This window comes from Nocardioides sp. NBC_00368 (genome assembly GCF_036090055.1).
In the GTDB taxonomy this organism is placed as follows: Bacteria; Actinomycetota; Actinomycetes; order Propionibacteriales; family Nocardioidaceae; genus Nocardioides.
The window spans coordinates 571,323-686,665 of sequence record NZ_CP107970.1 but is presented as its reverse complement, the minus strand read 5'-3'; the positions used below and the strand labels follow the sequence as shown (position 1 = coordinate 686,665).

General features: G+C 66.4%; 90 protein-coding genes, 1 tRNA gene and 1 pseudogene (1 of these 92 only partly in view). 29 read left to right on the top strand and 63 right to left on the bottom strand.

Features of this window, described 5'->3' with window-relative positions; genetic code table 11:
- Nucleotides 1-1,003, top strand: the 3' portion of a protein-coding gene (locus OG984_RS03125) for an AAA family ATPase (RefSeq protein WP_328530193.1). Its footprint begins 767 nt before the window's first position; the window shows 1,003 of its 1,770 coding nt (coding positions 768-1,770); its start codon lies beyond the left edge, outside the window; the stop codon is at nt 1,001-1,003.
- A gap of 192 nt (nt 1,004-1,195) precedes the next feature.
- Here the strand turns inward: OG984_RS03125 and OG984_RS03120 are convergent, their stop codons facing one another.
- Nucleotides 1,196-2,251, bottom strand: coding sequence for a phosphotransferase (locus tag OG984_RS03120; protein ID WP_328530192.1), 1,056 nt, complete (start codon nt 2,249-2,251; stop codon nt 1,196-1,198).
- 378 nt (nt 2,252-2,629) lie between these two features.
- Between OG984_RS03120 and OG984_RS03115 the strand changes: the two genes are divergently transcribed.
- The 7 genes from OG984_RS03115 to OG984_RS03085 all read left to right on the top strand — a co-directional run bounded on the left by OG984_RS03115 (nt 2,630) and on the right by OG984_RS03085 (nt 19,649).
- On the top strand, nt 2,630-4,684 hold the full coding sequence (locus OG984_RS03115; RefSeq protein ID WP_328530191.1) for a hypothetical protein: 2,055 nt from the start codon (nt 2,630-2,632) through the stop codon (nt 4,682-4,684).
- A 177-nt stretch (nt 4,685-4,861) separates the two neighbouring features.
- Entirely contained in the window at nt 4,862-9,127 is a 4,266-nt protein-coding gene (locus OG984_RS03110; protein WP_328530190.1) for a type IV secretory system conjugative DNA transfer family protein, read from the top strand.
- Between the two features lie 235 nt (nt 9,128-9,362).
- Nucleotides 9,363-15,407 carry a hypothetical protein gene (locus OG984_RS03105; RefSeq protein ID WP_328530189.1) on the top strand — a complete coding sequence of 2,015 codons (6,045 nt, stop codon included), beginning with the start codon at nt 9,363-9,365 and terminating at the stop codon, nt 15,405-15,407.
- Nucleotides 15,408-15,434: 27 nt separating this feature from the next.
- Complete coding sequence (locus OG984_RS03100) at nt 15,435-17,177, top strand: hypothetical protein (protein ID WP_328530188.1); 1,743 nt, start codon at nt 15,435-15,437, stop codon at nt 17,175-17,177.
- A 154-nt stretch (nt 17,178-17,331) separates the two neighbouring features.
- The gene (locus OG984_RS03095) at nt 17,332-17,667 is read left to right on the top strand and encodes a hypothetical protein (RefSeq protein WP_328530187.1); all 336 of its coding nucleotides are present in this window, start codon (nt 17,332-17,334) and stop codon (nt 17,665-17,667) included.
- A 122-nt stretch (nt 17,668-17,789) separates the two neighbouring features.
- Nucleotides 17,790-18,674 carry a DUF2797 domain-containing protein gene (locus OG984_RS03090; protein WP_328530186.1) on the top strand — a complete coding sequence of 295 codons (885 nt, stop codon included), beginning with the start codon at nt 17,790-17,792 and terminating at the stop codon, nt 18,672-18,674.
- A 291-nt stretch (nt 18,675-18,965) separates the two neighbouring features.
- On the top strand, nt 18,966-19,649 hold the full coding sequence (locus OG984_RS03085; RefSeq protein ID WP_328530185.1) for a TetR family transcriptional regulator: 684 nt from the start codon (nt 18,966-18,968) through the stop codon (nt 19,647-19,649).
- A 146-nt stretch (nt 19,650-19,795) separates the two neighbouring features.
- On the opposite strand, the gene OG984_RS29485 is transcribed toward OG984_RS03085, so the two are convergent.
- The 7 genes from OG984_RS29485 to OG984_RS03055 form a co-directional block, all read right to left on the bottom strand.
- The gene (locus OG984_RS29485) at nt 19,796-20,350 is read right to left on the bottom strand and encodes a bifunctional DNA primase/polymerase (protein WP_442940948.1); all 555 of its coding nucleotides are present in this window, start codon (nt 20,348-20,350) and stop codon (nt 19,796-19,798) included.
- Nucleotides 20,347-21,165, bottom strand: coding sequence for a class I SAM-dependent methyltransferase (locus tag OG984_RS03080; RefSeq protein ID WP_328532313.1), 819 nt, complete (start codon nt 21,163-21,165; stop codon nt 20,347-20,349). The genes OG984_RS29485 and OG984_RS03080 overlap by 4 nt, the downstream gene beginning before the upstream one ends.
- Before the next feature lie 141 nt (nt 21,166-21,306).
- Nucleotides 21,307-21,975 (bottom strand): TetR/AcrR family transcriptional regulator, encoded by a 669-nt coding sequence (locus OG984_RS03075; protein ID WP_328530184.1) that lies wholly within the window; start codon nt 21,973-21,975, stop codon nt 21,307-21,309.
- Between the two features lie 126 nt (nt 21,976-22,101).
- Nucleotides 22,102-22,953: a helix-turn-helix domain-containing protein gene (locus OG984_RS03070; RefSeq protein WP_328530183.1), complete on the bottom strand. Its 852-nt coding sequence runs from the start codon at nt 22,951-22,953 to the stop codon at nt 22,102-22,104.
- An 8-nt stretch (nt 22,954-22,961) separates the two neighbouring features.
- Nucleotides 22,962-23,471: a DUF6879 family protein gene (locus OG984_RS03065; RefSeq protein ID WP_328530182.1), complete on the bottom strand. Its 510-nt coding sequence runs from the start codon at nt 23,469-23,471 to the stop codon at nt 22,962-22,964.
- Entirely contained in the window at nt 23,452-23,718 is a 267-nt protein-coding gene (locus OG984_RS03060; protein ID WP_328530181.1) for a hypothetical protein, read from the bottom strand. Before OG984_RS03060 ends, OG984_RS03065 begins: the two co-directional genes overlap by 20 nt.
- A gap of 231 nt (nt 23,719-23,949) precedes the next feature.
- A complete protein-coding gene (locus tag OG984_RS03055; protein WP_328530180.1) occupies nt 23,950-24,705 on the bottom strand; it encodes a TetR/AcrR family transcriptional regulator in 756 nt (251 codons plus the stop codon).
- Between the two features lie 119 nt (nt 24,706-24,824).
- On the opposite strand from OG984_RS03055, the gene OG984_RS03050 reads away from it, so the two are divergent.
- Nucleotides 24,825-26,141, top strand: coding sequence for a hypothetical protein (locus tag OG984_RS03050; RefSeq protein ID WP_328530179.1), 1,317 nt, complete (start codon nt 24,825-24,827; stop codon nt 26,139-26,141).
- Nucleotides 26,138-27,043, top strand: coding sequence for a phosphotransferase family protein (locus OG984_RS03045; protein ID WP_328530178.1), 906 nt, complete (start codon nt 26,138-26,140; stop codon nt 27,041-27,043). Before OG984_RS03050 ends, OG984_RS03045 begins: the two co-directional genes overlap by 4 nt.
- Nucleotides 27,044-27,594: 551 nt before the next feature.
- Here OG984_RS03045 and OG984_RS03040 read toward each other — a convergent pair.
- The 19 genes from OG984_RS03040 to OG984_RS02950 form a co-directional block, all read right to left on the bottom strand.
- Entirely contained in the window at nt 27,595-28,002 is a 408-nt protein-coding gene (locus OG984_RS03040) for a hypothetical protein (RefSeq protein ID WP_328530177.1), read from the bottom strand.
- A 31-nt stretch (nt 28,003-28,033) separates the two neighbouring features.
- A complete protein-coding gene (locus OG984_RS03035) occupies nt 28,034-28,393 on the bottom strand; it encodes an immunity protein Imm33 domain-containing protein (RefSeq protein WP_328530176.1) in 360 nt (119 codons plus the stop codon).
- 87 nt (nt 28,394-28,480) lie between these two features.
- Nucleotides 28,481-28,948 (bottom strand): agglutinin cell wall attachment protein, encoded by a 468-nt coding sequence (locus OG984_RS03030; protein WP_328530175.1) that lies wholly within the window; start codon nt 28,946-28,948, stop codon nt 28,481-28,483.
- The gene (locus OG984_RS03025) at nt 28,920-31,451 is read right to left on the bottom strand and encodes a hypothetical protein (protein WP_328530174.1); all 2,532 of its coding nucleotides are present in this window, start codon (nt 31,449-31,451) and stop codon (nt 28,920-28,922) included. The genes OG984_RS03030 and OG984_RS03025 overlap by 29 nt, the downstream gene beginning before the upstream one ends.
- Nucleotides 31,452-31,800: 349 nt before the next feature.
- Nucleotides 31,801-32,487, bottom strand: coding sequence for a hypothetical protein (locus tag OG984_RS03020; RefSeq protein ID WP_328530173.1), 687 nt, complete (start codon nt 32,485-32,487; stop codon nt 31,801-31,803).
- A gap of 114 nt (nt 32,488-32,601) precedes the next feature.
- A complete protein-coding gene (locus OG984_RS03015) occupies nt 32,602-33,045 on the bottom strand; it encodes a hypothetical protein (protein WP_328530172.1) in 444 nt (147 codons plus the stop codon).
- A 79-nt stretch (nt 33,046-33,124) separates the two neighbouring features.
- A complete protein-coding gene (gene dprA / locus OG984_RS03010; RefSeq protein ID WP_328530171.1) occupies nt 33,125-34,141 on the bottom strand; it encodes a DNA-processing protein DprA in 1,017 nt (338 codons plus the stop codon).
- A gap of 71 nt (nt 34,142-34,212) precedes the next feature.
- The gene (locus tag OG984_RS03005) at nt 34,213-34,824 is read right to left on the bottom strand and encodes a hypothetical protein (protein ID WP_328530170.1); all 612 of its coding nucleotides are present in this window, start codon (nt 34,822-34,824) and stop codon (nt 34,213-34,215) included.
- A 106-nt stretch (nt 34,825-34,930) separates the two neighbouring features.
- Complete coding sequence (locus OG984_RS03000) at nt 34,931-35,629, bottom strand: magnesium chelatase domain-containing protein (protein WP_328530169.1); 699 nt, start codon at nt 35,627-35,629, stop codon at nt 34,931-34,933.
- 70 nt (nt 35,630-35,699) lie between these two features.
- Nucleotides 35,700-36,482 carry a hypothetical protein gene (locus tag OG984_RS02995; protein WP_328530168.1) on the bottom strand — a complete coding sequence of 261 codons (783 nt, stop codon included), beginning with the start codon at nt 36,480-36,482 and terminating at the stop codon, nt 35,700-35,702.
- Between the two features lie 195 nt (nt 36,483-36,677).
- Nucleotides 36,678-39,542, bottom strand: a complete 2,865-nt coding sequence (locus OG984_RS02990; RefSeq protein WP_328530167.1) for an ATP-dependent helicase — start codon at nt 39,540-39,542, stop codon at nt 36,678-36,680.
- A gap of 384 nt (nt 39,543-39,926) precedes the next feature.
- Entirely contained in the window at nt 39,927-42,011 is a 2,085-nt protein-coding gene (locus OG984_RS02985; protein ID WP_328530166.1) for an AAA family ATPase, read from the bottom strand.
- Nucleotides 42,012-42,138: 127 nt separating this feature from the next.
- On the bottom strand, nt 42,139-42,348 hold the full coding sequence (locus OG984_RS02980) for a hypothetical protein (protein ID WP_328530165.1): 210 nt from the start codon (nt 42,346-42,348) through the stop codon (nt 42,139-42,141).
- A gap of 52 nt (nt 42,349-42,400) precedes the next feature.
- Entirely contained in the window at nt 42,401-42,973 is a 573-nt protein-coding gene (locus tag OG984_RS02975; RefSeq protein WP_328530164.1) for a hypothetical protein, read from the bottom strand.
- Nucleotides 42,970-44,703, bottom strand: a complete 1,734-nt coding sequence (locus tag OG984_RS02970) for a vWA domain-containing protein (RefSeq protein ID WP_328530163.1) — start codon at nt 44,701-44,703, stop codon at nt 42,970-42,972. Before OG984_RS02970 ends, OG984_RS02975 begins: the two co-directional genes overlap by 4 nt.
- Nucleotides 44,704-44,776: 73 nt before the next feature.
- Nucleotides 44,777-46,009 carry a MoxR family ATPase gene (locus tag OG984_RS02965; RefSeq protein WP_328530162.1) on the bottom strand — a complete coding sequence of 411 codons (1,233 nt, stop codon included), beginning with the start codon at nt 46,007-46,009 and terminating at the stop codon, nt 44,777-44,779.
- 140 nt (nt 46,010-46,149) lie between these two features.
- Nucleotides 46,150-46,743, bottom strand: a complete 594-nt coding sequence (locus OG984_RS02960; RefSeq protein WP_328530161.1) for a hypothetical protein — start codon at nt 46,741-46,743, stop codon at nt 46,150-46,152.
- 153 nt (nt 46,744-46,896) lie between these two features.
- Nucleotides 46,897-48,075 carry a hypothetical protein gene (locus tag OG984_RS02955; RefSeq protein WP_328530160.1) on the bottom strand — a complete coding sequence of 393 codons (1,179 nt, stop codon included), beginning with the start codon at nt 48,073-48,075 and terminating at the stop codon, nt 46,897-46,899.
- 167 nt (nt 48,076-48,242) lie between these two features.
- Nucleotides 48,243-49,241 carry a hypothetical protein gene (locus tag OG984_RS02950; RefSeq protein WP_328530159.1) on the bottom strand — a complete coding sequence of 333 codons (999 nt, stop codon included), beginning with the start codon at nt 49,239-49,241 and terminating at the stop codon, nt 48,243-48,245.
- 209 nt (nt 49,242-49,450) lie between these two features.
- Here OG984_RS02950 and OG984_RS02945 point away from each other — a divergent pair, with 209 nt between their 5' ends.
- On the top strand, nt 49,451-49,990 hold the full coding sequence (locus OG984_RS02945; protein WP_328530158.1) for a LysM peptidoglycan-binding domain-containing protein: 540 nt from the start codon (nt 49,451-49,453) through the stop codon (nt 49,988-49,990).
- Nucleotides 49,991-50,046: 56 nt separating this feature from the next.
- Here OG984_RS02945 and OG984_RS02940 read toward each other — a convergent pair whose 3' ends face one another.
- The 5 genes and pseudogenes from OG984_RS02940 to OG984_RS02925 form a co-directional block, all read right to left on the bottom strand.
- The gene (locus tag OG984_RS02940; protein WP_328530157.1) at nt 50,047-50,430 is read right to left on the bottom strand and encodes a hypothetical protein; all 384 of its coding nucleotides are present in this window, start codon (nt 50,428-50,430) and stop codon (nt 50,047-50,049) included.
- A complete protein-coding gene (locus tag OG984_RS02935) occupies nt 50,427-50,843 on the bottom strand; it encodes a hypothetical protein (RefSeq protein ID WP_328530156.1) in 417 nt (138 codons plus the stop codon). The genes OG984_RS02940 and OG984_RS02935 overlap by 4 nt, the downstream gene beginning before the upstream one ends.
- A gap of 12 nt (nt 50,844-50,855) precedes the next feature.
- Nucleotides 50,856-51,218: pseudogene (locus OG984_RS29480) on the bottom strand (DUF4326 domain-containing protein); the annotation flags it as partial.
- A 96-nt stretch (nt 51,219-51,314) separates the two neighbouring features.
- Nucleotides 51,315-51,593: a helix-turn-helix domain-containing protein gene (locus OG984_RS02930; protein WP_328530155.1), complete on the bottom strand. Its 279-nt coding sequence runs from the start codon at nt 51,591-51,593 to the stop codon at nt 51,315-51,317.
- A gap of 292 nt (nt 51,594-51,885) precedes the next feature.
- On the bottom strand, nt 51,886-52,542 hold the full coding sequence (locus tag OG984_RS02925; protein ID WP_328530154.1) for a hypothetical protein: 657 nt from the start codon (nt 52,540-52,542) through the stop codon (nt 51,886-51,888).
- A gap of 730 nt (nt 52,543-53,272) precedes the next feature.
- Between OG984_RS02925 and OG984_RS02920 the strand changes: the two genes are divergently transcribed.
- A complete protein-coding gene (locus OG984_RS02920; protein ID WP_328530153.1) occupies nt 53,273-53,860 on the top strand; it encodes a hypothetical protein in 588 nt (195 codons plus the stop codon).
- Nucleotides 53,861-53,899: 39 nt separating this feature from the next.
- A complete protein-coding gene (locus OG984_RS02915) occupies nt 53,900-54,823 on the top strand; it encodes a hypothetical protein (RefSeq protein WP_328530152.1) in 924 nt (307 codons plus the stop codon).
- 183 nt (nt 54,824-55,006) lie between these two features.
- On the opposite strand, the gene OG984_RS02910 is transcribed toward OG984_RS02915, so the two are convergent.
- The 16 genes from OG984_RS02910 to OG984_RS02835 form a co-directional block, all read right to left on the bottom strand.
- Nucleotides 55,007-55,537: a DUF6283 family protein gene (locus tag OG984_RS02910; RefSeq protein WP_328530151.1), complete on the bottom strand. Its 531-nt coding sequence runs from the start codon at nt 55,535-55,537 to the stop codon at nt 55,007-55,009.
- Nucleotides 55,473-55,922, bottom strand: a complete 450-nt coding sequence (locus OG984_RS02905) for a hypothetical protein (protein WP_328530150.1) — start codon at nt 55,920-55,922, stop codon at nt 55,473-55,475. The genes OG984_RS02910 and OG984_RS02905 overlap by 65 nt, the downstream gene beginning before the upstream one ends.
- Nucleotides 55,923-56,304: 382 nt before the next feature.
- On the bottom strand, nt 56,305-56,457 hold the full coding sequence (locus OG984_RS02900) for a hypothetical protein (RefSeq protein WP_328530149.1): 153 nt from the start codon (nt 56,455-56,457) through the stop codon (nt 56,305-56,307).
- On the bottom strand, nt 56,454-56,888 hold the full coding sequence (locus OG984_RS02895) for a hypothetical protein (RefSeq protein ID WP_328530148.1): 435 nt from the start codon (nt 56,886-56,888) through the stop codon (nt 56,454-56,456). The genes OG984_RS02900 and OG984_RS02895 overlap by 4 nt, the downstream gene beginning before the upstream one ends.
- Before the next feature lie 295 nt (nt 56,889-57,183).
- Complete coding sequence (locus tag OG984_RS02890; protein ID WP_328530147.1) at nt 57,184-57,309, bottom strand: hypothetical protein; 126 nt, start codon at nt 57,307-57,309, stop codon at nt 57,184-57,186.
- Nucleotides 57,310-57,667: 358 nt separating this feature from the next.
- Nucleotides 57,668-58,123: a hypothetical protein gene (locus tag OG984_RS02885; RefSeq protein WP_328530146.1), complete on the bottom strand. Its 456-nt coding sequence runs from the start codon at nt 58,121-58,123 to the stop codon at nt 57,668-57,670.
- Entirely contained in the window at nt 58,120-61,731 is a 3,612-nt protein-coding gene (locus tag OG984_RS02880; RefSeq protein WP_328530145.1) for a hypothetical protein, read from the bottom strand. The genes OG984_RS02885 and OG984_RS02880 overlap by 4 nt, the downstream gene beginning before the upstream one ends.
- Nucleotides 61,732-61,825: 94 nt before the next feature.
- Nucleotides 61,826-62,086 (bottom strand): hypothetical protein, encoded by a 261-nt coding sequence (locus OG984_RS02875; RefSeq protein ID WP_328530144.1) that lies wholly within the window; start codon nt 62,084-62,086, stop codon nt 61,826-61,828.
- Nucleotides 62,083-64,032 carry a DNA primase family protein gene (locus OG984_RS02870; RefSeq protein WP_328530143.1) on the bottom strand — a complete coding sequence of 650 codons (1,950 nt, stop codon included), beginning with the start codon at nt 64,030-64,032 and terminating at the stop codon, nt 62,083-62,085. The genes OG984_RS02875 and OG984_RS02870 overlap by 4 nt, the downstream gene beginning before the upstream one ends.
- Before the next feature lie 343 nt (nt 64,033-64,375).
- Nucleotides 64,376-64,567, bottom strand: coding sequence for a hypothetical protein (locus OG984_RS02865; protein WP_328530142.1), 192 nt, complete (start codon nt 64,565-64,567; stop codon nt 64,376-64,378).
- A 1-nt stretch (nt 64,568) separates the two neighbouring features.
- The gene (locus tag OG984_RS02860; RefSeq protein ID WP_328530141.1) at nt 64,569-64,934 is read right to left on the bottom strand and encodes a hypothetical protein; all 366 of its coding nucleotides are present in this window, start codon (nt 64,932-64,934) and stop codon (nt 64,569-64,571) included.
- Between the two features lie 66 nt (nt 64,935-65,000).
- Nucleotides 65,001-65,255: a hypothetical protein gene (locus OG984_RS02855; RefSeq protein WP_328530140.1), complete on the bottom strand. Its 255-nt coding sequence runs from the start codon at nt 65,253-65,255 to the stop codon at nt 65,001-65,003.
- Between the two features lie 958 nt (nt 65,256-66,213).
- Nucleotides 66,214-66,549 (bottom strand): hypothetical protein, encoded by a 336-nt coding sequence (locus OG984_RS02850; protein ID WP_328530139.1) that lies wholly within the window; start codon nt 66,547-66,549, stop codon nt 66,214-66,216.
- Nucleotides 66,550-67,038: 489 nt separating this feature from the next.
- Nucleotides 67,039-67,452, bottom strand: a complete 414-nt coding sequence (locus OG984_RS02845; RefSeq protein WP_328530138.1) for a hypothetical protein — start codon at nt 67,450-67,452, stop codon at nt 67,039-67,041.
- 229 nt (nt 67,453-67,681) lie between these two features.
- A complete protein-coding gene (locus OG984_RS02840; protein ID WP_328530137.1) occupies nt 67,682-68,425 on the bottom strand; it encodes a CPBP family intramembrane glutamic endopeptidase in 744 nt (247 codons plus the stop codon).
- Between the two features lie 203 nt (nt 68,426-68,628).
- A complete protein-coding gene (locus OG984_RS02835; RefSeq protein WP_328530136.1) occupies nt 68,629-70,701 on the bottom strand; it encodes a DHH family phosphoesterase in 2,073 nt (690 codons plus the stop codon).
- A 2-nt stretch (nt 70,702-70,703) separates the two neighbouring features.
- Between OG984_RS02835 and OG984_RS02830 the strand changes: the two genes are divergently transcribed.
- Nucleotides 70,704-71,039 (top strand): Lsr2 dimerization domain-containing protein, encoded by a 336-nt coding sequence (locus OG984_RS02830; protein ID WP_328530135.1) that lies wholly within the window; start codon nt 70,704-70,706, stop codon nt 71,037-71,039.
- 108 nt (nt 71,040-71,147) lie between these two features.
- On the opposite strand, the gene OG984_RS02825 is transcribed toward OG984_RS02830, so the two are convergent.
- Nucleotides 71,148-71,603, bottom strand: a complete 456-nt coding sequence (locus OG984_RS02825) for a hypothetical protein (protein ID WP_328530134.1) — start codon at nt 71,601-71,603, stop codon at nt 71,148-71,150.
- Between the two features lie 75 nt (nt 71,604-71,678).
- Entirely contained in the window at nt 71,679-72,107 is a 429-nt protein-coding gene (locus OG984_RS02820; RefSeq protein ID WP_328530133.1) for a hypothetical protein, read from the bottom strand.
- Between the two features lie 352 nt (nt 72,108-72,459).
- Here OG984_RS02820 and OG984_RS02815 point away from each other — a divergent pair, with 352 nt between their 5' ends.
- From OG984_RS02815 to OG984_RS02800, 4 genes are all read left to right on the top strand, one after another.
- The gene (locus tag OG984_RS02815) at nt 72,460-74,979 is read left to right on the top strand and encodes a UvrD-helicase domain-containing protein (RefSeq protein WP_328530132.1); all 2,520 of its coding nucleotides are present in this window, start codon (nt 72,460-72,462) and stop codon (nt 74,977-74,979) included.
- 1,567 nt (nt 74,980-76,546) lie between these two features.
- On the top strand, nt 76,547-76,822 hold the full coding sequence (locus OG984_RS02810) for a hypothetical protein (RefSeq protein WP_328530131.1): 276 nt from the start codon (nt 76,547-76,549) through the stop codon (nt 76,820-76,822).
- Between the two features lie 192 nt (nt 76,823-77,014).
- Nucleotides 77,015-78,382, top strand: coding sequence for a hypothetical protein (locus OG984_RS02805; protein WP_328532312.1), 1,368 nt, complete (start codon nt 77,015-77,017; stop codon nt 78,380-78,382).
- 67 nt (nt 78,383-78,449) lie between these two features.
- Complete coding sequence (locus OG984_RS02800; protein WP_328530130.1) at nt 78,450-78,812, top strand: hypothetical protein; 363 nt, start codon at nt 78,450-78,452, stop codon at nt 78,810-78,812.
- Between the two features lie 1,213 nt (nt 78,813-80,025).
- Here the strand turns inward: OG984_RS02800 and OG984_RS02795 are convergent.
- A complete protein-coding gene (locus OG984_RS02795; RefSeq protein ID WP_328530129.1) occupies nt 80,026-80,151 on the bottom strand; it encodes a hypothetical protein in 126 nt (41 codons plus the stop codon).
- A gap of 206 nt (nt 80,152-80,357) precedes the next feature.
- Here OG984_RS02795 and OG984_RS02790 point away from each other — a divergent pair, with 206 nt between their 5' ends.
- Nucleotides 80,358-80,798 (top strand): hypothetical protein, encoded by a 441-nt coding sequence (locus tag OG984_RS02790; protein WP_328530128.1) that lies wholly within the window; start codon nt 80,358-80,360, stop codon nt 80,796-80,798.
- A gap of 287 nt (nt 80,799-81,085) precedes the next feature.
- Here OG984_RS02790 and OG984_RS02785 read toward each other — a convergent pair whose 3' ends face one another.
- The 6 genes from OG984_RS02785 to OG984_RS02760 all read right to left on the bottom strand — a co-directional run bounded on the left by OG984_RS02785 (nt 81,086) and on the right by OG984_RS02760 (nt 84,999).
- A complete protein-coding gene (locus OG984_RS02785) occupies nt 81,086-81,664 on the bottom strand; it encodes a single-stranded DNA-binding protein (RefSeq protein ID WP_328530127.1) in 579 nt (192 codons plus the stop codon).
- 184 nt (nt 81,665-81,848) lie between these two features.
- Nucleotides 81,849-81,917: transfer RNA gene (locus OG984_RS02780), tRNA-OTHER, on the bottom strand.
- Nucleotides 81,918-82,092: 175 nt separating this feature from the next.
- Nucleotides 82,093-82,380 carry a hypothetical protein gene (locus OG984_RS02775; RefSeq protein ID WP_328530126.1) on the bottom strand — a complete coding sequence of 96 codons (288 nt, stop codon included), beginning with the start codon at nt 82,378-82,380 and terminating at the stop codon, nt 82,093-82,095.
- A 1,052-nt stretch (nt 82,381-83,432) separates the two neighbouring features.
- Nucleotides 83,433-84,110, bottom strand: coding sequence for a hypothetical protein (locus OG984_RS02770; RefSeq protein WP_328530125.1), 678 nt, complete (start codon nt 84,108-84,110; stop codon nt 83,433-83,435).
- Nucleotides 84,107-84,313 (bottom strand): hypothetical protein, encoded by a 207-nt coding sequence (locus OG984_RS02765; protein WP_328530124.1) that lies wholly within the window; start codon nt 84,311-84,313, stop codon nt 84,107-84,109. Before OG984_RS02765 ends, OG984_RS02770 begins: the two co-directional genes overlap by 4 nt.
- 290 nt (nt 84,314-84,603) lie before the next feature.
- Entirely contained in the window at nt 84,604-84,999 is a 396-nt protein-coding gene (locus OG984_RS02760; protein ID WP_328530123.1) for a hypothetical protein, read from the bottom strand.
- 335 nt (nt 85,000-85,334) lie between these two features.
- On the opposite strand from OG984_RS02760, the gene OG984_RS02755 reads away from it, so the two are divergent.
- From OG984_RS02755 to OG984_RS02720, 8 genes are all read left to right on the top strand, one after another.
- Nucleotides 85,335-85,565 (top strand): hypothetical protein, encoded by a 231-nt coding sequence (locus OG984_RS02755; protein ID WP_328530122.1) that lies wholly within the window; start codon nt 85,335-85,337, stop codon nt 85,563-85,565.
- Nucleotides 85,565-86,665 (top strand): hypothetical protein, encoded by a 1,101-nt coding sequence (locus OG984_RS02750; RefSeq protein ID WP_328530121.1) that lies wholly within the window; start codon nt 85,565-85,567, stop codon nt 86,663-86,665. Before OG984_RS02755 ends, OG984_RS02750 begins: the two co-directional genes overlap by 1 nt.
- 312 nt (nt 86,666-86,977) lie before the next feature.
- Nucleotides 86,978-87,466 carry a hypothetical protein gene (locus OG984_RS02745; RefSeq protein WP_328530120.1) on the top strand — a complete coding sequence of 163 codons (489 nt, stop codon included), beginning with the start codon at nt 86,978-86,980 and terminating at the stop codon, nt 87,464-87,466.
- A 309-nt stretch (nt 87,467-87,775) separates the two neighbouring features.
- Nucleotides 87,776-90,232, top strand: a complete 2,457-nt coding sequence (locus tag OG984_RS02740) for a DNA topoisomerase (protein WP_328530119.1) — start codon at nt 87,776-87,778, stop codon at nt 90,230-90,232.
- A 232-nt stretch (nt 90,233-90,464) separates the two neighbouring features.
- Nucleotides 90,465-91,415, top strand: a complete 951-nt coding sequence (locus OG984_RS02735; protein WP_328530118.1) for a hypothetical protein — start codon at nt 90,465-90,467, stop codon at nt 91,413-91,415.
- Nucleotides 91,416-91,657: 242 nt separating this feature from the next.
- Nucleotides 91,658-93,736, top strand: a complete 2,079-nt coding sequence (locus OG984_RS02730) for a hypothetical protein (RefSeq protein WP_328530117.1) — start codon at nt 91,658-91,660, stop codon at nt 93,734-93,736.
- Complete coding sequence (locus tag OG984_RS02725; protein ID WP_328530116.1) at nt 93,733-96,828, top strand: hypothetical protein; 3,096 nt, start codon at nt 93,733-93,735, stop codon at nt 96,826-96,828. The genes OG984_RS02730 and OG984_RS02725 overlap by 4 nt, the downstream gene beginning before the upstream one ends.
- A gap of 369 nt (nt 96,829-97,197) precedes the next feature.
- Nucleotides 97,198-98,487: a hypothetical protein gene (locus tag OG984_RS02720; RefSeq protein WP_328530115.1), complete on the top strand. Its 1,290-nt coding sequence runs from the start codon at nt 97,198-97,200 to the stop codon at nt 98,485-98,487.
- Nucleotides 98,488-98,768: 281 nt separating this feature from the next.
- Here OG984_RS02720 and OG984_RS02715 read toward each other — a convergent pair whose 3' ends face one another.
- The 3 genes from OG984_RS02715 to OG984_RS02705 all read right to left on the bottom strand — a co-directional run bounded on the left by OG984_RS02715 (nt 98,769) and on the right by OG984_RS02705 (nt 100,814).
- Complete coding sequence (locus tag OG984_RS02715) at nt 98,769-99,185, bottom strand: immunity protein YezG family protein (protein ID WP_328530114.1); 417 nt, start codon at nt 99,183-99,185, stop codon at nt 98,769-98,771.
- Nucleotides 99,186-99,376: 191 nt separating this feature from the next.
- Entirely contained in the window at nt 99,377-99,784 is a 408-nt protein-coding gene (locus tag OG984_RS02710; RefSeq protein ID WP_328530113.1) for an immunity protein YezG family protein, read from the bottom strand.
- 10 nt (nt 99,785-99,794) lie between these two features.
- Complete coding sequence (locus tag OG984_RS02705; protein WP_328530112.1) at nt 99,795-100,814, bottom strand: endonuclease/exonuclease/phosphatase family protein; 1,020 nt, start codon at nt 100,812-100,814, stop codon at nt 99,795-99,797.
- 530 nt (nt 100,815-101,344) lie between these two features.
- Here OG984_RS02705 and OG984_RS02700 point away from each other — a divergent pair.
- Nucleotides 101,345-102,007, top strand: a complete 663-nt coding sequence (locus OG984_RS02700; RefSeq protein ID WP_328530111.1) for a hypothetical protein — start codon at nt 101,345-101,347, stop codon at nt 102,005-102,007.
- A gap of 561 nt (nt 102,008-102,568) precedes the next feature.
- On the opposite strand, the gene OG984_RS02695 is transcribed toward OG984_RS02700, so the two are convergent.
- A complete protein-coding gene (locus tag OG984_RS02695; RefSeq protein WP_328530110.1) occupies nt 102,569-103,018 on the bottom strand; it encodes a hypothetical protein in 450 nt (149 codons plus the stop codon).
- Between the two features lie 646 nt (nt 103,019-103,664).
- On the opposite strand from OG984_RS02695, the gene OG984_RS02690 reads away from it, so the two are divergent.
- A complete protein-coding gene (locus OG984_RS02690; RefSeq protein ID WP_328530109.1) occupies nt 103,665-105,002 on the top strand; it encodes a hypothetical protein in 1,338 nt (445 codons plus the stop codon).
- 533 nt (nt 105,003-105,535) lie between these two features.
- Here OG984_RS02690 and OG984_RS02685 read toward each other — a convergent pair.
- Together OG984_RS02685 and OG984_RS02680 are read right to left on the bottom strand one after the other, a co-directional pair.
- Nucleotides 105,536-110,329, bottom strand: a complete 4,794-nt coding sequence (locus OG984_RS02685) for a DEAD/DEAH box helicase (RefSeq protein ID WP_328530108.1) — start codon at nt 110,327-110,329, stop codon at nt 105,536-105,538.
- Between the two features lie 1,134 nt (nt 110,330-111,463).
- Complete coding sequence (locus OG984_RS02680) at nt 111,464-114,469, bottom strand: DEAD/DEAH box helicase (RefSeq protein WP_328530107.1); 3,006 nt, start codon at nt 114,467-114,469, stop codon at nt 111,464-111,466.
- Between the last annotated feature and the right edge of the window lie 874 nt (nt 114,470-115,343).

Here is a 115,343-nt window from a genome sequence, read left to right as displayed (position 1 = left end):
GGTGCTGCGGGAGTCGACCGGGGTCAACGTCGCCTTCGACGTCGAGGCCGTCTCGATCAAGTCCCAGCTCGACGCGACCGTGTTCAGCCAGGACCTGGCCACCTCGGTGATCGCGCGCCGGCTGCAGCTGTGCGTGGCCGACCTCAACGACCCCAGCCGGCCGATGACCTCGCTGCTGTTCAGCGGCAGCACCGGCGTGGGCAAGACCGAGACCGTCAAGCAGCTGGCACGGATCCTGTTCGGCGATGACCAGCGTCACCTGATCCGGTTCGACATGACCGAGTTCGCCTCCGACGACACCCTCACCCTGTTCCGCTCCGAGCTCACCCGCAAGGTCTGGGACCGCCCGCACGCGGTCCTACTCTTCGACGAGATCGAAAAGGCGTCCGCGCTGGTCACCCGTGTGCTGCTCCAGGTCCTCGACGACGCTCGCCTCAGCGACGAGAACAACCGCGAGGTCTCCTTCCTCAACACCTACATCGTGTTGACCACGAACGCTGGCTCGGAGATCTACTCCACCATCGCCCAGTACGAAGCCGACGACACCGGATCCGGCCAGCGGCTGCACAAGTACGAGAAGCTGATCAGGCATTCACTCTCGACAACCGCCGCGGAGAACCGGTTCCCGCCCGAGCTCCTCGGCCGCATCGACGGGATCGTCCCGTTCCAGCCGCTCTCACGGGCCACCCAGAACACGATCATCTCCCACAAGCTGCAAGCGCTGCGGCGCGAGGTGATGACGAAACACAACGTGCGCCTCGACATCTCCACGAAGGTGCTGCAGTACCTGGTCGAGGACAAGGGCGATACCGACTCAGATGCAGGAGGCGCCCGCACCGCGGTGGCAAGGATGAACGACGAGGTCACCACCGCGGTGGCCGCCTTCATCAACACCCACCCGACACAGCGGATGATCCGAGTCGACGTCGAAGGCGAACTCGCCTCAGACCACAAGACGCTACTGCACGGTGACGCCCACATCGTCGTCTCCCCGAGCCGATGACGAGCAGCCCGATGACAGCAGCCCCGTCTACCGCACCCGTTTCGCCCAGCGTCGCCGCGGGCAACCCACGGACGCCCGGTCGCCACGGACGCCCGGTCGCCCCGGACGACGCGCCGCCGGACCTGCCGGGCGCTCCCCCGGCGACACAGCGTCATAGTGCCGGCGCCCCGTGCCGTTCGTGGTCACAGGGGTTCACGGCATCGTCGCGAATGCGGCCTGCACCTGCGTGCGTCGGGTGGTCCACCAATGCAGGAGCCGTTCGGCGGGAAGGAAGAGGTGGTCACAGGAGGGGTCGTTGCGGTCGTAGTGGAAGACGAGGTGCCAGTAGTCCGACACGCGTTTCCACCACAACCGCTCGACTGCGTCGGCCAGAGCTGGCACCGAGATCGGCACGACCGAGCGGTAGCCCGCGACGAACTTCGCGGTCCGCGCCAGGTCGAGCGCGCCGTCGTCGCTCGCGAACTGCACGGTGGCGGTGCGGGCGACCTCCTCCCCGAGCGGTCGGATGCGGATGCGGTCCCAGTCGATCACACCGACCACCGTGGCATCGCGCCACAGGACGTTGCACTGTTGCAGATCGCCGTGGGTCCAGCCGATCGGACCGGCCGCGATCGCGCTTCCGGGGCGCTCACCGTCGCAGGTGTCCAGCAACCTTTTGCGCTCGTGCAGGACCCTGACTGCATCGGTGTCGAAGGCCCTCGGGTGCTCAAGGGAGGCGATCCGGGCCAGGAGTCGGTCCGCTTCAGCACGGGCCGCGGCACCGGTCGTCACCGGAGGGGCCATCGGCAGGGATGCGGGCGGTAGGAGAGGTGCGAGGCGCTTGCTGTTCAACTGGCGGTGGATAACGCTCAATGCAACACCGAGGTCGGCGGCCTGGCCCTCACTGAGCGCTGTCCCTGGCAGGTGGTCACCTTCGATCCATGGGATCAGGCAGTAGGAGCGCCCGTCGACCTCTGCCACGGTCTCTCCACCGGAGGTGAGCCACGGGGGCCTGGCCGGAGTGGCCCCATCGGCCAGTTCGGAGAGCACCGCGAGGTTGCGCCGGGCAACGGAGGGCGCCACGTCGCGCAGCCGCTTCAACGCGAAGACTCCCGCGACGGTCTCAACCCGCCAGTTGTCGTTCATCAGGCCAGAGGGCAGGAAACGACACGACCAGACCTCACCCAGGCCGAAGGACTCGCACAGGGCCGCCAGGTCGTGCGCGACGTCCGGACGGCGCGAACTGGCGGCGTGGTCGATCGGCTCCATCTCGCACCAGGTTAGTTTGCTGGCGACCCGGCGCCATGGCACCACGCACGTGGACAGCCGACACCCTGGCCGAGCCGCGAGGTGGGCCGACACGGTGAAGCGTCCTCGCCTCGCCACCGGCCGACTACCAGGACTAACGGAATCGAGACCTTGCCGACTCCGAGGACCCTGCGCGGCCGCGGCTCGCCAGCGACCGTGGCCAGGACTCACCCGAGACGACCAACCAACAAAGATCATTCACGCGACCATTTAAAGATGATTCGGGCGTTATCATCGTGTCTTATTGGTAACGAGACCGAATCGTCGTCATCAAAGGTTGTTGGCGGTTGTTCGGTCCCGGCTCGTGACAGATCACCTCAAGACAGGGGAATGGGTCCGATGGCACTGTTCAGCGGCTCGAAACAGAAGGCGAGGCCGAGGAAGCCTGAGCGGCTGCTGTCCTCGGTAGTGCGCGAGACGACCGTCCCCGCTGCGGTTGAGCTGTTGCGCTGCAACCAGCGCTTCGTCTTCCCCAACGGCAGCTCCTGGGCGTGTCTCCTGCTCAAGTCGGACGCGATCGGTGGCCTCTCACGCCAGCACGGCCGCGACGAGGCCAAGGGCTCGATCATCGAGTTGATCGACTCCGATCAGATCCAGACCGTCGCCACCGCGGAGATGCTGGCCGAGGAGATCTTCGGGATCATCCCGACTCCGCAGACTTTGGAGCGGATGGGCGAGTTCTCTCTCCTCACTGGCGCCACCTATGCCTGGGCGGTCCTGCGTACAGATCCGACCGACCCGCACCAGATCATCATCAACATCGCGGGTGGGGCCACCTTCACCCAGGCCGAGCAGGTCGAGGCAGGCACGCTCAGCCTCGAGGCAGCCGTCGGCGCCCAGGCCTGGGTCGACAACGGCGGCAACAGCACCGCGCCCCACCGACCCGGCGGGGACGCCGGAGCCGATTGGGTCGGCCCGGACACCGAGGAGTTCAACGGAGTCCTCCACGAGAGCCCCAACGAAGCAGACCCCGACGAGGACCTCGGCTCGGACTCCGGCTCGGACTCCGGGGCCGATTTCGATGAGGAACGGCCGGTCTTCTCATCTGACGCCGGGCACATCGAAGCCAGGCCCGATGCCAGCACACACGACGGCGGCGAGGCGGGCTTCGACGAGGACAGTGACGATGACGCCGAAGAGGAGAGCGCCGAGGAGAACGGCGGGGATCCGGAGGCGCTCGTGGATGAGCAGCAGGTCCAGGTCGCGATCGCACGACGGTTCCTCAGCGACGACCTCGACCTCAAGATCGGGTTGGAGGAGTTCAACGCGATCTTCGACCTAACCCCACCTGGCACTCAGATCGGGACACCCGAGGGCCTGACCGGGTGGCTCGGGGAACAGGTGGCTCAGGCGGTTCGCCAGGCCAACGCCGCGCTGGCCCATCGCCGCGAGACTCATCGCCTAGAGCTGCGGAGCCTGTATGTGAAGCTGATGAGCCAGCACCTGGAGTGGGTCAGCTCCGCGGTGTCCACCTCAGGCGAGGGCTCGACCTACGAGAAGCTCAGCCACAGGGCACAAGCCGAGCGTGAAGCCGCACTGGACTCGTCCGCCGACCGGGTGCGGGAGGTCCACGACAAGATCCGTGCCGACTTCGAGACCGAGGTCCAAGCGGTCGCTGATCGAGCGGCCCGCCACGCCGAGGGCCTCTTCCGCGACAAGCAACGCGGACGCCTGGAGCGTCAGCTCCTCGAGGCCGGCACGAACCTGGCCAGGCTCGACGAGGACGCCCACACCCAGGCTCAGATACGGATCCGCGAGCTCCGCAGGCGCGACGCCCAGGTGAAGGTCGAGGTCGGCCGGACCAGGGTGCTCGCCGTGATCGGTGACGAGCAGACCAAGCAACTGGCCGCCGAGGAGGAGCTGCTGGCGCAGTGGAGCCAGGAGATCTTGCGGATCGTCGATGAGAACCGTAAGGCCGACATCAGCCGGGCCCAGAGTCTGGCCGAGGATCTGGAGCGTAGGGACACGATCAGCACGCTCGAGGCCGAACACGCTCAGAGGCTGAACCGGCTCGAGGCGACTCATGCCGACCACGTCCGGCAGCTGGAGGAGCGTCTGGAGGCGGCGCGGCGCGAGGCGAGCGCCCGAGCGGAGGCTCTGACCGCCGAGTGGCGGGGTCGCGTGGAGCTGGAGACCGCGAAGGCGGCAGCCGAGATCAGCCGCAGCGGTCATCTCATCAACGAGCTGAACGCGCTGAAGGCCGACTCCGAGTCCCGGCTGCAGCGACGCGAGGCCGAGCTTCAAGCCGACAAGGAGTCCTACGCCACAGAGCTGGAGCGCGCCGGAAAGATCCAGTCGCGATCCAACAAGGTCATGACCGTGCTGATCGTCGCCATGGCACTGGCGGCCTTCCTCCTCGGCGCGGTCTTCGGCGTCGCTCTCGTCGTCAGCTGAAGCTGCCGGAGCGCTCAGGCGGGTCGCCCTCCACTCCCCCGGCGGCTTCACCGCAGGCCAGGCGAGGTGCCCCGCTGAAGCGCCCGAGTCCCGGCCACCTCATCACGTACGCCTGGCTCGTGTCGCCTCCCTTGACTCGATTGCTCAGGCCCCACGCACGCAGGAGGGATATCCACGATGGGCAGCAAGCGCAGGGCCGCACGACCGAAGGCGACCAGCTGGGACAAGGTCTCTGCCCAGGAGACCGACCAGACCCTCGCCCACCGCGACGTCTACGAAGGACAGCAGCTCGACCGCGGCAAGATCGCCGCCACCAGGGCCAAGACCCCACGCATGATCGTTGCCGTCGCCATCGGTGTGATCGCGTTCCTGATCGCATGGATCGCCTACTCCCTGCTCGCCACGGCCCTCGGCGCCCTCAGCGACGAGCTCGAGGACATGGGTACCCAGAACCGCACAGGTCAGGGTTCGCCCCGGTCGACCTACTACGTGAGCGCCACTCGCAGCGGTGAGGGTGGGGTCCCCCAGATCTGCTATCGGCCCGTCGACCAGGACGGTCGCCCCGTCGGCACCAAGTGCTACCGCTCCCGGACCCAGGTCCCGGTGCCTGCCTGGTACCGGGCCCAACAGCAGGAGACGCCGACCGACAAGGGCAACGGCCACGGTAGCGGGGGTGATCGAAGCTCCCCGGGCGGTCGCGGTGACGGCGGGGAGGGCGCGGTGCGGCGTGGGCTGGTCTCGGTGAGCGGGTTCAAGCTGCTCACGAGTCTCGGGGCCGGTGGTCTCGCCGGTCTGTCCCTGGGGTCGTGGCTGTCGCGTCGGGTCGACTCCGAGAACCTGATGAACGACACCACCGACATCAACCAGCACCACAACGACCAGCACATCGCACTGCCCGAGGAGGTCCAGCGCCAGTTCGACTGGTTCCCCGACGCAGGTGCACACTCCTCGATCCAGGTCAGCTCGATGATCAGCCACGCCATGCTCCTCAACAAGGGCCTGGACCGCACCCGGCTGGCACGCCACGCGTCCGGTGATATCCGCGACGAGGACGGCGACCTGATCGCCCACAGGGGTGAGATGCTCACCGACGCCGAGGGTGAGCCGATCCTGGCGAGCGCGCCGATGATCGATGAGGCCTTCGGCACCGACCTCTTCGACGCCTCCGGTCTCCCGCAGGACAAGCGCCTGCGCAAGCGCTATGACACCACCAAGATCCCGTACAACCCCAAGAACGCCGACCGTAACAAGCTCGGCGGCTATGACCGCGTCTGCGACCTGATCAACAAGGACTGGTCCCTTCCCTGCTACGAGGTCCAGCGACCCGCTGGTGCCTACATCGTCGACACCTCCCCGGTGAACACGATGGTGCTGGCCATCACCCGCGCGGGAAAGGGTCAGACCTACATCGAGCCGATGCTCGACATGTGGTCGCGGGAGAAGAAGCCATCGAACATGGTGATCAACGACCCCAAGGGCGAGCTCTTGGTCAAGAACTACGTCCCGTTCTCCCGACGGGGGTATGAGGTCGTTCAGTTCAACCTCATCAACGCGATGAAGACCGACATCTACAACCCGCTCGGGATGGCCGCGGAGGCCGCCCGCGAGGGCGACTCGGCCAAGTGCGCCCTGTACGTGGAGAACATCGCCGACGTCTTTTTCCCCCTCGACGGCGCCGAGGACCCGGTGTGGCCCAACGCCGCCAACAACGCCTTCAAGCGCGCCGCCTACGGGCTCATCGACTTCTACCTCGAAGAAGAGCGCGAGATGCGCGAGCACGCTGCTGCCACCGGGATGGACCCCGAGACACTCGAGGCCAACCTCGACGACATGTGGGGCAAGGTCACCCTCTACAACTGCTACCAGCTCTTCGTGCAGCTGACCTCGAAGAAGCTCAAGTCCCCCATCGCCGACCTGGAACGCCGCATCAAGGCCGGCGAATACGACCACCGCACACCTGAGGGCGCGATTGGTTCCGAGGGCGGTGTCGGGACCGGTGCCCCTGGTGGCGTGAATCAGGAGGCCATCGACGAGGCCCGGGCGGTGGCGGAGCGCCAGGAGTTCCTGTGGGAGGGCAAGGGCGAGCAGGACATGCTCACGCTCTTCTTCAACGCCACCGAGGCGTTGCCGACCAACACGATGCGCACTCTGATCGCGAACGCCAACAACGCCCTGCGGGCCATGGCCGGTGCGGAGAAGATGCTCGCCTCGGTCTACGGGATTGCGATCACTGCCATGTCGTTCTTCACCGATCCGACCATCTCCACCCTCACCTCCGGGACCCCCTCACAAAACGCCGACCTGGGCGGGCTGAGCTTCCCTCGGCGGCTGGGTGTCCGGTTCGCGGCCGACTTCCTCAAGCGCAACCACCTCATCGGCCAGCAGGCGCTGTGGCGCGCCTACGCCGACCCGGAGTTCACCCGGGACCTCGGTGCGGACTTCGAGCACTCCGACATCGTCTCGCGCGAGGGCTGGGCCCGGTACTACTTCAAGGGCATCTTCCCCGCCGAGCAGGCCTGGCTGAAGCTCGAGCTGGTCAACCCAGCGACCGGGATGCTGGTACGCACCTTCCGCTTCCACTTCAAGAAGGGCTACCAGACCTCACTCAACGGCCGCCACTACGTCCTCGAGCCCGTCACCGGCAAGAAGATCGTCAAGAACGGCGTCCTGCGCGAACTGATCCCCGAACGACACAACCGGCGCAACAACCCCGAAGGCGCGAGCAGCGCGAACCAGACCAGCGCGACGAGCAGGGACGGCGACGTCGGCGAGAGCGATCGGACCATTGGGGCTGCCGAGACCAGCGAGGTTTCCGGCTCCGGCTATGAGCCGGGCGACACCCTCTATCCGCACACCAGGTTGGTGAACATGCGCAACCCGGAGAAGGTCACCACGCGCTCGCGTGCGATCACCCAGACGATGGTGCGCTACTCCGAGGCACCCAAGGCCGTCTTCTTGGTCACCCCGCCGCACCTGATGAAGTACGCCAAGCTGATCTTGATCCTGGTCAAGCAGCTGGTCGACCTCAACTTCGACAAGTCCTACATGACCAAGACCTCACAGAAACCGCTGTACCGGACCCGGTTCATGCTCGACGAGCTCGGCAACCTGCAGTCCGAAGGCCATGGCATCGCCGGGTTCGAGACGATGCTCTCGATCGGCCTGGGCCAGGAGCAGCAATTCACCCTGATCCTGCAGACACTGCAACAGCTGCGTGATGTCTACGGGGAGTCGGTGGACAAGATCGTCCAGGGCAACACCTCCAACATCGTCTTCCTCAAGTCCACCGACGACACCATGATCGAGACCCTGGAGAAGATGTCCGGCAAGCGGCACCGGACCTACCGCAAGTCCAAGCAGGTCACCCAGAACCTCGACCAGGTCATCCACAAGACCGACGGCCGGGTCATTTACACCATGGAGACCGTCGAGGAGCCCGTCATCTCCTACAACGACATGGCCTTCATCCCACCTAACAACTCCGTCGTCTTCCGAGCCGGGGACGCCCCGGTGTGGAACCGCAACGAGACCATCCTGCCGATGATGTGGAAGCTCGGCGGCAACAAGATCGTCCACCCGGGCCACGACTACTCCCTGCAGACCATCCCAACACTGTCCACGGCCCTCGACTTCGACGTACGCCGCAACCAGCCCAACTTCATCGCAATGCTCGACAAACGCCTGGCTCAAGCCGTCTGCGCCGGCGACGCCAAACTGCTCTACAGCAGCGCACATGGCTACACCAGCTTCGACATCGAGCGCCTCGACCCCGACGTCTACGCCGACGAGGTCATGGAGATCATCGGATCGATGACCGCCGAGGAGACCCACCACGAGGTCTCCGAGGCAACCATCCTCGACGCCGACGACTTCGCCGCCAGGATGTGCAGCGACCCGGACGCCTTCGTGGACAACATCGCCGTGGCCACCGAAGTCGCCGAACGAGCCGCCCGCCAGGCCCAGATGGCCCGACCGCTCTACGCCGAGGGCCTCATCTCCCCCGACATGCTGATCCATCCCGACGGCACCGCCAAGACCGGCGCATTGGCCAAGGAGATCGCCGAGGCCTACCGCCGCTGCATCGTCGACCTGGAACGCGACACCGACCACTTCAGCCTCGGCGGCGACGGAGAGCTACGCAGCGCCGACGGCACCCACACCTACATCACCACCATCCGATCCGACGCGCTGCGCACCGCCCTCGACAAACTCCACCGCGCCGGCAGCGATCCCGGGACCCGCGTCTACGCCGAGACAGAGACCGACGGGACCGGCGGGAGCGAGGGGCCCGGCCGGATCGGTTTCGGAGACCTCAACACCATGAGCACCATCGAGATCCACCCCGACCTCTACACCTACCTCGCCTCATTGCCCACCTGGGAACACCTTGCCAGCGGCCGGTTCGACCGCGCCATGGCCGTCGAGATCCGCAACAACAGCTGACGCCACATCGCTGCAAACAGCGTCCGCCGCGAACGACCCGATCGCGATGCGAGCCCAGAAGCGACCGTGCCGACAGAGCGCCTCCCCCGAACTCGCAGTCATCATGAAATCAACCCGCGGGAAGTGATGCAAAGGACCCTAACGATCATTCATCTCGCCATTCTCTGGCAAAATCACAGCACTCATGCTTACCCTGTGATTATCACACTGCTCTCCATCTGGAGGAAGAGACCACATGAGGACCGACGCCGCCTACCAGGGCTACTTCCGCGAGTACCTCTTCCACCAGACAGTCCACCGGGCACGACGCGAGAGCGGTCAGCGGATCCCGATCTCCCAGGCCCGCGCCATCAACGCCTCGATCCTGCGCCGGATGACCGAGGGCGAGGCCCATTCCCAAGCCTCAGAACAACGGCAGGACGGACAGCCGGGCCAGCAGGAGCAAGAAGGGCAGCAGGTTCCGTATCTGCGGATCGTCGATGAGGAGATGGCGGCCTCGGTGCCGGGCTACACCGCCCAGTTCGGCGACCACACCCCCGCCGACGTCGAGTGCCAGCGGATCTGGCGGGACTACTTGCAGATGACCGGGATCGCGAAACAGGCTGCTTGGAAGTCGCCGGTAGTGCCGATCAGTCCCTATGACCCGCTGTGGGCCCATCGCGCGACCATGCGGCGTGGCGGGACCGCACTGAGCTATCTGCATGCCTCCGCGATCGAGCGTGCCTGCGGTGGTGCCCTCGGCGAGATCCACTCCAACGCGTTGGGTGAGCTGCAGATGTGGCGGATCAGTGGCCGGACGCGGGAGCGGACCGGGTCCGCGATGACCCACGAGGATGCCTGCGGTCTGTCGGTCCTCATGGACAAGATGAGCCAACGCGAGTATCAGCAGGTTCGGGACTGGGTCATCGAAGGCGGGCGCGACCCCCGCACCGGTGAGATCGACCCCACCAGGTTCATGGGTCCGGCCGCGGTGGCACGGTCGGTCGCCGTGCTCGAGGAGCTGCAGCGCCAAGGGGTCGGCTACCAGGTCCTGCGCGATCTCAACCCGGGCCAGATCAAGGCCAAGATCACCGCGACCGGTATCGACATCCGGCTCACCGAGACCTGTGAGAACCAGCGCTTCGCCGGCGCCCGCATCTACGACAACGGGATCGAAGTGTCCTACTCCACCAACTATCGGGGAACCAGCAACCGAAACGGCAGCAGACAAGGCGGCACCGGCAGCGCGAACGTGGAGAACAAGTCGGCCGGCTACGTCCCCACTCCCAGCGAGGCGGTCGACCTGCTCCGGTTCGCACAGGGCAAGCCGGTGCCCCGCGGCGACCGTCCGGAGCTGATGATCGGCGAGCCCGCCACCCACACCGAGCCGACCTGGGACAAACGCACCCGTGGCTGGCGCCCGCGTGAGTACCAAGACAGCTACCACAGCGGCCGAGAGTCCACCTATGTCGTCAAAGACTACGAGACCGGCGGCCAGATCCCCGACGGCGCGAAGGTCACGATCCGCCGCAACGCGAAGAACCGCGGCCTGGGCTGGTACTTCTCCAACACCGAGAAGGCCAGCGAGTACCTGGACGAGGCGGTACGCAGCGCCCGGAGCAACGTCGAAGCCGCCCTCGACGTCGAAGGCCTGATCGGAACCTGGGAGAGATTCCTCGAGGAGACCACGGCCGCTGGCAATCACCTCAGCCAGATCGATCCTGCCCAGTGGCCGGTGCCAGCCTACTCCGTCGAGCCCGAGATCGCCGCCATCCAGCGTGCCTACTGGGATGTGCTGACCGGGGAGAGGGAGAGCCTCCTGCGGCCAGGGGCGAGCCCTGAGGACTACCTGGCCTCCGATGGCGAGGTCGGCACCGCGGTCTACCTCGGCACCGAGGCCGAGAAGATCCGCGACCACGCCGACGACGTCCTCGAGGAGCTGATCGGGACCTTCGACCCGGTCTACCGCGAGGTCGAGGGCGAGTTCGGCAGCGAGTTCGTGGAGAAGCGCTTCGACCCGGCCCGCGTCGCCAAGTACATGACCTCCGAGGCCGGCCAATGGGGCAACATGGACTCCCTGGCCGCTGCCCTGCGCAAGCTCGAGGTCGGCCCCGAGGAGCTGCTCGGGACCGGGTTCAACAGCACGAGGATGCGTGACCGGCTCATCCGGTTCGACCCCGACACCGCCATCGACCTCGACCCCGCCCATCCCGACGCGTTCCTGGCCCGGATCGGGACCGTGGTGCGCGACGCGGTCAACCGGCACGGCGCACACCTGACCAGCCTCAAGATCGACGACCAAGGGGTGATCGCCTGGCGGGCCGACAAGCTAGCCCGGACCGGCACCACGACCGCGGTGAGCGGCGAGATCGGCCAGGTCTTCTCCCCCGGTGACCATGGCGAGATCCTGACCCGATTCATCTCGGGCCAGAACGCGCTGATCGTGCCCGGCTACGAGGCCCGGATTACCGCGCCGGCCCCCGGTGAGAGTCGTTCGGTCGAGGAGCGCACCCGACTACGCGGGTACGAGCAGGTCCTGACCGACCAGATCGAGTATCAGATCAGCGCAGACATGGTCTCAGGGCGCAGCGAAGTCGGAGAGGGCGCCTCGCTCAACCCGCTCTACTCCAAGCTCTACGGCACCAAACACCCGATCGACTACCTCGAACGCGCCAGGACTCAGCCCGCCACCACAGGCCCGAGTGGCGTGGAGGAACGCGCGATGGGGTCGCCTGGCCTGGATCCGTGGGTCGAGGCAACCGTGGCTACCGAGGCACGCAGGGTGCGCTACCCCAACGCGATCCGCGAGGGCTCCACGGTCTATGCCGAGTACCACGCGATGTTCGAGGATGAAGACCCTGCTGACGACAACCACTTCGACGCCTGGCGGCTCACCGGCGGGCGCAACATGGCGGTCTTGTCCGGGACCGACGCGGACGGGAACCCGGCACCGGCCGGCTACTTCGACCCGGTCATGACCGGCGGATCCACCAACCAGGGCCTCATCCGCTACCTCACCGCCGACGCGGTGGTCAACGACGACGGCACCATCACCCCTGGCGGCCCCGACAGCCGGGCACCGCTGATGGCCATGCATGAGCTCGACTCGGTCCGCTTCGACCCCTTCGACCGCCAGCAGATGACCGCGACCACCCTGATGCAGTCCGCCAAGGTCACCGAACCCACCGGGGTCGCGATGATGACCTTCGGCGGCTGGACCGCCGATGACCCGATCGTGGTCAGCACAGCCTTCGCCGAATCCAACCCGATCCGTGGCTCCGACGGCCACCTGCGCGCGCTCATGCCCGGCGACAAGCTCTCCGACCTGCACGGCAACAAGGGCGTGGTCTCCCTCATCGTCGACCCGGACATGGACGCTGCCGAGGCCGCCGCCCAAGACATCTCCTCCGAGGTCGCAGCGTTCGCGGCCAACCCCGAGATGGACGTAGTGATGAGCCCGTTCAGTCTCATCTCCAGGCGCAACGCCGGAGCCGCCCGTGAGCTCATCGACCAGCACGACTCAGCCAAGGCCGACCTTAAAGACCCCCACGGCAACGTACTCACCGCTGGTGCGATCGCGCCGATGCGGTTCATCGTCACGCACATGGCGGTCGATGAGAAGACCAAGGTGTACGACGAGGAGGCCACCCAAGCCGGCCGAGGCCGGCGCGCCAGCTCCCAGCTCGCCTGGGCCCTCGGGTCCCAAGGCTGCGAAGCCGTCCTGCGCGAGTTCTACGGCCACAACGGCGCCGCCGAGGCCAGCTTCCGCGAGCTCCTGCTCACCGTCGGCCTCGACATGGACGCCACGGGCACCCTGCGCGTGATCGGCCGGCGCACCATCGACGACCCATCCGAGCAACCTTCCGGGCAACCTTCCGGGCAACCTGCGGAGCAGGCACAGGTTCTCGGGGCGGTCAGCTCTCGGCCCGATCGGCGTGTCTTCGAGATGCCCGAGCTGATCTTGACTTCGAGGGACACCCTCAACACCTCGGCGATGCGTCGTGGCTTCGGAGAGCTCATCGGCGATAGGGGCGGCTACTTGGAGATCCCCTTCCCTCTCACCTACCCCACCGGCCAGGAGACCGAGATCCAGCACGTCCCCGGCACCCGCACCGGCACCGGCACCGGCGCTGGCGCTGGCGCTGGCACGGGGACCCGTGCGGGCGCGGGGGTCGGCGAGTTTGGGCATCTGTCCTACCGGCTGCCGATCATGAGCTCGCACCTGCGCTCGGGCCAGGACTTCGAGGACGGCACCTCCAGCACCCACGACTACACCAGCCGCTACCTCGACCTGTTCGAGGAGGCTTGCCGCTACCGGCATCTGCGCAACCAGCTCGATGACCCGCAGCTGAGCGCGAGCCGGCTCGATGCCCTCGAGACCGACATGGCCAAGTGCCGGGCCAAGGCCCAGCAGAAGTTCACCTCGATCACCAACGACCTGTCCGCCCGCGTCTTCTCCGGGAAGAGAAACATCTTCAAGGAGGGCCTGATGGCCTCCCGGCTCCCGGACTCAGCCACCGCCGTGTGGACTTCCGACCCACGCCTGGACATCGACCAGGTCGCGATCGGCCCGCGGATGGCCCAGACTCTCGGGCTGCGCGAGGGCGACCACGCCCTCATCTGGCGCGATCCGGTGCTGCGCGATGCCGGCGTGCGCTACCTACGCGTGGCGATCGATGAGCGGCTGGTCGGGATCGCCATCAATCCCGTCATCGACGCGGGCTTCGACGGCGACTTCGACGGCGACTCGGTCGCCGTGGTCAGGCTCCACAGCGCCGCGGCGGTCACGGAGGCATGGGAACGACTCAGCACGCACGCCAACCTGCTCGACCTCGGCCGACGCGACCCCACCACCGGCCTGCACCCGTTGGCGATGCACAACTCCCTCGACACCAAGGTCGGTCACCACTACGACACTGAGGCCGCCGACGAGTTCGAGAACGGGTTCATGCGAGAGGCCAACCGTGTCCACTTCAACCCCGAACCCGGCGAGGACGTGACCGTCTCCGCCCTCGATATCGTCGAACAGCTCAGCGACCACTACCGCGGCGTCCAGCGCAGTCAGTTCGGGCACGCCCTGTCCTTCACCGACGCCACAGCACATGTCGACTCCGTACGCGAGGTCTGCGTCACCACCGGCGCCAAGGGCAGCGAGCGCAAGCTCGCCGACTACGCCCGCTACCTCGGCTACAGCTCCGCCCCCGCCACCGGCTCCCCGACCGGCAACCCGACCGGCAACCCGACCGGGCCGGCGAGAGGAGCTGCGACCGGAGCTGTAACAGGAGCTGCAACCGGGGCGGCGGTAGGTGTCCGCACAGACCTTGCAGCTCCGGGAATCACCACGGCCGACCAGCGAGATTCGATGTACTCGACCGCGGTGAAGTCCTTCGGTACCGGTGTGGCCGGCATGTTCTCCCAGCGGGCCGTGCGCGCGCTGCGCAACAACGACCTGAAGGCGGTCCTGGAGCTCACCTACCCGGTCACCCAGTCGATCCTGCAGGCCAAGCACGACGCCTCCGAGGCGCGCCACAAGTACACCACCCTCCTCGGGACCGGGCGGGACCTGTGGCGTGGACGGCTCATGGAGCGCAGCGAGGACAGCGGCCGATGGAAGGTGGTCCGTGACGATGCCGGCGAACCGGTTCAGGCCAGCGCCGAGCAGTGGAAGCGCCAGTTCGTCGACTTCTACACCTCGACCGACGGGTTCAACGTCGCGCTCAATCCCACCTATGTCGACCGGGTCGCGACCGCGCTGGCTGATGAGACCGGGACCATGCGCAACCTCGAGGAGGATGAGATCCCCGGCAGCTCCCTGATGGACCGCCAGGCCTACGGCGGCGACCTGTCCACGCTCATCAAGGCCGCCGAACGAGCCGAGAACGTCTTCGACGGCACCTGGAACGAGAGGTTCTGCTCCCACGCCACCCGCACCCAACGACAGCTGAGCACAGCCCGAGCCAGGGCGGGAAAGGTCAACAGCATCGACGACCTCGTCCGACTCAGGTCCCTGCAACCGTCCATCGCGACCGACGTTCTCAAGCTCGACACGATCGCCGACCACGACGCCGCAGCCCGGGCCCGCGGCTCCAACAACCGCTCGCCCTTGGCCGTGGCTGTCGACCGACGCCCCGAACGCGACCCCGAACGCAACCCCGGGCCCGCCGTGGCCTACAGGTCGACCACAGTGCTCGCCGAGCCAGCGCCGACGAATCTGACAAGCGCGTCCGGTGTACACGACGGCCCTCGGCCCGACGCCGAGCACGGAAACGGGCCCTACAACGAGGACGAGTACGAGCTGTGAGCACGAGCTCACGCGAGGAGGTACGTGATGGCGCGAGGACGGGGAACCAAGGCCTTCAGCAGCGAGCCGGTCGATCCCAATGAGGACTTCGACGGAGTTACCGTCGACGGCGAGGTCCTCGACGATGCCGCGAACAACACCGATTGGGAGGTCCCGAGAGCCGGCCGTCGCCGTCGCGGACATGACGGGCCGAGCGCGTCGCAGCGCGCCCGGGACTACTTCCGTTCCTCCCGCGCCGGATCCGGCGCACGACAGGCCCGTCAGCAGGAGCGTGCCACGCACCGGGCGCGGGCAGCCGAGGAGGCCGCTACCCAGAGCGAGCGTGACCAGTTGCTGCGGCTGCGCGAGGATGTTCGTGCGGCTGGAGTCACCTACATGCAGTCGCTGAGCGAGGCCAATATCCTGGTTCCCGGTTTCACCGACGACGAGCGCGCCGAGAAGGTCTCCGAACTCCACCAAGCCTACACGACCATGATGATGTTCTCCTGCCTGCGACCGCTCAAGGCCGGCGTGAACGCACGATCGGTGCTGCAGGCAGCCGGGATGATGAGCAGCCTGTGGCTGATGTCGCCAGCGTTCCGCAACCAGGTCGGCGAGTACCGCGAGACCCTGCGTGAGCGGATCAACGAACGCCTCGACATGCGCGCACTCGCCGAACTGGAGGCGCATCACGACGGAGCCGGGCTGCGACGCAAGTGGGCAATGCGGCTACGCGACATCGAGTACCGCCAACGCGGCCACCGCCACCCCTTCACCGCCGAATCCGCAGGCATGACACTGATCGCGCTCAGCGAGAACGCCTTCGAACGCATCCACGCCGACGGGTCCGACATCGGCCAGATCCTCAAGTCACACCGAGCCCTGATCGAACGGGTCTACTCCCAGGCCGAGGAGGACGGGCTGAGCCGCAGCGAGATCGACCGCGCTGCCCGCATCGTGCTCGGGCAGCGCCTCGAGACCGAACCAGAGCTCCAGGTCATGTTCAGCGACCTCGCCCACGGCCGAGCCCGCAAGAGCGACCCCCGCGTAGTCAAGCTCGGCGAGAGCGGCCCGACCCACACCATATGGACCGGCGAGTTCGAAGACAGCATCACCGGGCAGCCGATCTGCGAAGACACCATGTTCGACCTGCGCGGACCAATGGGGCTCGAGCAACACCAAAGCGCGATCACCCAGATGATGGCCGCCACCATGTCCAACGCCCTCAACCCGGCCCTACGCGATCCACAACTCGCAGGCCATGCCGATCCCGGGAGGCTGGATATAGGAGGGTTCACCGCCTCGATGACCGGCTACATGCTGGCCTGGCAGGGCCGCAGAGAGCCCGTTGACCTGAGCCGCGTGGCGTCCGGGTTTGCCGGCCCGATGGCGCAGACCGAGACCATGCTGGCATCCATGAGCGCTGACGGGCTCGACGAGCACGAACAGCAAGAGGTGTACTCCTGTGCGTTCGCAGACGCACTCGAACAGATCAAGGAGGCCTACCCCGGCCTGGACGAGGCGTGGGGCCGCGCCTACAGCAAGGACTGGGACGCATTCGTCAACGACGCCGTCAAGAACCCGACCCGAGCCAACACGAGCGACTGGGGCGGATTCACCGGCGCCACGTCCTCGGCCACACGCGAGACCAGTTCCGAGACCCGTTACGAGACCAGCTCCAGCAGCAACTTCGACAAGGAGTCCGGTCCGGGTCAGGCACAAACCGCCCCAGGGCAGGGCAGCGGTTCGGGGCATCCCGGATCGATCGGGGATGAGGACCTTCAACCGTGACCAGCGACGCGACGGATACCCGACTGCAGACGGCCACGCTGCCGACGTGGCCAACAGCGGAAGGCTCGACGCGAGCCCCGAACAAACCTCTCAGCTCGAGAAGCCGAACTGATGAAACGGACCAGATCACCTCAAGGAAGCAGGGCAACCCAGGATGAGGGCAGAAGCCGGCGGACTACCCGACAGCGACCAGATCGGTGACATGTTCGGATACGTCACCAACGAGGACCGACAGCGATGGGCCGCGGCGCGGCAACGCCTGTCCACCAAACCGCCCTCCACCGCTAAACAGATGGCCGCAGCCGCAGCCGAGGCCGCCATGGAGCTCGGCTCCCACGGCATCCAGGCCAAGCTGAACGCCGAACACCAGGTCATGGCTCGAGACCGCAACGACGTGACGACGAAGAAGACAAAAACCACCATCACCGAGACCATCGACTTCGAAGAACGCGACGACCGCGAAGTCATAGACGACAGCTACGAGTTCTGACCCGACACCACCCGCGAGAGGAACAGCGAATGACCCAGGCGGCCAACGCAGGGGCTCCACTGCCAGGGCAACCCACTGCATGGACGTGCACCGGTGTTTCCTGGCGTGGCGGACACCCGTCGATGACGATGATCGACGCCAGCGGCCGGGAGCTGTCCCATGCCCTGCGCCGCGGGGAGCCGTTCGGTCTACGAGTGACGGGACCGCGCCGCTGTGTCGGGCTGTGGCGCGGCAACCTTCGCTCCTGTCCGTTCGACGCACTCATCGCAGCCTCAGACAACGGCTCACAATGCGAGGCATGCGCGTGGGCCGATCCCGGGCGGGCGCTGGCCCGCGACGCCACCGCCGACGACCGCGACTTCCGGCTCTATGTCGCCACCTTCGGCGCAGACGTGCTCAAGGTCGGGATCAGTGCCCTCGAGCGCGGCGACGAACGACTCCTGGAACAAGGAGCCCTTGCCTTCACCTGGATCGGCCAAGGCCCCCATCAGGTGATCCGAGCAGCCGAGACCGCGATCGCGACCGCCGGCCCCGCGCCCGAGCGGCGCCGACGCGCCACCAAGATCGCCGGCTGGCACACCCGCGGCAACCCCGAGGACCGGCGCGCAGCTGTAGAGAAGGTCGCCGCCGCTGCACAGCGACTCCCCAACTGGCCCACGCTCGCCGAGCGCACGCCAGTCGCGGTTGTCGACCACGCTGACCGGTACGGGCTCAACGAACTGCCTGCCCACCTCGACGACATCGACAGCCTCGGTCCAGATGCCACTTTGGCGGGTCGGATCCGCTCCGTTATCGGGACCGAGCTCGTCCTCGACCAGAACACCGGCAGCCCCAGCACCAGCAGCAACAGGGCTCGAGGACTCATCGTCAGTGGACGGATGCTGGCGGGCTGGCCCATCACACCGGCACCAGATCTGACGGGCGCAGGCCCAGTCGGCTACCGCACCCGGCCCGTCCCAAGCTCTGTTGCCCCGGAGGCCGATGCGACACATCCGGCCCTGTTCTGAGGCCGCCAGCGGCATCCGCGCCCCGGCTACATGCACGAGACTCCGAGTGTTCGATGAGGCCGTTGGTTGCCTTGGGTCTGAGGTAGGGGCGTGGTGGACGGGAATCTGCGCGTATCGACAGCGCTTGAAGGGTCAGCTTCAGTCGAGAAACTTCGTCTCGGCGCTAGCCTCCTCTCGGAGACACTGTGAAAGGAAGCCGTGATGAGCGCCCCCTTCCCCGACTCAGGACGAAGCCGAAACCCTGACCCCTCGACTCACGCAACACCCGGCCGAGATCTCGACTGTCCGCACATGGCGCCGTCGGTTGCGGTTGAACCGCGGGTGCGGCGGGAGCCGCGCGAGGAGATTCTCGACGCCGCCGCCTGCCTCTTCGTACAGCGCGGATTTGCGGCAACCCCAACGCGCGACATCGCCGAGGCAGCCGGGATTGCAGAGGCCTTGATCCGCCACCACTTCCCCGCTGAGAAGGACGAGATTCTCGCCGAGCTCTTGCACCGTTCGATCGCACCCAGACTGGACAACGTCGAGAAGATCGAAGACCTGCGCTGCGCAACAGGCGCCGCTCCGGAGACGCTGTTGTACGCGTTGGCCGTGCTCGACGTGCGCGCCCTCGCACGCGCCCCGCACAACTTGGGCGCCCTCGCCAGGCAGGCAGAGGCGCAACATCAGCGTGCTGGTGCCCCGTTCCGAGCCGCGCACGATGAACTGTTGGCCGCGTACTCCCACCTCGCTGGCCGGGTCAGCGACACTGCACCGTCAACGGCGCTCGCGGCGCCGGCCAACGACATCCTCGGTCTGATGGTGCTCCATCAGACCGAGGGCATCATCGAGATACGCTCCCAGGGAGACCAGATCACTGCGAACCACGAGCGGTCGGTGGCTACGGCATGTCTACTGCTGTCCCGTGCCGACCCTGAGCGCATCAACGAGATCGCCGCCCGGGCAAGGGACTTGATCGGGGTGCCGGGAGCCTGATCCGCGCGAACCGATCGCCACAGGCGCGAAAACTTCACGCGAGCATGGTTCGACCTAGCCAACCGCCACGCAAATCCCATCGCGGCCACACCGGGCGTTTCCGGGACCGCGTTCGCGACGAGCAGGTCGGACCGGGTGGATGTGACTCAGGCGATCCCGAGCGTGTCGAAAACGCCGGTAGGACGGTAGGTCCGCCACTGGGTCTGCATAGGGTGGACATTCCACCTCACCCGGCCCGTCGCCGGTGTCCGTGAGGGCGGCGCAGCAATCCAGCCATCAGGGCCGTGATGCAGCGCCCCACCAACGCGGGCCACCTTCTCCGCGTCGACCGAGGCAGGACTTAGATAGAAGTGCCATCGCACGGGCCCCGGCTCCAGGAGAGAGTCGAACCGTCTACCTGGTCTCGCGACCGCGGTGGGGCACCGGTTCGTCAACGCCCCGTTCAGCGCGACGCCAGGGTAGGCAGGCAGATCAAGAACCTCGAACCCACGTGTTATCACCGCGATCTCGTAGTCACCCCAGTCCCGGTCGGCCTCACCAACCGACGTGACCGGCTCACCGTCGACCAGGTGCGCCTCCATACAGCTCCCGCCACACTGGCACCGGCTGCCCTTGCGCGGCGCAGCAAGCCGAGTAATCGGCCAGCCGTGGGCGAGGTACTCGGCGGCGATGCCAGCCAACCGCTTCGGGCTCCGGGTCACGACGTCACCGTCCCGACGGCAAGCCACAGCGTCGAGGCCGGCACCAATTCAGGGTGCGCGTCGGCCGCGCGTGCGGCAGCGAGCGCGGTCGGCAAGGGGCCTTGGCTGGTGAAAGTGGGTGGCCAGTCGGCGGGATCGGGGAAGTGGGCGTCGATCACGATGCCCAGCCAGCCCCCGGGGCCGGTCAGGCCCAGGACCGCCACGTTAGTGAGGCCCGCGCTCGTCATCTCGTCGGTCAGCTCGGGGATCGTCGTGTAGTACGTCGCCGCCGAGACCCGGTCATGGCGGTAGCTGGAGCCGGTGGCCTCGATGTCATCGATGATCGGCCGGCGCGCGAGGAGCTGGTTCGCCAAGGTGGCGCCCAGCAGGTTGGCGTGACGGTTGAAGGCGACGGCGGCGACCAACCCACCGGGCCGGACCACCCGCGCGGCCTCTTGGAGAGCGGTGCGGCGGTCATCGGCGTTGGTCAAGTGGTAGAGCGGCCCGGCCATGAGCGCGGCATCGAACTCGTTCTCCTCCCAGGGCAGATCCCGAGCATCACCCAGGCGTGCCCGAAGCCCCGCGGCCTGGGCTGTCTCGACGTGGCGCGAGATGGGATCGATGAGGTCAACCTCGTACCCATCAGCGCGCAACCACTCCGCGTGCACACCTGTACCACCGCCGATGTCGGCGACCCTGGCGGCTGCCGTCGGCATGTGTCGAGTCACCAGCTCACGGACCCTGGCCAGCTCCAGCTGGCCCTTGACGCTGGAAGCCAGCCGGAGGCTTTCGTCATAGCGGCTGCCGTAGAACTCCTCCAGGTCAGTCGCGATCATCGTCGACACGTTCTCTCTCCTCATGTGCAGTCTGTGCTCAGGTGTGGTGGGCTCCCGCGCCGCGTCGACACCGGGAGTTGACCCGGCCGAACCGCCACGCCACCCACTGGTGACGGCCCGGTCGGGTGTCTGCGGGGCTGGCTACTCCTCGACCAGCAGTTCGACCCAGGCGACTGCTGCCGCGATCTTGATCTCGTCTGCGGTGGCACCGCAGTGCCGCAATGCAGACGCGGCGACCGCATGGCGGGTGGTGTCCAGGATCGGGTCGCCGGCGTCCCGGAACCTGACCACGACTGAAACCAGGTGTTCGAGCAGGATCCCGTTGACCTCGAGGCCAGCGACCCGGGCACCGATCCGTTCGTAGGCGATGACGAGGTCGCGGTGAATCAGCCGGTAGGGCTTGGCCTCCTCCAGGGAGCACACGTCGGGGAAGGACGGCAGCCGCCCGCAGTTGTGCGGGGCAGCGGCAAGTGTCCCGGTGTCGATCATGACCAGGGCATACAGGGCACTCGCTGCGCCGTGTTCCTCCGCGACCGCCTCGATCCGGTCGAGCTGATCGAGAGTCGGGCGCACGGTCCGCGCCAGCAGCTCCTCGAGGATTCCGGGCTTCCCAGCGAAGTGGTAGTAGAGCGACGCCTGGCGGATTCCGACCGCCACGGCGATGTCCCTGGTCGAGGTCGCGGCGTAACCATACTGGGTGAACAGGCGGGCGCACACGTCAAGGATCTGCTCACGCGCCGACAGGTTGCTGTCGATCTCCGGGATGTGCCGCGGGCGGCCCGGGCGAGGACGTCTGGCTGCGGAACTCATACTGCTCCGTCGGGTGTGGTTGGCGGGTTGGTGCCCGGGACACCGCCGCTAGTTTTAGGAAACCCTTCGGCGCCCCGGGCTCCGCCAGTCTCATCCGGCTCGCGCGCCAGCTGCCAGGATCTTTCTTCAGATTTCTTGAAGTCGAGCCCGCGCTGTCTCGATCTGCTCCGCGGCGGCCGCACCGAAGACCGCCTGCTCCTTGAGCGCATCGAATGTACGCAGGAAGTAGTTGATGTCCTCGGGGCGCGATGTGCGCAGCAAGCCGGACCAGAACTCCTGCCGGACCAGCTGTTCGTCGAAGACATAGAAACCCTCGCCTTGGAACAGGGTCCGAGGTTGCCCGAGCGGGATGATTCCGATCGACACGTATGGCATCGCGGCAATCTTGAGCAGATGGTCGAACTGCTCACTCATCACCTCGGCTCCACCGACGTTGCTGTAGATGGCCGATGCCTCGATGACGAACACGAATGAGTTCGTGCCCGTACCGAGGAAGCGCTGCCGCTCCAGCCTGTTGCGCGCCGCCTGTTCGACATCCTCGACGGGGAGGCCGAACTGATTAGCATGGATTGTGAACTGGGTGGCGGCGTAGCGGAACGTCTGCAAGTAGCCCGGGATGTGCACTGCTTCGTAGACGCGGAGCAGTTTGGTTCGCTCGTACAGCGGCATGCTGCGGAGCTGGATGTGCTTCTGGCCGGCGCGGAGCTCACGGCGGGCCTCCAGCCACATCTGCTCGACCTCGCGATGCGCTGCGATCAGGACCGCCAACTGATCCTCAGCACCACATGCTCTCACCCACGCCCGAATGTCGGCCTCCGTCGGGTTCTGTCCGCCGTGCTCGATCTTGGAGACCTTCGCCCCGCCCCAGCCGCAGTGGCGCGCCAACGCGACACCACTCAGCCCCGCGTCCAGGCGAAGGTCACGAAGCCGGACGGCGAACGCCTTCTTCGCAGCGTCCGACGGCTGCTGGTCGGCCACGGCGACCCTCAGGCTGGCTTGTACTCGCGATGAGGCGTGGCGAGGTCCCAGGCCGCCTCGAACGCATCGCGGCAGAACGCAACCGTATCGGGGTCGCGGTGCAACTGGATCTCGGCGCGCTCGTCGTTGCCGCCGAGCACGTTGAAGATCACTGAGTCATCGAGCACGAAGCAGTCGTTGCCAGGCAAGGGCAAGTCGGAGACCAGCCGCCTGGGGAGCCAACGCAACTCCTCGCCGGCGTCGACCCCCCAAGCGCTGACATCTACCAGCGTTCGCTGGTACTCCGAGAGCGGCTCGGAGACGACCCGAACCCGCCGGACACGTCGGCCAGCGGCGACTTCGGAGGCGACCCGGTCCAGCCAGGGGGCGAAGTACTCGGTAATAGCCTTGTCGTCCCCTCGGCGCCAAGCGCGCAACAGGTCATCATCAATGGCGTACCTATCACGCAGTTCGAGTTTGAGGAACGGGCTGCCGGCCCAAATCAGCTCGGCGCGCTGCTCAACCGAGATCAACTCCATGGTTTTCCTTCACATACTTGCGGACGAATGCATCGACGGTGCGGTTCGAGACCTCCAGGAACGTCTCGTCGTCGGCCAGGTTCACGAGCTGCGAGGCCACCGTGTCGCCCCGACGCTTGCCCTGCACCAGCCACGATCCCCGATCCGTCGCGTAGAACGTCTCGCAGTCTTCACCGACGCCTGAATCGGGGTCCTTGATGTAGAACGTAGCAGTGAGGTTGTCTTCGTGACTCGGGGTGTGTCCCATGTTCTTCCTCCTGAGTTGAACTGCCGAGATGCCCCAGCCTTGCGGGCCGATCTGCGGTCAGTATCCCTTCCCGACGGCGTTGGCCGCCTGGTCTTTTAGTGGAGTTCATCGCGCATCTCGGGCCGCAGCCAAGGTGCGTCGGTCTCCTGGCCAGCTGCCCCGTTCGATCTGCACGGTGAGCGGCTTGCAGTCGCCGAACCGCCACGAACGCGTGACGGCCCAGCGACCGGTCTAGGAGCTCAGGACAAGATCGTCCCGAGCAGAGCGCATGGCCCCGTCGCAGTCCGATACGAGCTTCATCGCGGCGGCGGCGACGTACTCGATCCGCTCGTCCGCAACCCCACAGGAACGCAGGCAGGCCTCGGCAATCACCCGCGAATGCGCGGAGGAGATCGACTCCCCTTCACTGCGTGTCGCCATGACGCCCTCGACCACGCCGGTCAGCATGTTCCGCACCTGATCGAACCCCATCGAGGCGGCCAGGGCGTCGCCGCCGACTGCAACGCCGAGTCGGCCGTAAGCCTGTCCGAGGTCGTGGAGCGTGGCTCCGTACGGCTTGTAGATAGGTGTGCTTCGGACATCGGGAAACCGGTGCAGCGCGCAGGCGTTGTGCGGTGCGGCAGCAAGCACCCGTACGTCGGCGAGGGCCAACAGATAGAGCGCGACCTCAGGTGCACCCTGCGGAGAGATGGCCTCGATCATCGCGACCGTATCGAGATCTGGGCGCGCCGATCGCTCCAGGAGGTCGGCGAGGATGCCTGGCTTGCCCTTGAAGTAGTGATAGAGCGTCGCTTGTCGAACCCCGCAGGCCTCAGCGATCTCGCGGGTCGAGGTGTTGGCGTAGCCGGAGTCGACGAACAGACGCGCGGCATGGTCGAGGATCTCCTCACGTGGAGGCCGTCCACTCGGTCGGACACCTGTGTGGCGCGGACGCCCAGGTCGTGCCCAGGCGACCATGTGCCTGTCACTATCGCTGTTGTTCTTCACCCCACCACCGTGCAACACCGTGCGGTACCGTCGGAACGACCGCTTGTGGCACTTCTGTAGACATTGCGCTGGCATTGCGTAGACACCATTGCGTAGAGACCGGAGAACGGACCGCGACGATGACCAACGTCTCCATCGAGGAGTGGACCGGCGCTGAGGCGAAGCTGCTGCGGCAGGCGCTCAGACTCAGCGTTCGGGGCTTCGCTGAGCACACCGGGATCGCGGCTAGGACGCTGACCCGCTGGGATTCGAGTGACATCTCGGCCCGGCTCAGGCCCGACAGCCAGGCCGTCCTGGACGCCACGCTGGCACAGGCACCAGCTGACGCGCGTTCGCGGTTCGCTGCGTTGTTGAGGGAAGCAGTTGGCTCCCCGACCGCGAGCACCACTGTGCTGGCCACACCTCCTCTGCCCTCGACGTCATCTGTGGTGGGTGGCCCGGGCGACCTGCTCGCCGAACTCGACTTCACCCGGCGGCGGATCGCCACAGGCTTGACCCAGGGCGGCAACGAGCCTCGGCTCGATGTCATCGCCGAGCGGATCTCCGATCATCTGGCCGTCTACACCCGGTCATCACCAACCGAGATGCTCCGTCCGCTTCTCTACGACATCCAGGAGGTCGACGATCTGATCTCCACCCAACGCGCCTCCCTCGACCTCGCGCGGCTCTCGGAGTCGACAGCGATCCTGGCCGTGCTGATCGCTGACTCGTTGATGAAGCTCGGCGAGATCTCCCGGGCCAGCTACTGGTACAACACCGCCCGCACCGCAGCCGATGACTCACGCGACAACCAGCTGCGGGCGCTGGTACGCGCTCAGGAAGCGATGCTGCCGTACTACTTCGGCCGTATCGAACGTGCCGTTGATCTCGCGCGCAGCGCTCGGCAGCTTTCACCTGCCCCGAACGACACAGCCGCCCTGGCGACTGCGGCCGAGGCGCGGGGCTTGGCGATGCTGGGCGACCAATACGGTGCCCGGACCGCCATGGCAGCCGCATGGGACATGGTCGAGTCCTTCGACCCGCCGCCGGCCGACCGCGCCTTCCAGTTCGACGCCAAGAGGCTCATGCTCTACGCCTCCAGCACCTACACCCACCTCGGCGACACCTCCCACGCACGAGACGTGCAACGCCAAGCGCTCGACAAGTACGAGCCCATCGACGGATCCGTCATCGACCCCGCCCTCATCCGCCTCGACGCCGCGGTCTGCGCGGGGATCGACGGCGACATCGATGAGGCATGCGGCCTCGTCAGCGATACAGTCACCACGCTTCCCGAGGCCCACCGCACCGAGATCGTCTTCGCCAAAGCCAAAGCGGTCCTGCCCGCGATCGCGCCACGCCACCGCGGCCATCGCTCGGTGCAAGAGCTGCAAGACCTGCTGACCGAGCACAATCCCCAGCACAGGCCCGAGCACAGTCACGGACGGACCACATGACCGGCACCATGCCGCACACACTCACCGAGCCCACCTTCACCCCGGCGACGACGCGCCCACTGCTGATCGCGGCCTGCGAAAGGCTGGGACTGGACCCGACAGGGGCCACGGTACTTCGCCACCACAGCAACGCGGTCTACCTGCTCGCCCAGGCCCCAGTCGTCGTGAAGATCTCTCATCCTGACAACACCCACACCCGATCAACCGTCGACCTCCTGCACTGGCTGGAACTCCATCGCGTTCCCTCCATCACCATGGCAACCACCGCCGACCAGCCACTCGAGATCGCAGGCTGCGACGTCACCGCCTGGACCTACCTGCCCCAGACCCGCGCGATCACCGCCGACGAGATCGCTGGCCCTCTCGCGGCCCTCCACCGCACCCCAACCCCACCAGGCACACGACGGCTCGACCCATTCACCTCGATCAACCGTTCCATCGCCCAGTCCGCGTGCCTCAACACCGATGAGAAGGCCCTCCTTCGCGAGCGCTCCGACCAACTCGCCCGAGGCTGGGCCTCTCTTGAGCTCGACGCGCACGCGACCCTGCTGCACGGCGACCCACAGCACCGCAACACCCTGTGGGACGAGACCGCCAACCGCGCCGTGCTGTGCGACTGGGAAAGCGCCGTCGTCGGCCCCCTCGAGTGGGACCTGGTCACCATCGAGATCCACTGCCGCCGCTTCGCGCATCCCCAAGCCGAGTACGACGCCTTCTGTGAACGCTACGGGCGAGACGTACGCGAATGGAGCGGCTACGAGATCACCCGCGACATCCGCGAGCTGAGAATGATCGCGTCCAACGCCCGCAAGTCCAGCCCAGGAACCGCCCCCGCCGATGAAGTCCACCGCCGGATCGCCCACCTCCACAGCGGCACGACTCTCCGCTGGCACATCCTCTAACTAGCTCGTTCGCGTGGCACAGATTGCCCAGCGACCTCCCTTGCCGAGTGGCCCGGGTTGGACTGTGCGGCCCAGTCACCGAACGCTGGCCGATCCAGGCAGTAGGAGTCCCGAACAGGGGCCCGAATCGGTGTTGACCTGCTGCTCGGGAATCGTCCGGAACCCGAGTTCAGCATCGGTGCTGACCCCAAGGACCGCACGAAGGCCCTCGCGGTAGTCGGCCCGCGGCCAACTGATCATGCCCGCTCGTACTCACTGATCGTGTCTGCGTTCAACGAGATCCGACCGCCGATGGCGCTCCACACATATTCGTTGACGTCTCGGCCAACTCGGCCCGCGAAAGACCGCGGCCGGAGCCCGAAGGGGACAGGACCGATTCACGACGCCGTCGAAGTAGCTCGTTGCCCACGCCGAAATCTCCTCACCGTCAGCCAACGCCCGGATCGCCGCGGCCATCAGCACTCCGAGTAATCATCCGACCCGCTACGGTCACCCGACCTGCTCAGATTGCCGGGGACGAGTGGTCAGAATGCCGGGTCCGTCACCGCACGTCACGGGGCTGCCGCCAGGGTGCGCAGGCCCCCAAACCGGCACACTGCCCGCCCGCGCGACGCCCACACCAGGTCATCGGCGACCAGGCTGATCTCCAACACCCCCACGCCGGGAACCTCGGGCCACGGCCGGTTCAGGCGGTCCATGACCTCAGTCGCGAGCGCGTCGGCGGCACTCAAAAGGATCTCGATTCCTGATTGACCATCGAGGGCCGTGATGTTCTTCTCGACGACCAGGAGGACAGCGGCAGGGTCGAACTCTTCCAACTCGGCCGGGTCGACCGGTGAGTAGGTGTCGCTCGTCCACAGGCTGGAGTCACGGGTGCGGACTGCCCATGAGAGTTCGATCGCGGTCCGGACGTCCTGGTCCAGGAGTGCGCATCCGTTCTGGATGAGCCGTTTCGTCATTGCTTCTCCTGCGGCTTGTCAATCCGCTGCACTAGTCGCGGTACTGCGGAGGCACATAGAACTGTCGAGGAGAGATGGCGTCGCCGGTCGCGGTGTCCACGATCCGTATACCGGCCTCGTCGTCGACGATCTGTAGGTCAGAGCCCACCGGGAAGTCGTAGATGTTGATCAGTGCGGGTTCGATCTCGCAGAGCCGGTTGTACTCAACGATCTGCATGTTCGCGGACTCCGCTAGGTACTCATCCGTGTCGATCTCGGAGAGGATCCGCCACCCGTTGTCGGCAGCGGCCACGGAGTCCTCGCGCACCAGCCACTTCACCCTGCCGGCGCCACTGAGTACGTTCTTGCTAGTCAGGCAGGCACCGGCGTTCGGGATGATCTGCTTAGCCAATCCGCTCCTCCACAAGGGCTCGGGTGGCGTCAAAGTCCATGTTGTCGCCCCACAGGCCGACGACGTCCGGCTCAATCTGATACTTGCTCATCCGCCGCCCGCCTCCTGGAGGCGGTGTGCAAGCCAGTCGGGGATGGTGTCGGGGTCGCGGGGGAACTCCTCGAGGTCGAGGGCGTAGTTGAACGCTCGGACCGGGCGGCTCCACTCCGGCTCGTTGTCGTAGTCGAAGGTAGCGCGCGCGTCGGCGTGACCATCGCCAAGGTTCGTGATGGTCCACTGAGCCGACATCCATGTGCCGGATCCCGGCTTGTACATGACCTTGCGAAGCTCGCGCAGCAGATCGCCGACCTCTCCCGGGACGCCCTGGGAACGGTCGACCGACCCATCGGGACGCTCGACCTGGAGCTTGTGTTGAGCGAGCATCGCAAGCTGCCGACGATTGAAGGTGAGCCTCTGCCACGGGCCAGACACCTCCGCCGGGATCAGGGCCGAGATCTCATTGATCAGTGCTGCCTGCCGCTCGGGATCAGATCTCGTCTTTGTCGGGTCGGACATTCTCGAACTCCTCCTCCTCAAGTTCGCCATCGATGATGAACTGTGCTCTGAACCTCGACGGTACTCGACTGTCCCTGTCGTATACCGGGATGACCTTGAGCCCGACGTCGTGTTTCGTGGCACCGTCCTCGGTAAGCTCCCTCACCCTGGACCGCAGAAATGTCTCGAGATCGTAGTAGTTGTCGGTCAACTTCTCGGGCGAGTCCTGCGACACGGCTCGGTTCAGAGTGGCAAGCATCGCCCCGACGTTAATCCGCTCGGGACCGCCGCCTGCGGCGTTCTGCAGCCAGTGGCCGCCGTCGTATCCTGGCCCGCCCAGATCGCCCACCGCTGACTGCACACTCTTCGAGCGGGGCGCATCCCGGAGCGCCATGTGCGGGTCGTTGGCCTCGATCGTCCTCGACGCATGGTCTGTCACGAACACGTGAATGCCGCTGACCACGAACGTGGCATTCGGCAGCGGCCAGTTGAGATCCCAGTTGAGGACGCCATCCTTGCCGTAGTCGGTGTCCACATACCTGAGTTTCGCGTTGTCGTCGCTGTAGTAGGTGCCACGGTCCTCGACCTCGTACGCCGTGTTCGCTTCCACCACGAACCCTGGCGGTGGGAAGTTCGTTCGCGGTCCGAGGGGCTCAACGTGAACCCGGCGGTGAGAATGGGGAGCGGGCCACCTCTCACGGATCCGCTTCAAGGAGAGTGATCCGGGCGGTGGCACCACCGTCCGTTGCTCCGCTGGCACACCTGGTTCAGCAGCCACTGCCTCGCTCGTGCCCAGTGCCTTGGGTGGTGGCTTGTACGGTACAAAGTCGGCCGGTGGCTCAAGCACCTGTGGCGGCGAGGGTGCGCGGGCCTCGAACGTCGGGTGCCACACCCCACCCGGCGACATCGGCACCTCGGTCCGCGACAGCACTGAGGTGGCTAGGGCCATCTCGTCCGGCCACATCCCTTCACGCGAGCCTGCTGCCGCGCCGACGGCGGTGCCGACCGCCGTGCTGAGGGCCGCCGTGATGCGTCGGCGGGCCTGTTCGTAGCCGGGCACCATGCCCAGCACTCCCGACAACCTGAACGCGATGACCGTCAGAACCGTGATCAGACCGAGTTTGAGGACAAACCACATGTTCTCGGCCTCGAAGATCGCAGAGGTGAACCGGAGCAGCACCAGCGCGACCACGAAACAGACCGGGCCCATGATCAGCGGACCGGCCACCCGTTTGAGCCAGCCGATGGCGAGGTCCCGGGTCTTGTCATACATGAAGATCACGCCCGCGGCCGGGGCGAGGGGAACCACGAGACGGATGAGCATGAACCCCATCAGGGCGAACAGACCAGCGAGGAGAAAGAAGAGGCAGGGGACCGCTACCACGAGCAGGTTCACCAGGGCGCTGGTGGCCCGGCTGGTCCAGTCCTTCCCCGTGAAGGCCTCATAGGCGACCGGGTCGGCCCGTTTGATCGCCTCTGCATGCTCCTTGAACGCGGCCTGTTTGGCCTCGAGGATCTTCTGGCCCTCACCATTGGGGTCGGAGCGGTAGGCCGTGTACTCGGCGAAGGAGAAGTGGGTCGCCCTGAACACTCGTGGGCCGTACTGACGGGCGATGGCCGAGTCGGGGTCGCCGAAGACCCCGTCCAGCCAGGTGCGGTACTGGGTGTCGCGGATCAGGTCGTCCATCTGGGCGTCGATTGCGCCGGTGGCCTGAGTGGCCGAAGCGCCGCCCTTCGGGAGCACCTTGCCCTCGCTGAAGCCCGAGGCGATCAGTCCGGTCACGTTGCGGACCCCCGCATCGACCCAGCGCACCGACTCGGTCGGGTACTGCATCAGGAACGAGGACAACCCCAGCACCACCACGGCTGTGGTTGCAGCGGTGACCGCGCCGCCCAGGTGGCCCGACCTGGCCCGCCACAGCACCAGGGCAGCCACTGCCAACAGCGAGATCGGCAGCCACGGTCCCCACACGCCGTCAGCGACTGCTTTCGTGGCCGCGGCGACCGGTGCGTCCAGTGCCGCGAACAGGTCGCTGTCACCGATGATCGTGTCCAGCAGTGCATGCGACCACGACGGCATGATCCCGGCGACCTGCAACTCGATGTTCGCCAGCGAGGTACCCGCCCCTGCGACGAACTTGCCCGTACAGCCGACGTCGTAGACCCACCACCGATACGCGGTCCCGTAGGTGGACTCCAGTGAGACCGTGTCGGGAGACCGGAACGGATCAGAGGCATCGACGATCTCGCCCGGCTTGTAGCCGGCAGGCAGTTCAGTCTCGGCGTTCGAAGGCCGGGCGATGAAGGAGCCGTCACCGTAGGGCGAGGCAGGGATGGGTGCGTCGGTGTCACCGCAGTCGATCAGGTCACCTCGGGGCCCGGCGTGAGCCGATGACGCGGTACCGGCAAGAAGCAAGGAGACGAGGGCAAGCAGCGCCAAGACGGCACGTGGCGTCGCTCGACGACGAGTCGTCTCTTCGCGACCGAACCCGTTCAGCATCCCCACCCTGCTGATGATCGCCACTCCCGAACCGTGGCTGTGTCGGTAAATGACATCACTACCGTCGCCGGTTGTCGACAAACGGCGGAACACATGAAGCCACCCCACCCAATCTACGAAGCGCAGACTCGTCCTAGGTCAAGACGCGGATCCTGCTGAAGGACTCGTCGCCAAGGCCTTCAGCGCGGGGATGGATTCTGCGAGTCAACAGCGGGCCTACCAGAAAAGTAAGAGCTCCCTGACCAGCCATGCTGGCTGGTCAGGGAGCTCTTTCGGAGTAGTTGGGGACAGGATCCGAACCGGTTCTCTCAGGGCTTCCTCGCTCGTCGACGACTTGGATACCGAGCCCTCGCCGTCTGCGAAGCAGACACCATCAACCGTTGAGCAGGTCGCGGATCACCTCGTCGTCGATGGCGTCAGTGCCGTAAACAGTGCGCCATTGCGCGATGTAGTCCGCAGGGCTGCCGTCGCGCGGGTCGGGCCGCACCTTGGCCAGGAGGACCGCGAGCCACTCCAGCGTCAGGTCAGAGTCCCGGTTCGACTGCGATCCCAGGCCGTAGGCGAGGGTGGTGACGATGTCGGTGTCAGTGATCTCGGGGTCGCCTCCGGTGTAGCGAGGGGTTGGCGGCTTGGTCCAGTCCGAGACCAGCCCGAGCGCGTCGAACACCGGGGCTGGTAGCCGGTCCATGTCGCAGATGGCTTCGTAGGCCTCGGTGGGTGGATCGCCGTAGGAGAGGCCACCGGCGAGGTAGAGCCAGTAGCCGTTGGTCAACAGCACTGTGGTGCGCGGGCTGGCGATGGCCTGTTCGCAGGCGTCGATGATGCGGCGACCCTCCCTTTTCAGGAGCTCGAGGCGAGGCATCCCGTCTGGGTCCTTGTCCGCGGGCTGGAGGTCTTCATAGCCGTGGAACTGGGACTCGATGTCGTCGTAGCGGAATGCACCGGTACTGGTGACGGTGGCGAGGGCGCGGCGTCCCGCTTCCCAGTCGGGGTCGGGGGCGTCCCTTGTGATCGGGTCGATCGGTGTCGCCAAGGCGACCAGTGTCATCTCCGCACCCATCATCTGATCCTTACTCGCTGGCGGGCCGGGTCGGGCGGGTGTTCCTAGCCCAGAGGTGGCTCAGTGGCATCCGTCGTGCTCGTTGCCTTTGTTGGTGCCGCGTGTGTCGTGGCGTCATCGTGGTCGGCGGTGCCATGCCTGGTTGAGCTTGCGGGTGACGACGTTGATGATCGCCTCGCATTCCTCGATGGTGCAGGCCCGCTGGATCACCGCGATCAGCGGTGCCAGTACCTGATCGAGCTCGGAGGAACGTTTGTGCTTGCGCTCCATGGCGAGCACGCGTGAGGTAGCGCGGGCGTCGCGGTCGGCTGCCTCCCAGAGCGCGATGAGGTGGGTGTCGTCGATCTTCTCGCCCTCGTAGTGCAGGGTCGAGGGGTAGATGCTGATCGGGTCGCCCTCGGCGCCGAGGTCGGCTTTGATGGTGTACTTTCCGCCGATCACGCCGTGGGGCGCCTTGGCGAAGGAGGCGGGAGTGCCATCGCGATCGAAGGTATGGACGAGCTTGGCGCCTTGTCCGAGCCGTCGTCCCAGATAGACCAGGGAGATCATCTCCGGCATCGGCCCATTCCTCTCGCTCGGTCGAGCCTGGGCTGGCGGGTATGGAGGTTCCAGCCGCGCGGTCTGATCGGGGCGCGGGTCACGGTTCGATGACCTGGCGGATGTCGTCGGCGTCGGTGATGAGACTGGCCCGGCCGTCCTGGATCAGCCGGTTAGTGCCGATCGAGGTTGTCGACCCGACGGGTCCAGGGACCGCCATCACTGGTTTGTTGAGTCGCTCAGCCCACAGCGCGGTGACCAGAGCGCCGCTCCTGGCTGATGCCTCGACCACGACGGTGCCCAGGCTGAGGGCTGCCACCAGTCGGGCTCGGGCAAGTCCCCTGGTCCGGGTGACGACGGAACCAGGTGCGTACTCGGAGACGACGGCGCCGTTCTCGGCGACGGCCTCGAGCAACGACTCGTTGATGGCCGGCCAGAGGCGGTCGACGCCGGTGGGCAGGACCGCAACCGTGCGGCCGCCGCCCGCGAGGGCGCCCCGGTGGGCCGCGACGTCGATCCCGACCGCGCCGCCGGCGACGACCACGTGGCCCGCATTGGCGAGGTCGCCTGCCAGGCGGGCACTGACCTCGCACCCGAGCGGGGTCGCGGCCCTTGAACCTGTCACGGCGACGGCGTCGTGAAGCGCTCCTAGGTCCAGGTTGCCGCGCACCCACAGGCCGAGGGGTGCACCAGAGACTCGGTGGATCGGGCGCTGGCCGGTGAGTCGGTCGAGTTGGGATGGCCACTCCTGATCCCCCGGGATCACGAAGCGGTACCCGCGGTTGGCGGCGTGGGTGAGGATGACCTCGGGGTCCAGGTCGGCGAGCTGTTCGGCCAGCCGTGCGCGGGCGAAAGCGTCCGCGGCGACCTCGCTCATCCTCTCGCGGATGGTCTCGTCCAGGGTGCCATTGAGGACTGCGCGGTAGAGGTCGGTGGCGCTCTCGTGCTCACCGATGACCGCGCTCCAGGCGGAGCGTGCAGGCTCGATCAGCTGCGTCAGTGCGACCCGGGCGAGTCGCTCACGGTCCAGGTCAACCGGCGAGGTGACATCCGGCGCCCCCGTTTCGACGGGCTGCGCGTTGGGTGGGGTGACCTTGGGCGCTGGATGGTTGGTCATGGCATCTCCGTACGTCGGGTTGTTGGTTTGAGCGCTGGATCAGACATGCGAAGGTCGGCGGCGCGCCTTACTCACTGGGCCAGGCCCGCGAGGTAGAGGCCTGCGGGGTTCAGGTCGGTCCGCATCCCGGCCAGATCGATGGGGACCAGTGGGCGTAGCTGGTCGGTTTGGCACATGGCCGTGGTCAGCTCGTGGGCGGGCCATCCGTCCACCGGTGCGGCGGCGAGCTCTCGCCAGCCGTGCAGGTCGAGGGGGCCGAGGATGTCGAGGAAGGTCCTGGCCTCGACCGAGAGTGGCTGGGTCGGGGTCAGCCTGATGGGCTCTCCCCCATGGCTCGAGGGGCGCCCAGCGGTGTAGATGGAGCCGAACCCGTGTGGGGTGTGCGGGCGCTCGTGGGCGCGGCCGCGGTAGATGAGTGGCGCGGTCAGGTCGTAGGACCACAGGGTCAGATCCAGGACCACCGCTTGGGGGTCGTAGCAGTTGTGGCTGAACACGACCCAGGAGTGCTGTCCAGCCACGCCCGGGGTGGACCCGCGAGCGACCCGGCACACCGGCGAACCGTCGGTGCCGGTCTCAATGCCAACGGCTCGGGAGCGGACCAGGGCCAGCGAGATGGCATGACAGTTGCCCGCCCAGTGCGCCCGGGGATGGCCGAGGATCTCCTCTGCCATCTCGGCGCTCAAATCGCAAGGATGGATCATCCAGACCTCCTTGGTACCGCAGTCGATGCGTTCCGCGCCGCAGGGGACCGGGTCGATGCGCGAGGTCACAGGCGGGCTATGGGGCGGGCTATGGGTCGCGGAAGGTTCGGATCGGAGACTCGTCGACGCTGGGCTCCTCGCGCAGCATCGCCACCACCGCGGCCAGAGACGGCAGGGCGATCACCTGGGGGCCTAGGAGGTCGGGTAGCTCCGGCGCGTCCACCTCAGGTACAACGACGCGACCAAACCCTGCGGATGCGGCGGCGCGAGCGATCGCCTCGATGCCGCGGGTGGGTCGAAGGAAACCGTCCAGGCCGAGCTCGCCCGCGAAGACGGTGTCCTGCAGGGCGGCGGGCTCGACCTGACCGGCCGCGGCCAGCACCGCCAGTGCCATGGGGAGGTCGTAGTAGGCGCCGGACTTCGGCAGGTCCGCGGGTGAGAGCAGGATCGTGATCCGGCGGGTTGATGGCCAGTCCAGGGCAGAGTTCAAGCTCGCCATCCGGACTCGGTCGGCGGTCTCGCGGATGGTCTGGTTGGGCCTGCCGATGATCGAGGTGCCGACCAGACCGGGCGAGACATCCGCCTGCACCTCGATCAGCGTCGCACCCGGGTGCTGCGCTGCCGGCGACGTGGCTCGCCGGGCCGAGGATGCTGCGTGCGACGGTCCTCCCACCCCGTCGGCGGCTCTCCCGGCGGTGCCGTCGGTGTGCCCGTGGTGGGTGTTGTGCGGTTCATGGGGATGGTGGTCGTAGCGTGGCTGGAGGGTGTGGACTCTCGCGTAGCCCATGTCGGTACTCCTTGACGTGATGGGTGAGGTAATGGGTGACCTGATGGGATGTCGGTGGTGAGGGTGGTCCTCATGGCTGCTGACCGCGGTCGCGGCGGGGCTCAACGCCCGGGTCGATACGCGGGCCGGGGCGAGGGTCGCGGCATGGGTCGGGCCAGGAACTGGGCCGGGATTGTGGGCGCAACTCCTCGGCGGTCGTCTCGTACAGCCTCACCGTGGCCGGTTCGATGAACAGGCAGATCAGTGCGGCCAGGCGGTTCTCGTCGGCCAGCACCATGGGCGGGATCATGTTGGGTCGCGACATCAAGATGTCGGCGCGCTCCAGGAGCGACTGGCGGCGGTCCTCGGCGGTGGCGAAGTGCTCGCGCACAGTCGTGTCCGGCGCATAGTCGGTACGGACGGTGAAGTAGGTCGACGTCGCGATCTCGGCGGTCGAGTCGCTGTACCCGAGGTCGAGGCGATCGACCTGCTCAAGGTGATCGGGTCGATCGGCGCGATGCCCGGTCCTGAGGGGCATACCGGGGTGGGCGCCGAGCACCGAGGTGTGGCCCTGTCGCGGCGCCGGGGGTGGGTCGGTGGTGATGTGCAGCCCGTAGGGTCGGCAGATGTCGGCGATGGTGGCGAGGACCTCGTCGGGGTCGTGGTCGAACATGTTGAAGGTCAGGTCCCGGACAAGCAGCACGCCGACCCGCTCCCCCAGCCTCGACTCGGTCAGCGCCTCCACGACCGCCTCGAGGCGAGCGGTACGGCTCCTGAACCAGCGGCGAAGTGCAAGCACTCCGCGGTCGAAGATGGCCACGTGCCGGATCGGCCCTGCCGCCGGTACAGGCTCGTTGCCCTCATGCCAGGTCATCGGATGCCCCGGCCACTCGACCCACGCCCCGGGATCTGGGCCCCACAGTCGGCGAGGATCGATGTGCTGGACTTCATGCTCTTTCCTTTCAGAGAGGAGATCAGAGCGAGCTCTACGGCAACGGCACCGGACCAGCTCGACCCGGATCAGAACGCCCGGGAGCCGGCCGGCCAAGTTCGGCCAGCCGGCGATGGGTCAACTGGCGTGAGCCATGACGTCGGGTTCGAGCGGGTCGTAGGGGTCGTCCGGGGTAGCACCGACGGCGAGCCGAGGAGCTGAGGTGTTCGGCTGCGGGGAGGCGTCGTGGTCCAGCGGATCGGGGGTTTCCCTGTCTAGATCTGCGGCATCTGCGGAGCGGGCGGCGTTGGCGGCGTCTCGCTGCTCGAGCAGGGTGACCAGGGTGTCGTAGTTGGCCTGGATGGGGGCTTTGGCGACCGTGCCGTAGCTGAGCACGTGCATCGACTTCATCGCCCGGGTGAACGCGACGTAGTAGAGCCGTCGCATGTCTTGGGCCATGGTGGTGTCCTCTTTGTGCAGGACGACGACGTTGTCGAACTCCATGCCTTTGGCGCCGTGGATGGTGGAGACGACCAGGTCTGCTTTGGCCTCGGCGTTGCGCTGTTTGCGTTCGCGGTTCTTCTGGTTCATCAGCGACTGGCGCACCGCGTTGTGGGAGATCTCGTAGCCGAGCAGGTTGTCGCGCAGCTGCTCGAAGAACTCGGCCTCGCTCATGCCGCCGGTGGCGTGCAGGCTCAGCCATGCCTGGATGACCGGCTGGTTGCGGACCCACCACTCGCGGACCATGTTGATGATCGCTGGAGCGGCCTTGGCGGCGTTGCGAGTCAGCTTGTCCAGGTTGTTCACGATGCCCTGGTCGATGGCGAAGGGCGCGGAGGCGGGCGGGACCTGTAGGACGTCGTTCCAGTAGTGCTTGATGAACTGGCTGAACACGTCGGTGGCGTAGGTCTTCTCCGAGGTCAGGTTGGCGATGTGCTTGCCGGGGAAGGCCTGTTCGAAGACCTGCTGCGCGGTCAGCGCGGCGCGCCGGGTGTAGGCCAGGAACGCGACCTGCTCGCCTCGGTCGATACAGCCGCGGACGTAGTCGGGCACCACGGCGTTGGCCAGGATCTGGGGCAGGTCCTCTTCGAACTCGCGCAGGCGCGGGAAGGCCCGGTAGTCCAGGGTCACCTTCTCCTGGAAGGAGTCGGCGGTCGGGACGGTCAGGTCGTTGGCCCGCAGCTGGATCTCGGCGAACCGGTTGGTCTCCAGGCCGCCGAGGACGATGTTGGCGAAGTCGAGGATCTCCTGGTTGCTGCGGTAGTTGGTGGAGAGCTTGTAGGTCGCGAAGACGCCGGAGGACTCCAGGGTGTTGAGGGCGCGGGGGTTGGCGAAGCGCCACTCGTACAGGGTCTGGGATGCATCGCCGACCATGTAGAGGGACTGGGCGTTCTTGGTGACGTGCTTGAGCAGGTAGATGAACTCGAAGATCGAGTTGTCCTGCACCTCGTCGATGATCAGGTAGCGGCACGCCACGTGGGCGGGCTCGACCATGGTGTCGATGCGCTGGTAGCAGATGACGATCTCCAGCTCGAGGGAGGTCTGCTTGATCCGGTCCAGCAGCGCGATCACCGCGTCGAAGTTGTTCTCGAGGAAGGTGTTCAAGGCGGTGGAGGCGTGCGCGTCCTTCTTGGCGACCTTGAGCAGCAGGCCCCGCAGCGTCGCGGCGAAGGAGTTGTTCGGGTAGAAGATGTCGATGCTGTTGATGATCGTGTCGACGCTGGAGAGCTCGTGGGTGGGGTGGTTGAGCGCGTAGATGTCGTGGATCATCCGGGCGATCGTCATCGACCCGACGTCGGGGTTGCGGTCGGTGATGTTGTCGGCGGCGGCGTTGGTGAAGGACAGCACCGTGATCTCGGCTGGGTCAACACCGCACTGGGTCAAGAACCCGATCCGATCCAGAATCACCGTGGACTTGCCGGTGCCCGCACCTGCCTGGGTCATCACCAGCGGCTCGGTCGTCGAGACGGCCTCGCGCTGCTGTGCCGACAGGTGTGCGGGCAGCACCGGCGCGCAGCCCGGCACGGTGGGTACGACGGGGGCGGCCAAGGTGGGCCGGATCCGGTCGAGCTGGTCGAGGGTGTGGTTCATCAGCAGGTTGAGGTTCTGCTTGGACAGCTCACCGGCCACGTCGGCGGGGAAGCAGGCCTCAATGGCCTTGTGGATCGTGCGGTAGGCGTCGAGGGGAACGTTGTAGTTCTCCAGGTAGCGCATCAGCTGGGCGATCGCGTTGAGGTGGTCGCGATCCGTGGTGCCGGCGGCGTCCTCGACGTAGGCGCAGATCTCCTCGGCGATCTCCTCGCCGTTCCAGATCTCGGCCTGGCGGGTGATCGCCGCGTGGATGTCGTACTCGCGCAGCCACTCATCGAGCTCGTCGGCGTTGCTCACCGACCCTCCGGCACCGGCCAGGACATGGTTGACCCAGCCCAGGGCACCGGTCAGCGGACTGGTGTCCCACTCGACCACGACCGCGGCGTCGAAGTTGCCGGGGCCCTGGTTCGGGGCGACGAGGACAGCCCGCTCGGCGCTGAAGCCAGCCTTGAGGAAGTAGAGCTCGATCCGGTACTGGATCACGAAGCTGCGCACCGGCGTGTCGTCGACCCGCTCCTCGTAGAGCACCGAGCCCTGCGGGGTCATGTCCAAGTAGACCTCCCACGTGGAGGACACAGCCGGACCAGGATCGACCCGGAAGCGAGTACCGGTCGGCGGGACCGGCAGCGTGATCCTGCGGCCCGTGACCGAGACGGCGCGGCGGGTCAGCGGCGCGAACGGGATCACCGAGCTGGTCACCCCGTTCTCGGTGTGGTTGGCCTTCACCTCGATGCTCGGGTGGGGCAGGTAGGCCGCGCTGGTGACAGTGTTCACCGGCAGCAGTGCCTCGTTGAGCAGGCCGGTCTTCTTGCCGGCGCCGGTCAACTTCGAGGAGAAGAATTTCGGCGTGACCGCCGCAGGGTCGAGGCTCGCCGCGACATCGAGGTCGAGGTCTTCGAGGATGATGGGCATGACGCCTGCTCTCATGAGGACGTGCGAACAATGACCTGGAATGACTCATGGAATCAGCCACTAATCATTCGGGAGAAACGATGGAATGATGTCTTTCTAATCATTCTTCGTCTTTTCAAATGAGGTATCAACGGGTTGCCTGCGCCTTACCCAGCACCCCGCGAGATGCCTGCGAACGATGCGTGAGCGATCAGCCCAGCCTCGAGTAGGCGGTGACGAGGTGCGGGCGGGTTCACAACCCCGCCCGCACCTCCCCCCTGTGCCATTCCCGTGAGTGCCGTCAGGCACTCTCTCCCCGCGCCGGAGCGAGCGTGCCTCGATCGTTCACAGCCGCATCGACCGGTCGGCGACCCGCGACGCGTGCCTCGAACAGTCGCTGCGCCATCACAAGCCCCCCTCGTCGTCCGATCCCTCCAGCAGACAAGCTGGCCCGATGGGCTGCCCGGTCCCGGCCGGCTGGGTCGTCGGCTGGGTCGTCGGCGGGGTCGTCGGCTGAGTCGCTGGCGGGGTCACTGGCTGAGGCTGATGGCTCAGGAGCGCGTCCTCGATGTAGGTGCGTACGGCCTTGACTGCCGGTCGTGCGCCCTGAGAGAGGACGTGGGTGGCCTCGACGATCCTGTGCAGCTCCTGGTCGGGGATCGCTGCAGGTAGCACTGGTGCCAGGCGTGGCCGGTCGGTGAGGATGTGGTCGCGCTGCCGCTGGTAGGTGGAGGAGACGATGTCGGCGTAGGTGGTCGCGTCGATGGGGTTGAATCCGACCACCAGCGAGAACCGTCCCAGCAGCTCGGGGTCGAAGTGATCGGCCAGCGCCCGGTTGAGGGACTTGGCGTCGATCTGGCGCGGGGCTGCGGCGAATCCGAGGCTGTCGCCGTCCAGTGACTCTCGGGCCGCGTTGGTGGTGGCGATGACCAGTGCCTTGGAGAAGTCCTGCAGTCGACCACGGCTGGTGCGCAGGTGACCCTGGTCCAGCACGGAGAGGAAGAGCCTTTGGACGGCGGGAGCGGACTTCTCGAACTCATCGAGCAGGATCACCCGGTGCGGGTTGGACTCCAAGGAGTCGAACGGCAGCTCGGCGTTCGAGTCCGAACCGACATAGCCGGCTGGTGCGCCGATGATCCGGTTGATCAGGTGGGAGTCGTGGTACTCGGCCATGTTCAAGGTGATCGGCTCCTGGCCGGTCAGACGCTCGGCGATGATCTTGGCCGCCTGGGTCTTTCCCACACCGGAGGCGCCGGCCAGCATCCAGGCGATCGGTGTGGTGCGGGCGAACACGTTCAGCTCCTCGCGGGCCAGCTGGTCGACCAGCCGTTCCAGGACTTCGTCCTGGCCACGCAGCGTTCCCAGCAGCTCGGCGCGCAGCTCGGCCGCGTCGAAAGGCGGCTTGGTGGCGTTGCCGGTCAGCAGTTGCTGGGCGACGCCGCGTACCCGGGCCTCGGTCAACGGCACCGAGCTCGTCTGGAGGGACGCGGTCAGGGCCTTGAGACTGCTGACGCGGTTGGTGTCGCCGGCCGCGGCTGCCTCGAGGATCTGCTGCTCGGTCTCGTTGATCAGGCGGCGCTGTTCCAGGACCCGGTTCGCCATGGCCCGGTCGAGCAGGGTGATGGCCGAATCGGGGCGGTGCAGATCTGCGCGGCCGCTCTCGTCGGCGACGCGGACCACCACGTCCAAGACGTCGTCAGCGACGAGGACCTGGTGGCGGTAGTGGGTCATCAAGCCGGTACGGATCCTGGAGAGCACCTCGCGGGTCTGAGTCGGGGTGAGCTCATCGACCACAAGCCGTGAGAACCTGCGCGCGAACGCGGGATCCTCATCCAGAGCCCGGGCCTCCTGGGTGGTGGTCGCACCGATCACACGCATGTCCCCACGGGCCAGGGCCGGTTTGAGGATCTGGGCGATCTTCGCGTAGACCGAGTCCTTCGCTCCGGTCGTGCCCCCGACGATCTGGTGGATCTCGTCCATGAAGACGATGACCTTGCGGCCGGGGTCACTGGCGTAGTCGACGATCGCGGCGACCTTGGCCTCCAGGGCACCGACCAGGCCGGCACCGGCCACGATGTCGGAGATCGGCAGCTCGAAGACGGTGTGGTCCTTGAGCTGGTCAGGGATCAACGGGTCGTCGGTCGCGATCCGTCGGGCCAGGTCCTCCACGACGCGGGTCTTGCCGACACCGGCCGGACCCACGAGGAGGACATTCGCCTTCGCTTTCCCGATCAGCACCGCGAGCATCTGCTCGATCAGCGCCTCCCGGAACAGCACCGGATCCGCGGCGCCGAAGCGCTGATTGTAGTCGATGAGCATGCGCTCGACATCGTCCTCATCCGCGGCCCCGGCACCAGGTCCGCCGGGTCCGCCGGGTCCGCCGGGTCCGCCAGGTCCGCCATGGAACGGATTGAACCCGGCACCGGCTGGCGGGTTCTTGTCGTCTGTGTCGTCGTTGTCACGTGAGGTGGTGAAGTTGGACAGACCCATCGCAATCGCCGTCCTTGTCTACGAACTGGGTAGTGGTGTACGAACTCGGAATGCCCTCAGATCTGTGGTGGTCTCTGAGTGGGTGAAGGTCAAAGCCAGGTGTTGGCGCGAGCGAGGCTTCGGGATGTCATCCAGGCTCAGCCGGGACGAAGAGGGCCCGCATGTCATGGACCATCCGCAGATCGTCGTCGTCGATCGGGATGCGGACGACGATCTCGTGACAGCCACTGCTGGTCCCGCTGCTGGCCCCGGTGCCGGCTTCGGTGTCTTCCTCGACATGCCAGTCGATCGCGCGCTTGAGGTTCAGGTCGCGCAGGATCTTGAGGATCTCGAACATCGAGTTCACCTCTCCTCGTTGGTGAGCTGCACGGTGGTGTTCGTGGTGGTGCTCATGGATGCGTTCCCGCCTCAGTGCCGGGTTGGTGGTGGTCGGTGTGCAGGGCCGCCTCGAGGCGGTAGTCGCCGCCGCAGTGCAGGATCAGGTCCAGGTCGAGTGCGTGCTCACCCGCCCCGACATGCGGGGCGTCGGGTCCCGTAGATGCGAAGCAGGTCCACTGCCGCAGCCACTTGTCATCGTTGAACACGTCATTCAGCACTGCGTCGAGGTCCTCGGCGATCGAGCCGATGTCATCGAGCTTGAGGACCTCCGGGGTGCTGGAGGTAGGCCCTGGTCGCAGGACAATGGCGTTGAAGGAGAGCCAGTCGCCCTGGTCGGAGTCCTCCACGATCACGTGGGAGGCCCGTGGGTAGGCGGGCCAGACGATGTGAGGCAGCGCGATCATCGAGAGCCGGTTGATGTCGGCCACCGAGGCCCGGTACTGCTCGATCGCGACCTGCAGACCGAGACGGATCTCATCGAGGTCAGCGCCCTCAGCCGCGTGCCCCGGCTCCTGGCCTGCGGCCTGCCGGGACCGCTGCTGAGGGCGCTGCTGGGGCCGGCGGTCGGGCAGGTGGCCGGTCATACGATCACGCCCAGGAGCCGCTGCTTGATCGCCGGGTCGATGTGCTTCATCGAGGCGGCGAAGTTCCCTACCGCGAAGAGGACCATGTCCCAGTCCATGGCCGAGCAGGGTGCGTAGTACAGGTTGGGCGGATGGTCCTCGCGGTTGCTGGAGGGCGCCCACTCGAAGTCAGTGATGACCAGGCTCATCCGGCGTTTACGTGCCGGGGAGACGTTGATGTAGTCCCAGATCTGCTTGTAGTCGGTCCCGCCTGTGACCTTGGGGATCCGACGGAACTCCTTCCAGACCTGGGCGACCGACTTGCCGGCCACGTGCAGGAGCTTCTCCTCGGACAGGATGTGGCTGAAGGAGCTGACGTAGAGGTCGACGTTCATCTTCTTCGCCATCGCGATCAGCATCAGCACGGCCTGCTGGTAGTTGTCCTCGCTGATCGACCCGGAGGTGTCGATGTAGATGTGCAGGTCCGGCATGAAGTGCACCGAGGTGATCCTGCCGGGCTTGTTGTAGTCATCGGGGTTGCGCCGGTTCGCCTTCAGGAACGTCGTCTTCGACCTGCGGAAGATGTTCTGGGACCGGTTCACCATGCCCATCCGCTTGAGCACCCGGTTGATCGCCTTGACCAGGTCGATCCTGGTTGGTGGCTGCTTGCGGAACCGCACGTGGGCGGCACGGTTGCCGGGCGCACCCGGCGTCGACTTCGCGGCGACGGCCTGAGCCTTGGCCGTCGCGCGAGGCATCGCGGTCAGCTTGCTCAGCGCCTTGTTCGAGACCACCTTGACCGGAGCGGACAGCGAGGTGTTGATCAGCCGCCACTCCTTGGTCACTTTCCCCGGGCTCGCGCGCGCATGCGCCTCGACGTTGACCAGCACGATCGAGCGCGGGCAGAACAGCTCCCCCACCGTGAACGGCAACACCCCCACCGTCGGTGCCTGCTGTCCCGGCTGGGACTGCTGGGCGGACGTGGCCGCGGAGGGCTGCTGCGGGGCTGACTGGGCCGAGTGGGTCTGCTGTTGGGTATAGGACATCAGCATGTGGACGATGAGGCGGGCGAAGGAGAACTCGGTGTTCCCGTCGGCGTCGTCGACGCGGAGCAGCAGCGACTCGGTCAGCCCTTTGAGGGAGAGCGTGGCGAACTGGTTGAGCATGTTCGTCGTCTCACCGGGCAGCGCCGCGCTCATGGTCTGGACCTGGGTGCTCAGCCATGCCTTGAAGTCATCGAACGCGGTACTGGACTGGAACCAGAACCCGAGAGTGTTCGGGTGGTAGGCATAGGCCAGGGAAGCGAACAGTGCTCCCTCGTCGCTCTTCCCGGCGAGCAGGCTCTTCGCCGCGGGGACCACGTCGTCCTTGGCGGTGTAGAGAACCGTGGGTCCCGGTGCCGGCATCTTGAACCGGCCACCTGCCTGGACCGCGAACAGCTCACCGACCGGCAATGGGCTGCGCGGATCGAAGTGCAGCATGGTCTGGCCCAGCAGGTCCTTCATCTCGGCCTCGGCCACCGGGTTGGCCACATCGCCCACGCAGTCCAGCAGCATCTGCGGGATCCGGCCGACGAGGTCGTTGCCGCTGGCGTCGGTCAGCGAGGCGGGCGCCGCGGGGTTGAGGGGCTGAGTGATCGCATCCGCGATCACCCGCTTGATCGCGTCCGCCGGGTCGTAGTCGCCCTTGCACGAGATCGTGTGCACCGCGTCGAGAACGGCGGGTGCCTGGTTGGAGACATTGATCGTCACGACAGGGCCTTCTTTCTCACTGGCCCACGCACAGGCGCGCACGCCTTCTCGCGGGCCGGCTTGCGGGGGTCGGTCACTGGAATGCCGAGAGGATCGATCGCAGGGAGTCGACGATCGGGGCGCTGCTGTTGAGCAGTGCCTCGAGGTTCTGCTGGTCGACCTGTCCGGCGGGCAGCATCTGGACCAGGGTCTGCAGATGCGTGGACTCGATGTTGTCGGTGGCCTGAGCGAGCTGCTCGATCACGACGGTGTTGTCGGCGTTCTCCTTGAGCGCGAACAGCAGGCAGCCCGACTTCTCGTTGTCGGTCAGCGTCGAGATGAGGCCCTCCAGATCGGTCACCGTGGTGGCGGCCTTCAGGCTCGCGTAGCAGTTGGGCTGCGGGACGGTCACCCGCGGGCCGGCGGTGTTGCTCATGCCGGAGGCGAGGTCGTCGGCGATCTTGGCGACGACCTGGACCGCGAACTCGGTGTTTCCGACGTGGGCCTCGATGATCTCGTTGAGCACCGTGGTCTCGCGGCCGGCAACCACCGAGGGGGTGGCCAGGTAGCGGCCGAGCTGGTCGGGATCGGCCTTGTTCAGCCAGCGCGAGAGGTTCTCGATGGTGCGCGGAGTGGTCAGCTGGTTCATCTCCTCACCGGAGTCGAACAGGTCCACGAAGGTCGAGGTGTCCTCGTCGGAATCGTCGTCACCGTCCACGGCGATCACCGAGGGGGTGGCCTTCTGGAAGACCAGGCCCGGGAACCGGACCAGGACCTCCTTGACCCACGGGTTGATGTCGTCGCCGAGGACCTCGATCAGAGTGGCGGCCTCCGGCTCGACGCGGTAGATCGAGAACCGCGACAGGGACGCCTCATCCAGGCTGGTCACGTTGCCCTTGTCGTTGCCGGCGACCATGATCCGGACGTTGTCGGGCAGCTTGACGTGCCCCATCCGCCGCAGCGTGACCAGCGTCAGCGCACCAGAGGTGACATCGGCGGTGGTGCGGTTGATCTCGTCGAGGAACAGGATCGGCCACTCCCGCGGGTTCGCCTCGGCGTATCCGATGCATTCGGCGATCACGTGGTGCGGGAAGAAGACCTGCTGGAAGGATCCACCGTCCTCGGTCGGCACCAGACGGGCACCGGTCAGGTCGGCCTTGTCGGCGAGCTGGTTGCACGGCAGGACAAAGGCCTTGGTGCCCATCTCGTAGGCCAGCGACTCGACCCAGGAGGACTTGCCGATACCGGGCTCGCCCATCAGAGCGGGCGGGATGCCCATCTCCAGGTCGGCCTTGATGACCTCGGTCAGGGTTTCGTTGAAGCGCATGAGCTGTTGGTTCCTTCCAGGTGGTCGTCAACGGGAGGGTCAACGGGATCGTGAGTGGGATCGTCAGAGGGACGGAGCGTTGATGTGCGCGGACAGGTACTGCCAGCTGGTCGAGGTTGTTCTGGTCCTCGCGGCGGCCCCTATGCGGTGTCGGCACCGCGATATGTGGCCGAGGGCATGAGGGGCGATGTGGATCTCAGGCGCATCGAGACGGCGGCTTCCGCCGGGGCGTAGAAGCCATGGACGTCTTCGAAGTCGAGGAGCACCCCGTTGAGGTCGAACAGGTCGCGGCGTCCGGTCCATAGCTCGCCGCGGCACCATTGGCTGTAGAGGTGCAGTAGGTCCCGGGCGTACCTCGTGCGACGGGCGGCGGGGACGTCGGCGGAGACAGTCAGCACCGCGACGCCGACCGCCACATCCCAGCGGCCCTCACTCGAGGTCGACTCCCCCACCAGCGCATAGGTCACCGAGCCGTGCTCGTAACGTTCGACCAGGAAGTCACGCTCCCCCAGCCGATACTCGGCCAGGTGGGTCTCGCGCTCGGAGGCGTCACGGAACTCGGTCCACTCACACGCTTGACTCAGTGGGCTCTCGATCCCCTCGCAGTGCTCCTGTAGGACCGCGTAGGTGGCCTCCCACATCCCGCAGGCGAGCAGGACCACGCTCACGTGCTCGGCGCCATCAGCGCTCAAGTTCAGATCGATGGTGTGACCCTCAGGATCGACGATGCTCATCAGGACTCCTCCACGCAGCTGGTGAACACTGGGCTGTTGCACGCGGTAGCGGGGGGCTGTACCCGTCGGTGGAGCCCGAAGGGCGGCCTTGCCTGGCAGCCATCTGCGAGGAGTCGGCACGTCCACGGCCACTCCCGATGGCGCTGCGCGCCATCAGCTCGCCTCGTCGGTCGGATCCGCCCGTGCGATGGGCTCGCCCTCTGCTCTGAGCTCGTCGTGGCTCTCGGCGTCCTGGTCCTGCTGGGCCTGGTGTTGGGCCGCCGCGGCCCGTCGCTCGGCGATCAGGGCGGCGGCGCGGTCCAGCAGGAAGGGGCGTTGGTTGCGACGTTCGGTGTGCTTTGCCCGCGGGGGCAGGACCTTGGTCGCGGCCAGGAAGAGCAACCACGCGTGGTCGGAGTCGGAGTAGGCGATACCCCGTGCCTGGGCGGTCTTCTCGATCTCGGGGACCAGGCGCCGGTACAGCGCGGCGAGGACGGAGAACTCCCAGCGGGAGGTGTCCTCCTCGAAGTCCCTGGGGTCCTTCAGCCTCAGGTGGGCGGTGGCCGTACCCACGATCAGCTGTGCACCCGGGATGTCGAGGGCCTCGGCAGTCCCCTGCGCCACGGAGACCTCGAGGTCACGAGCTGAGGCGAGGGTGGCGACGGCCTTGTGAGCAAGCTCGTCGTAGACGCCGGCCAGGCTGGTGAACGTCGGCTGTGGGGACACGGCGCCCTGCTGCGCCTCAGCAGGCTCTGCGCTCGCCGGGCCGATTCGTACGGCCCGATCAGCCCCGTTAGCCGGGCTTGCGGGGATGGGTTGGCGGGTGAAGGTGACCCAGTGCTCGAGCAGGAGCTCGTACCAGCCGTGCTCCTCGCGCAGGACCTTCTTGGCTGCCGCGACGGGGTGGTCCCAGAAGTTGGGCGGCAACGGAGCCAGGAGGTGGAACCCGCGGCGCGACATCGAGATCTCCGAGTAGACGATCTCTGGCAACGCGATCAGATCTGCTGCGATCCCTGGCGGGCAGTCCGGCTCGATGTCGACCATCAGCAGCCCGTCGGTCCGCGCCCGGAGAAAGAACGCGTGATTGGCCGCCAGCGGCAGTGCCCGGATCAAGTCCTCGAGCGGCATCAGGCAGGTCTCGTCGGTGGCGAAGGCCCCTCGCAGCCGGCCGGTCTCGGCCAGCTCGACGATGTCGATCGGTGCCTTGCCCTTCGAGTCATCCCCCGGGTCACCAAGGCGACCCGACACCGTCCACCGCGCCGACCGGGCCAGGCTTCGGATCGCGGGGTTGTCGTAGAAGCCAGGGAACACCTCGCGCAGGGAGTCTGGTCGCGACGGATCTTGCCGAGGCATCGTCACGGGAGTCCTTCCGTGCCTGGTGGTTTGCGAGCGGTGTGCGTGGTGTGCGTCGTTGACGTGTGTCCGCCGGGTCAGGGCCGGCCAGCGGTCATTGGATGCAGGGACGACGAACCCCCGTCACGCCGGTGCGGGGGTTCGTCGTCTGGGTCGGGTATGGCGCCTCACGCCGGGTGGTTGATCGCGTCGGGGGTCGCCGGGTTCGATGCCCACGGGTCCATGGGGTCGGGGGCCTCGGCGGCCGATGCCCACGGGTCTGCGGGGTCGGGGGTGGGGTCAAACGCGGATCCGGTCTGTGCGTGGGCCTGCCCCTTCAGGGTTGCGTTCTCCGCCTCGAGGCGCGCCAGCCGCTCCTCGACCGTCTCGCCGAGCGAGGTCGCACCAGACGGAGCGGGAGTCCCCTGCCCCTCGGGCGGCACCGGGACGGGAGCGTGAAGGGGGCCCGGCTCAGGAGCCGCGGAGACCACGGGCGCTGGCGCCGCGGCCACCGGAGCATTAACGATCGGGGCGGGCGGAACTGGGGCAGGAGCAACCGGAACGGGCGGAACCGGCGGTGTCGGGGCGGCCTCGGCGGACGTTGAGCTGGCCGTGGCGGTTGCCTCGACGGGGCGCGGCGGCACGGCGAAGACGAGGCCTCGCTTGGCGAGCTCCTCGTCGGTTGCGCTGCGGTAGTAGCGAATCGGCTCATTGACGATCACGCGGTCGAGCCGAAGCCCACGGTTGGAGTAGTTGGGGGTCTTGAAGACCCTCAGGATCAGGGTCACGTCCAGACCGGCGTCGAGTTCGCCCACGGGGGTGATCTGCACGGCCTGGCCGCTCTCGTTGAGCACGGCGATGACCGGGAGGTACTTCGACTTGCTGTCGAGGGAGTAGTTCGCCCCCGTGCCCGGGTGCGCGTTCGAGGCGTAGCGTCGCTCGGCGACGAAGCGCTCCTCCAGGGTGGGGTTGTTCTCATCGCCGAGAACCATCTCGGCGTTGGTGATGGTCACGCTCGTGTGCGGGGCGCTGACTGCCAGCATCCCCTTGGCGACCTTGCGTGCGTTGACCCGCTCGAGCTCGGCGCCCTCGATGAGGCGGGTGAGCCGGGAGTAGGCCAGCTTCCCGCGGACGATGACGAACCGGCCTTCGGTGAGGTCATAGGCGGACACGGTGTAGTTCGACATGACGATGCACTTCTTCCTGCGCTTCTATTCAGAATGAATTCTGAAACACGGTCTGATTGGATCATTCATCACCATTCGAGTCTGATTCTATCGATCGGAATGACTCGTCTGTATGATGAAGGTAAATGGATGTTTCAGGGATGGATTGGGTCCATTCCTGTTCCCTGCGTCCGAAGGTTTCGGGGTGGGCCGTGAGAAAGGCGGATCGGATGGGATCGATGGGGTACGGCAACGGCCCGGTGATGACCGCTGGCGTGATGACGCTCGGCGCAGTCCTCGGAGCCGGGTGGGGCATGGCACGGATCGTCAGTGATCCCGACAAGGTGGTCATCGCGCTGAGCTCGGAGGAACCCGGTCAGGGGGCACCGGGCAGTGGCGATGGCACCCTCGAGTTGCCAGTGGCGCGGGAGCGGAAGCCATCACAGGCTCCGCCCGCCATGGTTCCACCACAGGCCGAACCCGGAACCAAGCCCGGAACCAAGCCCGGCGCCCAGCCCGGCCCCAAGGATGACTCCAAGGACGAACCCGAGGATGGCCCCCAGGGTGGGTCCCGCGGTGGGACTGGCGGTGGCGAGGGATCCGGCCCGGATCCGGTCGGCTTCTCCACCTACCGGATCCGGGCCGGTGACACTCTCTCGGAGATCTCGGCCGAGAAGGGGGTGCCGGTCGGGATGCTCGCCGAGTACAACCACATCGAGAACCCAAACCTCATCTACGCTGGCGCCTCCCTGCTCATCCCCACGCTGTGATCAAGCAGGCGTGGCTGAGTAGCAGCGATCAGGCAGACGTGAGGCTCGATGTGGCCTCAGGCTGGGGTACACGGGTCGAAGTCCGGCGCGATCGCCCAGCCGGTGCCCTGGCAGGCGTAGGTCGTGCCGGGGCCACAGCCAGGTCCGTGCCCGGGTTCGGGTTCGGGTTCGGACACGGTGATCGCGTCGCCCAGGCTCAGTGAGCGCAGGCCGCGCTGCCGGTAGTCCAGGGACACCGGGTTGGGCGGGGCGGCGAAGTCAGGGTCATCTCCGACGTTGAAGAGCCACCAGGCGTGGGCGAGCGCGGTGAGCGGTTCGGTGTGGTCGCTCTCGTAGGTGAACACCTCGCGCATCGGGTCGCCGGGTTGGTAGCCCTCGAGCCAGGCGGTGTGTCGGCCGGCCTCGTCGGTGGCCTCGTTGTGAAAGATCGTGAGTCTCATCGGTCCTCCTGATCCACGCGCGATTCGCTCGACGACCGGCTGCGTGGCACGTCCTGTGCAACGTCGCGGTACATGTCTTGTGGCAGGTCGTAGGGCTTGTCGCGTGGCTGGTTCTCGTTTTGGAGGCGGCGTGTGCGCTCGAGGTGTGCGTGGATGCGGTCGATGCGTACGGCGCTTCCGCCGCGTTCACGGATCCAGCGGGCGATGTCGGCGCAGGTGTGGCCGATCATCCATCGCGCGATCGTGGCGGCGTTGGTGACGCGGCCGTGGCGTGAGTAGTCGGAGACCTCGATGCCGAAGCAAACCAACCCGTCGGTTCCGTCGCTGGCCGGCAGGCTCACCCGGACCCATCCCGCCGGCGCAGTCTGGGTGGAGCCCGTAGCGTTCGGTTCGGCCGCGGCTTCCTCGATCATCTCGATCAGGATGTGGCCGTGACAGTACTCCTCCAGGTTGCAGTCGCACATGATGTCCTTGCCGACCAGCTCACCGATGTGGCTACGGATCCAGCGAGCCCGAGCGTCCGGGGAGCGTCTGGCCCAGGCCTCGAACATCGTGTAGGTGTCGACGACCTTGCAGGTACGACTCGGCGGGAACGGCGTCGACCACGGCGAGGACGCATCCGCGATGTCGATCGCGCGCGGATGACCTTCATACCGGCGGCGGTTGAGAAGCCGAGAGGGCTTGGCACTCGCCGTGGTCGATGACGGTACTGGAGGTACGGCAGGGCCCTTGGACGGGGCGGACGTGGTCGACGTGCTGGATGCGGGTGGGATCGGTGCGGCGGTCATCTTTTGTTCCCTTCCTTGATCCTCACGTCCTGGTCTTCGCCCTGTACGAGTCGGCCTGCACGAGGCGTTGCCTTGGCAGGGCCGGTGGCGGGGGTCTCAGCTTTCGCAGAGTTCCTCCACCGGCATCGCGCCGCGTTGTTCCGCGGTCGGGTCGGCGTCGCCGGTATCAGCCAGGGGCTCGGTGAACGGGTGCTCGGAAACGAAGGTGGTCGTCTGGGCGTACATCTGGTCGATGAACGTCTCCAGGACGGTTCGTTCCACGCGCCACTGGCCTCGTCCGCCGATCTTGATGGCGGGGAGCTCGCCGCGGCGGACCACGGCGTAGACCTGGGTCTCGGTGGTGTTCAGAACCTCGGCCACCTCGGCCAGCGTCATGAACCTGGGTGAGGACGTATCGGACGTGTTGGACATGTTCGTGGTTCTCCTGTGAGTGGTAATGCGTCGGGACAGCCGCATTCGCGAGATGACAAGACCCCCACAGGCACACGACCTGTGGGGGTCTTCCACCCCGCGTTCCCTCCCCCGCGACCGGCGTCAGCCGGTCACATCGAGAGGGCGTACCGGCGGCTCACCAGGTGTCCCCCGGCGCTGCCTCATCGCAATCACTCACCGTCACTCACGTGGCTCACGGGTCATTCACCGTCGTTCACCGGTCACTCGCCGTCGCTCACAGGCCCAGGTCGCGCGTCCAGCGGATCTGCTCGGGGTTCAAGCGGCTGCGCAGCAGCTGGTCTCGGGGCGTCCCGGGCTCGGCGAACAGCATCATCCGTGCAGCCGAACCCAGCCGCTGGTGCATCGCGGCGAGGGTGGCGATGTCGGCTTCGTCACGCCACTGCTCGATCTCGGCGAGGTCACCACCGGCGTGCACGTAGCGCACGTCCAGGCTCGGGCGGCCCATCGCCGCAGCCAGGGCTTCGGGGATGGCGCCGCTGGGCGCCGCCTCATCTGGTGCCCAGTCGAGCCAAGTCAGGTGATGGTGTCCGGCGCGGAACGGGGAGGGCGTGACGCGATAGGCGTTCATCGCGTGGCCCTGGTCTCCTGCCCGGTTGACCACGATCGTGGCCAGGACCTCGGTGAACACCTCGCCCTCCTTGTCCGGGTGCGCGCGTGCGTACGCGCTGATCTCGCCAGGTCGCCAGGTCTGCCCGGTGTCGGGATTGGTCGGGGTCCGGACCATCCGGCTGTCCGCGGTCATCGCGAGGAGGTCGGCGCCGAGCGAGTCGATGAACAGCTCGGCCGCGGCCAGGTACTCGCGGCGGCGTCCGGTCACTGCCACCAGGCCTATCGGGTCTTGGCCGCGCCAGGCGAGAATGAAACAGGCCATGGTCTCTCCTTGCGCGACGCATGCCTGCTTGACGGCCTTGGCCGCCGTCGTCGCCAGTGTGGTTGCGGCCGTGATGTTCACTTCGATGTCTCCGTATCGGTGTCGTTCATGGAGGTCAGCTGCCGGAGACGCTCCGGGGACCGTCGTCTCCGCGCTCATGCGCGGCTCCCCTGAAGCGCGTCGGTTCGGCGTAGTGGTGGCGGGTTCAGGTCGCGGTCGCCCTGCACTGGGGACCGCGACGTGCCTCGACTGGGCTGCGCTACTGGCAGTTCCCATCCAGCCGGGAATCCGCGCCTGACGGGGTTGCAGCTGTTGTCGTTGTCGCCACCCGACGCCGCCTGCGGCGCATCTCGAGTACGCGATGACTCCGGGCCACGCACGCGTTCGATTCCTGAATCTGGTCTGCGGAAGAACCGGAATGGGGTTCGCGACCAAATCGTCGATCAGATCAAATACTCTGGTCTTTACCTAAACATCTGCCATCAAGCGCAGACGTCGTCAAACTCGCTATTCGCGATGATCTTGGGAGGTTCAGTTGCGTTCTCATCGTTCATTTCGGCTCGGGTTAGCACTCGCCGGGGTGCTCGCGGTCACCGCACCGCTGCCGGCAGGCGCTGAAGACCTCAGCCACCTGCGCTCATCGGCATCGGCGCCTTCGCCATCTCCATCATCATCACCGCCATCATCCCCGGCATCATCACCGTCGTCCTCGGCCGACTCCGTCACCCAGGTGCCCTCGGCGTACGTGCCGGGGAAGGTGGAGACCTTCAAGTCGAAGACGGTGCCGAGTGGCTGGAAGACCTTCACCAACTCCAAGGCCCAGGTCTCCTTCCAGGCGCCAGCGAAGTGGAAGGAGGATGAGGAGCTTGCCTCGCTCCCCGACCTCAGCGCTCCGGGAGGTGGTGGCGACGACAAGGTCGTCGTCTCGGCGCCGCCGTGGGGATCGAGCACGGTGGAGTGGACCGGGTTCGTGATGCTGGAGTCGATGCGGCCGCTCTCGTTCGGTGGTGGCGACGATGGCTCGCCGTCCAAGGACCCGGCCCGGTTCGGTGAGTACCTCGATGAGGGGGTCGCGACCCACTTCCAGCAGCGTGATCGCGGATTCCGTCTGCCGAACGTCAAAGCCGGTGGCAAGCAGATGTATCACTTCGTCGAGTACGACCCCGATGGCGGCCAGGTGGGCTCCCGACAGCACTCCTTCGGCACCTTCCACAACGGACGGCACATCTGGATCAACTGGACCTTCAACTCACACGCCTCCGGGGCCGAGGTCTCCGACTACCTCGGCGACGTCATGTCCACCTTCAAGTTCAACTGACCACGGAGCGACACCATGCGTACAACCATGCGTACAACCATGCGTAAGACAGCTTTGGCCCTCCTGGTCGCCGCCGCCATCGCCCTGACGGGCTGCGGCGAGAAATCAACCACCAGCACCGGCAACGACGGCGACACGATCGCCAGCAAAGCCCCCGTCAAGCTGACCCTCTCCGAGCGCGACCAGGCCTTGTGCACCCGGGCAACCGAGCTGCCGAGCCTGGAGGACGACACCGACGGCCAGTGGAACATCCTGTTCCTGATGATGAGCGACTACGCCGAGAATCCCAGTCTCAAGGCGACCGCCGAGGAGCTCCGCTCGACCACCCCCGCCGGCGCAGAACGCCGCCCTTACCTCGACCGCGTCCTCAAGACCTGCACCGAGAACGGCATGGACGCAGGCACCGAAGAGTCCGGCTCTGGCTCGTCGGCGAACCCGGAAACCGCGGCCTCGATCGACCCCTCGACGTGGCCGCCCAAGCTTGGCACCCAGATCCCTGGTATCTGGGTCCCGGACTCGACGATCACCCTGCCCGACGACAAGTGGCATTTCGTGGCGGCCGGCGAGGACAAGCGGAGCGTCAACACCTACTACGACAAGCAGGAGAAGGACCTGAGCGCTCCGATGAACGTCCAGGTGAGGAACCTGGAGGCCGGGGGCGCCGGCGGCAAAGCGACGGCAGCTGACCTGGACAAGATGCTTCAGTTCGAGCTGCCCGCCATGAAGACCGTGTGGCAGAACGTGCGCCGCCAGGCCGACGTGACCTCAGAAGGCGGGCTCCTGCTCGCGCACATCCGCTACGAATCGGACGACTTCTGGACCGAGGTGTACAAGACGATGCTCTACGGTGACACCCTCGAGGTGCAGCTGATGTGCTCCAAGGACAAACGGTTCGCACAGAACTCCGCCAAGAAGTGCGCCTCCTACGGCGAAGATGTCGCCGCCGGCATCCACCCGAACTGAAGCGGACGCAGCTGCAACGCATGGCCCCTGGCGAGCAGACGGCCGTACGACGAAGCTGGCACTGACCCTCGGTCAGGGCCAGCTCGTCGTGTGCAGACTGCGTTCGTCTGGATCGAGTGATCTGGGGACCGATCTCCTTACGGCACCTTCTGAAGGACGTGCGCGCCGCAGGATGGTCGTGCCTCAGCAGTCAGCCTGCTCCCGGGGACGGTCGTGCACGTCTTCGAGGTCGCGCTTGGTGACGAGGCGGTCGATGATGCGACTGGCTCGCGCCGACGGGTGGATCATCTCCGCCTTGCCGTGGTCGGCGGCCTCCTGGCCCGTGCCGAATAGTTCCACCGACCGGTCCCGTGTCTCGGCGTAGGCGAGGACGGCTTCGGCCGTCTCGGGGGTCAGATCGCCGGTGACGATCGCGACCCGGATCGCAAGGCTCTGAGCCATGTCATGGGTGCCGGCCCAGCCGGCGCAGATCCTGCCGTCGCCTTGATGGCACAGGAACACCGCGGCCGGCTGCATCTGGGTCGGCCGGTCATAGGCTGGCAGCTTGTCGTACTCCTCCGCGGCCCACACGCCTGAGGGGACATGGCGACGATACGGACACGATGCACAGGGGCGCCGGCTGGGTGCGGTCGCGTTCCGCGCGGTCTCATCATTGGCCACCGTGGCCCCTCTCCTCCCCCAGTTCATGGTCGCTGCGAGCATCTCGGTGGTCACGTCTATCACGGAAGTCGCCCAGGCCACCGCCGTTTCGAAGGACCTCGATGAGCAGAGCGACATCGTGATGGTGGGTGACCTCGGGGTCGCGGATCCTCCAGGCCGAGACGCGACCAGTGTTGAAGATGGCGGCAGCGCCGAGCCGCTCGCCGCTGTGCGCATCGAGCACCCCGACGACCAGTGCGTCCTCGTCATCGGCGAGGAGGACCCGGAGTGTGTCGGCGGCGGACTCGTAGCCGTGCGCGTGGTGGATGCGGTTGACCTTGTCGATCGTGCGGGCGACGGATTCGGCCGCTTCCTCGTCGGAAGGGTCGAGGATCTCCAGGCCGGTCCTGATATTGGTGAGGTCCTGGCTGATCAGGTGCTGCATGATCTTTCCTCTCATCTCGCTTCATCTCAGACCGTTGAGTGTCGGAGTGCCGGACAGCTCGATCAGCCAGTGACTCGATCAGCCAGTGAATGGCTCCGCGGGCCGAGGCCAGCGCGAGGAACCGTCGGGAGGTCTCGGACTTGAACCCCTGCGACTCATCGATCACGACGGTCCCGAACGACCAGGTGATCACCCGGGCAACCCCGCACTGACCGGTGGGCAGGCCGGTAGGCACCGTGGTGGACGCTGGGCGCGCGTCAGGGTTCGGTCGCGGTCGTTGACCACCAAGGATCGGGTGCGGACTCCGAGGCCCACTTGCGGATCTTGTCGGCCCACACCGAGCGCGGGATCGCGAGCGGCGCGACGATGCGGACGTGGCCCTCCGGGGACGCAACGTCTACAGCGCCCGCTGCACCGTGAGTGTCTTGCCGCTGCCGACACCGAGCCAGACCGCGGCATAGGGGTGGGTCATCAGGAAGTCGAAGACCTGCCGCTGGTGCGGCTTCAAGCCTCCGGGCAGGCGGCCTGGACTCGGGGCGCCGGTGCTCATTCGGTTCCTCCCAGCTCCCTGGGCTCGCCGAGGACTCCAGGACGACTGCCGGCCTCAAGATCCGTGGCGTCGCGGGGCTCAGTGGGCTCGTCTGATACAGAGTCGGCGAGGCCTGCGAATGCGTCGGCGTAGAGGCCGCGGAAACGGGTGGTGTCGATGGGTGAGGGGGTCGCGAGGATCTTCGCCAGCCGGGATGCGTGCTCCCCGAGCCGGCGGCAGATCTCGTTGCGGGGCAGGCCCGCGGCCTCGCCGGCGTACATCGCGGCGATCCGCTCCTCTGGAGTCATCTCGACCTCGTGGCCGGCGAGCCAGCGCTCGACCACCACGAGATCGACGACCTGGCCCCGGCAAGATCCCCACGTCCTCGCCAGCCTCACCGGGCGCGCGGGCCCATGCCAGCGCCGCGGGCCCTGCTCCCGGTCGGTGCTCATCGGGGTGCCCGCGACGCATCGGCCGGATTCGTGTTCCTCGGCCCACCAGCGTTGGTCCAGCTCCTGGTTGACTGGTGAGGTGTAGCGCCCCGACACATCTCGCTGTTCTCCGCAGTTCGGGCAGGTGACCCAGCGTGGCGCGGTCACGACCTGGCCTCATCACTCGTGAGTGCCTCCAGCTGGTCGCAATAGAGGTCGCGCCACCGGGTCCAGCGGCGCACCTCTTGAACCGAGTCCGCGCCACGGATGAGCGTCTCGCAGTCAGCGATGCACTGCCGCAGTTCCTCCGCGGTCCTCATCGCCCCATCACCGCCTCGACGGCGAAGGTGGCGGCGGTGCCGGGATCGTTCACCGGGCACTGTGACCGTAGGTACTCTGCGACGGCGAACAGGCCCTCGTCGAGGGTAGTTCGAGAAGACATTGGGGGAACCTTTCCGGTTCAGTCGATGACTGTGACGGCTCTTCACGAGAAGTGCCAGGAGCGTTGGCCTGCGGGCAGGACGACGGCGCCCAGTCGTCGCAGGCGGATTGCGCAGGCGGATTGCGCAGGCGGATTGCGCAGGCGGATTGCGCAGGCGGATTGCGCAGGCGGATTGCGCAGGCGGATTGCGCAGGCGGATTGCGCAGGCGGATTGCGCAGGCGGATTGCGCAGGCGGATTGCGCAGGCGGATTGCGCAGGCGGATTGCGCAGGCGGATTGCGCAGGCGGATTGCGCAGGCGGATTGCGCTGGCGGATTGCGCTGGGGGCGTGCCTAGCTCGGGAGTACCCCGTGCAGTCTCAGGTGCTCCGGCCAGGCGCTGGGCCGACTGCCGCGCGGGTTCGGGCGAGCCGGGCCTCGAGGATAGTGATCCTGTTCATCGCGCAGATCACGCAGGTGGCGGCGTGCCCGAGGTCGACGTCGTCGACGCCCGCCCGGTGCTGACGACACAGTCGCTGTCGCTTCCAAGTCATCAGCTCGTTCGGAGAGACCCAGCCCGAAGCAGCGACCTGCTCGGCGACGTGCCGGTCGGTGGCCGTCTGAACGGCCCGCTGGTAGGCATCCAGGGTGAGAGCTCGGTGCTGAGCGGCGTCGAAGACCACCGCTCCACACCCCTGGCACACCACTCGGATGCTGGGCTCGCCGAGCCAGAACACCATCCGGTGTGCAGTGATGACTGCGGCCAGGTCGGCGATGTCGGTGGACCCGGTCAACGCCGGCAAGTCGGATGAGAGGGTCCCTGCGCGGGTAGTCATGCGATGTCACCCAGGCCGTCCTGGCCATGGGTCTCCAGATGTGCCGGGTCACTGCCCGGGCCGGCACCAACGGATCCACTAGCGATCGACTCATCGTCGGGCCGAGCATCGCCGCCCAGACCATCCGAGAGGGCATCGAGTCGAGCGTTCATTGCCGCGCTAGTGTTCTGCCAGTTCTTCTCGTAGGTCTCGGCGAGCATCTGGGTGTAGATGTCGAGATCGAGGACCCCGAGCAGATGGCCGAGCTGGAACTGGGAGAAGCTGTGCAGGTCCCCGTTGCAGATCCAGATGGGCCATGACGGGTCGATGCCGTTGATACGGCGCACCACGACGTCCTGGTCGGCGGGCAGCGGCGTCAGTCCACGCTCGCTGGCACGGTAGTTGTCGGGTCCCCACCCGTTGTGCTCGAGGATCTCGAGGGCGACCCGGTCGCGCTGGACGAACGGGGCCCCGTCTCGCTGCCGGCGTTCCTTGACCGCCGGGCTCACCTTCCAGGCGCCAGCGTTGCGCAGGCTCACCGCCCCCGGTGTCCCTGGCCGCACGATGAAGATCCGGTTCACGTGCTGGAGGGCGCGCGCCCCGGTGATCGCACCATTGCTCGCCCCCTGGTCCGCGGGCGTTGCGGGGTCGGGAGGGTCGGCGGCGAAGGGGTAGGTGATGGACCCGCGCGAGGCCGCGATGACGTTCTGGAACAGCAGCGCGGCGTCGAGGCGGGACCGCTCGGTCAGGACCGAGGAGATCAGTCGTCGGCCGAGGTCGTGGTCGAAGGGACGTGAGAACACCTCGGCATCACCGGGAAGCCGGGCGACCAGGACCCGGAGGTATCGCGCCAGCGTGTGGTCGAGGACGGCCGGATGGGCCAGCGACTTGTCCGGCCGTGGCCCGTCATGGCACGCCAGAGTGCCGCCCGAGGCACCCAGGATCGGAGCCGTAACGACCAGATCGCCCTCCCCCGCCGCACCATCCGCGGGGCCGTGCGTGGGGCCATGCGTGGGGTCGTGCGTCGGGTCGGTGATCTCGAGGCGGTTGTTGGAGTCCTTGGAGACCAGGATCATCGGTTCGGGGTCGATCTCGATCTCGACCGCTGCTGCCTGCTCGGCGAGGACCTGGTTGTTCACCTCGGCGGTGAAGCCGTGCTCGGGGTCGAGCAGCGAGTACAGGCCGTCAGTGTTGGTGGAGATGATCCGTGCGCCAGCCAAGGTCTGGGCCTGCCCGATGCGCCAGGAGAAGAGCTGGCCGATGATCCGCATCGAGATGATCCGGTTGTTCATCCGGATCGGAGTCTTGTGCGCCGCGTCGCCGGCACCGGACGCGGCGTTGAGGATCAGCTTGGTGCCCTCGCGCAAGGTGATGAGCCGGGCCCGTTCGGCCTCGGAGAGGTCCGGGGACTTGAGCCGGGCACCGTATTCCTGCTTCTGGAAGAAGATCTTCGCGTACCGGTCCTCCCCGAGGGCGGGGTTGTAGAAGGCGCCCATCTTGCGCAGCAGGTTCGGATAGTAGGAGGTGAAGTCCTCGTGGATCACCGCCCCCGCCGAGGTGCGGGCATACCTGGGGTGCAGCTTGGTCGACTTGTTCGGCTGGTCGACGAACAGCGCCGGGGCCCGTGTCGTGGGCGTCTCCCGGTAGGTGGCCGAGGACAGCGAGGTGTTGGCCAGTATCGATCTGCCGTCCAGGACGGTGCCGTCGACCAGCACCACGTTGAGCTCCTGGTCGGCGCGACGCTGGGTGGCGAGCAGGTCGCGTGCCGATGGCACCTGGGCGCGGGCGCGCTGGATCTGGTCGGCTTTGGCCGGGTCGGTCGCCTTGGTGATGGGCCGGTAGGCGACCCGCTCAGGATCAGAGCCGTAGAGCACCAGGCGCTTATCGACCGTGCTCCCATCAGGCAGCCGCAGCGTGTTGTGCTGGTCCTTGGCCAGGGCGGCGAACCTCGTGGCGTCGCCGACCTCGCGGCGGGCGCGGTCGAGCATCGCGACTGCGGCCTGGTGGGCGGCTTGGTCCGCGGCGAATCCGTCCAGGTCGGCCTCGGCGCCATGGATGCCGCCGACTGAGAACGTGGCGAAGCACGAGGTCGGTGTCCCATCGGCGAGGTAGTAGGGCAGGTTGTTGGGGGCCTTCTCGATCTCGGCCAGCGACAGCGCCGGCGGGCCACTCGGGTGCTGCTCGCGGTACTCGATGGAGTCGTTGAAGTTCTTGCCCTCGATACGCCGGTAGTAGTCGTAGACCCGGCCGAACCGGGCCCGGGCGTGCTGGTCGGTGACGTGGTCCTCGAAGAACCGCTTGCACTCCTCCAGAACGTTCCCGCTCTCCCCTTGGGTCTGTCCCGCCGGGCTGGGGTAGTCGAAGCTGACCCTCTCCAGGTCACCGAGTCGGCCATAGGGGCACAGGATGCGGGCCACGTACTGCGCTGAGGATGAGTCGGGGCGCAGCCGGTCCTGGCGTACCGCCGCTGGGGATATGTCGGGGCTCTGGGCGCCGGGGATCTGGGCGTAGACGGTCTCGGGGTACTGGGTCATCAGTGCGCGGCGGAGCTCGAACGCGCTGGAGTAGGTCGGGTGCTCGAACAGCTGGGACAGGCCCACGCAGTCGGCCAGGTTGTAGGCCAACAGCTCGTAGAGATCGGCGATGGTCGTGACCCGCGAGCCTGCCTCAAGGTTGTCCGACTCCAGGATCTGATGGCCGAGCATCCCGAGCAGCCGCTTGAGGTTGACCCGGGACTGGGCCTCGTTGAGACGGGCCGCGTCGATGTGGCGACCGGAGGCGAGCATGGCGCGTCGGATCCGCGCCTGCGTCGATTCCCACCCGACTCCTTGGGTCGTGGCCGGATCGGTGAGGTAGTTCGGCATGTAGGCCTTGTACTCCTCACCGAACAGCTGGTCGTTGTGGGCACGCATCGTCGAGGCGGCGACCGGTACGAAGGGATCCAGGACCGGGCGCTGCGGTGGGGCCACGTCGCCTTCGGCAAGTTTGAGGAGTCTGCGGTACTCGGCGGGATCCCCGTCGAAGAGGTCCCGGTTCCTCTTGTAGGCACGCTTAGCGCGGGTGAAGGTGGCCAGTGCGGCGAAGGCCTCCATGAAGTAGAGGGAGAGCATCACGGTGTCGTAGTGCAGCGAGTTGTAGCCACACAGGAACGGATGCACGGCCGGGTCGTAGCCGGGGTCGGTGTCGCACACCGGGCGCCACAGGTGCGGGAAGTCGGAGTTCTTCTCGTGCGTGGCGAGGTTGCTCACCACGGTGGCGTTGGACAGGCCCATCAGCTTGGCCAGCTCGATGTTCGCCGTGTGGCCGCGAAGGTCGTAGACCTCGGGCGTGATGGGCGGTAGTGCGGGGTTTCGCAACGAGAAGACCCGGGCGACCTCGCCGATGTCGAGCTGGCGGTTGAGATCCTCGTCGTCGATCAGGTGGAAGATCATGACCCGCCCCATGCCCTGCCCCATGCCCTGCTGCGTGGCGGGGGTGTAGGCGCAGAGGCTGAAGACGTTGGTGAGCGACTCGATGTCGTAGAAGGTGAACCGCGGCTGCGACTCGGTCGACGACCTCGGTCGCGGCCTCGCCGGTCCGCTCGATTGGCTGGTCACGGGGTAGGCCGCGGAGTGCTCGGACTGGGGCATGCCACTGGCTCCTCTCTTCATGCAGGGATCGAGCTCGCCGGCGCCGCGGCCCTGGCTCTGTAGTCGGCCCTGTGGTCGGCTCAGTGGGCGCAGCTCATCGCTCTGGGCTGTTGCTGGTGGTCGGTCGCGGGCCGCGGAGTACCTCGACGGCGTCTTTGTGGGCGATGGCGGCCATGACGCCGTTGCGCTCGCAGTAGTCGTCCCAGAAGGCGCGCACTCCGGTGTCGGCGTCAGGATCGCCGGCGAGCACTCGCCGCAGCTCGCGGTCGAACGCGTCGCGGGAGAGGTGTCGCCTGGGCCTGTTCGGTTTGGGGGTCTGGGACTTTCGGGGCTTGCGCGGCTGGTCGGGTCTCATCGGATCCCCTTCTCTGGGCCGGCCATCGACCCGTTCGGTTCGGTTCCATACCTATCTGTCTCGGCAGTTGCCCCGACTGCAGTCCCGCTGGGGCCGGTCGCGCCGTGCGTCGTGCCTGGCGCCGTACCTGACCCGGCGCCTGGCCCCGTGCCTGGCCCGCCGGTGGCGGTGCCTGCCATCGCGGAGATGCGGAGGATGCCGCGGTAGGAGTCGGCCAACGCGGGTTGGGAGAGCAGGTTCGGGTCTTTGCCGTGGTAGGTCGGGCTCTTCCAGCGGGCCAGGTCGTAGGTGGCGATCAGTGGCTCGGACCGACTCATCATCTGGCCGGGACGGACCTTGCGGTTCTTGTCCTTGCAGTGCCAGTGGGGATCCTCGCGGACGATGGAGCACAGGTCGCGCACGAAGATCACCCTGCTCACCGGCGATCCCGACGGTGAGGTCTCGACGAACCAGGCGCGGTAGAGGTCATAGGCGAAGGTGAAAGGCACCAGGTCCCAGGCGAGCTGGGTGTGGAACTCCTCCCACCAGGCCCGGACGGGGTCGTTGAACTCCTTGTACTCGGCCAGCACGGCCTTGGCCGCCACGGGTTCGGAGAGCTGGTAGTAGTCCATGTGCAGGACCCGTCTGAGCACATAGCGCAAGACGTCGCCTCGGTGCAGGTAGTCGTTCTTGATGTAGCGGCGTTCGCTGCCGGCGAAGTTCTTCTCGAAGGGGACGAAGAGCTGGCGGCGGTAGAAGGACTCGGACTTGTCCTTGACGCGGGGGAACTCGTTGAGGCACTGGACCATGAACCCGAAGAACTGATAGGCGATCGGCATCCGGTACTTTCGGTTGATCTGGATGACGTCGCTGGTCACGATCGCTTTCAGGTTCGCGGCGCGGTCGATGAAGGTGCCCACGTCGTTCTCGTCGACGATGATCGCGCTCGCACGCACCAAGGGCTCGAGGGCGAACTCCTTGCCGAAGTCGCTCAACGGGATCGAGGTGTAGGCGCCGGGGCCGGTCAGGTTCCGCATCAGCTCGCACAAGGTGCCCTTGCCGTTGTTGCCCTGCTCGGAGTAGAACCAGGCGGTCTTGTTCCAGCGCACATGGGGTCGGATGATCGCGCCGAGGATCTCCCACAGCAGCTCCACGATCTCCGGATCATCCGAGAGCGACGCCATCCAGTCCTCGACCTCCCAGATGGTGGCGTCGACGGGGTCGACGATGCGGGGGCTGGTGGCGTTCGGGTCGTAATCGACGTGCGACTTCGACAAGAAGACCAGGTCCGGGGTGAACGGCAGCAGCTGCTTGGCGGCGTAGTCGAAGATGCCGTTGTTGACCGCGATCAGGTCGCGGTTCTCACAGCGGTGGGTGCGCGGGGAGTCCTCGCGCAGGATCGCCATGACCTCTTTGAAGTCGTTGACGGTCAGCCCGGAGTAATAGCGCCGTGCCACGGTGCGGATCTCGTCCTCGCTGGTGGAGTAGACCCCCAGGTTGATGCCGCCGGTGACGTACATGGCGATCAGGTCGTACTCACGGTCGGTGTCCCGGGCCGAGGGCGCAATCCGGATGATGTGGTGCAGCCGCAGCAGGGCCTGGGCGATCTGATAGTTGGTCAGGTGCCGCAGGGGCAGCAGCTTCTCCCGCGCCGCCGACGCGGCTGTGTTCTCCAACGCGTAGCAGCGGTTGACCAGGGCGATGAGCCGCTGCGACACCGCACCCGGACCCGCAGCCAGCCCCGGACCCAGCCCCGGACCCTGCCCCGAACCCTGCCCCGAACCCTGGCCCTGGGTGGTCTGAGATAGGGCAGTCTGGGGAGCAGCGGGTACGGCAGGGTCGAGCGTGTTCAGGTATTCGGTGGTGACACGGCGGATGATCTGGTCGGGTGGGTTGTTGCCCAGACCGTTGGCCGTCATCTCTGCGGTCAGCAGGTCGATGACGTCGCCGGCGTTGCTCACTGTCATGGGTGGTGTCTCCCGAGTGGCGTGAGCCTCATTCGGCGAAGGGTGGATGCCGGGTTCAGCTCGTTGGTCGAGTGGAGCGAGTCATTTGACCCTAGAGCCACGCCATGTGATTTTCAATGCGAATCCAGAATCGCTGTGATTTGCGCATCAACCAATCGGGAGGCCCGAAGGCGCAGGTCAGGGGCCCAGCGGCCGCTCCTTGCGCAGACCAGGTCGAGCCGTCGACGCGGGCACGACGCCCTTTTTCAACAAGCAGCGCTGCCTCGGCGAACGTCTGGCGAGCACCTGCACGGCGGCTCCGATCAGACACCTAGCCCGCAGCCGGTCCCTGGGTCGACCGAGGTCACTCGAGCAGGTTGGACAGCGTGTCCACCGGGCGAGGCGGAGGTGCGCCTCGGCGGATCCTGGCAGCGAACGAGACGATCCCGGAGACCGCGACCAGGAGGTAGCCGATCGCGATGATCGCGAGGGCCACCATGACCGGGATGGCGGCGAGCAGTGCCACGGCTTGGAGCGGTGAGCTGAGCGTCGGCATGTCAGAACACCTCGCTGAGTCGTACGCCACCGCGGGGGCCGATCTCGAGCCTGAGGACAGGTGTGTCGTCGGGCCGGATCGCGGCGTAGGGGTCGTCCGAGAATCCGGGGCTGAACAGCTCAGCGCAGGGCCCGTCAGGTCCCCTTCCGTCGAGATCGAGGGCTTCGACATAGTCGGCGAAGAGGCGTCGCGCGCGCCGGATCGAGTCGGCGTGGATGATGTCGGGCCCGACGAGGGTGAGGTTTCCCGCGGGGGTGATGGTGCAGTTGCGCGCCTGCCAGGCGCCGATGCCGTCGTGGCGGTTCAGGTAGAGCGCGACGTAGTAGCGCGGGTGCTGCACCGTGATTGTTTCGGGCGTGTGTGCCATCTCGGCTCCTCCTGGGCTGTGGGCCGGCGGTCGTCCCGGGCGTCGCGGCGGTGGTCACTGGGGCACTCAGCCAGTCCCCTCGGTGATGTCAGTGATGTCGGCGGTCTCGATGGAGTGCAGGCGCTCGCCCATGACAGGTCGGTCGGTGTGGACGTGCACGAAGCCAGGGTTGTCGGGATCCGGGCCGATCACGGTGGCGTAGGTGGGAGTCCTGCGGTCGCCCTCGATGGTCGGGACGAGGACACGCCGACCGTCGCGACCAGGGCCGGGGTTGCGGCCCTGATTGGGCGCACGATCGTGATCGTGGGCGGGCATGGTCACGGCCCCCACTCGAGGATCTCTCCCCGTTCGAAGATCTCGACGAGACCCGGCACGGCCGAGCGCGCTCTGCCGGTGTCCGTGATGTTCGTGCTGGCGCCAGGCATCGCTTCCCCTCGCGATCATGGCGAGGGATGGCGGGCTCGGGCGAGTCGCTGGTCATCTCCTCGGCGGTTCACGGCCCGAGGCCGGCGTCAGCCGGCATGTGATCGGGCCGCCCGCGCCGGAGATACATCTCCGGCGACTGGCGGGACAGGGTCCGCGGGTTCTGACGACGAGCGATGGATACCCCTGCGAGGTGTCGCTGTGGGTGTACCACGATCGTGGCACATCATTTCAGCAGGTCAGATCCGTCTTCCAGCCTTCTTCGGTTCGTGTGTACCACGGTCGAAGTTGGCGGTGGTACAGCGATTTCTCCAGGTCAGGCCGCACGTTGATACCCCCTGTGCCACCTGTACCACCCTTTCTCAAGGAGTACATACCCACTCGCATGTGCGCATCGAGAAGTCGGAATCTCGTGCCACCTGTGGCACGAGACCCGAAAGCGACCCCTGACCTGCCCCAACGCTGTACCAGGCCGAGGGCGTCACGTGCCACAGACGTGGTACGTCCACCATCCACGCACCGCCGCGGCGCTCCGTTTGCGCAGGTCAGAGATCAGGTGGGTCGCGTACCAGCGTCGTGGCACACGACCTCGTATCCCGGTACCCCTTGACCCGCGTACGTCCTCGAGTCCCGCTAGTGATCCCGCCTCGACCCGCCGCCGGTCACGACCGGTCCGGATCGAGACCACAAGGGGTCCTCGATGCGCCTTCGAGGCGGGTACGGAAGGATGAGCCCAGAGGGCTCACGGACGCATGACCGATACGGATCGACGACAACGGCGGTCGGCGCCGACCATGCGCCGAGCCGACGACCAGTGCCGACGAGCAGGGCCGCGAGTTTTGGCGTCCCACTGGTCTCATTCGTGGACGCAGCGGGGCTTGAACTCTTCGAAGGCGTCCTGCTGCTCCATGTCCGAGTAGAGCGTGTCGCCGATGGTCACCGAGGTGCCGTCCGAGGAGCGCAGAAGGGTCTCATGGTCCCCGTCGTCCCAGATGACATTGCTTCCCGACTCATCGAGGCGGCCGGACTCGTCTATCTCGTCCGAGACGAGGACCTCGGCGGTCTCGAGGGTGACCTGGTCCTTGTCGCGGTTGCCGCACTCGAGCCCACGCAGCGTGACCTGGTCGCCGTCGATGACCAGCTGCGACCGGTCACCGTAGAAGGTGCCATCCTCACCGCCGCACGAGTTCAACGAGAGGAGGCTCAGCCCGGCAACGGCTGCGAGGAGTAGGCCCCGCCATCGGCTCGCGGTCCCGCTCGGGCGGGCTGGCATGCCCGCTGGTCGAGATCTGCGGCATCCTGTCGAATGCACTCCGCCGTCGGCGCGGTCGCTGATGTCGTTGATGTCCATGGCCCGATCCACTGTCGTTGACATACGGACCTCAATGGCCCGTCAACGCCCAGTCTGACACCAAACGATGCCTCGATGGTGCGCAAAGGGGAAGGCGGGGGCGTCCCGTTGAACCGGTATAGGAATCGTTGACAGCACCGGATCGGCACTGGATCAGCACCGGATCGCGGATGTGGGCGTCGATCGGTCGGGTCGAACATGAAGAGAAGCCGGGGGTCCCTCCCACTGGAAGGTTGCCCTCCGGCTTCTCCGAATCCGAGCCCGGTTCCAGGCTCGCGCTTGACCGGTCGCGGTGGCACGCCAGAACCCGTGTTCAGCCGGTGCCCGCGTTCAGACCGTGGCCGGACGGCGCTCACGCGCCCCGGTGTACACGTCTGCGGACGATCGCGTACCCGTGGGTTCGGAGCTCATGGCGGCCATGGCGGGCTCTTCGACGACGTAGACGATCTCGTAGGTGATCACGTGGTTGCCGTTGAACCGGATGATGTCGGTGGTCTTGTTCAGGCGCAGGGTCGAGAAGCCGGCGACCGTGTTGGTGATGGCGTAGAAGCGGCGCATCTTCTCCATCATCCGCTCCTCCGCCTGCCCATAGGACGTACCGAACGCGGTGATGACGAACTTGTGGTAGCAGCCGAGGTCGAAGGCGGGGTATCCACCCGCGGAGGTGAACGTGGCATCGATCTCGGCATCACTCGGAGCCATCAGCTCGCCGTTCTCATAGACACACCTCTTGATCACGCTCATGTGCCACCCACCTCCTCGTCCAGTCCCGCTCGTCGACTCACGGCTCTCGCGTCTGACCTGGAACCTCGTTCAGTCACACTCCCGGTGACCGGGTCCCACCGGTCACCAGTGAACCACAACAACCGCACCACGCAGCCGACTCACGTGTTTCGGTTTCACTCGAGCGTCTCCGCCTCGGATCAACTACCGGCGCGAGCGGTCCTCATCGACATGCGACCGCGCATCGCGTCTACCTCTGGCCTTGTCGATCCCGTGCCGTGTCGATCCCGCGCCTTGTCCACTTCGGGCGATGCGCGACGGCGCGGTGAACAAGGAGGCACATGACCGCACTGAAGGCGAGGGTCAGCGCTATCGCTGCGGGCCCATTGGCTATCCGGGCGAGCTGGTCGCCCGGTGCCAGCAGCGCCAGGGTGTTGAAGAGGGCGTGCAGCGCGACCACGGGCCATAGCCGACGGGTGCGCTCATAGATGACCGCCAGCAGTAGGCCCAGGCCGATAGTGCCGATGGCCTGGGGCAGGTTGGTGTGAAGCCCTGCGAAGCACAGCGTCACCAGCACGATGGCAGGCAAGGGCGGGACGAATCGTCGCAGCAGCGGGTACATCAGTCCGCGCATCAAGGCCTCTTCGGCAATCGGGGCCACCAGCAGAGTGAACGTCATCCCCACCACAGCAGGCGGCGGCGCACTGGTGCTGGGGTTGGCGGGGCCTGCGGTGTCAGCGATCTCACCAATCCACAGGGCACTGACCTGGCCGGCCGCGAAGGCCAGCACCAGGCACATGACGGCCAGGCACGCCCACCTCAGTTCCGCCGCCCGTGCGCCCCGGACGCGAGAGCGCCCGCCGAGCACCGGGTCGAAGGCGAACCATTCCGGCCGGCGTCGGCGGGCCAGGAGAACGCCTGCGGCTACGACCGCATCGGCGATCAGGGTCGCAAGGAGGGGCTGGGAGACGACCAGGCCCAGCCCCACGGCCATGCCCACATAGGCACCGGGGACCAACACAGCCACCAGGAGGCAGCCGGTCCACGCAGACCTGCGTGGACCGGCGCGTCTGCGACCGGCGAGATCCTGACGAGACATCATCACCACTCCCTCACGTCCCTAGGTCCCTACGGCGTTCGGCGTTCGGCTTTCCGGTCTTGCTGTCCTGCGGCGCGCAGTTGGTGTCGGTCTCGGGGCTATGCCCGGGCCAGGAGCGCCTCGCTCTCGGGCATCTGTGTGACGACAGCTTGGAGCCGGGTCGTCCCGTTCCACTGGTTCAGCTGCAGGTGGGCGTCGACCCGGATCGGCTCGAGCGCGGGAGCGGGCAGACCTGCTGCGACGGCCGCGGCCTGCTGTGCGGTCTGTGTGGCGATGAGGGCGCGCAACGGTTCGTAGAAGGCGTCGGCGGCGTTCCACCACAGACATGCCAGACCGTCCCCGGTCACCAGCCGCAGGTGCTGTTGCTCGGACCCGATTCGACTCAATCGGCATCGCTGTGGCTCGATGACGATGCCGAACCGTGGCTGGGCGAACCCATGGCCGAAGGGACGCAGCGCCGAGATCCGGCGCACCAACTCGGCCAGCGGGGCGAGGTTCGCGGTCGGGGCATCACAGTCGAGGTCCGGACCCAGGACCAGGTCGATACTCGTGCCGGCCGGCTCCGACTGCCCCGTGCGCATCAGTGCTTGGGCCTGGGTGGCGAGAACGTCGGCGAGGCGCTTGATGTCGCCGGGCGTGTCCGTGTGCACGCCGCATGCTTGGGCGTGCCCGATCGCGGTCAGGCCGGGATGGGGATCGAGGGTCTCGATGATGTCGAACCAGGCCGGCGCCCGGCCCGAGCCGCTCACCGGCTCATCGGGATCGCTCGGTTCCCTGAGTACGACCACCGGGGCAAGGTGGCGTTCGGCGAGCTTGCCGGCGAGCAGGCCCAGCATCCCCTTGGGGGCTTGCGAGAGGTAGACCCAGGGCGCCAACGGCTGGTCGCTGGCATCCAGCTCGTCCATGAAGCGGGCAGTGAGCTCCTTGCGCAGCTCGTTGTTCTCGATCACGGTGAAGGCGGCGGCCAGCTTCGCCTCAGTGGCGCGGGCGAGGAAGACGCCGAAGCAGTCGAGCAACGGGGCCTCGGTGCGCCGCGGGCTGTTCATCGCGGGGGCGAGGTAGAAACCGTAGAACCCCTCGTCGATGCCGTCGATGTCCCTGATCTTGCCCGTGACCGTGAATGCCTTGAGTGCGCACGCGAACCCTTCGAAGACGGAGACGAAGACCGGGTCGTGCACCTCTGCCCGCAGGATCCGCATCATCGTGGAGGCCTCCACGTCGATGCCCATCGGCTGCGGCACTCCCCCGCCGTCCAGCGGCGCCGGCGTCCACAGCAGGCGTGCGATCGAGAGCGAGTCACGCACCAGCTGGCGGTTCTCGTACAGCAGGGGCATCACGTCCGAGACCGTGCCCAGGCCGGCGAACAGGCGCAGCCAGCGGATCGCGAAGACCTTGAACGGCTGGAAGCGGCGCGCGTAGGTCTCGAGCACCTGGTAGAGCACGTGCGCACCGCAGATGCCCCGCAGCGCGTAGGTCTCATCCAGGCGGCACGGATTGACCGTGATGTCGGCGGTGCTGCCCGGTTCGAGCTCCTGGTGGTGGTCGGTGACCAGGACCGTCCAACCCAGCTCGTGCGCGGCGGCCACACCCTCGCGGGAGTTCACGCCGCCGTCGCAGGTCAGCAACACCGAGGTCTGTGGCCAGCGGGCGTGGATCTCGGCGATGTCTGCCGGGGTGAGGTCGTGGCCGCGACGGTAATCAGGAAGATGGAGCTCGACATCGAACCCGAGCTCCCTCAAGCCCGCGTACCCCAATACCCCGCTGGCGATTCCGTCCATATCGAAGTCGGGAGCGATCGTGATCTTCGCGCCGGCCAGCCGTGCCTCCTCCAGAAAGGAGACCATCGTGTCGCAGTCCTTGAGCTCGTCATGATCGGCCGACTCGATCGCAGCGAGGACGTCATCGGCCCAGCCGCGCCGTTCACACAGAAGGGCGAACAGAGCATCGGCGTCATCCATGGGCGCGGAGAGGAGCACAGACCCACCATCCTTCTGTGATTCCGGCAGAGTCGAAGACATCACCTGAACGCCATTCATAACATGTGATTCTAACAGTGAATCGGTAGTCACTGCGATTATCGCATTGTCATCAATTCGCGTGTTTCCGAGATGACGACATTGATCTTTGCCGGCGTTATTGAGTTTCGATTGATGATTGGGATAAATTGTCATTCATGGCGACCAAGACAGAGACCATTGTGACCGTCGAGTCAGACCTCAGTGGCAAGGCCGAGGCATCCACCATGACCTTCGCCATCGAGGACGCGACGTACGAGATCGACCTCACCGAGGTCGAGCAGGCCGACTTCAAGGAGCTCTTCGCGAAGTACATCTCGGCCGGGCGCCAGCACACGCCGCGCGCTGTGCCGAAGATGACCCCCGCTGAGCGCGAGGAGATTCGGGCATGGTTGCTCGCGAAAGACATCGAGGTCTCGCACTTCGGCAGGCTCCCCAAGCGTGCACTCAAGGCCTGGAACGAGGCACACCCCGAGCGTCAGTACACCCCCTGAGGGACGATTCGACCAGCCATTGACTCACGATTCTGCTGGCTGTTTGGCTGACGATCCGACAAGCCATGCACGGCTCACGGTCCGGCATGCTCCGTCTACCGACTGACCTCAACTGGCCGACCTCAACGGGGGCAGCTGCGGGTCGTTGACCTCGCGGACCTCGATGCCCGCCTGGAGGGCCTTGCTCATGCAGTCGCCGGTACCATGCGTGACGTGGCCTGGTGGTATCCGGTGGCAGGTCTCGAGCGTGCACCGGGCGGCGAAGCCGATACAGAGGACCTCAGCCCTGTCGCGCTGTGCGGCAACGAAGTCGACCATGGCCTGGTTGCGCCGCAACGGTGCGCGCCGGCCGTGGCGGCGCCACGAGTCCGGGCTCACCGCGAACGGCTCGATCTCGAAGCCGGCGCCGTTCCATACCCGCTCAGCGATCGCGTCCGCACCGTCGCGGCAGTGGCCCGAGACGAGCAGCGGACGGGTCACCGACTCCAGGCCCCAGGAACGGAAAGCGTCGTTGAACGCATCCCTGACCAACCGCTCACTGCGCCAAGCACGTGAGCCCGTCACCAGAATGATGTGGGATATCAACTCCGGAATCCTTCCTCACTCGGTTCCTGAAACTCATCCCAGAGGATCGGGAGCTCAGGTGTGCCGCTCATGGGCCGGCGTCCAGACCAGCACCGCGTTCTCAGGGAGCTCACGTCGCTGTGTCTGGTAGCCGTCCGGGGTCAGCACGTCGTACTGCTCGCCGTAGCCGCCCGAGGCGGGTGAGCCCATCGCGGCCGTGAGCCGGTAGACGGTGCCGTCACGGGGGTCCACGAAGACCGCGCCGAGGATCCGAACCGAGGCCGATCGCGGGCTCAGGCCCGCCGCGAACATGTCGTGGAAGGTGTCAAGCGAGTAACCCGTCCGTTCCCCTCGCTGCGGCCAGTGCCCGAGGTCACCGTCGGCGTCGTGCCCCAGGAGGCGCTCCACCTCAGCGATCCATACCTCCCACGCAGTCGGCTCCAGCGCCGCGACCTCGGCTGCATGGATCGCCAGATGGTCGTCGAACTCTGTCGGCTCAGGCATCAGAGTCTCCTCATCTCAGGGGCCAGCCGACAGGTGGCGGTGTCGGCCCTGATGGATGTCGCGGACTCGCCCGTGCCAGCCGTCCGGCTGGCAGACCCCACGAGGCCTCCCCCGGCGCCAGAGCACTCACACCATGGCGGCCAATGCTCGGGGCCACTGCTCGCCGGCCACTGCTCGCCGGCCACTGCTCATCGGGAAGGGAGAGTGATGCCGAGAGGGTGATGCAGGGACAGTGATGTCCTGCTCGGTCTTGTGGCCGGTTGGGTTGTGGGTCGCTGTTTCGTCCTCCCCTGTCGGTCCTGGCCGCTAGGGTGCCGTTACGTCGCGCTTCACTGATGAAGGAGCATGAGAGGTGTTGGTGTGGCTGCTGGCCATACTCGCGGTCGGGTCGGGTGCCGCGGGAGTCGTCATCTACCGGAAACGGCTCAGCGCTCGTCGAGCGATGCTGGCCCAGGATGCGGAGGAGTCACTTCGCGAGTGCCGCGAATGGCGTGATGAGGTCGCCGCGACGGTCGTGCAGGCTCTGGCCGATGGCCGGTGGATCAGCCGCGACAACGTGGAGGCGCTCATCGATCGTCGGCCACGTCCGTCCACGTCGATGAGGATGCTCGCCCGCATCCATGGCCGCGGAGCCGAGGGTCGAAGCCTGCTGGACTACCTCGGCACCGACCTCGACCAGGTCGCCGAGTCGACCAACAGGCAGATCTTGGAGGAGGAGCTGGTCGCCCGGAAGAGGTTTCTCGACACGATCGAGTCCCAACCGTTGACCGATGAACAGGCCGCCGCGGTGATCACCTTCGACAACCGGGTCCAAGTGGTTGCGGCAGCCGGGTCGGGCAAGACCTCGGTGATGGTCGCGCGGGCCGCCTACGCGATCGAGCGCGGAATCGTCCCCGCCCACAGAATCCTTCTCCTTGCGTTCAACAAGGCCGCCGCCGCAGAGCTCCAAGACCGGATCGAGACTCGGCTGAGGGCCGCTGGGATCAACGCGGACGGCGTGCGCGCTGACACCTTCCATGCCTTCGGACTCCGCGTGATCGGGCGAGCCGAGGCCCGCAAGAAGCGCCTCGCTCCCTGGCTGGAGGCCGGTCAGGACGTCGAGATGATCGAGCGCATCGTCGATGAGCTGCGCGACAGCTCGGAGGACTTCCGGTACAAGTGGGACATCTACCGGCTCCTGTTCAGCGGCCGCCCCAACACCCCCGACGGCGGAACCCCGGACGGGTACGACGCCGCGACCGCGACCCGCGGATACCGCACCTTCAACGGCGAGATCGTCAAGAGCGAAGGCGAACGCCTCATCGCGGACTTCCTCTTCGCCGCCGGGATCAACTACCGCTACGAGGAGCCCTACTGCCACGACGTCGCCGACGCCGAGCACTCCCAGTACCGGCCCGACTTCTACTACCCCGACGTCGAGGTGTGGCACGAGCACTGGGCACTCGACCGCCACGGCAACCCACCCGCCACGTTCCGCGGATACGCCGAGTCGATGCGCTGGAAGCAGAACCTCCACCGCACCCACGACACCAAGCTCATCGAGACCACCTGGGCCTCCATCGTCGACCGCACCGGCTTCCAGGCCCTGGCCGACGACCTCAAGCATCACGGGTTGAGCATCGACTGGAACCCCGACCGGCCCGCGGCTGGGGCCACACCGATGAAGCACAAGGATCTCGCCAGACTGGTGCGCCAGTTCATGGCCCACGTGAAGTCGAACTCCCTGACCGCAGAAGCCCTCGAGCAGCGGCTCAAGAACGCATCGAAGGAGGTGCCGCGCTACCGCGCCGGTCTGTTCCTCGAGCTTTACTGGGCCATCCATGTGGAGTGGCAGAAGCGCCTCGCGGAGGCGGATGCGATCGACTTCGAGGACATGATCGTCACCGCCGCCGGCCACCTCGAATCAGGCAAGGTCGACATGGGCTACGACCTCGTCCTCGTCGACGAGTTCCAGGACGCCAGCCAGGCACGAGCCCGTCTGGTCAAAGCCCTGGTCGACAAGCCGAACCGGCATCTTCTCGCGGTCGGAGATGACTGGCAGTCCATCAACCGCTTCGCCGGCGCCGACCTCTCGGTGATGACCGCCTTCAACGACTCCTTCGGAGAAGGTCCCACGCTGCGACTGGAGAAGTCGTTCCGATCGACGCAGACGATCATCGACACCGCGGCCGACTTCGTGGTCAAGAACCCCCGCCAGTTCAAGAAGCAGGTCCGCTCCTCCCAACCCGAGGACGGACCACCCGCCTCACTCGTCCTCGTGCGAAACCCCTACGAGAGGGCGACCGCGCTAGCAGCCGTGCTCGATGACCTCGCCCGCCGTGTGCGCGATGGAGAGATCCACCCCCGCGCAGGCCAGCGGGTCAGCGTGGACGTGCTGGGCCGATACAACTTCGACAAGGACCTGATGCCACGCAAGACCCCGACAGAACTCGATGTGTCATTCCGCACCGCCCACTCCTCCAAGGGTCTCGAGGCCGACTACGTGATCCTGCCGAACGTGACCGCCGGCAAGCTCGGGTTCCCCAGCGAGATCGCCGACGACCCCGTCATGGCCCTGGCGATGCCCGAGCCCGATGAGTACGAGCACGCCGAAGAGCGGCGCCTGATGTACGTCGCGCTCACCCGGGCCAGACGACACGTCACCCTCATCTCCGTGCGCGGCCAAGAGTCCGCCTTCGTCGTCGAACTCCTCCGCGACGGACGACTGACCCGTTCTCCGCTCAGCACCGCCGAGGCCGTCGAGACATGTCCTCGATGCCGGAGAGGAACCCTCACGATGCGCGAGCGTAGGCGGGACAGCAAGAAGTTCTACGGCTGCACCAGCTTCCCCTCCTGCGGCTACACCCGCAACGTCGACGACGCTCCGTTCTGATCCGCGTTCGACGAGTCCCTGCGGTCGCCTCGGCGGCTCGATCGGCTCCATCGTCGCGTCCGAGGATTTTCATCCATTCGGGAGCGCGGCGACCGCCTCGGAGATGTCGCTGCTCCCCTCTTCTCTGCCGCCGCAGGCGGCGTGGGAACCGTCGGCTATGCCGACCACCGAGCGCCAGCGAGGTGCCAGTTCCCCTTATGCCCTTTTTCCTTCATCGCCGCATCCGGAGCGTAAGCGGAGGATCGGCGGTCTTTGCGCCCTCTGACCTGGGGAAACGATCCGTACACCTGGGGACCGTACGGGCACAGCGGCTTGCCGCGCCGCCCGTACGGTCACCGCCGTTTCCCCAGGTCGCAGCGGGGTTGGTCCGTACGGTGTTTCCCAGCAGCATGGCACCGCCGTACGGGTCGGGCTTGCGGAGCGACGCAGGAGCGCAACAGGCCCGCTCCACTCTAGGTTTGACGCTGGTTCGGCGTGGTCTGTGACTGCTTCGAACCCTTCCCGGTCGATCGCGTCTCGCAGGGCCATGCCACAGCTTGTCCTCGGCGCTGCTTATCGCGCTTCTGGTTGTCATCTGGGCACGCTGGCGTGCAGGTCTCCAGTCTTCTCGGTGCGGGAGCACCGACTGCGCGGCATGGGTTGCTGGGGTGTCGTGGGCGGCGCATCTGACAGGCTCTCGTCGGCTCGATGCGGGTGCGGCCGTTGCGGCCGCCGCCCACGAGACCCCTCCTTCACCCGACTCGCGTGGACTCACATCGACTCATATCGACTCTCTGCAGGCTGGTCTTGGATCGGTTCGAGGGCGAGCGTGTCTGAAGCTGTCGCGTGCACTGCCAGGGCGGCGTCATTGGTGGGGCTGATGGTCGGGACGGCAGAGCCGGCCCGGGGTTGGGGCTGAGAGGGATCCTGCGTATGCAGCAGTGTGATGTGCTCGAAGGCGTTGAGCGCTCCTCGTGCGACGGGCTCACGCACCGCGGTGTGCAGTCCGTCCGGTGCCTATGCGGCCAACAACGGGCCCGGTCTGTCCACATACGGGCCCGGTTCGCCCCGGGCCGGCCGTTCACGAGGCTTGACCACGTCCGCAGTGGCTTCCTGCGGTCGGGGGACCATCCGTGGGCGCCAAGGGGTCCTGGGCGGGCCATCGGTGACCCCATTCGGGCCATTGTCTGGCCCCGATGGCGCCGGTCGCACCGCGCAGGCCACGACGAGGACCTCGCGCGGTCGCGGCGAGCCCGCCTGCGGACCAGATCGACCCATTGCCGGCCACAGGTGACCGACTCACGATTCAGGGGTCGATCGAATGATCATCGATGCGGAACCCATTCAGCACCCGCCCGTGGATTCCCGTGGCCCTCAAGTGGCCTATTCGGTCGGATTCTCAAATACGATTCAAGTGGCGTCGATCAGTCGATCTCAATGAGATCGAGGCTTGATCGACCGCACGGTTCCAGCGATCACGACGGGGGATGACATGGCGAACGAGGGTGACCACCAGCCCGGGGCGGCGCGGCCGTCGCGGCGGTTCCGGTGGACGGTGCCGCCTGCGGATGAGTCTGTGCTGAGGTGGGTGGAACTCCAGGACAACGTCTCGGTCTCCCTGCGACTGCTGGTGCGCGAGTTCATCGCCCGCGAGGGCTATGTCGACCCGATGAATCGGCCCGTCGAGCAGCAGCCCCGCCGCGACCGGTCTCCTGTCGCCAGTGATCAGCGCGGGCACAGCGCCGACGATCCCATCCAGCTCGAGCCCGCCTCCGCGACGCCGGTGCCCACAGAGGCTCGGACCAGTCCGGGCCATGGGGGCCAGGTCTCCATCGACGAAATCATGGCGAGCACTCGACGGTGACCTCGGACGCTCCGGAGCCCGCCCCATGACCAAGGCCCGGTCGAACGATCACGGTCCTCACGCAACGGCGCGAAAGCCCGACCGGCACCCCGTCGCCAGCACGAGACCACTACTCAGATCGCTATTCAGGCTGCCGCAGGAAACTCACCGAAAGGCATGACATCTCACATGTACGAGAAGAGCTTGACCAACATGATCCCCAGCATGATCCCCAGCGTGATTCCGGGCATCATTCATCTGACCGGCGGCATCGACGTCGGCAACGGCTACGTCAAGGGCGTCATCAAGAACACCGACACCGGGACCTTCGACGAGATCGACCTGCCAAGCGCGGTCGTCTCGACCTCCCGGCCGAACCCGAAGGTTCCGCTCTCCGATGCCGAGGCCCCCGGCGTGGTGACCGACAGCGACGCGGGCGGCGACTTCTACAACAAGCTCGACTGCACCATGTCCACTCCCCTGGTCACCGCCAGTGACCGACGCATCTTCGGTCGCTCGGCGCTCTCGGTGCGCGGCTCGAAGTTCACCGAGTTCGAGGTCCTCGGGCGTCATTCCAAGGCCGACCAGGAGCTGAGCAAGGTCCTGGTGCTGGGGGTCTTCGCCGCCAAGGCGCTGCGTGACCACATGGCGGCGACCGGCGCGCTTCCCGATCACGAGCTTCGTGTGCAGGTCCGCGCGGGGCTGGCGCTGCCGATCTCGGAGTACGTCGCTCGCCGTAGCGCGTACGCGGCGGAGTTCACCGGCGCGAGCAGCGGGTTCGCATGGCTCGACCCGCGAGTGCACCTGGTGACGATCAAGAACTTCAACACCCCGGTCTCGGTGCGGCTGGAGTTCACCGATGTCCAGGTGCTCGCCGAGGGCGCATCGGCCCAGTTCGCGATCACCGACAAGGGCGAGCCTCTGGCCAAGGCACTGCTCGAGGACCTCGAGGCACACGGGGTCAGGCTCGAGGCCATCACGCCGGCCGACCTGGTCGCGGCCCAGAACACGATCGGGGTCGACGTCGGCGAGGGCACCGTCAACTTCCCGGTCTTCACCGACGGCCGGTTCAACCCCGAGGCGGCCGCCACCCTGGATCAGGGCTACGGCACCGCGCTGCTCAACGCGATGGACCGCATGAGCGATGGCCGACCCGGCGGGTCCAGCCTGGCCTTCACCAGCCGCAAGCAGCTGGCCGACTTCCTCACCCACGAGCCCTCTGTCCTCCAGCGGGACCGTCACAGCTGGGCGAAGGGCTTCGTCGAGGACGAGGCCGCCTACCTGGTCACCGAGATCGTCTCCTCCTTCAGGGACGTGGTCGCGCAGGCAGGGGCCACCACCGAGATCGTCTACGTGTACGGCGGCGGGTCCGGACCAATCAAGAACCTGCTCTACCCCGCACTGCTCAAGGCCGTGGCCCACAGCGGCATCCCCGTCCTCTACCTCGACGCCGCCTACTCACGCCACCTCAACCGCGAGGGCCTCTACATCGCCGCCAGACACGTGGAAGAACTGGCCGAGAAGAACGCATCCACCAACAAGAACACCCAGATTGCCGCCGAGAACGCGGGAGCACGATGAGCCGCCGCACCGTCGGTGAGAGGGTCAATGAGGACCAGGACCACGTCGAGGCACTGGAGCCGAGGCGATGAGCCTCGCCGAGGATATCCAGGCCGAACAGCTGCTCAACGTGCCCAGCCCTGCGCGCGACCGGAGGCGGGGTCTGGTGCTACCCGTTGCCCGGGTGACGACGCTCGCGCCGAACGGAGCGGTCTGCCGGGTCGAGTCGACCGATGCGACACAGTGCGGCTGGGTGGAACCCGACTCCCCCAATGGGCTCCCGCCCGACGTCGTGGCCTGGCTAGAGACGGCCCCAGGTCAGCGCTTCCGGCTCCCCGAGGCACTTGTCCCCTGGGCGGTGCTCGTCGTCTCCTCAGGCATCACCAACCCGGGCAAGATCGAGTTCTGCCGCCTACCGAACGGACGCCTGTCCGCCGAATTCCGCCACTGAGATCGCCAGCAACGTCCCGGGCCGAACCGGGCCTACAGGCGCGTAGGCACATCCGACTGAGCGGCGACCCCGCCCCACCTGGAGGAGACGATCATGACCCAGACCGAGTCTCCGAAGCCCGACCACTCACCCAAGTGCGACCCATGGTGGACCGGGATGCTCGAGCGGTCCTGGCGAACAGGCGAGCCCCCCGATCCACCGCAGAGCCCCAGCGCTCAGGAGGCGCTCACCAATAACAGACGCCCCCGCCCGCCGTCGTCGCGAGCGCGGCCGGACGGCCGCCGTCAACCGGCCCGGACCCCGCAAGCCCGGTACCCGCAGGCTCCCCATGCACGCGCTGGAATCGAACGCTCGAGGTCTTCGCACCCCACCGCTCCGTGGTGGAGCGGCGAGGGGATCCGCGGGTCGGTATGGCCGGTGTGGTCGCTGACTGTTCTGGTGGCCTCCGTGCTGGTCTTCCTGACCATCACGCCACTCTCGGTGTGGCTCCACTCGCACGAGGCCTCACCAGGCACGGTCGAGACAAGTCCACGGACCAATGCCAGCGCCGGCGGAATCGCCCTCGAGGCAACAGCCCCCTCGCCCAACGGATCATCCGCCGGCTCGACCGGCCCGACCACACCCGGGCCGTCAGCGGCCACAACCATGTGGGCCACCTCGACCGCCACGGCAACCGTGACCGTGTATGAGACCGTGCATGTCCTCTCCCCCACCCATACCGTCACAGTGGTACCTGAGCCCGGCCCGACCATGACGGCCACAGTTCCGGCGGAGGAGGCACGCTCGACGCACCCAGCCCCGAGCGCCACAGCATCCTCGACGCCCACGGCGACTGCGACTGCGACTGCGACTGCGACTGCGACTGCGACTGCCACCGTGACTGCGACGGTCATTGTGACCGTGACCGACGAACCGACCGAGCACGCTCCCCCGTGGCCGTTCCTTCCCTGAAGAGGTCGGACGTCGGGTGCGGCACGGACCTGCGCTGAAGGCGTCAGCGCCCCAGTCTTCGTACGGCCGAACTGCCCATGAGGCCAGGCGGCCGTGCGAACAAAAAGAGATCCCCACCCGTCGGGACACGGGTGGGGATCTCGCTACACATCCGAAATACCGTCGCGGTGCCGCAGAATTGGGAACCCCGCCACCTCGGACCATCTGATCCTCGATGACGGGGTTCCTTGGAGCAGATCTGCGGCAGGGACGCTCACCGGACTCATCGCTCCTCGCGGTAGCCGCAGCACGGGCACAGCATCGTTCGTGCAGAGATCTCGATCAGATCGACGATCTCGTCATCGGCGCTACAGCTCGGGCAGGTCATCACGATCGTGGTGGCAAACATCGTGTGCCTTCTCTCAGGTCTCGGAGTGGTCGTCCTTCAGCGACCCATCCGGATCCACTCCGTGGATCACGTCACCCGCACCACACAAACGATCCGAGCACCATTCAGAATCATCTATCACCAACCATTCGCTTCTATTCAGTCATCATTCGTCATAGGATCGACGTTCTGATCAACCAGAAACCATTCGGGGGGATTCATCAGTCATGAGCACAGCGATCAACCGCGGCGTCAACAGGATCGGCGGCACCCGCCGCGGCAGGACCCGGACCACAGCGCCCGGCGGCCCCAGCCAAGAAGCGTGTGGGGTCAGCGCCGATCGGATCTATCGCTACGCACTGGGACCAACGCCGACACGCCCCGGCAGACACGGCAAACACGCCAACGCCCCCGCCCAGAGCCTCTCCACGCAGAGCCCTGCCGTCGCGCGAGACGAGTGGCTCTCGGTGACCATCCGGGGCCCGGGAGCACACACCTCGATGGTGCACGGCTTCGATGACCGCGACTCCGCGTTGGCGTGGGTGTGGATCCACGCGGCATTAAGCGACCTCGGCAAGTACCGCTACCTACGTCAGACGGTCGCGACCCACCGCTGGGCCGGCCTCGATCCCGACCCCGGTGACGCCGCGATAGCAGCGGCCGCCTGACCCCCGGCACTGGCACACCTGTCATTGACGGCGTGCCTCACATGCCGCCGAGCAGGAACGCCCGAAAAACGAGACCCCGCATCGTCCATCCTCATGGATCGGTGCGGGGTCTCGCGCGTGGGAACTCGTATTCAGTTGTTATTCAGTTGTGGTGCCCGTCGCAGACCGGGAGGGACTCGCATCCCGGTGACCCTCGCCACCGTGGCGCGGTGTCCCTCTCAGCGGCGTACGACGAGATCATGGGGCCACTCCCTGCCACGCCTCGGTGGGGTCGTGGCGGGTCGGGCTCAGAACGGGGACGGCTCTGCGTCGACGCCCGGCGTGGCCTGGCCGGCCTGACCGGCCTGGCTCGCCTGGGCAGGCAGGGTGGGCTGAGCCGGCTGGCTGGGCTGGGCTGCCGGCTGGACCGGAGCGGGAGCCGGAGCGGGCGCCGGGGCGACCGGCGCGGTGACTGCGGCGGTGGCCGCAGCTGCGGCATGGTCGTTGGCGGCGGCACGCTCGGCCAGGCGGCCGGTGGTGACCGACTTGGGCTCGAGCGCTGTGATCGACTCGGCGATGACCTTGGTCTCGTAGACCGTCTCGCTGCCCTTGTCGTAGGACTGGAACTGCAGCGTGGTCTGCACGCCGATCAGGTCGCCCTTGTGCACGTAGCCCCACAGGCCGGTGCTGGGGGCGGTCTTGCCGTAGAAGGCCTCGACCGGGATGCCGTCGGAGGGACGGGTGCGCTCATCGCCGTCGCCGACGGTGTAGTCGCGGTCGACCATGACGGTCGCGAGGACCTTCTTGGAGCCGTCGGCGTTCTCGAAGACCTTCGGGTCACGGGCGAGACGGCCGATCAGGGTGCCGGTGTTGCGGGGGTTCGACATGGTGCTCTCCTCAAGTGCGATGGAACAGATGGGTGTGGGACCGAAGCTGAACCGCGCATGGCGATCCCTCGGTGTCATGACTTGGACCGAACCGGCTGTGCCGGTCCCCTGCCTGTCTCGATGCTGTTGCTCTGCCCTGATGCTTGGCCTCTATGAATGCCTGGGCATGGGCTTGCGTGTCTGAGTGGGTCCACGGGACTCGAACCCGCATCAATCCGCGCCGGCAAAGGCTCTGCCGTTGAGCTAGGACCCAGCGAGTGACCCCAGTGACGCTGGTGATGCTGGTGATGCTGGTCGTGCTGGTTCGGACGGCGGGCTGACTCGGGTACTACCAGCCTGTACGCGCTTCCCCGCTTGGCCCCGGAGACCGGGATGTAGCGCCGTCCGGATGTTGCGCTGCCTGAAGGATGGGATGAGGTTGTGCTCGCTCAGGGCAACGGTTTCGCGGGCTTCGAGGCGGTGGTCATCGCCTCATCCAGGCTTGCGTTGACGTCGGTCAGGAAGTCGTGGAGAGCGCGGGTCGTGCCAGAGTCGAGGAAGCCGCAGTGCTCGCGGTCGATGATCAAGACGGCACCGGGTCCTCCGGCGTCGTCGAGGCGTACGACGCCGAGGGTCATCTCGTAACCGATGTCGATGAGTGTGTATGTCCCGTTGAGGGCGCTGAAGTCGATCAGCAGGCCCTGGTATTCGAATCGATCCTCGACTGGTGTGTCCATCACCGCTCCTCCTCGTTTGGTGGGCGCCGGCGGGCTCTGTCGGCGTGCGTGGCACGTGGCGATCCGTCCGGTCCGGATCTAGAGAGTTGCGGACCCCAGTGCGCCGCGGCATGGCGGACCGGCTCATCGGCGACACAGGTGGATCGCACCATCGACGATGAGCGATCTCGCGTGCGACACGACACACCGGGGTGGTCAGTGAGGACAACTCAAGTAGGGCTGCAATGCCGGGTGAGAGCCCGGGTGAGAGATCGTCAGGACCGGCGCCGGGGAGGGACACCGGGTCAACAGCCGCCAGTGGCGACACCGGGTGCGCGTCCCGGGACACCGGGGTTCGAGGGCGCCCGTCGCGACGGTGATGAGCCGTCCAGGGGCGCTGCGGACTCTCAGGGGTATAAGCCCTGGACCCTTGCAGGCGACCTCAGGTCATCAGCCTTCGGTTCACTACTGTTACCGGACCGGCTCTGCTGGTCCCACCCCGCGCCTTGCCCCAGTGACTTTCGCTGGGCGCCGAGGCGCGGCAGAGGCTCAGCACCAGATAATCAGCCTGTCGCGGGCACAGGCCCACACGGCAAGCTCACGCAGGTGCTGGACCAGCGCCGCCAGATACGGGTCGACGGGACTCCTTCCGCGCTCGCGCGGTCGAGAACACCGCCGCATTGACCTCGCCGGCCACGTGGTCGGTGCCGATGTCGTAGCTGGGCATGACGCCGAGCCGAGCGCACGCAGAAGACGACGCGCGGCGGCGCCGCTCACACGCAGACTCGGGCTCGGCTCGATCAGGAGGGGCTCGACGAAGTCGCCGTGTGGCGAGTGCCACCCGCACATGTCACCATCGCAGACCAGAGCGTTGCCCTGTGTCAACAGATGCAAACGTCCGTGCCAGTATCGGCCGCTCGCCCGATACTGGCACGCCCGCACTCGCAGACCGGCCCGAACCCGGCTTGATCCTTAGGGATCGTCTCGGCTCGGACCTCGTAGCCCATGGACCACTCGCCCCTCCTCGGCCCTTGCCCCGCTGTCGCGGCGAGGTCCGCCGTCGGAGCTCGTCGTCAGAATCGGGTCATGTGCTCGAGTTGGCCGATCTTGGTCATCAGGTCGAAGTACGAGGGCGGGTTGATGTTGTTCGCGACCCGGATCAGCATCAGCCGGGCATCCTCGAGCAACAGGACGGCCATGCGGTCGCCCCACTCCAGGGGCTGACGGTTGGCGTCGTACTGGACCTGGTCGCCCAGATCCTCGACGAGCCGACGCAGTCGCTCCGGCGCGGACGGCTCTGGATGCTCGATGTGGATGTGGCCGCCGCAGGTGAGTCCGCTTCCGAGAGTCTCACCCATCTGCCTCACCCCAGACTTGTTGCGGTCGTAGGCCATCTCCTCGGCGTGCCAGGTGCGCACCTGGGCGAGGGCTTCGTCGATGTCGGTGAACGAGTGGTGGCGGCCGGATCCGAAGACGTAGCTGTATATCTCCACGCACGGCGTGTTCTCCGCGTTCGCCTCCCAGAAGTAGCTTGGAAGATGGATGCTGAGGGCACCCTCTCCGGACTTCGCGTAGCCGTCACTGTGCTCGAAGTAGTGCCGATAGGCCTCGGCGAGGAGCCGCTGGATCTCGGCCACCTTGGCATCGAACAGTTCAGCGGATTCGGCTGAGGACACCGCCGCCGTGCCGACCACCCTGGCGATCACCCTGGCGATCACCCTGGCGATCACCGTGTCAATCGCGCCGATCATCGGATGCCGATCCACTGATCGAGCCGAGCTTCCGAGGGCGTGAGGTTCGTGTAGGTCCCCGAGGCGGAGATCGCGAACAGGTGGGCACCGCAATGCCGGGTCAGCACCTGGCTAAAGGCGCGGATCGCCTCGCCCTTGTTCGTGTGGGTGGTCACTGTTGTCCCGTAGACGACTGCGTAGGAGCTTGAGGCCATCATCGACATGGCCCTCACCTCTTTCTCAATGAGTCGGGAATGAGTCGGCAATCTGGTCGGGGCACGACCGAACCCAGCCCTCGCGCGCCGCTGCGTGACACATCGGCGAATGGCCGCGGACGGCGTTCCCTTCCACAGCAGGCCCGGATCCGCTGCGCGGATCGACGCCTCGCCACCTCCCAGATGGCGAGGTGGCCCCGGCCAGCCAGATCCACCGGCTGACCGGCAGCTACGTGCCTCAGGGTCTGGCGTCCGGCACAGCGTCAGGCGCAGCGTCAGGCGCCGATGCGGTCGGCGGTTCAGAAGTACTCCCCCGCCATCTCCTGCTCGCGGGTCGGATAGTGCATGGGTCCCATGCACAGCCATGCGGACAAGCCGTGCTCGCAGGTCGGGTTCAGCCGCTCGTACGTCCTGGGGAAGCGGCTCCAGTCCACATTCTCGGGATCAAGCGGCTCGAAGCTCATCCGGTTGGCGACTCTGTCCATCCAGGCGACCGCGCGGGCGTCGACCACCGTGTCGCGTCCTGCGAAGACGACCGTGAAGTGGCTCCATCCGCCGTTGACACTGACCCACAACTTCAGCTCAGCACGTTGTGCCTCCGTCTGCTGTGCCTCCGTCTGATCACGGGTGTTCCGCAGGACGCGATCCCCTTGGCCTGAGTTGTTCGGTGTCGATTCGTCGATGACTGCGCCCATGAGACTCACGTCCGTTCATGTCGGTACAGCTGGTCTTCCTTCTCACCAGCCGGCCCGAATCACCTTTGGTGATTCATTCCAAGCGACCAACGAATCATCTTCTTGATGGCGGATACACTCGATTGCGAATCGATCGGAAGGCGGTGCGATACATGGCGACGCGATCTCGCGATGACTCTCGGAAGCGATCGAGCCGGGACGACATCGCCCCGTCGCGTCGTGAGGGCCGCGGAGGTCCGGCTCGACGCTCCGGCGATCCGGAGCGGACGGTGCTTCGTCTCGATCCGGATCTGCGTCAGCGTTTGGAGTATTGGTCGAGTCGGCACGGGATCTCGATGAACGAATACGCCACGGAGGCCGTCGAGGCGGCGATCCGCCGCGAGAACGGCGACTACGACCTACCGACGCTCGAGATCGCCCGGCTCAACCAGCTCGTTGACGAGATGAGGGCGCTGTCGACCAACTCGGCGAACTTGGAGCGGGTCGTTGTCCGGGGCTTCGAGTCGCTGATCGGGCTGACCCGTGGGGACAACTACCTGCTCGATCCCGAGGACGGTGAGCTCTGATGGCGGACTTCAACGAGCTGTACGACACCGCGACGCGTCAGGACGCCGCCAAGGACGTCGAGATGCCCTACCTGGCCCAGTACGAGACCCAGCCCTCCGACCCGGGCCATCCTGAGGGCGGCGACGGAGAGGAGAACCGCGCCGCGGAGCGTAGCCAGCAGACCGACCCGCAGACAGAGATCGAGCGTGCGACGGCCCAAGCCGTCCCATCCAAGTCGACTGCGCCTGGTTCCATCACCACCGCCGGGGCTGACGGCGGCGATGGCACCTCTGCAGACGTCGTTGCCGAGGGAGGCAGGGGCGAGGTCGACGGTGCCGCACATCGCGATGCATCCGCGGACAGCGCTCGCGATGAGACCGCACCCTCCCCCACGTCCGAGGAGGTCACACCCGGGTCGCTGACCCACACCGACCAAGCCGAAGCCATCCAAACCACGGCCAACAGTGCGGCCCAAGGTGCGGTAGGCGGCGGCGACACTACGCCCGACTCCGAGGCAGTTACCGCCCCGGGCAACCGGAGCGCTGGGTTGACACCGGCCGAGCTCCTCAACCGCACCGCGTTCGCGCTTGGCGGCATGGAGCCGCCCATCGTTCGCAAAATGCCACACAAGCTCGCCTCCCAACTGCGTTCCGAACTCCACCGAGCCCTGGTGCAGCATCCTGCGGTCACCGAAACTCAGGCCAAGACGTTCTGTGAGGGCCTGAGCCAAGCGGCTGTGGTCACGGCGTTCCTCGCCGCCCACCTCGACATCGACCTGCCCACCGACGCCAGCACCACGCTCGCCACGACCCTGTTCCGCTCCCGCAGCCCACTGCTCGCCGGCGTGCTGGAACGGCTGACCCGCCTGGAACAGACCACAAACGAGACCGCCAGCAACCTCACCCGGGTCCACCAAGACGTACGCGGGCTGGATCAGCGCAGCGAAATCATCGAGCAAGGCATCGCCTGGGCGGTCGCCGAACGCGCCGAGAACCTGGTGCGCGGCGCCAACACAGTCAAGGACGTGGACTTCAACCACCCCTCCGCGGTCGCGATGCGCGACAAGGCCCGCGCCGAGATCAAAGACCTACGCCGCCGCGAAGCCAGACCGATCCGGTAAGACATGCGCCCATAAAGCAGGGCGCGACGGCCCTAACGTGCGCCGCATTGTGGCACACCCTGGCTGCAGCAAAGCCATCTGACGCATCGGCCGCTTCGCCACGAGCCCGCCGAATCAGGCGCGGGGTAACGAGCGCACCAGGGCCGCGACAACAGCCCCTTCGGTGAGGCATGGGCCAGGCGGAATTCGCTCCCCTGCATTCGCATCGCCCTACTGGATCGGATGCCTTCCAGTATCCATCCTGCTTACTGTTGAGCAATGCTCGTTACTGTTCTAGTATCTACGTATCCAACTATAGACAAGGAGAATCTCATGACGCACGACTACGTCTCGATGCCCGTCCCCACCCAGTTCGTCCCGCAGGTGACGGAGTTGATCGCCAGCCTGTTCCGGGCCGAAGGGGCCGCGGACACTGAGGCTGGGCGCGCCCGGAACGGCGCACCTGGCACCGAGAGCGGCCGCAGCGACGACGGCTTTGAGTGGACCAGCGAGCAGTACCAGGCACTCCTGGACAAGGGTGTCGTCTCAAGTCGCCGAATGGTCGCGTTGCTGAACGCCTTGAGCGTCGACACCCCCGAGGCGCTCGACGTGATCGCCGAACGGACTGAGTACTCCCACGAGGAGCTTCAGGCTGCCGTTCGATGGCTTGGCAAGTTCACGGATCAGTCGGACCTGTTCCCGGAGAATGAGTGGTGCTTCCGCTACCAGACGTTCCCTGATGACAACGGCCGCCGCGGAATGAAGTACTGGTTCACCTCGAACCAGAAGGAAGCCTGGGGGCGTGCCAGCACGGGGCGATGAGGCCCCACCCGGAGCGTGAGCGCCACAGCTGATGGCGACCGCCGTAGACGGCCCGGGACCCAGCAGCAAGAAGGGGTGGAACTCGCGCCGTAAGAGCTGATGAACCAGTCCGCGGAGATCAGAAAGTCCCGACTAAGCCAGGCCAGTCGGCATCGCTTGCTCATCCGACTTTCGGCAGGGACTCTTCTCGGGACTCAAGACCAAGTGAGCGACGAAGCGGTCACGAACCATACGCCGGTCAGCCACTATTGCTATTCAATCCGAATTACAATTTGGTGATCAATTGAATGACTCTCAAGGGGTTGTCGAATGGTTGCAGTCATCGTGGCGGAGAAGCCGAGCGCGGCGCGGAACATGGCCCAGGCGTTGGGCGGGACCACCGGGAGCTACCAGGGCGTGGCCTTCGAGATCGCACACCTACGGGGGCACCTGTACGAGTTCGCCGACCCCTCCGGGATGGTTCCCGCGGACCTGGCGGAGAGATATCAACGATGGGACCTGGTCAACCTTCCGTGGAACCCTGATGACCTGACCTGGAAGCGAGAACCGCAGAGGAACGCGGCCGGCGTCATCGCACGGCTCGCGGCCGCGCTGAGGCGTGCCGATGAGGTGGTCATCGCCACCGATGTGGACCCGTCGGGCGAAGGTGACCTGCTGGCGTGGGAGTGCATCGATGAGCTCGGGTTCGGGCACAAGAGGTTCAGTCGGATGGAGTTCACGGACGAGTCTCCTGCCTCGATCCGGCTTGCCTTCACGCGGCGTCGCGCGGTCAGGTCGATGCAGGAGGAGGGCGCGTATCGCAAGGCGCTGTACCGCTCGCAGTTCGACTACCTCTCGATGCAGTTCACCCGTGTCGCCACGGCGATGGCGCGCCAGTGCGGGCAGGACACGATGCTGCGCCAGGGCCGGCTCAAGTCCGCGATGGTCAAGCTCGTCGGCGACCAGCTCAAGGCCCACCAGGACTACGCCAAGAAGCCGTTCTTCCAGAACCGCTTCCGCGACGAGAACGGCGTCATCTACACCAACCCGGACGAGCCGCGCTTTGAGACCGAAGCCCAAGTGCGCCGTCCCTACGCTCCCTCGCCGGTGGTGCCCGATCGCCGCGAGAACAAGCGCACCGCTCCCCCGAAGCTGCTGGACCTGGCATCGTTGTCCGCCCTGCTGGTGGGGCGCGGCGTCAAGGCCATCACCGTCCTGGGCACCTACCAGAGGATGTATGAGGACCAGGTCCTCTCCTACCCCCGCACCGAGGACAAGACGATCACCCCCGAGCAACACAAGGAACTCGCACCCCTGGTGGACAAGATCGCCGCCGTGGTCGGCGTCGACCCCACACTGCTGACCCACCGGGGTCCACGCACGACGCACGTCAAAGCAACCGGGGCACACGGGGCGAACCGTCCGGGCCCTCGGGTCCCCGGATCACTCGGCGAGTTGGAGACACGCTACGGCGCGGGCGCTGGCCTCATCTACGAGACGCTGGCCAAGTCCTACCTGGCGATGTGCGCCGGCGACTACCTCTACGAGCAGCAGAAGGGACACCTCGAGAGGTACCCCGACTTCACCGGCACCGCCAACGTGCCCCAGGACCCAGGCTGGAAACGGGTCTTCGACCCCGACGCCCCAGACAACGACACCACCGCCGATGACAACACCGACCGGGCACACCACAACGGCCCGGGCGACAACTCCGATGACGGTCACGGAGACGGCACTGCCGGGCTCGGCACGTTGGCTGAGCCGTTCGTGTATGAGGGCGCGAACAAGCGGCCCGAGCATCCGAGCATGAGGTGGCTGATGAAGCAGCTCGAGAAGCGCGATGTCGGCACCGGTGCCACCCGGACCTCCACCTACTCCGAGGTCACCTCCGAGAAGACGAGATACCCCCTGCTGGTCGAGAAGGGGAAGCGACTGATGCTGGCCGAGCCCGGCCGGATGAGCTGGTTGCTGCTGCCGGGAACCAGGATCGGCGACCTGGGCCTGACCGAGCAGATCTATGCCGACATGCGCGAGATCGCCGCCGGCGCCACCACCCGGGAGGTCTGCTTGGCGCGCGTGGCGGACTGGGTCCGTGCCGACATCGAGGTCATGGGCGAGAACGCCAAACGGATGCGGTCCGAGCTGGGCCTGAGCGAGACCAGATCCCTTGAGAAGGCCGAAGGGACCTGGACCGCGCCAGACGGCGTCGCCACGCTGGTCCGGTTCAGCCGGACCTGGGGCGAGCACACCTTCACCGACGAGGAGGTCGCGGCGCTGCTGCGCGGCGAGGAGATCACCTTCGCCGCGATCTCCAAGGCCGGATCCGCGACCACGATCACGGGCTCTCTGGCCACCAGCACCTACAAGGGCAAGCGGTTCATCGGCTTTCAGAAGTCCCACCCTGGTGCGCCGACGTCCTGGGCCGGGCACACCTTCAGCACCGAGGAGAAGGACCGGCTCCTGGACAGCGAGCGGGTACGCCGGACCGACTTCATCTCCAAGAAGGGCAAACGGTTCGAGACCGAGGTCAGCTGGGACCCGGCAGCAGGGAAGATCGTAGCCCACTTCGACGCCGTCGCCACCGACGCCTCAGGGCGACAGCAGCCACCCACGACCTGGTGCAATCACCAGTTCACCGACGATGAACTCAGCCGGCTGAGCGCCAGCGAGACCGTGTTCGTGGAGGGCTTCGTCTCGGCCAAGGGCAAGCCGTTCGACGCGAACGTCACCTTCAAATCCGACGGGCGCAGCGGCGAGCGCAAGAGGATCGTCCCGTCGTTCCAATGACCCGCTCCCGCTGCGTCGGCGGGGCGAGTCGCGCCAGCATGCTCCTTTCGGATGATCGATTCATGTTCCTTTCGTCGCCATGATGAATGATCATTGCTATACGATGCTTAAACGAGCCGAAAGCGATGTGAATCGTCGGATCGGGACGAGCCGGGCGGTTCCGGCAGCCGAGACCTGGGCGACTGCCCGGGTTGGGGCCACGGGGCGATGAGGACAGGAGGGGGCGGCGGTGATGGCGAAGGACCTGTACAAGATCCCAACCTCGATCGACCGGTCCTATCTCGACCACGAGATCGTGCTGGCGAGCAACGGCTGGCAGGCGCCACCGGTCGCGGTGCGGCAGATCGGCTTCTGGCTCGCGTCGGTCCTGGTGCTGATGTGGTCGATGACCTCCACCTTCCTCGGTAATGCCGGCTTTGGCCTCGGTGTCCTGGTGGTGATCTGGTGGCTGGCCGCGACCGTGTTCCTGGGCCGGATGACCCGCACCCGGGAGCTGCGCTACCGCACCGTGCTCACCTTCCTCGCCTACGCCCCCAAGGCAGCACGCACCGTGCTGACCCGGCGCGGCAACGACCCCTCCGAGTTCTGGTCCATCGTCGCCATCGACGGCATCGACCCCGACGGCGCCATCTGGTTCGCCGACGGCGGCTGCGCCCGGGTCTACCTCGTGGTCGGCTCCGCCTCGATCCTGCTCTTCGAAGAGGACCGGGCCGCGATCTTGAACAGGGTCGACGCCTTCTGGCGCAAGGTCGAGCCCACCGCGGAGTACTGCTTCATCACCACCAAGGAGCCCCAGCGGATCCACCACCAGATGGCCAACCTCGAGCGCCGCAACCTCGCCCTGACCCACCGCGACCCCGACCTGGTCGAGCTCATGGACGAGCAGGCCGACATCCTCACCACCCACGTCGGCGGCCAGTTCAACTCCATCCACCAATACCTGCTGATACGCGGCCAGAACCGCGAAGCACTGCGCCGAGCCCACAACCTGCTCACCGCCGAGGTGGAGAGCTCCCCACTCATGATCAAGGAGTGCACGATGCTCAACCGCGACGAAGCCATCCACATGCTCCGAGTCCTCTACCGCGGAACCAGTGACAACCCACCCATCCCATCTTCGCCTTGGCAGCCGTCCTTGAACTCGACCTCGACGTCGACACAGGCAGGCAGCACCAGCCCATGACCACGACCACCGCGAACACGACACCACCCGGGGAAGAGGCGAACATGCCGGCCGCCGCGCCGCGCAACCCGGGATCGACGTTGCCCGCACCGGGTGAAGCCGCAGCGTCCGCGGGGCAAGACGCTCTTCGACCCCCAGCAACAAAGCGTTCGACACCAGGCCCCTCGCCCGACCCCGTAGCCGCCCAGCAGACCGACACACCGGCTGGACCGGCGGACGACGCCAGCCACGATTCCGGATCCTTGGTCGCGAGACACCGGCATGGAGGCGTCCTGCGCTGGTGGCGACGCAAACGCGACGTACGACGCCTCGAGGGGCGCTTCAACGCCTACCCACACCTCCTGGCGCTCAAGCCGCGGGAGCGCTACGTCTTCCGCTCCGACTACTTCACGATCGATACCTCAGTGGCGTGTGTACTGGCGTTCTTCCACGACGACGCCGCCCACGACAACTTCGCCGCGTTCTGGGGGATCGACCGCATCCCCACCGGCCTGGACGAGGAAGTCACCGTCGTCGTCTTGGAGCAGGTGCACCGCCGCGGCGAGAAATGGGTCGAGGGCTACCTGAAGACCTCCGAGCGGATCGACCGACTCGATGCCTCCGAGCAGGCCGAGACCGGGACCGCGTCCTCAGCGCGCAGGGCTGCGAAGAAGTCCGGTGACCTCGCCGGCGTGATCGCCGAGATCCAAGACGGGGCCTCCTACCTCAGCGTCCACGACCGGCTCCTGCTCAAGGCCCCCGACCTGGCCACGCTCGAGGACAGCGTCGAGCGAATCGGACGGCTCTACATCGACCGGTTCGCGACCATCAAGCTCGCCCCCTACGCCGGCGAGCAGCGCCAGGAGCTCACCACGCTGTTGGCTCCCAACGACACCAAGCGCGGCAAAGGATTCGGGTTCACCTCCGTCGAGCTGGCCGGGTCCCACGCGCTGGTCACCAACGGCCTCAACGACCCCGCCGGCGAGTACATCGGCCACATGATCGGCGACGTCAACACCTCCGCGGTCCTCTTCGACGCCAACGCCTACACCCATCACGTCGTGGTCGCCGACAACACCATCCACGACATCACTTATGACACTGGCGATGACACCGACACCAGCAGACCCGTCACCGAGGTACTGGGCCGGGCACGGGTCTCGGACATGTGGGGATCCAAGATCGCCCAGGCCTGCCTGCTGAACAACGGCTCTGTGGTCCACCTCGTCCTCGACGGGGCCGACCTGAACCGTCTCGGGCCACCACTGGCCTCGATCACCTCCCGGGTCGACCTGAACACCGGGGAGGTGAACATGTTCGAGATGTTCGGCGAACCTGCCGATGAGCTGGCCATCTTCGCGGCCCAGATGCGCAAGCTGGTGCTGATGTTCGAGCAGGTCTACGAGGCCACCGACTCCGACCGCTCCATCATCCGCGGCGAGTTGGAGAAGACCGCGACCCAGTTCTACATCGACTCCGGGATGTGGACCCGCAACGCCATCGAGCACCGCGAGCGTCTGCGCGTGGTCGGCGTCCCCCACGAGCAGGTCCCGCGGCTGCAGATGTTCACCACCTACCTCGACACCGCCCACAAGGCACTGCTCAACGCCGGCGCCCGCGACGAGGAGAAGCTGCACGCCTACGGTGTCCTCGGGGTGGTCGCCAAGAACCTCCTGGACAACAACGGCGACCTGTTCAACAACCACACCGCCGCCGTGATCGACCAGGTCCGCGACTCACGACGGGTGGTCTATGACTTCTCGACGCTGATGCGGCGCGGCAAGGGCGTGGCGATGGCCCAGTTGGTCAACATCATCGGGTTCGCCGTCGGCAAGCTCGCCGCCGGCGACACCGTGATCATCCACGGCGCCGAGAACATCGATGCCGGTGTCAGGGACTACCTCGAGACCCAGCTCGAACATCTCCACTCCCGCGGCGGGCGGGTCGTGTACTGCTACAACGACGTCGACAAGATGCTCGCCGAGGTCGACTTCAACCGGTTCGACGTCGCCGACTACACCATCCTCGGCGCGATGCGCGACAAGACCGTCCTCACCTACCAAGACACCCTCGCGCAACGGATCCCGCCCGATCTCGCCGGCCTGATCACCACCCGTGGCCAAGGACTGTGCTACCTGCGGCGCGGTGTCTCCAACGTGGTCTTCCACCTCGATCTCGCCATCGGCATCAACCCGCACCGCGAGGCCTACCGCCGCAGGCTCCGCGAGGACGCCACCGCCGAGGCCGGCCAGACGCGAGGCAACACAGCGCCAATCGACACAGCGCCGACCGATGCCACGACCACCACGAGTGCGGGCTCGCGAGCAGGAGGGACAGGATGAACGTCAAGGGACGAGTCTCGATGCTCCAGAAGCTGACGGCAGTGAGTGCGCAGCGGTGGCCACGCTCGCCGCGGGGTGCCCTGCTCGAGGTGGGCTGGTTCCTCGGGCTGGTCACGCTGCTGGCCGTTGCGCTGCTGGCTGCCTCGGCTGGTCCGATCCAGGGTGATGAGGAGGACGACGGGAAGTACTCCTTCTACCGGATGTCGTCGAACCTGACCGCCTACTTCTCTAACACGGCCTCCCCCGACAGCGACGACGGCACCGCCACGCTGCGCGACGGTGGCTACGACAAGATCCTGCACACGCCCTCGGAGGCGGGCGCGATGCTGGGCTACAGCGACCCGGACATGAGCCTGAGTCTGGACTGGCTGACCTCGCAGCTGTCCGGGTCCTCCTCCTCGGTCGGCTACGACACCCTCACCGCCCACGACGGCGACGGCCGGGCCACCGACGACTTCGAGGGGGTGCTGGACTACGCCCACTTCGGGGCCGCCAACTCCGACCTCGGGTTCGACTCTGTCGGCTCCGGGCTCGGCGGCGGATTCGTCCACACCCTGGCCGGCGGACTGGTCTGGTTCCTGTACGCGATCGCCGCCGGTGTGCCGCTGCTGTTCGGGGCGGTCATCGACATCCTCAAGATCCTCAACCCGTTCCGCTGGCTCTACCTCGCCGTCGCCGCCATCAACCCGACCTTCGCCGAGGGAATGAGCGGCGGACAGCACGCACCAGGGCCGCTCGGCGGCCTGGCGAACTGGATCGGCTCCTGGTACGGAGCACTGACCGACATCTCCTGGAACGTCCTGGTCCCGGTCTTCATCGCCCTGTTCGTGGTCTCGATCCTGCTGTTCAAGAAGATCGACAAAGGCTCGGCCCTCAAACGACTCATCGTGCGGGTGATGTTCATCGGCGTGGGCCTCCCGCTGCTCGGGTCCATGTACACCAGCACCCTGGGCGCCCTGGATGACTCCGTAAAGGCCGAGAACGTCGGCGCGACCAAGGTCGTACTCTCCACCTACGTCGACTTCGAGACCTGGGCCAACGGCGCCCGGCTCCGGATCCCCGAAGGCGCCTCCATCTCCTGGGACGCCGGCGCCGGCCACGCCAAGCCCGTCTCCACGATGAGCGTGCGCAACTCAGCCCTGCTCATCAACAAGCAGTCCCACCCCCAAGCGTTCAGAAGCATCCACGCCGCCTCGGCCACCGACGACCCCTACCTTTCCTGGTCCTCGAACTCCATCACCCCCGACACAGGCAACGGCGGCGGGGCGGGCAGTGGGACGGGTGGTGCCTCAGCGTTCTTCACGACCCTGTCGATGCTGAGTCGGTACATGGCCTCCGAGACGGTGGAGGCCTCGAGCTTCGAGACCCAGGCCAAGGGGGACATCACCCAGAACCGGTCCGTGGACGCCGACGCGAAGGAGGGATGGTTCACCGCCTACGGCGACTCCGGCGACATGGACTCCCCCGACCCCGCTCCCAACGACAACCCGGTCATCTCCACCCGCGGCTCGGGTCTCTACTCCGACAACAAGGGCGGCATGGTCAAGACGTTCAAGTCGAACACCACCAACAACTGCGGTTACCGGGTCACCACCGACGGGCGGCCGATGAACTGCAACCTGTCCCCGCTGTCGCTGTACAACTACCTCAACACCTCGTTCAGACCGACGTCGATGGTCATGTACTCCTCCGACAAGGCCACCAGCGGGTTCACCCGCGAACAGCACCACGCGGTCTCCCAGGTCGGGTCCGGCCCGACCAGCTTCATGTACTGGGTCAACACCGTGGTCATCCTCTCCTCGATCATCCTGGTCGGGATCAGCTACGCCTGCGGGATGCTGTGGAACTCTCTCAAACGCACCTTCGAGACCATCAGCGCGATCCCGTTCGCGATGCTCGGCGCCATCGGCGCCATCGCCAAGGTGATCATCTATGTCACCGCACTCATCCTCGAGGTGCTCATCACCCTGTTCCTCTACCAGTTCGTCTCCCAACTGCTGGTCTCCCTGCCCAGCATCGTCGAGGGACCATTGGCGGCGGCCACCAAGTCCAACCCCCTGCTGTCCCGCCCCACCCTGGGACCGACCGCGGTCGTCCTGCTCACCTTCTTCTCCAGCCTGTTCGTCATCGTGTTCACGATCAGTGCGATGCGCGCACGCAAGAGCGTGCTGAACGCGCTCAACGAGACCGTCACCAAACTGATCGAGAAATTCCTCGAGGTCCAAGCCGTCGCCCCAGGCCCAGCCGGCGCCGGTGCCCTGCCCTCCCTGGCCAGCGGCCTGGCCGCCGGGGGCGGGATGGCCGCAGCCAACCGGCTCATGGGCGGCGCACCCAAACGCCCAGGGGCACCGCCCAGCGCAGCGCTGGGTGGACCGGACGGAGGAGCCGGCGGTCCTCGCCCGGGCGGCCCCGGCGGCCCTGCCGGGGGTTCGGGCCCCGGGAGACCCGGCTCGCCTGATCCACACGCCAGCGGGACCGCGCACGGACTGGTGCCCGGCGAGCGCGCTCTGCCGGGTGGCGGCGCCTCGGCAGACGCGGACCGATCGGGCTCCGACAAGGAGCTGGCGGCCAAGGTCACGAGGCAAGGTGGGCTGTCGCGGATCGGGACCGGGATGACACCGGCAACAGGCAATGGGATCGCCAACGGGGCAGCAAGTAGAACAGCGAGCAGAGCGGCCGGCGGGGCGATGCGTGGCGGTGTCCCCGGGGCCGCTGCTGGAGTCGCCGGGGGTGTGATGGCCTCCAAGACCCTCGGCAAGAACGCCTCCGGACAGCGCCCCGGATCCACCGGAGGCTCAACCGAAAACTTGAACGGCCGCCTACCGGCCGGACCGAAGGCGCTGCCCGCGCCGGCCCCGGCGCGGGCAGCCATCTCATCACCTGGTTCCGCCCCCGGGAGCGGTCTGAACCCGTCGAAGCGCCCTGCGCCACCAGCTCAGGGGCCGCCGGCCGGGCCGCCTCCGGCTACCCCAAGACCCGCCCCGCGACCAGCCCCGCCAGCAGGCCGGCCCACCGCAGCACCTTCCTCCCCCACACGGTCGCGCGCCGGTCGGCCGCCACCGGCCCCGAACCAGCCTCAAGACCAGAACTAGACACCGTGCTCTCGGCTCCGGGCGAGGCCGCCGGAGGGTCAGCTCCGTCGGCCGAAAGGGGCCCTGCGACAGGTCACCAGGGGTCACCCAGCACCCTTAGACCAGAGAGATATCAGACTCAAAATGAACGAAACATAAGTATTCGGCCACTACCTAAGTATCCGTACTCAATCGAAAGTAAATCTCGTTATTACGCTGGTTATGGAACGACATTACGTCCTACGATGCCGGGACCCCGGCGAGACCAGGGGTGAAGTCACCTGACCGGAAGAACCCCGCACGGCCAGGCCCCACACCCAGCACTGCCAAGGAACATCAGCCTGACAGCACGGTCAACATCGGACACACGAAACAGGACCTCGGACCACCATGACATACAACACCGCTTCCCTGACCACAGTCATCAAGTCGATCTCGAACTGGTTAGACGGTGTCCCCGTCGAGGAGGTCAACGACGACCACCTGATCATCGGATACGGCCTCGCGGCCGCACTCAACGTCCAACGCCTCTACCGAGACCACCACCTCGACCACGACGAGCTCAACGACCAGGCCGAGTACTTGCTCGACCTCGTCTCCCGCCGCGGTCTGGACGCCGTCGAGTGCAGCCAAGTCACCAGGCTGGCACTCGGCGCGATGCCCCACGAGACCATGACCACCATCACCAGCCTCACCTCGAACTGGCGCGTAGCCGAGCTCGCCTACAACATGAGCCTCGGCTTCTGGGAACTGTGCACCAACAAGTCCCGCGAGGAGGTACTCATGGACCAGGTCGCCGGCCTGAGGGACTACACCAACAGGTTCCTTGCCCACCACCGCGAGGACTCCGCTGCCCAGAAGCCCGCTGCCCGGCAGCCCGACGCAGAGCAGCCAGATACGGAACAGTCCGAGTCGAAGGGGCCCGATGCAGAGTGGGCCAGCGGCGACAGGCCTGCGAGCGCTGGCGCGGTGCCGTTTCCGCGGCGAGGGTCACGCCACGATGCGTCAGTCGGCTTCGACGCGGTACTGGCCGTGTCCAACCGGGCCGGAGAGCTTGCCTCTGCACCGCTCAAGCACGCCACCGAGACAGATCCGAGGATCCGCGCCCGCATCCAGGAAGCCGCCCTCGAGGAGCTGGCCAAGGGCATCGCCAGTGCAGTGCACCCGACCGACGACGTCTCCCGTCGGCTCACGACCCTGTGCCAGGTGGTGTTCGACTGGGCCGTCCGGCATCCGCGTGGCTTCGAGATCTCAACAGGTTCCCGGGTGACGGACGGCGGCGACGAGCCCGATCAGCCCACCGACCACGAGGCGGGACTGCCGGAGGCACCGACCGGAGACATCTTCACCACACTCGGGCCTTGCTTCCTGGACCGGTTCAGCCGCGACTTCGTCAACGGCGACCTCGTGTCATGGGCCGACGATCAGGTCCCGGCGCATCTGGTCGAGACCGTCCTGGTGTACCGCGAGACACTGGGCGGAGTGGTCAGTCTCGGGACCGCCTACCAACTCTGGATCTGCTGGCGACGACTCTACGGCGTCATCTGCATGGCCACCCACGGACACCGCACCTTCAGCCACAATCACGAGGACGTGCTCGACGAGGTCATCGACGAGGTCCACCAGATCCTCGGCCTCGAATCACGTCCCACCCCGGAGCATGTCCGACGCTCCGCATAGATGACCTACAACAGCTCGTGATGATCGAGCAGGTCGGCGCCCCGAAGTCGACGCCGATCTGCTCATCTGTGGGCTCGCTCATCCCGTGGGTGGTGCCAGTGAGGAAGCGGATCGGCGCGGGCATAGACACGGAACCGTCGGCGGGCCCGGACCGCCGAGGCGCCATCTGGTCAGCGTTCCCCTGCGCAGTTGAGTGCCCGCATAGATCCGTGCCCGCGCAGCGTCGATGGCCATCCCAGCCGGGTACGGGGTCTTTGACTCGGTCGTCTCGTCCGCCCCGGTCACGCCCTCGCTGGGTGCCAGTCGGGAAGGTTACCCGGGGATCGTGGCCACATCCGCTGGTCGTCCTTGAGGAGGTCGTCGTGTGCGAAGCCGTCGAATGGCCGCGTGTCGTAGTCGTACTCGGCCTCGAGGTTGCCCTCAGGGGTGATGATGAATGTGGCGTTGTACCAAGTGCCGTTGCCCGGCTGGAACATCGTCTTGCGCAACGTGGCGACAGCACGACGAGCCTGCTTCACGAGGGTTGGCGTTCGATCCTCGGTGGTGTCGGACGCGACGACGGTCAGGCGGCTGTCGGTCATTCCGCCGGCTCCAGACACGCGGAGCTCGAGTCGTGCCCAACCTGGTGGCACCGAGTCGGCCATCCCTCTCCCGATGCTCTGGATCAGGGTGCTGGTCTTGTCTTCAGTCTCGCCCATCGCGCGCTGCCCCTACTGTGGAGGTTCCGATGACGACGGAGCTCGAGCGCCGCGGCGAACCCTTCCGCAGTGAGCAGATCGTGCGGCGGTGGGAGCTCCTGTGGCCACGCCAGCTCGCCGGAGATCTCACTGGTCCATACGTGCCCACAGGTGACGTTCAGACATCGGCTCATTTCGCACTGGTCACCCGATCACTCGTGGGCAGGATGCCAGTCAGGAAGGTGGCCGGCGTCGCGCGGGAACAACACCTGATCCTTCAGAAGAAGCTCATCCTCCGCGTCGCCATCGAGGGGCGGGTTGTCGTAGTCGAAATCCACGTCGAGCTGGCCGTCGCGGTCAAGGCGCGCCGTCGCGCTGTACCAAGTGCCCTTGTCGGGCTGGTACATGCCGCGGCGAAGCGCCTTGGATGCATCGAATACCTCAACCGTGGGCTTCACCGACCAGTCTTCAATGCCGTCTGGACGCACCACGTGGAGTCCGGTGTCGGTCAGCGCCCCCGCTGCCGAGACCTCGAGCACTATTTCCGACCAGTCACCGTTGACGGCGCCCATTAACGCATGTCCTAGCTTCTCCAACTGCGATTGGTTCTCCACGAGCATCCAGGCCTCCCTATGGCGTGTTGTCAATATCTGCGTAGCGCGGGCGTCCTCCGGAGATCGTCGTGTGCTCGCGGGTCGGGTGTTCACAGGTCGAAGTCAGCGACCACCGGTCGGTGGTCGGAGCCGGGCTTGTCCCGGCGCACCTTCGGGTCGTCGTTGACCGATGGTGTCCGGCCAAGCTCCGCGGAGCCCGCGGTGACGGCGGTGACCGTCTCGACCAGAGCCTTGGAGACGAGGATGTGGTCGATGATCTCGTTGCGCCCTGGTAGACACGTGAGTACCGCTCGGCCTCGGGGATCTTCGGAGCAAGGTTCCACAGCCTTGTCGCATCCCCCTTGTCTGGCTTGTCGAACCCTCGGGTGCCGATCTCGGAGCCGCCCGGGCCGAGCAGGATCTGGGTGGTCGCGGCCTTGGGCTCGTCGTTGAGATCACCCGCGACCAGCACGGCGTGCTTGGCGCCTGAACCATCGACGGCCAGGTCAGCACCAGCCCGCAGCGCGGTCGCCTCCCCTGCGCGTCGCGCCAGGGCGTAGAAGCCGTACCTGGCCCGCTCGCCCTCATCCTTCGGCGCGAACCGTCCTCCTGGGTAGGAAAGCAGCTTCGACTTCAGGTGCGCCGAGATCACCGTGAGACTGGTGCCTCCCAGCGTGACGGTGGCCTTGAGCGCGGGGCGGCCCATCGCCATGATCGTGGTGCCGTCATCGTCGACCTGGACCGGCTGCAGCGTGTCCGGGAAGGCCGCGATCTGGTCGACCTCGGTCAGGTCGCGTGTGGAGATGATCCCGCAACGGATACCCCGGCCATCAGGATCGGCGAGCGCGGTGTGCCAAGGGCCGTCGAGGAGCTTGACCAAGTCCGTGAGCGCATCCGGGTCACCGACCTCCTGGACGCAGAGCACATCGGTTCCCAGGTCGTCGATCACCGCTGCGAGCGAGGTCAGCTTGGCGTGGTACTCGTCTTTCGAGGATGGTCCATCGTCTCCTGGACGGAACAGGTTCTCCAGGTTCCACGTGCCGATGCGGTAGCTCATAGCCACCACGCTGCCACGATCCGACAGCGGCCGAGGGAACTTCTGGTGACGCGGAGCCGACATACAGACCCGACAATTGGGACCTTGTCGCGGGGCACACCCGCAGATCGCCCGCGGCCAGGCACGCTGGTGGCCATGATCGGCCACTCCGTGGCCCTCTGCCGACGGTTCGCTCATCGTTCACGGCGTTAGTCACGATCTGCGGACCATGAATCCGTGGGAGCTCTCTAGCCTTTAGGTTGCCCCGCCGGTACTCGGATCCGGCGGGGCAATCTTCCCGCAGGGCGTGTGACCGACGGTGCTCCAGGAGGCTTGTTGGTGCCTTGTTGGGCGCGTTCTACCTTTCTCGACGCCTAGGCCCTCAACTTCAGTGCCGTAGGCAGTGCTGCGATGTTGCGTTCGGCGGAAACACCGTGCTTGACGAGCACCCGCGCGCACGGCGACAGCGGATCACTGACGAGTCGGACGGGCCTCATTGGGGTTCCCCGAAACCTGAGCGTGTTCCTCGGTGTCTGAGCGCGAAACCGGGCATGGTGAAGAACATGGTCACTGAAACTCCGGCGCTTTCGAATCTGCGAGCAATGCTCGACGACGTCGACTCGCTGTTGGCCCATCACCCCGAGGCCGACGGGCCAGTTCAAGCAACTGGAACCGACACAACAGGCGACCCGCTCCTGCGCTCCTGCGTCTCACTCGTCTATACCGCGTGGGAGGTCTATGTAGAGGAGAGCCTGATCTGGGCCGTCGGCATGCTGGTGGAACGCGGCGATCCATCCAAGCTACCTGACCGCCTTCGCGCATGGGTGAGCGAGAAGATGCTCGGCGAGACGCCCGATGCTTGGCAGTTGGCCGGAGACGGCTGGCGCGCCGTCACGATGGAGCTCGTGACCGATCACCTTCGTGGTGACGGATCAGCCCGTTACGGCCTCAACACCGCATCTCCCGAGAAAGTGATGGAACTCCACAAGAACCTCCTCGGCAAGCAGCCCTTGAACAACATCTCCTGGCAAGGTCGACCGAACAAGTCGGTCAAGAAAGAACTCGCGTTGCTGGTCAGCGTCCGCGGCGAGATCGTGCACAAGGGTGCGACACCAGGAACCCTCAACCTCATCGGCACCCAGGACTGGCGAGACTTCATGCTCCGCACCTGTGAGCGTCTGGATCGCCAGATCGTAGAAACCGTGGAGCCATGACCTCTGCCTGCGCTGGACCGGGTGATCAGGCCACTTTCTGGCACACGACCGGGGTGACCGGCACTCCTCGGGCATCGGCACTCGGGCGGGCTTCCCACGCACGAGCGTTCAAGACGACGGCCCACCGATGGCCCTCCCACCGGACGGCGATGCTCTGGGCGTCCCACTAGCCTCGGGAGGCTAGGCGTTCGCGGTTCGAGGCCGCAGTGGGGTCGCACGCCGTACGTCATTGCCGGACCATGTCAGCGCATACTGTGCGTTCGTCGCTACATATGGCCCCAACGACACTGAGCCCCAACGACGCCGAGTGCCCTAGAGGGTTCCTCTAGGGCACTCGCACGCATCCGAAGCCGGCCGGTTCGACGGGGTCGAAGGTCGAACGAGCCGATTCCCTGATGCTGAGCACGAACCTTCCCCAGTTCGCGCCTGCATCGGATGCTAGGTCACTTTCGCGGCGGCCGACGGCGGCGACACGCGCAGTCCGGTTCGTAGAGCTGCGTTCCGTTCTGGCCTCACCGCCAGGACCCGCGCCAGCGGACCTGCGTTTCGTCGGGGGCATCGTCACTCGATGAGGTGGCGCAGGTATGCCTGGGGGTGGTTGAGGTACTTGCGCCAATGCGCGACCAGCTCGAGTTCCTCCCAGGAAACCGGCTGGATTCCGTCGCCGTCGACCTCGAGGACCGTCGCATCGGGCGTCGAGGCGATGATCGGCGAGTGGGTCGCGCACAACACTTGGGCTCCGTTGGCACCGCATTCGTGAAGCGCGAGGACCAGGTCGAAGCTGGACATGAACGAGAGCGCTGATTCCGGTTCGTCCATGAGGTAGAGCCCTGGACGAGAGAAGACCTCGCGAAACATCGCCAGGTAGCCCTCGCCGTGGGAGAGGTAGCACAGGTCCTCCTGTGGATAGCCGGGCACGATGGTCCCGAGCGAGGACACGTACTCCAGCAGGCCCAGCGCTGACTCGGCGCGGAGGAAGTAGGAGCTGGACCTTCCTTTCCTGGCGTGCATCCGAGCGCCTTCTGCCGTGTAGCCGAGGTCGATCGCGGCGGCCAGGGGCCCCGGGCTCGGGACGGGGGCGTTTCTTGCCGCGTCCCCCTCGCGGATCGATCCCCCACGCTTCAGCGAAGGCCTCCATCAGGGTCGACTTCCCTGACCCGTTCTCGCCGACCAGGAACGTCAGCGGGATGGTGAGCCTCAGCCCCTCAGCGATGATCTGGTTGATGGCCGGCACGGTGTAGGGCCAGCCCTCGGCAGCCTCGGTTAGGTGGCTTGATGTCGATACGCTGAATGAGCATTGCCGTCACCTGATCGCGGCGGCGAGTTTGCGGACGTAGTTGTGTTGCGACCAAGCCTGGCAGTCGCCGCCGACGTTGAGGCCGTGCATGGGTATCGGCTACGAACTGAAGAGCGCCGTCATCCGCCAGAAGGCGAGGACGCGCAAACGCGTGTAGGTCTCCGAGATGGCCCGCATGACCCCATCCTGCCGCAGTCCGACCCTGACACCCGGCCGAACACTGCGATCGGGCTGTGGGAGACAGGGCGGGTCGCCGTGTCCTACCGGATCCCCTCGAATCGGCCAGGGCAGCGATTGGCACACCGCGGTCACAGCGTCAGATTGTTCATCTTTCCGGCCCTGCTGGGATAGCGTCGCTGCATGAGATCTCGTCTCGGGATGGCGACGCTCGTCGTGCTGACCTGCCTGTCCGTCACCAGCTGCACTCCGAACGGGTCGGAGGACCGCTCCGCTGCCTCGGGGTCCGCGACCTCGAAGATCGCATGGCGCTCCGCTGGTGGACAGCCGGTCTCCCAGATCACCAAGGCGGGCAACGGGGTCGGGGTCTACTACATGGTCGACGACTCGAAACTGTACCTGCGCGCCCTCGATCTCAAGACCGGCCAGGAGCGCTGGAAGATCCAGGCCAACGCCAGCAGCGACACCATCTACCTCGAGCCGGCCATCCACGCGGGCAAGGTCGGCTACCTCGCTCCGCAGCAGGGACGCCCCGGAGTCGTGCGGCCGGCGGTCGTCGATGCAGCGACAGGCCGCACCACGACCAGCAAGACGCCGGTGGAGATCAGCACCACGAACCCCACCATCTACGCCTCCGACGACTACCCCGGAACATTCACGCTCTACGGACGCATCGGCAACGAAAGCAAGGAGACCTACCTGTGGATCCACGGTCCGGACCTGCAGGTCGAGGATTACTGGAAGGCGCATCCTGACGGCGAAAACGACGGGCTCTCCTTCGACAAGACCACCGTGTCGCTCAAGGAGGGGAAGACCGTCAAGTGGAGCCAACCGAGGACCAAGCTCCTCGCCGGGGCCTCCAACACGTCCATGGGCTACAACCCCGAGGAGCATGACGGCGTCTACCAGATCCATGTAACACGTGAGGGCAGCAAAGAGCCCTTCAACGCCAACGACGTCGGCCTCCTGGAGATCAGCGCCATTACCGGCGAACGCATCTGGCTGCGCTGGGGTGTCCGCCCTATGCGACCCACCGTTCCCACCGCCGACGAGTGGGCCACCCCCAACGACATCACGTTCCTGTGCGGATACGCCGGAACCATGGGCAAGTTCCTCGCCGACCCGGGAGAACAAGCCCATCTGACGGACATCACCGCCATCCGGTCCTCGACAGGAGAGGAACTGTGGACGCTGAAGGACGTCGACGAGTGTGAACTGGCCAGCAACGACGGCGTCCGCGCCTATCCGACCGTCAACGGAACCCGAACATTGCTCGACCTCAAGACGGGAGAGACTCGGCCCGCGCCGAACAACCATGTCGCTTGGACGCGGACACGGGCGGAGGCGAGGGCCAGTGATGCGTCGATCACCCGGACCGGAATCTACGAGCCGGTAGGCGGCAGCGGCAAGATCATCGACACGCCGGGCTGGCCACTCCCGAAGGAACTCGGCGTCATCGACGGGAACCTCCACGTCCTCGTGATCGGCGATGAAGTCCGCGGCTACCGTCGCGCCGGATAGCCTTTCGCCGAGTCGACCTGCGGTGTAGCGGCCAGGTCAATGTCGATCTGAATCAGATATGCCCGGAGCACGCCCACCGCGCCTACCCCGATCGAACATCCGAGACCGGATTCACCGACTGCTGAGTTACCTATTCATCACTGAGGTGCGCTCGACGGTTGTCGACGACGCACGAGACTTGGGCAGATAGTCGATCGGCGAAGATCGTGCACTCGAGTAATGCCTTGGGTTGTGATCGCGTTGGAGAACCGCGACTAGATTCGTCGGCTGTACAAGTCCGCGGGCTCAGCACGGGGAACGCCATCGCCCGCAAGCTGGATTTCTCGATGAACACCGTCGCGACCGTGTTGACCCCTGATAAGCGAGGGGGGGAATCGTGCCCTGGTACTTGAACCTCCTCACGATCCGCTCAACCTCAGCAACCTTGCTGCTCCATGCGGACGAGTCGCTGTCCGAGATGGCCCAACCTGGCGTGAACACCGACGCGATTTCCCGCACCTACCCTGCGGCCGGTTCCAGATCCGAGGCCGCGATCACTCCGCTGCATCGAGGATCGTCAGAGCTGGCAATGAGTCCACGATCTTCATCGTCTCCAGGCTCAGCATCACGATCCGCGCGATCAAATCGAGGATGTAGCGCGGGTCGCCGATCTCACGGGACCACTCATTCGGGTCGTTGACGATCCCCGAGGCTTTGTCGGTCTTGACGTAGTACCGGTCGATGATCCACTCGACTGCAGACCTGCTGCCGATCATGTACTGGTACGCCTCGAGCGGGATTCCGGACAAGGTGATCCGGTCGTTGTAGCGGATCACCGTGCGGTCATGCTTCTCTCCCGCGGCCTTCTGCTCCGCAGTCGCCTTGCCATAGGTCATCTTCTTGGCGCCGACAGCGAAGAACTCGTACGGGTCGCCCGACGGCTGCACAGCGAGGCCGTCGAGCGGGTACGGCTCCACCGACTCATATCCCAGATGCAGCTCGCTCAACCGGCGGCCCGCCTCGGCGAACCCATGGAAGTCTGCCACGAACGGGATCCGCGGAAGCATCTTCTTCAGATCCGCGGCGTACGCCTCTCTGTACTCCGACGAGTGCAACAGACCATAGACGTAGAAGAAGATGTCATCCTTCGTGATCACCTCGCCCGGGTACGCCGAGTGGAACCGCTTCAGCGCTTCGTCAGAGATGTTGTCGACACGCCGGTAGCCGTCGATCACCTCGCCATCGCCGCCGAGGTCGAGCATCCCGGAGCCTTCTACCTGCTCGTAGCGCCAGCGGGAGCAGACGTGGGCCCCGTAAGAAAAGAACGACAAGTCCGCGATGCCATCGACTGCAAGCACGGCTGGCGAAGCCTCCAGGCGCGGGCCGATCACCACCAGCGCCGTGTTGACGCTGGTTGGGCTGGGAAACATCCGAGGTGTTTGACCGGGGATCTCGTTGACCTGCGCCGACAAGTAGAGCTGCTGGCGGGTGAACGGGCGGTAGGTTGTACGCCGAACGTTTCCCGCTTGCCAGGCGATCTGCTCTCCACGAGCAGCGCGCTGCCTAAGCCCGCGCGACCAGCTGATCCTTCGCGGGTCGTCCACACGCGATCCGGCAGCGGCGTCACTGTAGGCCTCAACCAGGATCTTGACCTTGCGGTCGACTTCTTCGGAGGACCAGCCGTAAACCCAAAGGTCGCGGTTCGTCGTGATTCCAGGCCCGCCAAGGGTGAACAGGCCACCCGCCTCCGACAGCCCGAGGAACGTCTCGAAGTCCTCTCGCCGTTGCCCGAGCCAGTCGCCGTGGACATTGGGCTCGATTGTGGCCGAGGTCAGCTGAGAGATGGTTCCGGCCTCAGCCACCTTCGCGAGCTTCGCCTCTCGGCTGAGGTAGTCACCGATGTCGGTGTAGTGGATCGTGGCGGCTCCGGTCTTCGATGTGTCCTTGACGAGCAACGTGATGGCGACGGTTGCTCGACTGCCACCGCCGAAGATCTTGCCTCCCTCCTTGCGGGACTGTTCGCCGGCGGTGCGCTGGTTGCCACGGAGGTTGTAGATGTAGATCGAGGAGAACTCCTCCGCGAGGGTCTTGCGTAGTCCGTCGGCGCTGTTGGAGTCGAGGAAGCCACCGTTGGTGATGTACGCGATGACACCGCGGTCCTGGACGCGCAAGGTGGCCCACTTGATAGCCCGGATGTAGGAGTCATACAGGGTCCGCTTTGATGTCGCCGAAGACGCGGCGGCGTACGTCTTTTCGATTTCGCCGTCAAGCGAGGGGTATGACTCGTTCTGGTTGTCGTCGTCTGCTGACTCTTGACCAGCAGAGTATGGCGGGTTGCCGACGATGACCGTGATCGGCAGCTCTTTGAGCGCCCGCAGCCGCTCGGTGTTCTCCACGAAGATGCCTAGATCGGGGACGTCGTCGGGTTCCCACGACTGGAAGGTGTCTGTCAGCACCAGTCCTGGGAATTCGGTCAGCTCACCGGCGAGGTCAGCGTAGGTGGTCTCGATGTTGACAGTGGCGATGTAGTACGCCAGCAGGAGCATCTCGTTGCCATGAATCTCACTCGCGTACTTACGTGCCAAGTCGTGCTTCTCGATCAGTCCGGACTGCAGCAGCCGTACGAGGAAGGTGCCGGTGCCTGTAAACGGGTCGAGGATATGGACGCCCTCGTCGGTAAGGCCCTGGCCGAACTCGGCTCGAAGCACGTCGTCAGCAGAACGCAGGATGAAGTCAACGATCTCGACGGGGGTATAGACGATGCCAAGCTTGTCGACGGTCTTCTTGAACGCAGCGGCGAAAAACTTGTCGTATAGCTCGATCAGGATGCGCTGCTTACCCTCCGCGTTGTCGACACCCGCGACCCTGCGACGCACCGACTCGTAGAAGCCTTCCAGCGCAGCGCTCTCAGCGGCCAGCGGATGCTCGTCGAGCGAGGCGAGCATCAGCTCCATGATCCGAGCCACCGGGTTTGTCTCGGTGAACGAGTAGCCCTCGAACAGTGCCTCGAAGATCGGGCGTGTGACCAGGTGCTGTGCGAGCATGTCGATCGCATCAGCCGCGGTGATCGAGTCGTTGAGAGAGTCGCGCAGTCCCTTGAGGAACGCGTCGAACTCCTTGGCTTGAGATGAGGCGGGGTCGGCGAGGAGACCCTTGATGCGGATGATGTGGGACTGGGCGATATCAGCGACGTCCTTGGCCCAGCTCTCCCAATATTTGCGCTCCCCGACCTTCTGCACAATGCGGGCATACATGGCGTCACGGAACCCGTCGAAGCCGAGGTCGAGGCTCATCTGCTCCGAGCCGTCACCATCGTCGGGGTTCTCGGTCTCCTCGCCAGGGGTGACGTTGTCGATGACGAGCTTCGGTGAGCGCTTCTTGTTGAGCTCGATCTGGTTGATCATCGCGTGGAAGCGCTCGTCGTGTGACCGCAGCGCCTGCAGCACCTGCCACACGACCTTGTACCGCTCGTTGTCCTTGAGCGCATCCTCCGGTGCTACACCAGAGGGGATCACAATCGGCAGGATGATGTAGCCGAGCTCCTTGCCTGGGGCCTTCCGCATCACCCGACCTACTGACTGGACCACGTCGACCTGGGAACCACGCGGCGTCAGGAAAAGAACCGCATCCAACGCCGGCACGTCGACGCCTTCTGAGAGGCACCGCGCGTTGGTCAGGATGCGGCAGACTCCACCGCCTGCATCCTCTTTCAGCCACGCCAGGCGGCTGTTGCGCTCATGGATGCCCATCGTGCCGTCGACGTGGCGTGCATCGACCCGAAGGCCGTTACGTGCGGCTTCGGCGGTACTGCCGTCATCGTCTGTGTCGTCTTCTCCCTGATGTTGCAATGCCTGGTCGACCATGATCGGGAAGCTGACGGCAGCCAGCTGCGAGGCCTTGATGTCGCGGGCGAAGGCGACCGCTGTCTTCATCGGCGCGGGGTCGACCTGGTCGGTCTGGTCTGCGGTGAAGTGCTTGGCGAGGCCGTTCCAGCAGCCGATCAGCTTCGCGGCGTCGTCGAGCCGGATCTCGCCTGACTCGGCCAATGCGACCTGGAAGTTCTCCGCGATGTAGTTCTCCTCGACGGCCAGGACGAGCACCTTGTAGTCGGTCAACAAGTCGGCCTCAACCGCCTCGCCGAACCCAAGCCGGTGCAGCTCGGGACCGAACAAGGCCACGTCGTCCATGTCGGCGAGCACGGCCTCGGCCTCGTTGGCCTTGCGGCGTACATCGTCGCCGAAGACACGCGGGGTGGCCGTCATGTAGAGCCGCTTGGCGGCACGCAAGTAGGCGTTGTCGTGCACCTTCACGAATGACGAGTCAGCCGCGCCCTTGAGCGTGGCGCCCGTGGTGCGGTGAGCCTCGTCGCAGATGATCAGGTCGAATTCGGCCAGACCGGCCTCCTGGGCCTGAGCGATGACGTCGATGGACTGGTAGGTCGAGAACACGACCGTCATCCGGTCGGTGGCATGCTTGCCTGCGCTCATACGGGTCACCAGGGTGGCTGCGTCAGTGGTCGCAGGCTCGGTCAGGTCGACCGCCGACATGTCAGCGTCGTCCCCATCGCCCGTCTTGCGGCCAACACGAACATCAGAGCAGACCGCAAAGGGCCGGATGTCGACCTCGCTGTGGGCCATCCACTCCCGCAGAGTCTGGGAGAGCAACTGGATCGACGGCACCAGGAACAGCACACTCTTGCCCGTCCCGGCCAGGTGCTCGGCGATCTTCAGCGATGTGAAGGTCTTCCCGGTACCGCAGGCCATGATCAGCTTGCCTCGGTCGTTGGTCTCAAGTCCCGCGAAAACCTCGACCATCGCCTCCTGCTGGTGGGGCCGAGGCGTCTTCTTGCCCGTCGGGACAAGCACCTCGGGGGTCTTCCAGTCGTAGGCACCCCAGTCGAACGCCGCCTCGTTGAGATAGTCGATATCGACGCGCTGGGCGACACCGACGAGCTCCTCCTCAGCGTTGCCAGACCAACCGGCCGCGGTGTCGAAGAGATACCGGCGAGTGAAGCCGTAGGTGGGGCGCATCGACGCGGCCAAGAACGAGTCGATGTCGGCCTTGGACACCTTGTGCCCGGCATCGTAGAACTTGCACTGGATCGCCGAGTAGCCGTCATCGTCGCGATTCTTCGCGACCAGGTCGATCCCGATGTCGCGAGAGCCGTCGCGACCTGGCCAATCCGGCCACAGCCACACCTGCTCGAACTTGGCGGTCCACTCCGGGTCTGAGCGCAGGTAGGTGGCGATCAAGCGTTCGAACCGGTCGCCCTGGTCGCGCTTGTCGAGCGCAGTCGCCCGGAGGTCCCCGAGAAGTTCATGAATCGACGTTGGCACGGGCCCGATCATGCCGTAAAGAGAACCCCGCTGCCTCGCAACCCTCAACATGTCGGGCAAGCCTGCTCCCGGCTCCCGGCGCGCGGCTCCAGGATTCTGGCGGTCGCAGGACGTGGGCCGCGAGGACAACTGTTGACGCCCACTGCCTGGACCACGATCAGCACACCATAAATGTCGACGGTCGCAGGCATCATCTGGACTCAACAACGCCCACGAGCGCCACATGTTCCGTGCCTCCGAGATCGCCCCGTGCGTCCGTTCCGCCGGCGGGAGCCTCGTTGCGGCCAGCCGAGACTGGTTTCGACCGGGCCCAGCCGCTGATCGCGGCCCCACCGAGGAACGCCGACTGCGGCAGGGGCCCCGTCCTACACCTTCCTCCAATCGCTCTCAGGAGCGCTCTGATCGCTGGAACAGGCACCTCCAGCGCTGCGTCATGAGGACGCATCCGCGACGATGCTGGCTCGTGCAGATCAGGTCCCGCACCCAGTACGGCTCATCACGGCACGGCTGGTGGACCGGCCCGAACCGTCGAGGTGACGCTCTGCGGCGGGTGAGGCTCCGGCTCGGCAACACACTGGCTCGCCGAACCACGTCGGTCGAACCAGTGTCGGCAATCGGCACGTAGTGTCGGCATCATGGATTCGAACGAGGATGATCGGTGCCCCTCAAGCGGACTCGATGTCGGTCAGATGATCCCTACGCCGGGATCGGATGAGTGGAAGATCGAGTGCCCGAGCTGTGGACGACTCTGGTTCGGCGGCAGCACCGTGCTCGACGACCACACCAGCGCACGGCGATAGCCAGTCACTGCCGAACCCAGCTGACGAACCCAGCTGACAACCCCGGCTGCCGCGCATATCGCGCCAGAGGTTGACCACCGCACCGGTCACCGCGATGTTTCGCCCCAAAGGTCGCGCACCATCTGCGGCGTTACATATGGCAGCCGCGGCATCTGAACTGTCCTGCCGGCCGGCCGTTGTCCGCCACGGGCCTACGATTCGCCCTCCTCCGACCCGACTTCTCCTCGGGGCGCTGATGGACGCCCCTGAGCAGGTCGCGCGCCTGGCGCGGACTGATCTTGAGGTCGTCGGCCAGAGCGGGTGCGCCCATGCCTTACCGCGCAGTTGATAGGGCGCTGATGCAGCGCTACTTGGTCGCGGCGGCGAGTTGTCGGAAGTAGTTGTGCTTCGACCACGCCTGACGGTCGCCGATGATGTAGAGGCGGCGTTTGGCGCGGCTGGCCGCGACGTTGACGAGGTTCACCGAGGAGGCTGCCCATGCCTTGGCGCTCGGCTTGTCCGGGTCGCCGCCCAGGACGAGGAAGACCACGTCTGCTTCCCTGCCCTGAGCGGTGTGAATGGTGCCCGCGATCACGCCCGGGTAGGTGGCGGCGAGCTGCTCAAGAGCATTGGCGACCGACCGGAACGGGGAGATCGCGATCATGTCGGCGTACCCGATCTCGTGTTTCTCGTGCAGGTAGGCGATCGCGACCTTGAGCCGTTCGATCTGGTTGGGCTGCAGGTGAGTGCCCGGGTTCGGTGCGGGCTCATCCAGCCACCGGGTGCGGGTGACGATAGGCCCCTCGAGGGCGTCGAAAGTATCGGGGTTCTTCTGGTCATCGAGCTTGCGATAGACCCCGTTGACCATGAGCCCGTCGTAGGCGATCTGGTTACACAGGGTGAACATCGGGTCGTCACAGCGGCGGTGGACGCGCAGCGGTGCACTGACCCACACCGACTCCTCCCCCTGCGGCAGCGTGGTCCCGTAGCGGGCGACCCGGTCGGCGAGCGTCTGGACCGATGCCTCGGGCGGGATCCATGCAGGGGCGATGCCGTAGTGGTGGGCGATGTCGCGCTGTGCCTTCTTGGGGATCGTCACGACTGGCTGCAGCTGGAGCGGGTCCCCGACCGAGATGACCCGGCGTGCACGCCAGATCCCGCCGACGGCGTACTGCGGTGCCGTCTGGCCGGCCTCGTCGATGAACAGCCAGCCGAGCGCCTCGGTCTCCAGCTTCGCGAACATGCGGCCCAGTGAGGCGAACGTGGTCGAGACCAGCGGCACCGCGAGGAAGAAGAACTGCCAGGCAGCAAGCAGTTTGTGCGGTTCAAGATCGGCCGGGTGGGCACCACCGACGACGTCGATGGCAGCCCGCATCCCTCTCACAACCCTCCATCCGCCGTTGGCGAGGAAGTCCTCGTGCAGACTGAGCGCGGCCAAGAACAGCTCCGAGCGCGCGGTGTCGAGCTCGGCGTCGAGCCAGGGAGCCCGCCCCTCACGCTCGTCGTCAGCTCGGTCAACGCCGGGGTACGCCTCGCGGTAGCGGTCCCGGTCCCGGGCACAGGCGGTGCGCAGCTCGTCCTGGCGTGCGAGGAGAGTGCGGTGGCATCCTCGTGCGGACTCCAGGGCGTGCTCACAGGCCGCGACCTCCTCGCGCACCCGGTCCAGGGCCCCTTGGAGTGAGCGGTGGCGACTCTCGTGAGCGTCGAGATCAGTGACCAGCGGCCGCAGGCCGGTGCGCCACTCCCGCAGGGCGCGTCCGAAGGAGAAGATCGTCTCCAGGACGCCGGGCTTGGCGCTCATGTGGCGGGCGTGGCGCTCGGCGGCCTGGGCCAGGTCGGTCGCGGCGCGTTTCTCACCCGCGGTGGCAGCCCGTGCCTTCCCCTTCAATTGCGTCAGTGCCGAGGTCGTCTCGTCGATCTCGGCCGCCGCGAGGCCCACTCGCTCCGTGAGTCGTGGCAGGTCGGCGAGCCGACTCGCGGCGAGGCGTCGTTCCTCGATGAGCTCATCTACGCGTTTCTCGGCCGTGCGGAATGCCTCGCGGGCCTGTTTCCACGACCTGTGCGGCACCTCCTTGCCGGCCCACCTACTCAGCCGCTTCTGCATGCCGAGCACTGCGGGGTCGTCGGCCGCGGTGTCGTGGCCGGACAACTTGTCGAACCAGAACTTGGAGCGGAACTCGGATCGGAACTTCTTGCGACCCAACCTGGCCGCGACCAGTCCCCATGCCCCCGCACGGGGATCTTCCGGGTCGGTGTTCTGGCCGAGGACGGCGGTGGCGATGTCGGCGAAGTAGTCGGCCCTGGTGTGCCAGGCCTCATCGATCGCCCCGCGAGAGGGGATCTCGACGGTGATGTTCTCAACGGCTGTGTTGTTGGCGGAGGCGACCACCATCTCGAAGCCGGTCAGCTCGGCACGCAGGCGTGGCAACTCTCGTTCGTGGCCGTCGGCGACCCATCGGATCGTCTCGCCGGTGATGAACGCTTCCCCAGGACTGGCCAGACCCGCGAGGCGTCGGGCTCGCTCGACCACGTTGCCGGCCAGCAGGTCACGCAGCATCGTCGTCTTGCCCGTGCCGGGCGGACCGTTGACACCCATCAGCCCCGAAGCCGGCGCGAGCGTGTCCATGGTCGTGTTGACGGCGTACTGCTGGCTCAGCGCCAACGGGTGGGTCGCCTTCGCGGGCCAGCGTCCCTTGGGTAGGCGGGTGATGGAGGTGGCCGCGTCGACCACGTCCGGGTGCTGGCGCACGTCGACCCGGTCATCGACCTTGAGGGAAGCCTCGGGTCGTAGATAGGTGTCCAGGGCCTCTCCGAGATTCCCGTCGGCGACCTGGGCACGGACAAGACTCAGGTCCTCGAGGTAGAGGCTGTTGAGGAAGTCGCTCTCGACCGCGGTTTCGGCCGCGTCTGCGGCGCGTTTGGCGGACACGGCGGTGCTGCTGATGACCACCAGCGGCGAGTTGAGCATCTCAACGTCCGCGAGCGCCGCGCACCGGTTGGCCAGGTCCCTCAGACAGACCAGAGACTCCCCGTCCTGAGGCAGAACCCGTTCTGCACCGGCGCGCTCACGGCGGTCACCCTCGAGCTCGTCGACTGCATCGTCGAGACGCTTTTGTGCCTTGTCGAAACCAACTGCCCAGCCGGGATCGGCCGGGCCAGGTGCGCACAGGCGGCCCACCGCCCACAGCGCAGCCGAGAGGACGGCCGAGCCCTCGAGAATCCGACCGTCCTGGTCAAGGACCACTGCCGCACACGCGCTTCGCCCACCGCGCCGCTCATCGTAGGCGTCGGTGTCTTCGTGGAACATGCGGTGCAGGAACTGGTAGGTGGCCTCGGTCTCGTAGACCCCGAGGTAGACCTGATGACGCCACACCTGCTCCTGCTTCCCCCGACGAGGAGGGGGCGGCAGGTGCTCCCACGGAAGCCGCTGACCCGGCCGCCACTCAATCACCTGCTGCTCGCCCGGACGAGCACTCCTACCAATGGGCTTGGGTATCTGCTGCGGACTGAAGAGCTCCGTCATCCACCAGAAGTCAAGAACGCGCACAAGCGCGTCGGTCCCCGAGATGCCCCGCATGTACTCATCCTGCCGCACCCCCACCAAGACGCCAGGCCGAACACAATGGTCAAGACGCAAGAGATGACGCCGTGCGGTCTTAGCCCTGCCTTAGTACGGAATTGGTCGAAGCAGGCACGACACACCCGCCCTCGCCGACCGAGATCACTTCGTCACCGTCTTCACCGTCCGGCCTGGCGGCCTCGGCCGGGGGCACGTACTGAATGCCGATCATCTGCGGGGCCTCGGCGAGGCTCGAAAAGTGGGGCAGTGCCCCGCTGACTACCGCCCAGTTTCACCCATTGACGACAGAAGACGAGGCCGCCGGTTCGTTGTCTTCTAGTCTCGCGATCTGACGCTGGGTAGGGCTGGCCCAGCAAACTGGCTCCATCGCTGGCTCTGGGCCGTCGAACGGGAATCGTGAGTCACCCACGAGTCTCTTGTGCGAGATCGTCGACGGCGAATGGCCCACCGTCATCGAGGTCCTTACCAGCAACCTCGATGGCTCGGGGCAGTTGGCATCACTGTGGAAGACACACGGCGGGCACGTACCCTACCCCTGTCGGACGAGGTCATCGAGAACATCGTGATGTCACCGCCCTCGGAGATGATGGACGCCTTCGCATGGGTCTCGGACGTCTGCAACTCGCGATCGTGACACCGCAGAAATCGAGGCCTGGACTGCGACAAC

What these genes read in the sequence shown, in the direction of transcription:
- OG984_RS03105 (WP_328530189.1), top strand. Translation starts at nt 9,363, where the DNA reads ATGAGGACCGACGCCGCCTACCAGGGCTACTTCCGCGAGTACCTCTTC.
- OG984_RS02885 (WP_328530146.1), bottom strand. Translation starts at nt 58,123, where the DNA reads ATGACTACCCGCGCAGGGACCCTCTCATCCGACTTGCCGGCGTTGACC.
- OG984_RS03040 (WP_328530177.1), bottom strand. Translation starts at nt 28,002, where the DNA reads ATGACGAAACGGCTCATCCAGAACGGATGCGCACTCCTGGACCAGGAC.
- OG984_RS02950 (WP_328530159.1), bottom strand. Translation starts at nt 49,241, where the DNA reads ATGTCGAACTACACCGTGTCCGCCTATGACCTCACCGAAGGCCGGTTC.
- dprA (WP_328530171.1), bottom strand. Translation starts at nt 34,141, where the DNA reads ATGACCAACCATCCAGCGCCCAAGGTCACCCCACCCAACGCGCAGCCC.
- OG984_RS02705 (WP_328530112.1), bottom strand. Translation starts at nt 100,814, where the DNA reads ATGAGCTACCGCATCGGCACGTGGAACCTGGAGAACCTGTTCCGTCCA.
- OG984_RS02995 (WP_328530168.1), bottom strand. Translation starts at nt 36,482, where the DNA reads ATGACCTGGCATGAGGGCAACGAGCCTGTACCGGCGGCAGGGCCGATC.
- OG984_RS02765 (WP_328530124.1), bottom strand. Translation starts at nt 84,313, where the DNA reads ATGTCGATGATGGCCTCAAGCTCCTACGCAGTCGTCTACGGGACAACA.
- OG984_RS03075 (WP_328530184.1), bottom strand. Translation starts at nt 21,975, where the DNA reads ATGAGTTCCGCAGCCAGACGTCCTCGCCCGGGCCGCCCGCGGCACATC.
- OG984_RS02915 (WP_328530152.1), top strand. Translation starts at nt 53,900, where the DNA reads ATGCGTAAGACAGCTTTGGCCCTCCTGGTCGCCGCCGCCATCGCCCTG.
- OG984_RS02860 (WP_328530141.1), bottom strand. Translation starts at nt 64,934, where the DNA reads ATGGCACACACGCCCGAAACAATCACGGTGCAGCACCCGCGCTACTAC.
- OG984_RS02875 (WP_328530144.1), bottom strand. Translation starts at nt 62,086, where the DNA reads ATGAGACCCGACCAGCCGCGCAAGCCCCGAAAGTCCCAGACCCCCAAA.
- OG984_RS03090 (WP_328530186.1), top strand. Translation starts at nt 17,790, where the DNA reads ATGACGATGATCGACGCCAGCGGCCGGGAGCTGTCCCATGCCCTGCGC.
- OG984_RS02770 (WP_328530125.1), bottom strand. Translation starts at nt 84,110, where the DNA reads ATGATCGGCGCGATTGACACGGTGATCGCCAGGGTGATCGCCAGGGTG.
- OG984_RS02820 (WP_328530133.1), bottom strand. Translation starts at nt 72,107, where the DNA reads ATGCCTGAGCCGACAGAGTTCGACGACCATCTGGCGATCCATGCAGCC.
- OG984_RS02790 (WP_328530128.1), top strand. Translation starts at nt 80,358, where the DNA reads ATGAGCACAGCGATCAACCGCGGCGTCAACAGGATCGGCGGCACCCGC.
- OG984_RS02935 (WP_328530156.1), bottom strand. Translation starts at nt 50,843, where the DNA reads ATGATCGAGGAAGCCGCGGCCGAACCGAACGCTACGGGCTCCACCCAG.
- OG984_RS02945 (WP_328530158.1), top strand. Translation starts at nt 49,451, where the DNA reads ATGGGATCGATGGGGTACGGCAACGGCCCGGTGATGACCGCTGGCGTG.
- OG984_RS03060 (WP_328530181.1), bottom strand. Translation starts at nt 23,718, where the DNA reads ATGGGACACACCCCGAGTCACGAAGACAACCTCACTGCTACGTTCTAC.
- OG984_RS03015 (WP_328530172.1), bottom strand. Translation starts at nt 33,045, where the DNA reads ATGCCGGAGATGATCTCCCTGGTCTATCTGGGACGACGGCTCGGACAA.
- OG984_RS02740 (WP_328530119.1), top strand. Translation starts at nt 87,776, where the DNA reads ATGGTTGCAGTCATCGTGGCGGAGAAGCCGAGCGCGGCGCGGAACATG.
- OG984_RS02835 (WP_328530136.1), bottom strand. Translation starts at nt 70,701, where the DNA reads ATGACAATTTATCCCAATCATCAATCGAAACTCAATAACGCCGGCAAA.
- OG984_RS03030 (WP_328530175.1), bottom strand. Translation starts at nt 28,948, where the DNA reads ATGTCCGACCCGACAAAGACGAGATCTGATCCCGAGCGGCAGGCAGCA.
- OG984_RS02845 (WP_328530138.1), bottom strand. Translation starts at nt 67,452, where the DNA reads ATGAGCGTGATCAAGAGGTGTGTCTATGAGAACGGCGAGCTGATGGCT.
- OG984_RS02715 (WP_328530114.1), bottom strand. Translation starts at nt 99,185, where the DNA reads ATGGGCGAGACTGAAGACAAGACCAGCACCCTGATCCAGAGCATCGGG.
- OG984_RS02890 (WP_328530147.1), bottom strand. Translation starts at nt 57,309, where the DNA reads ATGTCTTCTCGAACTACCCTCGACGAGGGCCTGTTCGCCGTCGCAGAG.
- OG984_RS02925 (WP_328530154.1), bottom strand. Translation starts at nt 52,542, where the DNA reads ATGGCCTGTTTCATTCTCGCCTGGCGCGGCCAAGACCCGATAGGCCTG.
- OG984_RS02930 (WP_328530155.1), bottom strand. Translation starts at nt 51,593, where the DNA reads ATGACGCTGGCCGAGGTGGCCGAGGTTCTGAACACCACCGAGACCCAG.
- OG984_RS02805 (WP_328532312.1), top strand. Translation starts at nt 77,015, where the DNA reads ATGATCCCCAGCATGATCCCCAGCGTGATTCCGGGCATCATTCATCTG.
- OG984_RS03000 (WP_328530169.1), bottom strand. Translation starts at nt 35,629, where the DNA reads ATGGGCTACGCGAGAGTCCACACCCTCCAGCCACGCTACGACCACCAT.
- OG984_RS02880 (WP_328530145.1), bottom strand. Translation starts at nt 61,731, where the DNA reads ATGCCCCAGTCCGAGCACTCCGCGGCCTACCCCGTGACCAGCCAATCG.
- OG984_RS03065 (WP_328530182.1), bottom strand. Translation starts at nt 23,471, where the DNA reads ATGGAGTTGATCTCGGTTGAGCAGCGCGCCGAGCTGATTTGGGCCGGC.
- OG984_RS03110 (WP_328530190.1), top strand. Translation starts at nt 4,862, where the DNA reads ATGGGCAGCAAGCGCAGGGCCGCACGACCGAAGGCGACCAGCTGGGAC.
- OG984_RS02940 (WP_328530157.1), bottom strand. Translation starts at nt 50,430, where the DNA reads ATGAGACTCACGATCTTTCACAACGAGGCCACCGACGAGGCCGGCCGA.
- OG984_RS02830 (WP_328530135.1), top strand. Translation starts at nt 70,704, where the DNA reads ATGGCGACCAAGACAGAGACCATTGTGACCGTCGAGTCAGACCTCAGT.
- OG984_RS02865 (WP_328530142.1), bottom strand. Translation starts at nt 64,567, where the DNA reads ATGCCGACGCTCAGCTCACCGCTCCAAGCCGTGGCACTGCTCGCCGCC.
- OG984_RS02745 (WP_328530120.1), top strand. Translation starts at nt 86,978, where the DNA reads ATGACGCACGACTACGTCTCGATGCCCGTCCCCACCCAGTTCGTCCCG.
- OG984_RS02900 (WP_328530149.1), bottom strand. Translation starts at nt 56,457, where the DNA reads ATGAGCACCGGCGCCCCGAGTCCAGGCCGCCTGCCCGGAGGCTTGAAG.
- OG984_RS02985 (WP_328530166.1), bottom strand. Translation starts at nt 42,011, where the DNA reads ATGGGTCTGTCCAACTTCACCACCTCACGTGACAACGACGACACAGAC.
- OG984_RS02840 (WP_328530137.1), bottom strand. Translation starts at nt 68,425, where the DNA reads ATGGCCGTGGGGCTGGGCCTGGTCGTCTCCCAGCCCCTCCTTGCGACC.
- OG984_RS03100 (WP_328530188.1), top strand. Translation starts at nt 15,435, where the DNA reads ATGGCGCGAGGACGGGGAACCAAGGCCTTCAGCAGCGAGCCGGTCGAT.
- OG984_RS02700 (WP_328530111.1), top strand. Translation starts at nt 101,345, where the DNA reads ATGGTGAAGAACATGGTCACTGAAACTCCGGCGCTTTCGAATCTGCGA.
- OG984_RS02955 (WP_328530160.1), bottom strand. Translation starts at nt 48,075, where the DNA reads ATGCCTCGGCAAGATCCGTCGCGACCAGACTCCCTGCGCGAGGTGTTC.
- OG984_RS02980 (WP_328530165.1), bottom strand. Translation starts at nt 42,348, where the DNA reads ATGTTCGAGATCCTCAAGATCCTGCGCGACCTGAACCTCAAGCGCGCG.
- OG984_RS02960 (WP_328530161.1), bottom strand. Translation starts at nt 46,743, where the DNA reads ATGAGCATCGTCGATCCTGAGGGTCACACCATCGATCTGAACTTGAGC.
- OG984_RS03120 (WP_328530192.1), bottom strand. Translation starts at nt 2,251, where the DNA reads ATGGAGCCGATCGACCACGCCGCCAGTTCGCGCCGTCCGGACGTCGCG.
- OG984_RS02695 (WP_328530110.1), bottom strand. Translation starts at nt 103,018, where the DNA reads ATGCACGCCAGGAAAGGAAGGTCCAGCTCCTACTTCCTCCGCGCCGAG.
- OG984_RS02895 (WP_328530148.1), bottom strand. Translation starts at nt 56,888, where the DNA reads ATGAGCACCGACCGGGAGCAGGGCCCGCGGCGCTGGCATGGGCCCGCG.
- OG984_RS02975 (WP_328530164.1), bottom strand. Translation starts at nt 42,973, where the DNA reads ATGACCGGCCACCTGCCCGACCGCCGGCCCCAGCAGCGCCCTCAGCAG.
- OG984_RS02760 (WP_328530123.1), bottom strand. Translation starts at nt 84,999, where the DNA reads ATGGGCGCAGTCATCGACGAATCGACACCGAACAACTCAGGCCAAGGG.
- OG984_RS03050 (WP_328530179.1), top strand. Translation starts at nt 24,825, where the DNA reads ATGACCAACGTCTCCATCGAGGAGTGGACCGGCGCTGAGGCGAAGCTG.
- OG984_RS02795 (WP_328530129.1), bottom strand. Translation starts at nt 80,151, where the DNA reads ATGTTTGCCACCACGATCGTGATGACCTGCCCGAGCTGTAGCGCCGAT.
- OG984_RS02725 (WP_328530116.1), top strand. Translation starts at nt 93,733, where the DNA reads ATGAACGTCAAGGGACGAGTCTCGATGCTCCAGAAGCTGACGGCAGTG.
- OG984_RS03020 (WP_328530173.1), bottom strand. Translation starts at nt 32,487, where the DNA reads ATGGGTGCGGAGATGACACTGGTCGCCTTGGCGACACCGATCGACCCG.
- OG984_RS03115 (WP_328530191.1), top strand. Translation starts at nt 2,630, where the DNA reads ATGGCACTGTTCAGCGGCTCGAAACAGAAGGCGAGGCCGAGGAAGCCT.
- OG984_RS02775 (WP_328530126.1), bottom strand. Translation starts at nt 82,380, where the DNA reads ATGGACACACCAGTCGAGGATCGATTCGAATACCAGGGCCTGCTGATC.
- OG984_RS02710 (WP_328530113.1), bottom strand. Translation starts at nt 99,784, where the DNA reads ATGCTCGTGGAGAACCAATCGCAGTTGGAGAAGCTAGGACATGCGTTA.
- OG984_RS02750 (WP_328530121.1), top strand. Translation starts at nt 85,565, where the DNA reads ATGGCGGACTTCAACGAGCTGTACGACACCGCGACGCGTCAGGACGCC.
- OG984_RS02690 (WP_328530109.1), top strand. Translation starts at nt 103,665, where the DNA reads ATGAGATCTCGTCTCGGGATGGCGACGCTCGTCGTGCTGACCTGCCTG.
- OG984_RS02685 (WP_328530108.1), bottom strand. Translation starts at nt 110,329, where the DNA reads ATGATCGGGCCCGTGCCAACGTCGATTCATGAACTTCTCGGGGACCTC.
- OG984_RS02720 (WP_328530115.1), top strand. Translation starts at nt 97,198, where the DNA reads ATGACATACAACACCGCTTCCCTGACCACAGTCATCAAGTCGATCTCG.
- OG984_RS02755 (WP_328530122.1), top strand. Translation starts at nt 85,335, where the DNA reads ATGAACGAATACGCCACGGAGGCCGTCGAGGCGGCGATCCGCCGCGAG.
- OG984_RS03085 (WP_328530185.1), top strand. Translation starts at nt 18,966, where the DNA reads ATGGCGCCGTCGGTTGCGGTTGAACCGCGGGTGCGGCGGGAGCCGCGC.
- OG984_RS02905 (WP_328530150.1), bottom strand. Translation starts at nt 55,922, where the DNA reads ATGAGAGGAAAGATCATGCAGCACCTGATCAGCCAGGACCTCACCAAT.
- OG984_RS02870 (WP_328530143.1), bottom strand. Translation starts at nt 64,032, where the DNA reads ATGACAGTGAGCAACGCCGGCGACGTCATCGACCTGCTGACCGCAGAG.
- OG984_RS02800 (WP_328530130.1), top strand. Translation starts at nt 78,450, where the DNA reads ATGAGCCTCGCCGAGGATATCCAGGCCGAACAGCTGCTCAACGTGCCC.
- OG984_RS02990 (WP_328530167.1), bottom strand. Translation starts at nt 39,542, where the DNA reads ATGCCCATCATCCTCGAAGACCTCGACCTCGATGTCGCGGCGAGCCTC.
- OG984_RS03080 (WP_328532313.1), bottom strand. Translation starts at nt 21,165, where the DNA reads ATGATCGCGACTGACCTGGAGGAGTTCTACGGCAGCCGCTATGACGAA.
- OG984_RS02735 (WP_328530118.1), top strand. Translation starts at nt 90,465, where the DNA reads ATGGCGAAGGACCTGTACAAGATCCCAACCTCGATCGACCGGTCCTAT.
- OG984_RS02965 (WP_328530162.1), bottom strand. Translation starts at nt 46,009, where the DNA reads ATGCGCTTCAACGAAACCCTGACCGAGGTCATCAAGGCCGACCTGGAG.
- OG984_RS02785 (WP_328530127.1), bottom strand. Translation starts at nt 81,664, where the DNA reads ATGTCGAACCCCCGCAACACCGGCACCCTGATCGGCCGTCTCGCCCGT.
- OG984_RS03095 (WP_328530187.1), top strand. Translation starts at nt 17,332, where the DNA reads ATGAGGGCAGAAGCCGGCGGACTACCCGACAGCGACCAGATCGGTGAC.
- OG984_RS03045 (WP_328530178.1), top strand. Translation starts at nt 26,138, where the DNA reads ATGACCGGCACCATGCCGCACACACTCACCGAGCCCACCTTCACCCCG.